The 115,343-nt window shown below is 35.5% G+C and carries 104 protein-coding genes and 1 pseudogene (1 of these 105 running past the window's edge); 7 read left to right on the top strand and 98 right to left on the bottom strand.

Annotated features, from left to right (window positions below):
- From HMPREF3270_RS00870 to HMPREF3270_RS00645, 46 genes are all read right to left on the bottom strand, one after another.
- A protein-coding gene (locus tag HMPREF3270_RS00870; protein WP_070847592.1) for a GntR family transcriptional regulator crosses the window boundary here: on the bottom strand, positions 1-571 show its 5' portion. Its footprint begins 152 nt before the window's first position; the window shows 571 of its 723 coding nt (coding positions 1-571); the start codon lies at positions 569-571; its stop codon lies off the left edge, out of view.
- 2 nt (positions 572-573) lie between these two features.
- On the bottom strand, positions 574-2,946 hold the full coding sequence (locus HMPREF3270_RS00865; protein WP_070867145.1) for an FtsK/SpoIIIE family DNA translocase: 2,373 nt from the start codon (positions 2,944-2,946) through the stop codon (positions 574-576).
- A 232-nt stretch (positions 2,947-3,178) separates the two neighbouring features.
- Entirely contained in the window at positions 3,179-4,852 is a 1,674-nt protein-coding gene (gene rnjB / locus HMPREF3270_RS00860) for a ribonuclease J2 (protein ID WP_002480721.1), read from the bottom strand.
- 189 nt (positions 4,853-5,041) lie between these two features.
- Positions 5,042-7,147, bottom strand: coding sequence for a polyribonucleotide nucleotidyltransferase (gene pnp / locus HMPREF3270_RS00855; RefSeq protein ID WP_002480720.1), 2,106 nt, complete (start codon positions 7,145-7,147; stop codon positions 5,042-5,044).
- 164 nt (positions 7,148-7,311) lie between these two features.
- Positions 7,312-7,581, bottom strand: coding sequence for a 30S ribosomal protein S15 (rpsO, locus tag HMPREF3270_RS00850; protein ID WP_002480719.1), 270 nt, complete (start codon positions 7,579-7,581; stop codon positions 7,312-7,314).
- Positions 7,582-7,705: 124 nt separating this feature from the next.
- Positions 7,706-8,680, bottom strand: coding sequence for a bifunctional riboflavin kinase/FAD synthetase (locus HMPREF3270_RS00845; protein WP_070847598.1), 975 nt, complete (start codon positions 8,678-8,680; stop codon positions 7,706-7,708).
- Positions 8,681-8,694: 14 nt separating this feature from the next.
- Positions 8,695-9,606, bottom strand: coding sequence for a tRNA pseudouridine(55) synthase TruB (gene truB, locus HMPREF3270_RS00840; RefSeq protein WP_070847601.1), 912 nt, complete (start codon positions 9,604-9,606; stop codon positions 8,695-8,697).
- A 121-nt stretch (positions 9,607-9,727) separates the two neighbouring features.
- The gene (locus HMPREF3270_RS00835) at positions 9,728-10,240 is read right to left on the bottom strand and encodes a PepSY domain-containing protein (protein ID WP_241964951.1); all 513 of its coding nucleotides are present in this window, start codon (positions 10,238-10,240) and stop codon (positions 9,728-9,730) included.
- A gap of 34 nt (positions 10,241-10,274) precedes the next feature.
- Positions 10,275-11,651 (bottom strand): sensor histidine kinase, encoded by a 1,377-nt coding sequence (locus tag HMPREF3270_RS00830; protein ID WP_070847604.1) that lies wholly within the window; start codon positions 11,649-11,651, stop codon positions 10,275-10,277.
- Positions 11,652-11,653: 2 nt separating this feature from the next.
- A complete protein-coding gene (locus tag HMPREF3270_RS00825; protein WP_070847607.1) occupies positions 11,654-12,331 on the bottom strand; it encodes a response regulator transcription factor in 678 nt (225 codons plus the stop codon).
- A gap of 13 nt (positions 12,332-12,344) precedes the next feature.
- Complete coding sequence (locus HMPREF3270_RS00820) at positions 12,345-13,718, bottom strand: SLC13 family permease (protein WP_070847610.1); 1,374 nt, start codon at positions 13,716-13,718, stop codon at positions 12,345-12,347.
- A gap of 2 nt (positions 13,719-13,720) precedes the next feature.
- Positions 13,721-14,920 (bottom strand): glycerate kinase family protein, encoded by a 1,200-nt coding sequence (locus HMPREF3270_RS00815; protein ID WP_023015685.1) that lies wholly within the window; start codon positions 14,918-14,920, stop codon positions 13,721-13,723.
- Between the two features lie 132 nt (positions 14,921-15,052).
- Positions 15,053-15,400: a 30S ribosome-binding factor RbfA gene (gene rbfA / locus HMPREF3270_RS00810; protein WP_002480711.1), complete on the bottom strand. Its 348-nt coding sequence runs from the start codon at positions 15,398-15,400 to the stop codon at positions 15,053-15,055.
- 375 nt (positions 15,401-15,775) lie between these two features.
- Positions 15,776-17,062, bottom strand: coding sequence for an MFS transporter (locus HMPREF3270_RS00805; RefSeq protein WP_070847613.1), 1,287 nt, complete (start codon positions 17,060-17,062; stop codon positions 15,776-15,778).
- 29 nt (positions 17,063-17,091) lie between these two features.
- Positions 17,092-17,841, bottom strand: coding sequence for a glycerophosphodiester phosphodiesterase family protein (locus HMPREF3270_RS00800; protein WP_070847616.1), 750 nt, complete (start codon positions 17,839-17,841; stop codon positions 17,092-17,094).
- A gap of 271 nt (positions 17,842-18,112) precedes the next feature.
- The gene (locus tag HMPREF3270_RS00795; RefSeq protein WP_002480708.1) at positions 18,113-18,496 is read right to left on the bottom strand and encodes a VOC family protein; all 384 of its coding nucleotides are present in this window, start codon (positions 18,494-18,496) and stop codon (positions 18,113-18,115) included.
- A gap of 95 nt (positions 18,497-18,591) precedes the next feature.
- On the bottom strand, positions 18,592-20,727 hold the full coding sequence (infB, locus tag HMPREF3270_RS00790; protein ID WP_023015689.1) for a translation initiation factor IF-2: 2,136 nt from the start codon (positions 20,725-20,727) through the stop codon (positions 18,592-18,594).
- A gap of 16 nt (positions 20,728-20,743) precedes the next feature.
- Complete coding sequence (locus HMPREF3270_RS00785; protein WP_070867144.1) at positions 20,744-21,049, bottom strand: YlxQ family RNA-binding protein; 306 nt, start codon at positions 21,047-21,049, stop codon at positions 20,744-20,746.
- Positions 21,046-21,330, bottom strand: coding sequence for an RNase P modulator RnpM (gene rnpM, locus HMPREF3270_RS00780; RefSeq protein WP_057509824.1), 285 nt, complete (start codon positions 21,328-21,330; stop codon positions 21,046-21,048). The genes HMPREF3270_RS00785 and rnpM overlap by 4 nt, the downstream gene beginning before the upstream one ends.
- An 18-nt stretch (positions 21,331-21,348) precedes the next feature.
- A complete protein-coding gene (gene nusA, locus HMPREF3270_RS00775; protein ID WP_070847619.1) occupies positions 21,349-22,602 on the bottom strand; it encodes a transcription termination factor NusA in 1,254 nt (417 codons plus the stop codon).
- 21 nt (positions 22,603-22,623) lie between these two features.
- Positions 22,624-23,091 carry a ribosome maturation factor RimP gene (gene rimP / locus HMPREF3270_RS00770; protein WP_002480703.1) on the bottom strand — a complete coding sequence of 156 codons (468 nt, stop codon included), beginning with the start codon at positions 23,089-23,091 and terminating at the stop codon, positions 22,624-22,626.
- A 137-nt stretch (positions 23,092-23,228) separates the two neighbouring features.
- Positions 23,229-27,536 (bottom strand): PolC-type DNA polymerase III, encoded by a 4,308-nt coding sequence (locus HMPREF3270_RS00765; protein ID WP_141763112.1) that lies wholly within the window; start codon positions 27,534-27,536, stop codon positions 23,229-23,231.
- 264 nt (positions 27,537-27,800) lie between these two features.
- Positions 27,801-29,501, bottom strand: coding sequence for a proline--tRNA ligase (locus HMPREF3270_RS00760; protein WP_002480701.1), 1,701 nt, complete (start codon positions 29,499-29,501; stop codon positions 27,801-27,803).
- A gap of 21 nt (positions 29,502-29,522) precedes the next feature.
- Positions 29,523-30,806: an RIP metalloprotease RseP gene (gene rseP, locus HMPREF3270_RS00755; RefSeq protein WP_070847625.1), complete on the bottom strand. Its 1,284-nt coding sequence runs from the start codon at positions 30,804-30,806 to the stop codon at positions 29,523-29,525.
- A 201-nt stretch (positions 30,807-31,007) separates the two neighbouring features.
- Entirely contained in the window at positions 31,008-31,790 is a 783-nt protein-coding gene (locus tag HMPREF3270_RS00750; protein ID WP_002480699.1) for a phosphatidate cytidylyltransferase, read from the bottom strand.
- Between the two features lie 19 nt (positions 31,791-31,809).
- Entirely contained in the window at positions 31,810-32,577 is a 768-nt protein-coding gene (locus HMPREF3270_RS00745; protein WP_002480698.1) for an isoprenyl transferase, read from the bottom strand.
- 185 nt (positions 32,578-32,762) lie between these two features.
- Entirely contained in the window at positions 32,763-33,317 is a 555-nt protein-coding gene (gene frr / locus HMPREF3270_RS00740) for a ribosome recycling factor (protein WP_023015695.1), read from the bottom strand.
- Positions 33,318-33,343: 26 nt separating this feature from the next.
- Entirely contained in the window at positions 33,344-34,066 is a 723-nt protein-coding gene (gene pyrH / locus HMPREF3270_RS00735) for a UMP kinase (RefSeq protein ID WP_002480696.1), read from the bottom strand.
- A 138-nt stretch (positions 34,067-34,204) separates the two neighbouring features.
- The gene (gene tsf, locus HMPREF3270_RS00730; protein WP_002480695.1) at positions 34,205-35,086 is read right to left on the bottom strand and encodes a translation elongation factor Ts; all 882 of its coding nucleotides are present in this window, start codon (positions 35,084-35,086) and stop codon (positions 34,205-34,207) included.
- Positions 35,087-35,323: 237 nt separating this feature from the next.
- Complete coding sequence (gene rpsB, locus HMPREF3270_RS00725; RefSeq protein ID WP_002480694.1) at positions 35,324-36,106, bottom strand: 30S ribosomal protein S2; 783 nt, start codon at positions 36,104-36,106, stop codon at positions 35,324-35,326.
- Positions 36,107-36,292: 186 nt separating this feature from the next.
- Entirely contained in the window at positions 36,293-37,066 is a 774-nt protein-coding gene (gene codY, locus HMPREF3270_RS00720; protein WP_002480693.1) for a GTP-sensing pleiotropic transcriptional regulator CodY, read from the bottom strand.
- A gap of 33 nt (positions 37,067-37,099) precedes the next feature.
- Positions 37,100-38,506 (bottom strand): ATP-dependent protease ATPase subunit HslU, encoded by a 1,407-nt coding sequence (gene hslU, locus HMPREF3270_RS00715; RefSeq protein WP_002480692.1) that lies wholly within the window; start codon positions 38,504-38,506, stop codon positions 37,100-37,102.
- A 78-nt stretch (positions 38,507-38,584) separates the two neighbouring features.
- Positions 38,585-39,124: an ATP-dependent protease subunit HslV gene (hslV, locus tag HMPREF3270_RS00710; RefSeq protein ID WP_023015696.1), complete on the bottom strand. Its 540-nt coding sequence runs from the start codon at positions 39,122-39,124 to the stop codon at positions 38,585-38,587.
- Between the two features lie 2 nt (positions 39,125-39,126).
- Complete coding sequence (gene xerC / locus HMPREF3270_RS00705) at positions 39,127-40,017, bottom strand: tyrosine recombinase XerC (RefSeq protein ID WP_002480690.1); 891 nt, start codon at positions 40,015-40,017, stop codon at positions 39,127-39,129.
- A gap of 121 nt (positions 40,018-40,138) precedes the next feature.
- Positions 40,139-41,446 carry an FADH(2)-oxidizing methylenetetrahydrofolate--tRNA-(uracil(54)-C(5))-methyltransferase TrmFO gene (gene trmFO, locus HMPREF3270_RS00700; protein WP_070867143.1) on the bottom strand — a complete coding sequence of 436 codons (1,308 nt, stop codon included), beginning with the start codon at positions 41,444-41,446 and terminating at the stop codon, positions 40,139-40,141.
- An 83-nt stretch (positions 41,447-41,529) separates the two neighbouring features.
- Positions 41,530-43,596, bottom strand: coding sequence for a type I DNA topoisomerase (gene topA, locus HMPREF3270_RS00695; protein WP_023015697.1), 2,067 nt, complete (start codon positions 43,594-43,596; stop codon positions 41,530-41,532).
- Positions 43,597-43,738: 142 nt separating this feature from the next.
- Positions 43,739-44,629 carry a DNA-processing protein DprA gene (dprA, locus tag HMPREF3270_RS00690; protein ID WP_070847628.1) on the bottom strand — a complete coding sequence of 297 codons (891 nt, stop codon included), beginning with the start codon at positions 44,627-44,629 and terminating at the stop codon, positions 43,739-43,741.
- 220 nt (positions 44,630-44,849) lie between these two features.
- Positions 44,850-45,764 carry a succinate--CoA ligase subunit alpha gene (gene sucD, locus HMPREF3270_RS00685; RefSeq protein WP_070847631.1) on the bottom strand — a complete coding sequence of 305 codons (915 nt, stop codon included), beginning with the start codon at positions 45,762-45,764 and terminating at the stop codon, positions 44,850-44,852.
- A gap of 20 nt (positions 45,765-45,784) precedes the next feature.
- Positions 45,785-46,951, bottom strand: coding sequence for an ADP-forming succinate--CoA ligase subunit beta (sucC, locus tag HMPREF3270_RS00680; protein WP_002480685.1), 1,167 nt, complete (start codon positions 46,949-46,951; stop codon positions 45,785-45,787).
- 228 nt (positions 46,952-47,179) lie between these two features.
- Positions 47,180-47,950 (bottom strand): ribonuclease HII, encoded by a 771-nt coding sequence (locus HMPREF3270_RS00675; RefSeq protein ID WP_070847634.1) that lies wholly within the window; start codon positions 47,948-47,950, stop codon positions 47,180-47,182.
- A complete protein-coding gene (gene ylqF, locus HMPREF3270_RS00670; RefSeq protein WP_023015701.1) occupies positions 47,950-48,819 on the bottom strand; it encodes a ribosome biogenesis GTPase YlqF in 870 nt (289 codons plus the stop codon). Before ylqF ends, HMPREF3270_RS00675 begins: the two co-directional genes overlap by 1 nt.
- 130 nt (positions 48,820-48,949) lie before the next feature.
- Positions 48,950-49,735 (bottom strand): phosphonoacetaldehyde hydrolase, encoded by a 786-nt coding sequence (phnX, locus tag HMPREF3270_RS00665; RefSeq protein WP_023015705.1) that lies wholly within the window; start codon positions 49,733-49,735, stop codon positions 48,950-48,952.
- Between the two features lies 1 nt (position 49,736).
- Positions 49,737-50,837 (bottom strand): 2-aminoethylphosphonate--pyruvate transaminase, encoded by a 1,101-nt coding sequence (phnW, locus tag HMPREF3270_RS00660; protein WP_070847637.1) that lies wholly within the window; start codon positions 50,835-50,837, stop codon positions 49,737-49,739.
- Between the two features lie 15 nt (positions 50,838-50,852).
- A complete protein-coding gene (locus HMPREF3270_RS00655; RefSeq protein WP_070847639.1) occupies positions 50,853-51,863 on the bottom strand; it encodes an extracellular solute-binding protein in 1,011 nt (336 codons plus the stop codon).
- Positions 51,860-53,338 (bottom strand): ABC transporter permease subunit, encoded by a 1,479-nt coding sequence (locus HMPREF3270_RS00650; RefSeq protein ID WP_256324315.1) that lies wholly within the window; start codon positions 53,336-53,338, stop codon positions 51,860-51,862. The genes HMPREF3270_RS00655 and HMPREF3270_RS00650 overlap by 4 nt, the downstream gene beginning before the upstream one ends.
- Positions 53,339-53,474: 136 nt before the next feature.
- Positions 53,475-54,230 (bottom strand): ABC transporter ATP-binding protein, encoded by a 756-nt coding sequence (locus HMPREF3270_RS00645; RefSeq protein ID WP_070847644.1) that lies wholly within the window; start codon positions 54,228-54,230, stop codon positions 53,475-53,477.
- Positions 54,231-54,396: 166 nt separating this feature from the next.
- Here HMPREF3270_RS00645 and HMPREF3270_RS00640 point away from each other — a divergent pair, with 166 nt between their 5' ends.
- Entirely contained in the window at positions 54,397-55,149 is a 753-nt protein-coding gene (locus tag HMPREF3270_RS00640) for a DeoR/GlpR family DNA-binding transcription regulator (RefSeq protein WP_070847646.1), read from the top strand.
- A 57-nt stretch (positions 55,150-55,206) separates the two neighbouring features.
- Here the strand turns inward: HMPREF3270_RS00640 and HMPREF3270_RS00635 are convergent, their stop codons facing one another.
- Positions 55,207-55,692, bottom strand: a complete 486-nt coding sequence (locus HMPREF3270_RS00635; RefSeq protein ID WP_070867142.1) for a GyrI-like domain-containing protein — start codon at positions 55,690-55,692, stop codon at positions 55,207-55,209.
- A gap of 133 nt (positions 55,693-55,825) precedes the next feature.
- Positions 55,826-56,680, bottom strand: a complete 855-nt coding sequence (locus tag HMPREF3270_RS00630) for an ABC transporter substrate-binding protein (RefSeq protein ID WP_002480680.1) — start codon at positions 56,678-56,680, stop codon at positions 55,826-55,828.
- Positions 56,681-56,918: 238 nt separating this feature from the next.
- Here HMPREF3270_RS00630 and HMPREF3270_RS00625 point away from each other — a divergent pair, with 238 nt between their 5' ends.
- Positions 56,919-59,531, top strand: coding sequence for a YfhO family protein (locus tag HMPREF3270_RS00625; RefSeq protein WP_070847654.1), 2,613 nt, complete (start codon positions 56,919-56,921; stop codon positions 59,529-59,531).
- A gap of 191 nt (positions 59,532-59,722) precedes the next feature.
- Complete coding sequence (locus HMPREF3270_RS00620; protein ID WP_141763111.1) at positions 59,723-61,354, top strand: hypothetical protein; 1,632 nt, start codon at positions 59,723-59,725, stop codon at positions 61,352-61,354.
- A 56-nt stretch (positions 61,355-61,410) separates the two neighbouring features.
- Here the strand turns inward: HMPREF3270_RS00620 and HMPREF3270_RS00615 are convergent, their stop codons facing one another.
- From HMPREF3270_RS00615 to HMPREF3270_RS00520, 20 genes are all read right to left on the bottom strand, one after another.
- The gene (locus tag HMPREF3270_RS00615) at positions 61,411-61,725 is read right to left on the bottom strand and encodes a YxeA family protein (RefSeq protein WP_060803498.1); all 315 of its coding nucleotides are present in this window, start codon (positions 61,723-61,725) and stop codon (positions 61,411-61,413) included.
- Positions 61,726-61,905: 180 nt separating this feature from the next.
- Positions 61,906-62,256 (bottom strand): 50S ribosomal protein L19, encoded by a 351-nt coding sequence (gene rplS / locus HMPREF3270_RS00610; RefSeq protein WP_002480676.1) that lies wholly within the window; start codon positions 62,254-62,256, stop codon positions 61,906-61,908.
- A 105-nt stretch (positions 62,257-62,361) separates the two neighbouring features.
- Complete coding sequence (trmD, locus tag HMPREF3270_RS00605; RefSeq protein WP_070847660.1) at positions 62,362-63,099, bottom strand: tRNA (guanosine(37)-N1)-methyltransferase TrmD; 738 nt, start codon at positions 63,097-63,099, stop codon at positions 62,362-62,364.
- Positions 63,096-63,599, bottom strand: coding sequence for a ribosome maturation factor RimM (rimM, locus tag HMPREF3270_RS00600; RefSeq protein WP_002480674.1), 504 nt, complete (start codon positions 63,597-63,599; stop codon positions 63,096-63,098). Before rimM ends, trmD begins: the two co-directional genes overlap by 4 nt.
- A 112-nt stretch (positions 63,600-63,711) precedes the next feature.
- The gene (gene rpsP / locus HMPREF3270_RS00595; protein ID WP_002480673.1) at positions 63,712-63,990 is read right to left on the bottom strand and encodes a 30S ribosomal protein S16; all 279 of its coding nucleotides are present in this window, start codon (positions 63,988-63,990) and stop codon (positions 63,712-63,714) included.
- Positions 63,991-64,151: 161 nt separating this feature from the next.
- Positions 64,152-65,519 carry a signal recognition particle protein gene (ffh, locus tag HMPREF3270_RS00590; RefSeq protein WP_002480672.1) on the bottom strand — a complete coding sequence of 456 codons (1,368 nt, stop codon included), beginning with the start codon at positions 65,517-65,519 and terminating at the stop codon, positions 64,152-64,154.
- A 13-nt stretch (positions 65,520-65,532) separates the two neighbouring features.
- Positions 65,533-65,865, bottom strand: coding sequence for a putative DNA-binding protein (locus tag HMPREF3270_RS00585; RefSeq protein ID WP_002480671.1), 333 nt, complete (start codon positions 65,863-65,865; stop codon positions 65,533-65,535).
- Positions 65,852-67,087 carry a signal recognition particle-docking protein FtsY gene (gene ftsY / locus HMPREF3270_RS00580; protein WP_002480670.1) on the bottom strand — a complete coding sequence of 412 codons (1,236 nt, stop codon included), beginning with the start codon at positions 67,085-67,087 and terminating at the stop codon, positions 65,852-65,854. Before ftsY ends, HMPREF3270_RS00585 begins: the two co-directional genes overlap by 14 nt.
- Positions 67,084-70,653, bottom strand: a complete 3,570-nt coding sequence (gene smc / locus HMPREF3270_RS00575) for a chromosome segregation protein SMC (RefSeq protein WP_070847663.1) — start codon at positions 70,651-70,653, stop codon at positions 67,084-67,086. The genes ftsY and smc overlap by 4 nt, the downstream gene beginning before the upstream one ends.
- 40 nt (positions 70,654-70,693) lie before the next feature.
- Positions 70,694-71,401 (bottom strand): ribonuclease III, encoded by a 708-nt coding sequence (gene rnc / locus HMPREF3270_RS00570; protein ID WP_371106790.1) that lies wholly within the window; start codon positions 71,399-71,401, stop codon positions 70,694-70,696.
- A 159-nt stretch (positions 71,402-71,560) separates the two neighbouring features.
- A complete protein-coding gene (locus HMPREF3270_RS00565) occupies positions 71,561-71,794 on the bottom strand; it encodes an acyl carrier protein (protein WP_002480667.1) in 234 nt (77 codons plus the stop codon).
- Between the two features lie 124 nt (positions 71,795-71,918).
- Positions 71,919-72,656: a 3-oxoacyl-[acyl-carrier-protein] reductase gene (fabG, locus tag HMPREF3270_RS00560; protein WP_057511044.1), complete on the bottom strand. Its 738-nt coding sequence runs from the start codon at positions 72,654-72,656 to the stop codon at positions 71,919-71,921.
- Entirely contained in the window at positions 72,649-73,575 is a 927-nt protein-coding gene (gene fabD / locus HMPREF3270_RS00555) for an ACP S-malonyltransferase (RefSeq protein WP_002480665.1), read from the bottom strand. Before fabD ends, fabG begins: the two co-directional genes overlap by 8 nt.
- Positions 73,568-74,554 carry a phosphate acyltransferase PlsX gene (gene plsX / locus HMPREF3270_RS00550; RefSeq protein WP_060803494.1) on the bottom strand — a complete coding sequence of 329 codons (987 nt, stop codon included), beginning with the start codon at positions 74,552-74,554 and terminating at the stop codon, positions 73,568-73,570. The genes fabD and plsX overlap by 8 nt, the downstream gene beginning before the upstream one ends.
- Positions 74,555-74,561: 7 nt before the next feature.
- The gene (fapR, locus tag HMPREF3270_RS00545) at positions 74,562-75,119 is read right to left on the bottom strand and encodes a transcription factor FapR (RefSeq protein WP_002480663.1); all 558 of its coding nucleotides are present in this window, start codon (positions 75,117-75,119) and stop codon (positions 74,562-74,564) included.
- Between the two features lie 177 nt (positions 75,120-75,296).
- A complete protein-coding gene (gene recG, locus HMPREF3270_RS00540) occupies positions 75,297-77,351 on the bottom strand; it encodes an ATP-dependent DNA helicase RecG (RefSeq protein ID WP_070847666.1) in 2,055 nt (684 codons plus the stop codon).
- A gap of 1 nt (position 77,352) precedes the next feature.
- A complete protein-coding gene (gene sdaAA / locus HMPREF3270_RS00535) occupies positions 77,353-78,222 on the bottom strand; it encodes an L-serine ammonia-lyase, iron-sulfur-dependent, subunit alpha (protein WP_070847669.1) in 870 nt (289 codons plus the stop codon).
- A gap of 19 nt (positions 78,223-78,241) precedes the next feature.
- Positions 78,242-78,904 carry an L-serine ammonia-lyase, iron-sulfur-dependent subunit beta gene (sdaAB, locus tag HMPREF3270_RS00530; RefSeq protein ID WP_023015722.1) on the bottom strand — a complete coding sequence of 221 codons (663 nt, stop codon included), beginning with the start codon at positions 78,902-78,904 and terminating at the stop codon, positions 78,242-78,244.
- 238 nt (positions 78,905-79,142) lie between these two features.
- A complete protein-coding gene (gene fakA, locus HMPREF3270_RS00525; protein WP_070847672.1) occupies positions 79,143-80,789 on the bottom strand; it encodes a fatty acid kinase catalytic subunit FakA in 1,647 nt (548 codons plus the stop codon).
- A gap of 12 nt (positions 80,790-80,801) precedes the next feature.
- Complete coding sequence (locus HMPREF3270_RS00520) at positions 80,802-81,176, bottom strand: Asp23/Gls24 family envelope stress response protein (RefSeq protein WP_002480658.1); 375 nt, start codon at positions 81,174-81,176, stop codon at positions 80,802-80,804.
- Between the two features lie 347 nt (positions 81,177-81,523).
- Here HMPREF3270_RS00520 and rpmB point away from each other — a divergent pair, with 347 nt between their 5' ends.
- The gene (gene rpmB, locus HMPREF3270_RS00515; protein ID WP_000517908.1) at positions 81,524-81,712 is read left to right on the top strand and encodes a 50S ribosomal protein L28; all 189 of its coding nucleotides are present in this window, start codon (positions 81,524-81,526) and stop codon (positions 81,710-81,712) included.
- A gap of 197 nt (positions 81,713-81,909) precedes the next feature.
- Here the strand turns inward: rpmB and HMPREF3270_RS00510 are convergent, their stop codons facing one another.
- From HMPREF3270_RS00510 to HMPREF3270_RS00470, 9 genes are all read right to left on the bottom strand, one after another.
- A complete protein-coding gene (locus HMPREF3270_RS00510) occupies positions 81,910-82,560 on the bottom strand; it encodes a thiamine diphosphokinase (protein WP_070847676.1) in 651 nt (216 codons plus the stop codon).
- 14 nt (positions 82,561-82,574) lie between these two features.
- On the bottom strand, positions 82,575-83,237 hold the full coding sequence (gene rpe / locus HMPREF3270_RS00505) for a ribulose-phosphate 3-epimerase (protein ID WP_070847678.1): 663 nt from the start codon (positions 83,235-83,237) through the stop codon (positions 82,575-82,577).
- A complete protein-coding gene (rsgA, locus tag HMPREF3270_RS00500) occupies positions 83,237-84,112 on the bottom strand; it encodes a ribosome small subunit-dependent GTPase A (RefSeq protein WP_002480655.1) in 876 nt (291 codons plus the stop codon). The genes rpe and rsgA overlap by 1 nt, the downstream gene beginning before the upstream one ends.
- A gap of 134 nt (positions 84,113-84,246) precedes the next feature.
- Positions 84,247-86,241 carry a Stk1 family PASTA domain-containing Ser/Thr kinase gene (pknB, locus tag HMPREF3270_RS00495; RefSeq protein ID WP_070867147.1) on the bottom strand — a complete coding sequence of 665 codons (1,995 nt, stop codon included), beginning with the start codon at positions 86,239-86,241 and terminating at the stop codon, positions 84,247-84,249.
- Positions 86,241-86,984, bottom strand: a complete 744-nt coding sequence (locus HMPREF3270_RS00490; RefSeq protein ID WP_070847682.1) for a Stp1/IreP family PP2C-type Ser/Thr phosphatase — start codon at positions 86,982-86,984, stop codon at positions 86,241-86,243. Before HMPREF3270_RS00490 ends, pknB begins: the two co-directional genes overlap by 1 nt.
- A 6-nt stretch (positions 86,985-86,990) precedes the next feature.
- Positions 86,991-88,085 (bottom strand): dual-specificity RNA methyltransferase RlmN, encoded by a 1,095-nt coding sequence (gene rlmN / locus HMPREF3270_RS00485; RefSeq protein ID WP_002480652.1) that lies wholly within the window; start codon positions 88,083-88,085, stop codon positions 86,991-86,993.
- Between the two features lie 3 nt (positions 88,086-88,088).
- Entirely contained in the window at positions 88,089-89,393 is a 1,305-nt protein-coding gene (gene rsmB, locus HMPREF3270_RS00480) for a 16S rRNA (cytosine(967)-C(5))-methyltransferase RsmB (RefSeq protein WP_070847685.1), read from the bottom strand.
- On the bottom strand, positions 89,393-90,325 hold the full coding sequence (fmt, locus tag HMPREF3270_RS00475; protein ID WP_057511034.1) for a methionyl-tRNA formyltransferase: 933 nt from the start codon (positions 90,323-90,325) through the stop codon (positions 89,393-89,395). Before fmt ends, rsmB begins: the two co-directional genes overlap by 1 nt.
- A complete protein-coding gene (locus tag HMPREF3270_RS00470) occupies positions 90,318-90,806 on the bottom strand; it encodes a peptide deformylase (RefSeq protein WP_002480649.1) in 489 nt (162 codons plus the stop codon). The genes fmt and HMPREF3270_RS00470 overlap by 8 nt, the downstream gene beginning before the upstream one ends.
- 189 nt (positions 90,807-90,995) lie before the next feature.
- Between HMPREF3270_RS00470 and HMPREF3270_RS00465 the strand changes: the two genes are divergently transcribed.
- Positions 90,996-91,286 carry a hypothetical protein gene (locus HMPREF3270_RS00465; RefSeq protein ID WP_002480648.1) on the top strand — a complete coding sequence of 97 codons (291 nt, stop codon included), beginning with the start codon at positions 90,996-90,998 and terminating at the stop codon, positions 91,284-91,286.
- A gap of 73 nt (positions 91,287-91,359) precedes the next feature.
- On the opposite strand, the gene HMPREF3270_RS00460 is transcribed toward HMPREF3270_RS00465, so the two are convergent.
- The 17 genes from HMPREF3270_RS00460 to coaBC all read right to left on the bottom strand — a co-directional run bounded on the left by HMPREF3270_RS00460 (position 91,360) and on the right by coaBC (position 110,009).
- Complete coding sequence (locus HMPREF3270_RS00460) at positions 91,360-91,917, bottom strand: sugar transferase (RefSeq protein ID WP_057511032.1); 558 nt, start codon at positions 91,915-91,917, stop codon at positions 91,360-91,362.
- A gap of 1 nt (position 91,918) precedes the next feature.
- Positions 91,919-92,806, bottom strand: a complete 888-nt coding sequence (locus HMPREF3270_RS00455) for an NAD-dependent epimerase/dehydratase family protein (protein WP_070847687.1) — start codon at positions 92,804-92,806, stop codon at positions 91,919-91,921.
- A gap of 3 nt (positions 92,807-92,809) precedes the next feature.
- Positions 92,810-93,964, bottom strand: coding sequence for a glycosyltransferase family 4 protein (locus HMPREF3270_RS00450; protein ID WP_070847690.1), 1,155 nt, complete (start codon positions 93,962-93,964; stop codon positions 92,810-92,812).
- Between the two features lie 28 nt (positions 93,965-93,992).
- Positions 93,993-95,267, bottom strand: a complete 1,275-nt coding sequence (locus HMPREF3270_RS00445) for a nucleotide sugar dehydrogenase (protein WP_070847693.1) — start codon at positions 95,265-95,267, stop codon at positions 93,993-93,995.
- Positions 95,268-95,282: 15 nt separating this feature from the next.
- Positions 95,283-96,623: a phenylacetate--CoA ligase family protein gene (locus tag HMPREF3270_RS00440; RefSeq protein ID WP_070847695.1), complete on the bottom strand. Its 1,341-nt coding sequence runs from the start codon at positions 96,621-96,623 to the stop codon at positions 95,283-95,285.
- Between the two features lie 12 nt (positions 96,624-96,635).
- On the bottom strand, positions 96,636-97,643 hold the full coding sequence (locus HMPREF3270_RS00435) for an NAD-dependent epimerase (RefSeq protein WP_057511027.1): 1,008 nt from the start codon (positions 97,641-97,643) through the stop codon (positions 96,636-96,638).
- Positions 97,643-98,809 (bottom strand): glycosyltransferase family 4 protein, encoded by a 1,167-nt coding sequence (locus HMPREF3270_RS00430; RefSeq protein ID WP_057511026.1) that lies wholly within the window; start codon positions 98,807-98,809, stop codon positions 97,643-97,645. Before HMPREF3270_RS00430 ends, HMPREF3270_RS00435 begins: the two co-directional genes overlap by 1 nt.
- 11 nt (positions 98,810-98,820) lie before the next feature.
- Positions 98,821-99,855 (bottom strand): glycosyltransferase, encoded by a 1,035-nt coding sequence (locus HMPREF3270_RS00425; protein ID WP_218117690.1) that lies wholly within the window; start codon positions 99,853-99,855, stop codon positions 98,821-98,823.
- A gap of 61 nt (positions 99,856-99,916) precedes the next feature.
- Positions 99,917-101,137: an oligosaccharide flippase family protein gene (locus HMPREF3270_RS00420; protein WP_070847701.1), complete on the bottom strand. Its 1,221-nt coding sequence runs from the start codon at positions 101,135-101,137 to the stop codon at positions 99,917-99,919.
- Positions 101,127-102,461 (bottom strand): O-antigen polysaccharide polymerase Wzy, encoded by a 1,335-nt coding sequence (gene wzy / locus HMPREF3270_RS00415; protein ID WP_070847704.1) that lies wholly within the window; start codon positions 102,459-102,461, stop codon positions 101,127-101,129. The genes HMPREF3270_RS00420 and wzy overlap by 11 nt, the downstream gene beginning before the upstream one ends.
- A 48-nt stretch (positions 102,462-102,509) precedes the next feature.
- Entirely contained in the window at positions 102,510-103,274 is a 765-nt protein-coding gene (locus tag HMPREF3270_RS00410; RefSeq protein ID WP_070847707.1) for a tyrosine-protein phosphatase, read from the bottom strand.
- The gene (locus tag HMPREF3270_RS00405; RefSeq protein WP_070867141.1) at positions 103,267-103,965 is read right to left on the bottom strand and encodes a polysaccharide biosynthesis tyrosine autokinase; all 699 of its coding nucleotides are present in this window, start codon (positions 103,963-103,965) and stop codon (positions 103,267-103,269) included. Before HMPREF3270_RS00405 ends, HMPREF3270_RS00410 begins: the two co-directional genes overlap by 8 nt.
- Before the next feature lie 12 nt (positions 103,966-103,977).
- Positions 103,978-104,649, bottom strand: a complete 672-nt coding sequence (locus HMPREF3270_RS00400) for a YveK family protein (protein WP_070847713.1) — start codon at positions 104,647-104,649, stop codon at positions 103,978-103,980.
- Positions 104,650-104,948: 299 nt separating this feature from the next.
- Positions 104,949-105,266, bottom strand: a complete 318-nt coding sequence (locus HMPREF3270_RS00395; RefSeq protein ID WP_023015733.1) for a hypothetical protein — start codon at positions 105,264-105,266, stop codon at positions 104,949-104,951.
- Between the two features lie 188 nt (positions 105,267-105,454).
- Complete coding sequence (locus HMPREF3270_RS00390) at positions 105,455-106,087, bottom strand: NAD(P)-dependent oxidoreductase (protein ID WP_070867140.1); 633 nt, start codon at positions 106,085-106,087, stop codon at positions 105,455-105,457.
- A gap of 302 nt (positions 106,088-106,389) precedes the next feature.
- On the bottom strand, positions 106,390-108,798 hold the full coding sequence (gene priA / locus HMPREF3270_RS00385) for a primosomal protein N' (protein WP_060803943.1): 2,409 nt from the start codon (positions 108,796-108,798) through the stop codon (positions 106,390-106,392).
- A complete protein-coding gene (coaBC, locus tag HMPREF3270_RS00380; RefSeq protein WP_070847722.1) occupies positions 108,798-110,009 on the bottom strand; it encodes a bifunctional phosphopantothenoylcysteine decarboxylase/phosphopantothenate--cysteine ligase CoaBC in 1,212 nt (403 codons plus the stop codon). The genes priA and coaBC overlap by 1 nt, the downstream gene beginning before the upstream one ends.
- Positions 110,010-110,225: 216 nt before the next feature.
- Between coaBC and HMPREF3270_RS00375 the strand changes: the two genes are divergently transcribed.
- Positions 110,226-110,543: a thioredoxin family protein gene (locus HMPREF3270_RS00375; RefSeq protein WP_002480631.1), complete on the top strand. Its 318-nt coding sequence runs from the start codon at positions 110,226-110,228 to the stop codon at positions 110,541-110,543.
- Positions 110,544-110,612: 69 nt separating this feature from the next.
- On the opposite strand, the gene rpoZ is transcribed toward HMPREF3270_RS00375, so the two are convergent.
- On the bottom strand, positions 110,613-110,843 hold the full coding sequence (gene rpoZ, locus HMPREF3270_RS00370) for a DNA-directed RNA polymerase subunit omega (protein ID WP_002480630.1): 231 nt from the start codon (positions 110,841-110,843) through the stop codon (positions 110,613-110,615).
- Entirely contained in the window at positions 110,843-111,466 is a 624-nt protein-coding gene (gene gmk / locus HMPREF3270_RS00365; RefSeq protein WP_002480629.1) for a guanylate kinase, read from the bottom strand. The genes rpoZ and gmk overlap by 1 nt, the downstream gene beginning before the upstream one ends.
- 169 nt (positions 111,467-111,635) lie before the next feature.
- On the opposite strand from gmk, the gene HMPREF3270_RS00360 reads away from it, so the two are divergent.
- Positions 111,636-113,354, top strand: coding sequence for an Rqc2 family fibronectin-binding protein (locus HMPREF3270_RS00360; protein WP_070847725.1), 1,719 nt, complete (start codon positions 111,636-111,638; stop codon positions 113,352-113,354).
- 51 nt (positions 113,355-113,405) lie between these two features.
- Here the strand turns inward: HMPREF3270_RS00360 and HMPREF3270_RS00355 are convergent, their stop codons facing one another.
- Positions 113,406-114,170 (bottom strand): tyrosine-protein phosphatase, encoded by a 765-nt coding sequence (locus HMPREF3270_RS00355; RefSeq protein WP_070847728.1) that lies wholly within the window; start codon positions 114,168-114,170, stop codon positions 113,406-113,408.
- 157 nt (positions 114,171-114,327) lie between these two features.
- Positions 114,328-115,001 (bottom strand): annotated as a pseudogene (locus tag HMPREF3270_RS00350) (polysaccharide biosynthesis tyrosine autokinase).
- Positions 115,002-115,343 lie beyond the last annotated feature (342 nt).

Below are 115,343 nucleotides of genomic sequence, written 5' to 3'. Positions count from 1 at the left end.
ATACTTTAGGTTCATAGCTGACCGATTCAATCTCTGTTTCTGAATATGCGATACTGATATCAGCAAAAGCTTTGATTGCAGTTAAAATGGATTCATCATGCGCTTGAAATGCAGCACAAGTTAGGTAACTCGTTGCCACTTTATCTAAACAATAAACAACAGGACTACCATCAGCGGTTCTGATTCTTTCAATCAACGTGACAAATTCGCCTTCTTTTAAATCCAGCGCTTTACGATCATACATTGTTGCTGGTTGTTGATCTAAATTCATAAAGATTGTGCCCGCTTTATAACCTTCATTTTCAATCATTTTGCTGATGCTTAACAACTTATCAAGTGGATAGAAGAAAGGTTGAGAAGTTTTAACACTCGCTGTTGCTTCAAAGTTTTGTGTTAAAACTTGTTCCGTAATAAGTTCATCCACTGCATCATATACATCATCAGTTTTTGCGTTAACTTCTCTTGCGATTGATAAAGTACTTGGAGCCGGATCACCCGGTTGCAAGTTACCTTCTTCAATTTCATTTAATATCCATTCTTTAATTCTGTATATCGAATTCGTATTTGTCATCATTACACCTCACCATTATCTAATTCCACTAATACTTGTCGTGGTTTACTGCCTCGTTGTGGTCCAATCACTTGGTTGATTTCTAAATCATCCATTAAACGTGATGCACGGTTGTAACCGATTCTGAATTGACGTTGTAAAAGGGATGTACTCGCTTTTTGCTGTTCGACAATAAATTGATAAGCTTCATCATATAGCGGATCTTCACTTTTCTTTTCTCCGCCCTCTGGTGTTGTACCAGGTTCCATTTCTTTAACATAATTCGCTTTTTGTTGATCAATTACAAAATTCACTACATTTTGAACTTCTTGATCACTTAAGAATGCACCTTGGATACGCGTTTGAATAGAACCGCCATTACCAAAGTACAACATATCCCCTTTACCTAATAGCTTCTCAGCTCCGCCTCGGTCGATAATCGTACGAGAGTCTGTTTGAGAGCTGACCGCAAAGGCAATACGTGATGGAATATTGTTCTTGATTAATCCCGTAATAACATCCACAGATGGACGTTGTGTCGCAATAATTAAGTGAATGCCTGCAGCACGAGCCATTTGTGTAATACGTTGAATCGCATTCTCAACATCTTTACCTGCAACCATCATCAAGTCAGCTAATTCATCTACAATTACGACAATATAAGGTAATAGAGATTGTTTTTCATCTAATTCCTCATTTTGACGCTTCATATAGTCATTATAGCTTTCAATATTTCTCGTACCCGTATGTTGGAATAAATCATAACGACGTTCCATTTCCGCCACAATTTTCTCTAACGCTTGCGATGCTTTATGAGGATTTGTGACCACTGGAATTAATAAATGCGGAATACCGTTATATACATTCAATTCTACCATTTTTGGGTCAATTAGCATGAGTTTTACTTCATGGGGTTTCGCATTCAGTAAAATACTCGTAATGATACCATTGATACATACAGATTTACCACTTCCGGTAGAACCTGCCACAAGCAAGTGCGGCATTTTATTTAATTCTACGCTGATAGGTTCGCCTGATATATCTCTACCCAAACCTACCTCTAATTTATTCTTAGAAGGGAATTTTTCATCTAAGACTTCTTTTAATGAAACTAATGCGATTTTATCATTCGGTACTTCGATACCTACTGCTGAACGACCAGGAATCGGCGCTTCAATACGCACATCTTTGGCAGCCAAAGCTAACGCAATATCATTATGCAAGTTGACGATTTTGCTGACTTTAACCCCTTGTGCCGGTTGTACTTCATATTGAGTCACTGCTGGACCGATTTTGATTTGGGTTACTTTCGCATTAACATTAAAGTTCTTCAATGTGTTTTCAAGTAAGCGCCCTTTCTTTTGAACTTCAGCACGTGAAGTTGTTTTTTGTTTCACCGGTTCATTCAAAATAGAAAGCGGCGGTAATTGATAGTCTGAATTTTCAACTTCACCCGCTTCAGAAATACTGCCCATATCTTCAGATGATTCTGTTGATTCATTTGTTTGTGTTTGTTCTACCAACTGACGTTTTTCACGTTTTCTTTTAGGTGCAGGTTCTGCTTGAGGTTTAGATTCTGCTGGTTTTGGTGTCTCTTCTTTTTGATCATCACCGAAAATCGGAATCGCAGCTTCTTGCTTCTCTGCTTCTGACATGGGAACTTCTGTAAAGTCGCTGACATCCTTCACTTCTTCTTGTTGTGCACGCTCTGCTGCTTTTTCTTCTTTACGGCGTTGTTTTTCTTCTGCACGCTCAGCTTGACGTGCTTTACGTTCTTTTCTATGTACTGCTGCTTTTTCACTGCCTGATTTTAATTTCTCTAAGAAAATTTTAGCCACATCACGATGACGTTGTTTAGATAATAAAATAAAACTAGAAATAAAAAGTAATATTGTTAAGATGACAACGCCGACAATAGATACAAGCGGTATAGAGAAATGAACTAAATAATAACCAAGCACCCCGCCGCCGAAATTCGGAAAATGAGTTTTATCATATTGACGATACACATAAGAAATAACAGGTTCACGGTCGCCCGCAGCACCTTTCGTAAAGACTAAATACAATTGTGTCGCAAATAACAACGCAACTTGTAACACAATTGAACCTGTTAATCTTCTAGTTTTCGGCAACTTGCCGTTATAAGCTAAAAAGCCTGATGCTAATATAACGAGAATGTAGGTTAAGTATCTACTATAGCCAAACAAGTAATTGAAAAGGGTATCAATTACTCTTCCGATTATTCCTAATTGGAAGGCACCTAGAACAACAAGCACTACCGTAATAATCGCAGCAATATAGCGTAACGGTGCTTCATTTTGTTTTTTCTTTGTGGTTTTTCTTCTTGCTGTCGTTTTACGTTTCGTATTTGTTGTTCTTTTCTTTCTTTGTGCCAAAACATACACCTTCTTTTCCATAAAATATGTCTTAGTGAATATGTATTATGCGTACAGACAAACTAAGGTGCCTATACGCACACATGCTAAACTTACTATCCTTCTATTTTAACATTTAACGTATAGACCACATAGTTACACATGATTAAAATATGAGCTATACGATGAAATGCTATGGTACGCATGTTTGCACACCATAGCATTCTTGTATGTTAATCTTGCATACTTTTAATTAAACTTCAGAAATAATTGGGATAATCATTGGACGGCGTTTTGTGTTTTCAAACAACAACTTGCTGATTTTATCACGCATATTTTGCTTGATTTCAGACCATTCAATACGACGTTCTTGAAGACCTTGTTCCACTATCTCGCGTACTTTTTCTTCCGCTTCTTTCAACAATTCTTCACTTTCTCTGACATACACGAAACCACGTGATTGAATTTCAGGTCCTGCCGCAATTTGTCTGTTTTTCGGATCTAAAGTCACAACCGCAATGAAAATACCATCTTCTGCTAATAAATGGCGGTCACGTAAAACGATATTACCGACGTCACCTACACCGATACCATCAATCAGTACGTTACCTGATTCTACTTTTTCATTTAAAATCATATCTTCGCCATCGAAGTTTAAGACATCGCCTTTTTCAGCTAAGAAAATCTTTTCAGGTGCTACACCTGCTTCAGCCGCTAATTTCGCATGGGCAATCTGCATTTTGAACTCGCCTTGGACAGGGATAAAGTATTCTGGCTTCATGATGTTAATCATCATTTTGAGTTCTTCCATGCAACCATGACTTGATGCGTGGATTTTCTTATTATTTGGGATGATATCTGCTCCGGCACGTGCTAATTCATTTAACGTGTCACCGATAATTACTTCCATGTTAGCTGACGCTGTCATGGCTAAGAAGACTGAATCACCTTTTTCGATATTCATAATTTTATGCTTTTGACGCGCCATTTGGTTCAATGCTTCTACAGGTTCTCCTTGCATACCTGTCGCAATAATTACCACTTCATTTTTCGGATAATTTTTAACTTCATTAATTGGAATTAATAAGTCTTTTGGAATATCAAAGTATCCCATTTTACGTGCAATATTGAATGATGTTTCTAGTGAACGTCCTAAGAATGAGACTTTACGATTCAATTTGCAGGCAATATTTAACACTTGTTGAATTCTGATAAAGTTTGATGCATAGCAAGACACAATCAATCTGCCATTCACTTTTGTAAATGCATCTAACATATGAGATTCAATCACATTTTCAGGTGTGTTGTAACCTGGTTTCTCCGCTTCAGTCGAATCACTGATTAACGCAAAGACACCTTCGTCTCCGATTTCAGTCATTTTCTTAAGATCTGGCGCATAGTTGCCTTGTAAACTTTGGTCAAATTTAAATTCACCAGTATACACAATTGCACCATATGACGTATGAATCGTTACACCTAAACTATCTGGAATACTATGTGATGTATTAAAGAATGAAACATTGACATTTTTAAAGCGCATTACAGATTCATTGTTGACTGTATAATATCTGACTTTCTTATCAATTTTACGTTCTTTCATATATTCTTTAACAAGTGCTAATGTCAATTTAGAACCATATACTGGTGCGTCAACTTTTTCTAAAACATAGCTGACTGCACCAATCGCATGCTCATGTCCATGCGATAAGAATATACCTTTTAATTTATCTTTATTTTCAATGACATATTGAATATCAGGAATTACAATGTCGACACCCAGCATTTCGTCTTCTGGGAACATTAGACCTGCATCCAACATAAACATTTCATCGTCAACTTCAACGATATACATATTCTTCGCAATTTCACCCACGCCGCCAAGCGGGATGATGCGAATATCATTATTCTTTTTCTTTACTAAATTCAATTTTTCTCCTCCTATTTATAATCCCCGACCATATAAGTATTCACTCTATATTATAAGTTAAAATCTTTTTAATGTACACTAATGAATCCATAGGCCAGCACGATGTTAAAACGTACATATGTATAAAAGAATGCTTGTGAAGCAACATCAAGTTGTACAAGCATTCTTCTTATTCAATCTCATATTCTATTAGTTTTCTTTATTTAATAATACACGGTGAGATGCATTCACACGGCCTTTACTGTCAATTTCAGTTACTTTAACTTCAATTGAGTCGCCAAGTTTCAATACATCTTCAACTTTATTGATACGCTCATTCGCAATTTGTGAGATGTGTAATAACGCATCAGTGCCTGGGAATAATTCTACGAACGCACCGTATTTTTCAATACGTTTAACTTTCGCATTATATGTTTGACCCACTTCTGCTTCACGTGTAATTTCTTCAATAATTTCACGCGCACGATTGATCATCGCTTGATCTACTGCACCGATAAAGATAGTACCATCTTGTTCGATATCCAGTTTAACACCTGTTTCATCAATGATTTCATTGATTTTCTTACCGCCAGGTCCAATAACATCTCTGATTTTGTCTGGTTTGATTGTCATTGTTTCAACTTTAGGTGCATACGCACTTAATTCTGGTCTTGGTTGATCGATTGTTTGAAGCATGTGTTCTAGAATTGTTAAACGGCCGACACGTGCTTGTTCTAAAGCTTCTTCAATGATTTCTCTAGTTAAACCATCGATTTTGATATCCATTTGGATTGCTGTGATACCATCTTTAGTACCGGCAACTTTGAAGTCCATGTCGCCTAAAGCATCTTCCATACCTTGAATATCTGTAAGAATTGTATAGTTATCATCGCGTGTTACAAGACCCATCGCAATACCAGCAACTGGTGCTTTGATTGGTACACCTGCATCCATTAAAGCAAGTGTAGAACCGCAAATAGATGCTTGTGATGATGAACCGTTTGATTCAAGCACTTCGCTGACAATACGTACTGTATATGGGAAATCTTGGGTGTCAGGAATGATATATTTCAAAGCACGTTCGCCTAATGCACCGTGTCCGATTTCACGACGACCTGGTGCACGAACTGGACCTGTTTCACCTACTGAGAAGTTCGGGAAGTTATAGTGATGCATAAAGCGTTTTTCAACTTCAGGTCCTAAACCGTCAATTAATTGATATTCGCTTAATGCGCCTAATGTCAATACAGATAACGCTTGTGTTTGACCACGAGTGAATAAACCTGAACCATGCGCACGCGGTAATAGACCTACTTCAGATTCTAATGGTCGAATTTCATCTGGTTTACGTCCATCTGGTCGTACTTTTTCATCCGCGATTTGACGACGGACTTCTTCTTTTACTAAATCATTTAAGATTGCATTTACTTCAGCAAGTAACGCTTCGTTTTCCGGATCTTCTTCATCTTCGAAAATCTCAATAATTTCGTCACGAACTGCGTCGATATTTTCTTCGCGTTCTTTTTTATCGAATGTTTGAATTGCTTCTTTCAAACCTTTTTCTTGTGTTAATGCAGTTACTTTTTCTTCGACTTCTGCATCACGTTCAACTGGAATAAATTCTGATTTCTCAGGTTTAAGGTAATCAATAATTTCCTCTTGGAACGCTACTAAACGCTTGATTTCTTCATGACCGAAGAAAATTGCATCTAACATTTCTTTTTCAGTAATCTCGCTTGCGCCTGCTTCAACCATGTTAACTGCGTCTTTATGGCCTGCAACTTCTAAATCTAAACGAGATTGTTCTTTTTGTTCTACAGTCGGGTTGATCACATATTGACCATCAACATAACCGACATTTACCCCTGCAATCGGACCTTGGAATGGGATGTCTGATACACTTAATGCCATTGATGAACCGATCATTGCTGCCATTTCTGGTGAACAATCCGGATCAGCACTTAACACGATATTCATGATTTGAACATCATGGCGGTAACCTTTAGGGAATAATGGACGGATTGGTCTATCGATTAAACGCGCAGTTAAAGTTGCTTCGTCAGCCGGACGACCTTCACGTTTTTTAAAGCCCCCAGGAATTTTACCTGCTGCATACATTTTTTCTTCATAGTTAACTGTTAATGGGAAGAAATCTCCATCACGCGGTTCTTTTGATGCTGTCGCAGTAGATAATACAACTGTATCCCCATAACGTACGAGTACCGCACCGTTTGCTTGTTTTGCCATCTGCCCAGTTTCAATTGTTAACGGACGGTTTGCCCATTCGGTCTTAAACACTTTCTTGTCTTGAGACATTAGGAATCTCCTTTCTCTTACTACCTCTTTTACATTAATAATTCTATCATATCATTTACATGATTATTTTTATACGCACATTCGTATCTAAGCTATAAAAAAAGGAAAGCAACCAACGATGGTCCTTTCCTCTAACTGGTATCAGCGTTTTACTTAAGAAAAGATTAACGACGGATACCTAATGATTTGATTAATTCACGGTAACGTTGAATATCTTTTTTACGTAAGTAGTTTAATAAATGTCTACGACGACCTACCATTTTTAATAAACCACGACGTGAATGGTGGTCTTTTTTGTGTGTACGTAAGTGTTCGTTTAAAGCATTGATTTCTGCAGTTAATACTGCGATTTGTACTTCTGGTGAACCTGTGTCTGTTTCGTGTACACGGTATTGTTTGATTAATTCGTCTTTACGTTCTTGTGAAATTGCCATTGTCAATTTCCTCCTTTAATAATTTAGTCTCCCCAGTCTGAGTCAGGCGTCGGAGTATCGACCTGCCAAGAGTGAGGACTGTTTTTAATCTTGTTTTGATTACCACATGTGTAATCATTCCGACCTAAATATTATAAGATACTTCATCACCGAAATCAACCGATAATAAATATTTCGCTTGTTCTTTATCTTTATTCATTTGTTCTACAAGCGGATCAATACCATCAAACTTGATTTCCGGTCTTAAATAGTGGTGCCAAAAGACAATCACACGTTCACCATAAATATCTTCTTCAAAATCAAAGATATTCACTTCAATCACGACATGTGATTTCTTAGGATCATGGAATGTCGGTTTCACACCCACATTACATACACCTCTATAAATACGTTGTTCTGTACCGATAGCTAAGCTGACTGCGTACACACCTTTTTTAGGTAATACATAATCGTCGCTCGGTTCAATATTTGCTGTTGGGAACCCGATTGTTCTGCCACGTTTTTCACCTTGGACTACTGTTCCTTTGATGCGGTAACGATAGCCTAGTTCATCATTTGCTTTCTGCAAGTCGCCTTCTTTTAATGCTTTTCTAATTTCAGTTGTTGATATTTTCTCTGAGAACATTTCTTGTTTGCTCACAATCGTTGTATTAAAGTGTGTTTTTAATTCTTGGAGTACAGACATATTGCCTTTACCGTGTTTGCCGAATGTAAAATCAAAGCCTGCAACGACTTCTTTCACATGGTTTGCGATTAAATATTCGTTCACAAACTCATCAATCGAAACATCCGCAAATTTAGATGTGAAATTCACAATAATAACATAATCGATGTTATATGATTCTAAAATTTCGATTTTATCACTTAACGGCGTTAAATAATCCGTTCTTTTTTGTTTAGGATTCAATACAACCGATGGATGGGGATCAAACGTCATAATCGCTTTTTTCAAATTACGTTTTTTCGCAATCTCATTTAAAGTATGAAAGACTTGCGCATGTCCTTTATGCAAGCCATCAAAAAATCCCAATGCCATCGCAACGTCTTCTTGTATATATTGCTTAGGTTGAATTGGATGTGTAACTTCAATTACTTTCATTTTGCGATGCTCCTTTAGTTAAATACCTTTTTAGGTTTGATTTCATTCGGTTTCTCAGCGTGCGGAATATAAAGTGCTAAGGCTTTTTCTGTTTCTTTATCTTCCATCACTGTTACTTCATCAATCGCTTCAGAAAATTCATTTTTATAAAATTTCTGTCCATTTAAAATGCGTTTTTTGATGTTCGGGTCGTCAATTTGAATATGAGGCAACCCTTTCAAACCATATTCTATCGGAAATAGCTTTTCCTGTAATGCTTCTTGCTTATATAATTCATCAATTTGATCCAAAGTTAAACTTTCATCGATAGAAAAGCCGCCGCTTTCTACACGTGTTAATTGAGACATATGTGCCGGAAAACCTAATGTTCTGCCGATATCAGTTGCTAACGTTCTGATATATGTCCCTTTCCCACAACGTATAAATATATCAAATGAACATGTGTCATCTTTATACCGAATCTCAGAATTACGTTCAATTTCATAAATGCGCACTTTTCGTTTAGGGCGTTCAACTGTTTCATTATTACGTGCGTACTCATAAAGCTTACGTCCATTCACTTTAACAGAAGAATACATCGGCGGAATTTGTTCAATTTCACCTACAAATGATAAAATCGCTTCATCAATTTTATCAGCTGTTAAATCTTTACTGACTGCTTTCGTTTCTAGCACCTCTCCAGTTTGGTCTTCAGTAGTTGTACTCACACCGACCGTAACCGTTGCTTGATATGCTTTACCCATTTCCATGATATAGTCACTGACTTTAGTGGCACCACCGACACAAATCGGTAAAACGCCATTTACTTCTGGATCTAATGTGCCTGTATGGCCTACTTTTTTAGTATGTAAAATTTTACGCAATTTAAATACAACATCATGGCTTGTTAAACCACGTTCTTTAAATACAGGTAAAATACCCTCCATTAACTACACCTCTTCTCTCTGTCATACCTCTACTATTTTACAATAAATTCAAAATGAAATATAGGCAAAGAAAATAAGCAGCTGTTGAACGCATATAACACTTCAACAGCTGCTTATATTTTTAATCATCAAAATCATCATCGTCGTCATCATCTTTAATTTCGAACCATGACACAGACAGTACTTTTTTATTAAGGGCATTCACTTTAATTACTGCGCCTTCATCATCGTCTACGATTTGTTGAACCGTATAAAAAGGTGGATTGTGCTCTTTTTCTAAATCAATATAAACAAATTGACCTGGCACTTGATGTTGTGCGACTGCTTTTGCTGTTTCTTCTGAAATATAAGGTGTCTCTTTCTTCTTAGTTGCTTTTTCTTGCTGTGATTTAGACTTAGTCGGTTGTTTGACTTTTACTGTATGGACATTTTTAATTGCGCCGTCTTTTTTATCTACTTCTAAATCATACTTCAACCCTTCATCTAACAATTTTACCTTATAAGTTGTTTTAGCTTTGTTCAAAGAAATAGATTGAATTTTGCCGTCATAACGATCATCTACTAGTTGTTTAACTTCTTGTTGGGTGTAGTCGTGTTGCGTGGACTTGAAATAAATCACTGCACATAATATCACTATCAATATACAAATAATGACTATCAACAGTATTTTAATCATCTTTTTGAGCACCATTTGAAGTCACCTTTTCTATAATCAAAATAAACGTTGTGCCAACATCAAGCACACTTTGTACTTGAATTTCTATGTCATTACGTTTGGCTAATTCAAACGCGATATAGAGTCCTAAACCAGAACCCCCAGATTGTCTCGCTCTTGCTTTGTCCACACGATAAAATTTATTGAAGATTTGTTCTAAATCTTCTGGCGGAATACCAATGCCACGATCTGAAATATTCACGTTTATGTGCGTTGGATGTTCTGTCGCATGTATCATCACATCATCTTGACTGTACTTAATCGCATTATCTAAAAAAATTGTCATCAACTGTTTGAACTGATCTTCATTCACAAATGCACGTGCAGTATTATCACACTGAAATATAATCTCCCTATCATATGCATGTGCGAAACGTGAAGCCTTATGCTCTAATATTTCATTTAAATCAACAGATTGCCGTTCTGCCTGTTGATTACTGCGCTCTACTTTAGCTAAATCCAACATTTGCTCAGTTAAATATTTCAGCCGTTGTGCTTCATCGCTGATCGCATCTATACTTTCATTTAAAATATCTTCTCTAGTTTTTCCAAACCGCTTCAACATCTGACTATAAGAATTAATCACAGTAATCGGTGTTTTCAATTCATGAGAAGCATTGGATATAAATGCTTGCTGCTTTTCATCATGTTCCTTTAAATTTTCCATCATATCATTATATGTCTGAGTTAATGCTTGCAACTCTTTAGTATCCTTTTGATTAATATCCATAATGACATAATGATTCGTTTCAATCGTCTTTTTCATTTTCTCAATCAATTGATTTATCGGTTGTAAAATAATTTGAGTCAGTAATCGATTTAATAAAAAGACAATCAACAAAATAAACAATGTAGAAAGTGTTAATACCACTTTTAAAATATCGTATTTACTATATTTGAAATCGATATTCTCAAAAATTTGTAGATTACTGACTTCTCCATCTTTCCAAACGAGCGGAATACTGACTAAGACAAAATGATGCCCTTTTTTATAAATCGCCTTTTTATATTGTTTATTTTTATACGGTTCACTTAAATCTTTATATTTTGGATTAGATGTGACTTGAAATTTACTATCATCATCTTTACCTACAATCGCAATATAACCATCAGTTAAAATCAAACTTTGCAATACTTTTTCTTTGTCGTTATGATTTTCTTTGGCCTTTCGTAATTCCTCCATCGTACTGATTGCTTTATCTTCTAATTGTGCGGTTTCCGCATTTAACGAAGTGGTACGATAAATAAAATAGATCGTCAAATTAGTAATAATGACAACAATCGCAATCATCAAAGTGATATAAATTTGAAGTTGTGTTCCTAGTTTCATAACTAAGCTCTCATCATATAACCGATACCTCTGACACTTGATATAATTGAAGTATCAGCCGTATCTAATTTCTTTCTTAAGTATCTGACATAAACATCTACAACATTCGTATCACCTACGAAATCATAACTCCAGACATACTCAATGATCTGCGCACGATCTAAAGCAATATTTTGGTTAGTCATAAAGTAGTACAACAAATCGTACTCTTTTTGTGTGAGTTCGACTAGACTGCCATCGACAAAAACTTCTCTAGATTGTGGATTCAATTCGATGTGATCATGTGTTAAAACTTCAACAGCTTCTTTTTGATTTAATTGCTGCTGTTTTAAATGTACACGAATCCGTGCTAATAATTCTTCAATTTCAAATGGCTTAGTCATATAATCATTTGCACCAGAATCTAAACCGCTGACTTTATCCATGACTTCATCACGTGCAGTTAACATAATAATTTTAATATAGTCATCATCATTTCGAATACGTCTGAGCACTTCTAATCCATTTAAATCTGGTATCATCACATCAAGTAAAATCAAATCAATGTGACGTTCTTGATAAAGTTGTAATGCTGCTTTACCAGAATGCGCTATACAGACATCATAGCCTGCATAATCCAATTCTAGTTCAATGACGCGTGCTATTTTCTCGTCATCTTCCACAATTAAGATAGTTTCCACTTTCTATTCACTCCTATTTCAATGCAAGCCCAACATATTGCCAATAAACATAATACATCACAATCATGGTAAGCATATATACTGGCATGATACCTAAACTTAAATACATGAGCTGTTTAATTGTAAATGGTCTTTCTTTATTCTCATAAAACAATAACAAGGCTTTAGAACTGACTGGAAAAGTTAAGCAGTAGTTCGTACCGATCAGCGCAATAAATACAACTGCTGTCAGGTTTAAACCAAACATTTTACCAAAAACAATCAGTAATGGAATAAAGACGACTGCACGTGTTGTATGACTTGTAATATACAAGTGAGAAGTCACAGTCAATACTACAATAATCACTAGCGGCACAAATTCATTTACCAGTTTGACATGATGCATCACTTGATATAATTGATGTTGAATGACATCGAGCACTTTATATTTCACCAATAGATTGCCAAGTGCAGTCGCACCCGCTACAAAGAAAATTAAGCTCCATGACACTCTGTTAAATGCTTCACGCCATCCAATCAAATCAACTTTAGGCATAATCATAATCAAGCTCATTAAAATTGTCACAAAGGCGATATCGAAATCATGCAGTGGTTCAGTTATCCAAAGTATCACTGTCAAACTAATGAGGACTGTTGCTTTTTTCTCTTTTTTAGTCAATGGTTGTTTTTCATATTGTATTATATTTTCTGTTGAAATCTTTTCAACAGGCTTCATATAAAACTTTTTTATCATAAATAAGCTTATTATTGCAATAATTATCCCAAATGGAAAGCCCCATAGTAAGAATTGAAGATAAGAAATAGAACCATCTGTTTGATTTTCAAGCAGTCCAATCCCAATAATATGACTGCCTGCACCGATTAAAGATAAGTTTGTTCCCATCAAAATTAACACTGGCATCAATATGCCTAAATACTGACGATTCGAATTAAAACGATTGCCAAATGCTTGATATACAGGTAGAAGTGCTGCTGCACGACCTGAAGTAGATGGAATAATTAAAGATAAAATTTGTACTAAGATAAAGACAAAGATATTCATACGTTTTCCAGACGTACACTTCGCTTCAATCCAGCGAATCAAACGATCTAATAAACCACTGGTTTCCACTACGCCACCAATAATAAATGCGCCAATCATTAACCAAATCACATGTTCTTCTAATGATTGATACAAAATATCTTGCGGCATACCGAGTAAAATACCTAAACATACAACCAACATTGCAGATAACCCTGCTGGCATTTTACTAAAAATAAATAGCCCTAAAGATAACACAAACAAAGCCACACTCAATTGTCCTAAATAGGACAAATTTGTTTCTAAAAACAGCCATAGCGTGAAAATAAGATAAAGAATGACTGCGATTAATTTAGAATAACTCATCTTTAAAGCACAAAATGTCTTTGTTTAGTTGTGTGTGTTTGTGACTTTGTTTGGTTCATCTTCATACCGATTTGAATTGAGTGATATATATTTCGTGCACATTCCTTTAGCCATTTTGATGCATACTCAATAGAATCATCTAAACTTGAAGGCTGTTTAATAATGCTGTGAAAGGCATTAATACCACTTTGATAATTAAATTCCGCATCTTGACCGATTGTGCCTGCTAATGCAATCACAGGTGTATCATATTGTTGAGCGATTCTCGCTACTTCAGCAGGAATTTTTCCGTTTGGCGTTTGGAAATCTAAACACCCTTCTGCTGTGATGACTAAATCAGCTTGTGCAATAACAGGTTCAATATGCAAGTACTGTTGAATTAATTCAAAACGTGGATGCAATGTAGCGTTCGCAAAAGCGATTAACCCTGCACCTAATCCACCAGATGCGCCAGAACCTTGTTGATAAGCAACTGACTCACCTGTTGAACGTTTTATTAAACGTGCCAAATGATCAAGGTTATCCGATAAATGTTCGACTTCTTTTGGACTTGCACCTTTTTGTGGACCGAATACTTTTGCGACACCTTTTGGTCCACATAAAATATTTGACCAATTCACCGCTACATCTATAGGTGTATTTAATACACGCGGATCAATATGAGATAAATCCATATCATGAATACGGTCAATTTCACCTCCGCCATGGATAAATATTGTTTTACCTTTATAATCTTTGAAACGTGCACCGATTGCTTGTGCCATGCCGACACCGCCATCAGATGTTCCCGAATCACCACAGCCGATTAAGATACGTTCAGCGCCATGATCTAATGCGTGGATAATTGCTTCACCTACACCGTATGTAGAAGTGTGAAGCGGATTTCTCTGGTTGCTAGGTACATGTCTTAGACCCGCTATTGCGGCCATTTCAATTACCGCAACTTTTTGTTTGTTTTCATAAAACATACCATAAAATGTTTTGCGTTTTTGTCCTAATGGATCTTCTGCATTTAAATGATAAAGCTGACCATTTTTAATTTGCGTGATAGTTTGCGCAAATCCTTCGCCTCCATCCACCATGGGAATCACTTGAATATTTAAACTTTCATCTGCTTCATGCAGACCTTTTTGAATTGCTGTACCGACTTCTGCTGAACTCAAGCTTTCTTTAAAGCCTGAGGGTATCACTGCAATTTTCATTGTTATAACCTCCTAGTAAAAATCCTTATCGCCTATGTTAAGGAGGTTAAGTTTGTAAAGAATTAGAGAATTATTAGAATTCAATTAAAAAAGCAGCTATGCACTTGCATAGCTGCCCATAACTTCATTTAATTAGTCATTTTTATGAAGATCTTGAATCATTCTTTCGATTTTATTACCGTACTCGATTGAGTGATCATATTCGAAATATAATTCTGGAATTGTTCTTAGACGAAGTCTTGAACCTAATTCCGCTTTAATAAAGCCTCGCGCTTTTTCTAACGCTTTAAACGTATCGTCTACTTCTTTTTCTTTACCTAATACTGTTAAGTAGACTTTAGCTTGAGATAAATCGTTTGTCACTTGTACGTCAGTGATAGTTAAAAATCCGATTCTCGGGTCTTTAACTTTATTGTTGATAATATCCATCAACTCTTGTTTCAATTGTTCACCAACGCGTTCTGCTCTCATTTTACTCATGTGTGTTTCACCTCTTTATTTCAACAATGAACGATTGAGTTCAATTCAAGATTATAAACTATAATCGTCCCTTTTACAAAACTTTTCCCTTTATATTGAGCAATTAATCAATATGACACGCGCAACATGTTAAGAAACAGTTAAGCATATTAATTTTGCGTAAACGTATAAGATATCATTTCAAAACAATCTTTACATTTCAGAAATGAACACATACTTTTTTAAAAATAATAGTCTCCTTCAAAAATAAAACCAAGCACTTTATAGCTGTATCAAGCGTTTAAAGTACTTGGGTTAAAATTTCTTATTCATACTAAAAATAATTCAATCACTACCATGTTATTTTTAGTCATTTCATTTTTAAATTTCATTTCATTATTGAACTTCTCGTTGTCGTGAACGTTTCATCAAATACGTTAATAGTAATGCTGAAACTGCACCACATAATGCGACCACAATACCAATTTTAAAAATCATTTGGTAGGCAACAGCTTCATGTCCTTTAAATGCATCCAGTAAATTACCATTTAATTGATACACCCAAAAGACTGGCGCATACGCTAAAAACGAACCGACACTCATCGCAGACCCTGAAAAATCTTCAGGTAATTTCAATTCTGAAATTGGCGCAAGCAATACACTTTTTGATAAGAATGTCGTTAATGACAAGATTACTAATAAGACAATACTTAACTGTGTTCCGATTTTAAAGTATACAATAATGATTAAAATAACTGTTGATGCGAGTAATGCTACACCAATCATTTTCGCTGAAGATTTAAAGACAAAGTCCGAAATCATTCCCGCAATAACACCAGCGATAAACCCCATCAATGCTGTATTGATTACACCGAAAAATGCAGTTTGTGCTGTTGTTAAATGATAAACACTTTGTAAGTAAGGTACAGTGTATATCAAAATAATATAGCCCCAATATACTGACATTGCGGTAATCGCGGCTAACCACACTTTTGGTTGTGTTAACACATACAATAACCCTTTTAAAGCTTTCGCAGATTTATAACCTGTTTCTTGATTATGCGATTCATCAGCCGCAATCCCATTTTTCGGTACAAATTTCCATATTAAAATAATCATCGGGATTAATAATAAGTTATAGGCTAACATACCGCCTTTTAATACGACGACGCCACTCACCGCAGCCATAATGGCTACAAGTAATAAGTTCATCAACATTTCTTGTGCACGGCGAATGGATTCTAATAATCCAAAACCTAAACCTCTATGTTCACGATCAGTGAAGAAAACTACCCCATTCAATACTGCAGGCCAGAAGAACGCTTCAACTAACCCCCAAATGACTGCGATCACTTTTAATATCGTAAAGCTTGGATTCAAGAAAATCACGATACACATCGTAATAAAACGAATTGACATCCCCGTGATGAGTAAAGAACGAATCGAGAATCTATTATTGATCCATCCACCTGGAATATAGAAGAACATTGATAACCCGATTAAACTAAAAATCACACCAAGTTCCGCATTATTAACATGCAGTACCTGCAAGAGTTGGTGATAAAACGTACCTTTAAAAGCTTCGAATCCTGAATAAATAATTTGTCCTGCAGTGACAACAGAAAGGTATCCTGCCAGTTGTCTCGCATTTTTCAATCCTAGTTTATGCATCAGCCAATTCATGTTGTTTTTCCTCCTAGTTGCGGCCTATGTCAAAGTGATTCTTGCAAATGTACTAAATTTTGCGGATAGTCTGTAAACACACCATCCACACCAAAGTTAAAGAGTTGGTTCACTCTATCTACATCATTCACGGTATATACATTTAAAATATAACCATCATCTTTGATACGTCTGACTAACGCTTCAGTCAAATCAATATCTTCCAAATGCAAAATATGTGTATCACAAAAATCTAAAACTGTACGCCAATCTTCATAAAATGCACACATTTCATAGAGTACCGCTCTTGGATATTGAGGAAGCGCTTCTTGAACTGCTTTAAGCAATGGAATATTAAAGCTTGAAAATAATATTTCTACTTCAGGACTAAATTTCGGCATAGCTTCAACTAACTGTTTAATTAATGATTTAGCTAATTTTGGTCCATGATTACCTGTAATACCTTTTAGTTCAATATTGACATTTAGTTGAGAGGCATTCACAAAATCAATAAATTCATCGAAAGTTATAACTTTTTCTTCTTTGAATTTTGGATGGAACCAATAACCTGCACTCGCTTGTTGGATATCTTTAAATAAAGTTTCACTGATTTCTCCTGTCATTGAAGTTGTACGATCTAAATAATCATCATGAATCATTATTAATTGTTCATCTGCAGTAATTCCGACATCGACTTCAATCCATTGCAGTTCAGGAATTTCTGCTGCGGCATGATAAGATGCTAACGTGTTCTCTGGTGCGACACTTGGTACACCCCTGTGTCCAAAGATTGTTTTCATAGCTGTTCACCTTCTAGATTATAAAATAGATTGCTGTAGTGATATTAAATTCAACTTCTCACAACTTGTTAAAAGTTATGTATAATTTCAATTTAATCATATGCCTATGCAAAGCCTATTTCAATAAGTTTTATGGTTTTTATTGAAACTTTACAATACATTTACAAACCTAGTTCTTATAGAGGTCAATCTGTTTTAAAATAAAAAAATCCAATCTGAATACAGTGCTGAGACTATCATCAGATTGGATATTTAATATGTTTTATGATTTTTATTCATCAAAAACTAGAATGTTGAAGAAATGTCCATCAATATCTTCAAATGTGAAGCCATAAAAACCATCACGTTCTTTAGGTTGATCGATAATTTTACCTCCGAAACTCTGTACATCTTCTTTAAGTTGATGTGCTTCTTCTTTTGTATCAACCGAAAGTGAAATCAACGCATCATTACCATAAGGTACGCGATGAATATATGATTCAAAGTATTTCATGGCTACAATCATTATCGGAGAGCCTTTTTTTGCTTTGATACCGAACATCTTACCCTCTTGTTCCGGACGTTCCATAATCTCAAAGCCGATATTTTGATAAAACTTCTTGCTTTTGTCTAAGTCCTGACTCGCAAGATTAAACCAAATATTGTTAACCATCATACATACACCTCCCAATTATATTTATGATAGTAATCCCTTAATCATACGAAAAAGCACTCCCGTTTAAGGAAGTGCTTTTATCTAAATTATCAAGTTTAACGTTGGATTTCAACCATTTCATATGCTTCGATAATATCGTCAACTTTTAAGTCGTTATATTTTTCAATTGTGATACCGCACTCGTAACCTTTTGCCACTTCTTTCGCATCGTCTTTGAAACGTTTTAACGTATCAAGTTTACCTTCGAAGATGACAATACCGTCACGGATGACGCGTACTCCTGCGTTACGTGTGATTTTACCTTCAGTTACATAACAACCTGCGATTGTACCGACTTTAGAAACTTTGAATGTTTGACGAACTTCAGCTTGTCCGATGACTTTTTCTTCGTATTCAGGGTCAAGCATACCTTTCATCGCTGATTCAATTTCTTCGATTACGTCGTAGATAACACGGTGTAAACGTAAGTCTACATTTTCTTGTTCAGCTGCACGTTTCGCACCAGAGTCAGGACGTACGTTGAAGCCGATGATGATACCGTTTGAAGCATTCGCAAGTGTAACGTCAGATTCGTTGATTGCACCCACTGCTGTATGGATGATACGAACGTTAACACCTTCAACATCAATTTTCATTAGTGAAGCTGCTAATGCTTCTACTGAACCTTGTACGTCACCTTTGATGATTACGTTAAGGTCTTTCATTTCACCTTGTTTCATTTGTTCGAACAAGTTGTCTAATGAAACGTTTTTGCTTTCTTGACGTTGTTGTAAGATGCTTTCTTCATGACGTGCTTCACCGATTCTACGTGCTTGTTTTTCGTCAGAGAAGACAACGAAGCGGTCACCGGCTTGTGGTACATCATTAATACCAGTAATTTCAACCGGTGTTGATGGACCAGCTGATTTGATACGTTGACCTAAATCATTCACCATTGCACGGATACGACCGAACGTATTACCTACTACAATAGCATCTCCCACATGCAACGTACCATTTTGAACTAATAATGATGCCGCAGGACCACGTGATTTGTCTAATTCAGCTTCAATAACTGTACCGACAGCACGTTTGTCTGGGTTCGCTTTTAACTCTTGTACTTCTGATACTAGGACGATCATTTCTAATAGGTCTTCAATACCGTCACCGCTTAATGCTGAAAGTGGTACGAAGATTGTGTCGCCGCCCCAGTCTTCAGGGAATAAACCATGTTCAGTTAATTCCTGCATAACACGATCAGGGTTTGCTGTTGGTTTATCAATTTTGTTTACCGCTACGATAATCGGCACATCTGCTTCTTTTGCATGGTTAATCGCTTCAATTGTTTGAGGCATAACACCGTCGTCTGCTGCAACCACTAAGATTGTGATATCAGTGACTTGCGCACCACGTGCACGCATAGTAGTGAAGGCTGCGTGTCCAGGTGTATCTAAGAAAGTGATTTTTTTGCCGTCATTTGTGATTTGGTAAGCACCGATATGTTGTGTGATACCGCCCGCTTCACCCTGTGTCACATGTGTATTTCTGATTGAGTCAAGTAGCGTTGTTTTACCATGGTCAACGTGTCCCATAATCGTTACAACTGCTGGACGCTCAATTGCATCCGGATCTTCTTCTTCATCATCGAAGTAGATATCTAAGTCTTCTTCGTCAATGACTACTTCTTTTTCTACTTCTACACCATAATCATCAGCGATTAACTCAATTGTTTCATCGTCTAATGATTGGTTAATGTTTGCCATAATACCAAGTAAGAATAATTTCTTAACAATACTTGATGACTCAATATTCATTTTGTCAGCTAATTCGCCAACCGTAATACCTTCTAAATAAGTAATTTTTTCTGGCATTTCTTTTTTCGGTTGTTCTGGTGCTGGTTTTTGATTATTGTTTTTCTTATGTTTGTTGTTGTTTTTATTATTATTTTTGTTGTGGTTCTTGTTGCCTTTTTTATTATTCTTTTTAGCATTACCGCTATTATTGTTGTTATTATTATTTTTATCTTTATTATTGTTTTGATGTTTTTTGTGATTATTTTGAGCAGCTTTATCGTTTTGCTTATCTTTAGATGAATTTGGTTTGAATTTTTTATCCAACTCTTTGATTTCATTCGGTTCTAACGCTTGCATGTGGTTAGACACCTCAACATTCATCTTCTTCAATTCATCAATAACATCTTTACTTTTTAATTTTAAATCTTTTGCATACTCGTAAATTCTCTTTTTACTCATATAATCACTCCTTACGTTATTCATCTATCATTGATAATAGCTTTTTGGCAAAATCGTTATCCATTATAGCTATATTCACGCGAGAAGATTTGCCAAGTGCTTGGCCTAACTCTTCTCTTGTACCGAATATACGCAACGGAACGTGATAACTCTCACATTTTTGACTGATTTCTTTGGTTGTCCTCGATGACGCATCCTCAGACAGAATCACTAACGATGTTTTTCGCTTTTTGATTTCTGTCAGAATAACCGACTCACCACTTTTAACCTTGCCAGCCCGCATTGCCAATCCTAAAAAATTCAAGATGTTGCTCTTATTCATTTTGGAATCTCTTCTCTGTAAATGAGACGTATGATTTCTTTATAGACAGGCTCTAAAGTTTCAGCATCAGCATTAAAGAACTTCTCCAAAATGCCTTTTTGCTGTGCTTTTTCTACAAGTGCTACATCTTTAGAAACGTACGCACCACGTCCAGGTTTCTTACCTGTCGCATCTGCAGAAATTTCGCCTTCTTTGTTTATAACCACACGAATCATATCGTTTTTGGGACGCATTTCATTTGAAAGTATACACTTTCTCATTGGAATCTTCTTTTTCTTCATAAAGGCATTCACTCCAAATTATTCTTCTACGTCTTTTTTAGCTTCTGTTTCTTCTGAAGCTTCATCTTCTTCTGACTCAGCTGCTTCAATGTCTTCCGCTTCTTCTGCTTCAACATCTTCAACTTCCTCAACTTCAGGTACTTCTTCTACTTGTGCCACTACCACATCTTCAGAAAGATCTTCTTCGATTGGTGTTTCTTCAACTTCGTCTTGTTCTGGCACTGGGTAGATACCTGCTTCACGTGCATCTGTTTCAGATTTAATATCGATTTTCCAACCTGTCAATTTCGCTGCTAAACGTGCGTTTTGACCACGTTTACCGATAGCTAGTGATAATTGATAATCAGGAACAACTACTGTTGTAGATTGATTGTCTTCGTCTACAATTACTTCTAAAACTTGTGAAGGGCTTAATGCGTTTTTCACAAAGACTTTAGGGTTTTCATTCCATTGTACGATATCAATTTTTTCTCCGCCAAGCTCTTCAACAATCGCTTCAACACGGACACCTTTTGCACCTACACATGCGCCGACAGCATCAATATCATCATTTTCAGAGTAGACGCTGATTTTTGAACGATCGCCCGCTTCACGTGCAACTGATTTAATCACAACAGTACCATCATAAATTTCAGGTACTTCTTCTTCAAACAAACGTTTCAATAAGCCAGGATGACTACGTGATACATAGATTTGAGGACCTTTTGTCGTTTGTTCTACTTTATTAACGTATACTTTGATACGTTCATTTGGAATGTAACTTTCATTTGGACTTCTTTCAGCTTCAGATAATACCGCTTCAGTGCGTCCTAAGTTAACATACACATATCTGTGATCGACTCTGTCGATGATACCAGTCATGATATCTTCTTCTTTATCGATAAATTCATCATAAAGAATTTCTCTTTCAGCATCGCGTAAACGTTGCATCACAGCTTGTTTTGCTGCTTGTGCACCCACACGGCCGAAGTCTTTCGGTGTAACATCTTCTTCGTAGATATCACCGATTTCATATGCTGGGTTTTTCACCAACGCTGTACTGATGTCCACTTCATCGCGGTCATCAAATACTTCTTCTACGACTTCTTTACGTGCGATAACTTTGAACGTACCTTCGTCCATATTCAATTCCACACGTGCATTACGTGAAGATTCATAGTTCTTTTTATAAGCAGTAATCAATGCTGCTTCAATCGCATCGATTAGTACTTCTCTAGGAATTTTCTTTTCTTTTTCCAAATATTCTACTGCTAATATTAATTCATTTGACACGGTTAAATCCTCCTACTCACGTTAAATCAAAACTGCATGACGTGCTTTAGCAATTTTATTTCTTGGGATTTCAACTTGCTTTTTCTTTGATTTGACTTGCACTTCGATCACAACTGACTCGTCATCTACTGACTGCAAGACACCTAACCATTCTTTAGCACCTTCAACCGGCGCATAAAGAGTGACAAATACAGGTTGATTGACTGCATTACGAAACGCCTTATCGTCTTTGATAGGACGCTCAGCACCTGGTGACGCAACGTCTAGGTAATACATTTGTTCAATCGGATCTGCTTCATCCATTGCTGCGCTGATTTTTTCTGATGCTAATGTGCAATCATTTAAATCAACGCCGCCCTCTTTATCAATAGAGATTCTAAGATAGCGGTCTCTACCTTCTTTTGTGAATTCAATATCCACGAGTTCAAAATTCAGTTCATCTAAAACCGGTTGAATAATTGTTTCGATTTGTTCAGTAATTTTACTCATGCTGACCTCCTTTATACAAATAGAAAAGAGCGGGTAAACCCCACTCTTCGTGACTAAAGTTCATTTTTTACGCACTATGATTATAACACAGTACATCTTTAAATGCCAATTGTAGCACAGTTGACACTTTTTAAGCATTACATATCAAAAATTGATAATTGTGCTTTGTCAGGTAAACCAGGTAATGAACCTAAATCATCTAAATACTCAATGACTTTTTGAGAAAGACCCGCTTTCTTATTCAAGTCTTCTTTAGATAAGAACGGTCCTTCATTACGCGCTTCAACAATACGTTTCGCTACGTTTTCACCTAGACCTGGCACCGCAATAAACGGTGGAATCAATGTATCGCCTTCAATAATAAATTCAAATGCCTGACTCTTTTCTAAACTGATCGGCTGCATACGGAAACCGCGATGCGCCATTTCGTTCATGATTTCAAGCACAGTTAAAACGTCTTTTTCTTTCTTGCCAAGTTCCATGTATTTAGAATACATATCTTTCACTGCCGCTTTAATACCTTCTTTATCTTTGATCATGGTTAATAAGTCAAAGTCTGATGCACGAACAGTAAAGTAAGACGCATAATAATATAACGGATAATGCACTTTGAAGTAAGCGATACGTACCGCCATTAATACGTAAGCTGCCGCATGGGCTTTCGGGAACATGTACTTGATTTTCTTACATGAGTCTAAATACCAATCCGGTACATTATTCTCTTTCATAATTTCTTCCCATTCTTCTTGCAGGCCTTTACCTTTACGTACTGCCTCCATAATTTTGAAGGCTAATGATGGTTCTAATCCGGCATACATTAAATACACCATGATATCGTCACGACAACCGATAACTCCAGATAGATCACATGTACCTGAACGTACTAATTCTTGGGCATTGCCTAACCATACGTCTGTACCATGGGATAATCCAGAGATCTGAACGAGTTCAGAGAATGTTGTCGGTTTCGTATCTTCTAACATTTGACGAACGAACGCTGTACCGAATTCTGGTACACCGAACGTCCCTGTCTTACATAAAATATCTTCTTCTGTAACACCTAAAGATTCTGGTGTACTGAAAATACGCATTGTTTCTTTGTCATCGACCGGCACTGTTTTCGGATCAATACCTGATAAATCTTGAAGCATACGAATCATCGTCGGATCATCGTGTCCAAGAATATCTAGTTTCAAGACGTTATCATGAATGGAGTGGAAGTCGAAGTGCGTTGTCATCCAAGCTGATGATTGGTCATCCGCTGGATATTGAATCGGCGTAAAGTCATAAATATCCATATCATCAGGTACTACAATGATGCCGCCAGGGTGTTGGCCTGTTGTACGTTTAACACCAGTACAACCTTTAACTAAACGGTCAATTTCAGCACCACGTTTATGAATACCTTGGTCATTTAAATAACCTTTGACATAACCGAATGCAGTTTTCTCTGCGACTGTACCGATAGTTCCGGCACGGAATACTTTATCTTCACCGAATAAGACTTTCGTGTAGTTATGTGCTTCAGGTTGATATTCACCACTGAAGTTCAAGTCAATATCTGGTACTTTGTCACCTTTGAAGCCTAAGAATGTTTCGAAAGGAATATCTTGGCCTTCTTTAATCATTTCAGCACCGCATTCACATGTCTTATCTGGCAAGTCGAAACCAGAGCCGACGGAACCGTCATTAAAGAACTCGCTCTTCTTACATTTTGGACAAATGTAGTGCGGCGGCAATGGATTCACTTCGGTAATTTCAGTCATTGTCGCAACGAAGCTTGAGCCGACAGAACCACGTGAACCTACTAAGTAACCATCGTTGAGTGATTTCTTAACCAAACGTTGTGAAATCAAGTAGATAACAGCGAATCCGTTACCAATAATACTTTCTAATTCTTTTTCAAGACGATCAATAACAATTTGTGGTAAATCATCACCATATAATTTACGCGCATTCGCATAACTCATTTCACGAATTTCTTCATTCGCACCATCCATATTAGGTGTATACAATTTATCTTTAATCGGTACAACACGTTCAATACGATCAGCTAGTGCTTGTGTATTATCCACGACAATTTCTTTCGCTTTCTCTTCACCTAAGAAATGGAATGCATCTAACATTTCATCTGTCGTTCTGAAATGTGCTTCTGGTAACGTAGAACGATTTAATGGGTTACCTGGTTGAGACGCGATTAAGATTTTACGTGCAATTGCATCATGTTCATTTAAGTAATGCACATTACCTGTCGCAACCACTGGCACATTGACTGCTTTACCCGCTTCAAGCAAACGCTGATAAATCTCAATCATAGTTTCATTATCACGAATCAATTCACGATCGATTAAATCTTGGTATAACGCAGGCGGTTGTATTTCAATATAGTCATAATATTTCGCAATATGTTCAACTTGAGATTGGTCTTTCTGCATTACCGCAGTGAAGACCTCACCTTCATCACATGCTGAACCGATTAATAAACCTTCACGGTACTCATCTAATAATGAACGTGGAATTCTCGGTGTACGATAGTAATACGTCACTAAGGATTCACTGACAATCTTGAATAAGTTTTTTAAACCTGTTTGGTTTTGAACTAAAATCGTCACATGACTTGGACGTGCACGTTTATAAGCATCTTCGTTTGATAGTGATTGGTTGATATCTTGATGATTTTTAACACCGAGTTCATCCACTTGTTTCAACATTTTAATAAAGATATAAGCCGTAGCTTCTGTATCATAGATGGCACGGTGATGTTGTGTCAGTTCAACACCATATTTTTTGGCTAAGAAGTTCAAACCATGTTTACCAAATTCTGTATTTATCGTACGTGATAATTCTAAAGTATCGATAACACCATTTGTATAATGGCCTAAACCTGCACGTTCATAGCCAGTATCAATGAAGCCCATATCGAAGGATGCGTTATGGGCTACGAATATCGCATCTCCGACCCATTCTTTGAATTCTGTTAATACATCATCAATTTCAGGAGCATCAACTAACATTTCATCTGAGATGTGCGTCAAATTCTTGATAGTTTCAGATAAACGCTCATGCGGATTACTGAAACGTTCGAACTTATCAATGATTTCGCCATCATGGACTTTTACAGCGGCTAACTCGATAATTTTGTCGTATTGGTTTGATAAACCAGTCGTCTCAACGTCAAATACCACATAAGTCGCGTCTTTAAGATTACGGTCAGTCGGATTGTAAGCAATCGGTACACCATCATCGACCAGCATACCTTCCATACCGTAAATCATTTTAATGCCATGCTTTTCAGCAGCACTGAACGCATCTGGATAAGCTTGAACGACATTATGGTCCGTTACTGCGATGGCAGGATGTCCCCATTTCGCAGCTTGTGCCACATAATCACCGATTTGATTAATACCGTCCATTTGACTCATCGCTGTATGCAGATGTAATTCCACACGCTTATCTTCTGCTTTATCTAGTTTTGGTGTTTTCTTAATTTCTTCAATATCAGACATCATCATGACTAAATCACGTACGAAAGTATCTTCTTCAATACGGCCTTGCGCACGTACCCATTTACCGACACTTAGCGCTTTGAAATGTTCTAAATCGTCTTTGTTTTTACGTGTAAACATTTTTAGTACGAGTGAGTCTGTGTAATCTGTTACTTTTAATTCTACGATGTGACGACCACTTTTTAGTTCTTTGATATTCATATCAAAGATAACGCCTTCAATCGCCACTTTGAATTCTTCTTCAATAATAGATTCAATCGGTCTGACGTTATCCACTTGGATTGGTTTACCGATTTGACATTTATCAACAGCACTTTCGTTATTATCTTGTTGCTTAGCTTTTTCAGCTTTCATACGTTCTAATTTTTCAGTTGCTTCTCTTGCGCTTTGTTGATCCTCTTCTTGAATATGTGCTTCTAATGAAGCTAAATCATTATCATGTTCAGACGTATCTGTTTCAAAGACAATCTTATTCACGTCAAAGCCGCATTGTTGGTATGCTTTGACTAAGCTTCCGTTACACGCTTTATGGAAATAATCACGTTCAATATCATTTGAAACCATCACTTTTAAGACATTACCTGAAGTAATCAGACGTTTTTGTCTTAATTGTCCTTTTACTTTGGGTGACAATCTCGTCTGTTCTATACAATGGTTGAAGTATTTCATCGCAAACTCATCTTGGTTTCTTGTATCTTGAACAACAAAATGCCAATCTACAGTCGCAATCTCTTTAAATTCTTCAATCAAAGCGTGGGTAAATAACATGTAGTCTTCATAAGTTAAAAAGCGAGGCAGTGTAATTTGAAATAACCATGTCCGCTCTTTTTGAGAGACATCAATGCGGTTTAATTCACTGTTTTCTATAATATCTGGTTCGAGCTGATTCGCAATTTTAATCTGATCAGCTAACACTTTAAATTTTTCTTGATTTGTCATTGCCAAGACCATTACCACCTTAGTCATTAATTACATCGTTCATACGGTTAGGGAGAATTTTAATTTATTTAAAAAGGTGCATGCCCTTTTGAGTATAGAAAAAATGGAACCACGTTTGACAACGCGGTTGATTTTCATCTCTGTTCTGAAGTTCTAAAATATTATACCAAATTTCCAGTAATACTTAAAATGAGCAAACTGAATTTTTCGCTATGTAAAAAGCCGAAGTGCAGTCAGAGCACTTCGGCTTGTTGATTTATAAAATTAAATTTGTTCGTATAAATCTTTCACGTAATTCACTAAATCTGCTGCCGCAACTTCTTCGCTTTCTCCGTTGTCACGACGTTTCACTTCAACAATACCTTCTGCCGCACGTTTACCAACTACAACACGTACTGGTAAACCGATTAAGTCAGCATCGTTGAATTTAACACCTGCACGTTCTTTACGATCATCGTATAAGACTTCAAATGATGCTTGAAGTGCTTGGTATAACTCATCACCAAGTTCTCTTTGGTCATCTTTCTTAGGATTAATCGTAATTAAGTGTACTTCAAATGGTGTCACTGATTTAGGCCAGATAATACCATTGTCATCATTGTTTTGTTCTACAATCGCACTTAATGTTCTTGAAACCCCGATACCATAGCATCCCATGATTAATGGTTGTGCTTTACCTTGGTTATCTAAGAATGTCGCATTCATAGATTCAGAGTATTTTGTGCCGAGTTTGAAGACTTGTCCAACTTCGATACCTTCTGCGAATTTAGCTTCGCCTGAACCATCGCTCAGCGGTTCACCTTCTAGGATGAAGCGGAAGTCGCCGAACGCTTCTACGTTAAAGTCGCGTTCTGGATTCGCATTCACATAATGGTAACCGTCTTCATTTGCACCAACGACAATATTAGGGATTTCTTGTACGAAATTATCCGCATATACTTTGATGCCTTTTTCTTGAATAGGTCCGATTGAACCTGGGTTTGCACCCACTAAGTTGATAATTTCATCTTGGCTCGCAAGTTCAATATTGTCTGTACCGAAGTAAGCTTTTAATTTTACGTCATTCACTTCATGATGGCCACGCACTAAGACAATCACAAATTCGCCATCCACTTTGAATACCATTGATTTCGTAATTTGATCTAGTGGTCGATTTAAGAAATCTGCCACTTCTTGTGCTGTATGCGCATTTGGTGTTTCAACCTTTTCTAATTCCAGTAAAGCTTCATCGTGTGCTTTTGGCTCATACACAACTTCTGCTTTTTCAATATTAGCAGCGTAGTCGCTGTTTTCACTGTAAACAATTGTATCTTCACCGATTTCACTTAACGCCATAAATTCATGAGTATGGCTGCCGCCGATTGCGCCTGAATCTGCGACAACTGGACGTGCGTTAATACCCGCACGCTTAAAGATACGGCCATATGCATCATACATATCATTGTATGTCTCATCTAATGACGCTTCATCCGCATGGAATGAATACGCATCTTTCATAATGAATTCACGACCGCGTAATAAACCGAAACGTGGACGCTTTTCATCTCTGAATTTAGATTGAATTTGGAATAGTGTTAAAGGTAATTGCTTATAAGATTTCAATTCATCACGTACTAAAGATGTGACGACTTCTTCATGTGTTGGTCCTAACGCGAATTGACGACCATTACGATCAGTCAGACGCATCAATTCACTGCCATAAGCTTCCCAACGTCCTGATTCTTCCCATAATTCTGAAGGTTGTAATGCCGGCATTAAGATTTCTACCGCATCAATTTTCTCCATTTCTTCTCTGATAATTGATGTAATATTATTTAATACACGTGTCGCAAGCGGTAAATAACTATAAATTCCACTTGTACTTTGTTTAATCAATCCTGCTTTTAACAGTAATCGATGACTTAAGGCTTCAGCTTCCGCTGGCACCTCTCTTAACGTTGGTATAAATACTTTTGACTGTCTCATAAAACTGAGCTCCTCCATTTCCTATAAGAAATAACGTTGTATGTCATTCCATGTCACTAATATCATAATAATTACTACAAATATAGCACCTGCACCAATAATGTAGGCTTCCGCTTTTTTGTTGACGGGCTTTCTGAAAATCGCTTCATAAATAACGAACAGAATTCTTCCGCCGTCTAATGCTGGAATTGGTAATAGGTTCATTAAACCTAAGTTCACACTTAACATAGCTGTCCATGCTATCAAGTTAATGATACCAGTTTTCACCACAGTATCAACATTATGGTAAATACCGACAGGTCCATTCAACATGTCGAATGAAAATCCACCTGTAAAGATGCTCGCTATCATAGACACAATTGCTGTGAAAATAATCGTTCCTGCTTTGAAGAATTGCTCTACACCTGTTGTAAGCGGCGCAATCAGAGAGCTATGGTCTTTATCAGGTTGGAAACCTAAGATATAGCGTGTTTGAGATGTCAGTTTGGTTAACTTCTCAACGACTTTTTTAGGTTTGAATTCAGCTGATTTTTGGTGACCGTCACGCTCATATTGAATTGAAACTTTTTGACCTTTATTATCTTCTAAAGCTTTTGTGATATCTTTAAAGTTCTCAATTTTTTTATCACCGATTTGTTCAATTTTATCACCAGGCTTCAAACCGATTTCTTGTGCTGGTGTATTATCCGCGACTTGTTTCACCACATTATTCGGTGTGCCTTGGTAATACGCTAATCCGATAAAAATCACAATCGCAAGCAAGAAGTTGAATAATGGTCCTGCAAACAATGTTAAGAATTTTTGCCATGGTGTTTTGTGTACCAATTGACGATTACGCGGTGCAATTTGGATTAACGAACCATTTTCTACAAAATATGCTTCTTTCGCAATATAAAAACGATGGCGTTCGTCATCATAAGAGGTAATACCTTCTAAATACATTTCATCTTTGAAGTCAATTTTCTTCACTTCAATGACTTCTGCTTGTTGGAATTTATGTTGATCATCTAACAAGATATGCGTAATTTCATCTTGATCATTTAATTTAATCTTAACTGACATACCTGGTTCTACAGGCGGCTCTTCTAAACCGTCCCCTGCCATACGGACATAACCGCCGACGGGTAATAAACGGATAGTATATAACGTTTCATTCTTTCTGAAACTGAATATTTTCGGTCCCATGCCTATCGCAAATTCAGGACACATAATCCCTGCACGCTTCGCGAAGAACATGTGACCGAACTCATGCACGAAGACTAATACGCCGAATACGATAATAAAAGATAGTATAGTTATTAGCAAAATTGGGCCACTCCTATTTAATTAATTGGTCCATCAAATATGTAAAACTTGCTTAAACAAGATACATGTGACGGTAACATTTTATAAAATCATTTTAATGAAAATCATGCGAACATACAACAAATATACGATGTTACAAAAATGAGGCATGCCTTAAGCAAACGCTGTTTCTTTGTTTGCATAACCGCATGCCTCACATTTTTAGTTTTGTAAAAGTAAAATATTTAATAGCGGTAATACGAACATAAAGCTGTCGAAGCGATCGAGAATACCACCATGTCCTGGTAATATTTTACCTGAGTCTTTCACACCAAAGTGACGTTTGAATCCTGATTCAACTAAGTCGCCAAGTTGTCCGAACATACTTAATACAACCGTTACAACCATCATAACGAAAATGTTGACTGGGAATTCAATAAACATCTGCATAATAATCGGTACCAACAAGCTGCATAGCACGCCGCCGATAAAACCTTCAATCGTTTTATTCGGACTGATAACCGGCCACAATTTATGTTTACCGATACTGCGTCCAAATAAGTAAGCGCCTGTATCTGTTGTCCATACGACTAAGAAAGCATATAAAATGAAGGCAAGTCCTGCTTCACGTGTTTCATATAAGTACATGAAGCCGATGCCGACATATGCAACAGACATTAAGCAGAAGGCTGCGTCGATGAAGCTGAAACGGTTTTTAGACATAACCGTATAACTTAGTACCACGAAACTCATGATTACAAGTCCCTTCAACTGTATAGCAGGGACTAATGAACCTAAATCTTGCGGCAACATAATAATGACGAGCCCAAGTGCACTGATAATCCCTGGTATAGAAATAAAACGGATTTTATTCATATTTAGTAATTCTTTTAAAGCGATAAACGCTAGTAAAAATGAAAAGTACATCAGTACTTGACCACCGATAATTAATATCGGTAAAAAGATGATTAAGGCAATAATAGCCGTGACCGTTCTTACTCTCATATTAAATTCCTACCTTAAATTATAATAGCCCGCCGAAGCGACGTTGTCTTTTTTGATATATCTTAATACAATCATACAATTCTTGTTCATCAAAATCAGGCCACAATTTCTGGTCAAATATAAATTCACTATATGAAATCTGCCATATTAAGAAATTGCTGATACGTTGTTCCCCAGATGTGCGAATCAATAATTCAGGATCAGGATACTGACTTGTCATTAAATACTGATTCATCATACTTTCAGTGATATCCTCGCTATTATATCCTTGTTTCTGCATATCATCAAACATTCGACGAACACTGTCTACGATTTCTGCTCTTCCACCGTAATTAATCGCAAAAATCAATTTAAGTCCTTGATTATGTGCTGTCTTTTCTTTCGCGTGATTAATTGCTTTTAACGTTGATGCCGGCAGATCATCTGTAAATCCGATAGTTTCAACTTTGACATCTTTTTCAATTAATTCAGGTAAAAAAGTCTTAAGGAAATTCACTGGTAAATTCATAATATAATTTACCTCTTGTTCAGGACGGGACCAATTTTCAGTTGAAAAGGCGTAGAGCGTTAAATACTTTACACCAATATCATTTGCTGCTCTTGTGATTTTCTTAATGGTTTGCATTCCCTCATAATGCCCTTTGATTCTTGGCATTTTACGTTTCTTCGCCCAACGGCCATTACCATCCATGATAATCGCTATATGTTCGGGTATGTTATGTAAATCTAATTCTGAATGGTTCGTTTCAGTTTCAGAACGATTCTTATTTCTTAGCTTTTTAAACATGGTCTATCCTCCGAGCTCAATCTATCTCTGTTACATTATAATAGATTATTCATGCAATTATCTATCATTTTATCACACTCGTTAAACGCAATGAATAGAACAATTAAAAAACTGTACCAAAGTCTGAGTTGGTACAGTTTTAATAAGTGATTTAAACACTGTCTTGCTTAAATCTGTTTAGATGATTAGACAGCCATAATGTCTTTTTCTTTTTCATCTAATACTTTTTCAATTTCTTTAATAGAATCATCAGTGATTTTTTGAACTTGTTCTGTTGCTGAACGTAATTCATCTTCTGAGATATCCCCATTTTTTTCGTCTTTTTTCAATTCATCATTGCTGTCACGACGAATGTTACGAACAGATACTTTCGCATTTTCAGCCATTTTCTTAACGTCTTTTACTAATTCTTTACGACGTTCTTCAGTTAAAGCAGGTACTGTAATACGAATCACTTCACCATCACTTGTAGGGTTAACACCTAAGTTTGCTGCGTTGATTGCACGCTCAATTTCAGAGATTGATGATTTGTCGTAAGGTGATACTACTAATAAACGTGGTTCAGGTACGTTGATGCTTGCTAATTGTTGTACAGGTGTTGGTGCACCATAGTAATCAACATTTACACTAGCTAATAAGTTAGAGTTTGCACGACCTGCGTTAACTGTCGCAAATTCACGTGATAAACTCTCGATAGATTTTTTCATTCTTGATTTCGTTTCGCTTAAAATGTCACTCATCTTTCTTACACCTCAAATTTATAAAATTATTTAGTTATAGTTGTTCCGATTTCTTCGCCTAATACCGCACGCTTAATATTACCCTCTTCTGAAATAGAGAACACATTCAACGGAATGTTGTTGTCCATACAGAATGAAGCGGCAGTTGAGTCCATGACTTGAAGACCCTCTTGTAACATTTGAATGTATGTCAAATGCTCATATTTAACTGCGTCTTTATCAACTTTTGGATCAGCTGAGTAAACACCGTCAACATTATTTTTACCCATTAAAATTACATCAGCTTCTACTTCAGCTGCGCGTAATGCAGCTGTTGTATCTGTTGAGAAGTAAGGGTTGCCAATACCCGCAGCAAAAATTACAACACGTTTTTTCTCTAGGTGTCTGATTGCACGGCGTCTAATATAAGGTTCAGCGACCTGTTTCATTTCGATTGATGTTAAAACACGTGTATCACAGTCAAGTTGTTCTAAACTGTCTTGGAGTGCTAATGCATTCATAACTGTTGCTAACATACCCATATAGTCAGCTGTCCCGCGATCCATACCTAAATCACTGCCAGTTTTACCTCTCCAGATGTTGCCGCCTCCAACGATAACTGCGATTTCACAGTCCAATTCTACGACTTCTGCAATTTGTTTTGCAACACTTTTAATGATGATTGGATTAATTCCGAATCCTTTTTCTCCTGCTAGTGCTTCTCCGCTCAATTTCAAGACAACGCGATTGTATTTAGAAGTTTCAGCCATTTTCTTATCCTCTCTATAGTAAAAATATGTATGTGATACAAGTAAAGAAGACACATTGAGGTACGTCCGATACAAATGTGTGCATTTATATAGATATACAAGGGTGTCTTCTTTCTTGTTCAACATTTTAATAGATTATTATTTCATTTGTCCTTTAACTTCGTCAGCAAAGTTTTCGTCACGTTTTTCTAATCCTTCGCCTACTTCATAGCGTACAAAGTCAGTTAATTTACCGCCTTTTGATTTAAGGAATTCTTCAACAGTAACATCAGGGTTTTTAACGAAGTCTTGGTCAACTGCGCAAATTTCTTGTAAATATTTGCGTAAACGGCCTTCAACCATTTTTTCAACGATTTTTTCTGGTTTACCTTCATTTAATGCTTGTTGTTTTAATACTTCTTTTTCGTGTGCAAGTTCTTCTTGGCTTACTTGGTCAGAAGAAACATATTTAGGATTGATAGCAGCAATATGCATTGCAACATCTTTAGCAGCTTCTTCGTCAGTTGTACCTTCAACTACTGTTAATACACTGATACGGCCACCCATATGTTCGTATGCACCGAATGCATCGTTGTCGCCTTTAGTTCTAACTGCGAAACGACGTAAGCTTAATTTTTCACCGATTGTTGAGATTGCTTTGTTGATACGTTCGCTAACAGTGTCACCTGTTGATAATTTAGTTTCTAACAATGCGTCAACTGATTCTGGTTTAGTTTCAAGAATTTGGTTAGCGATTTCTTTAACTAGCTCTTGGAAGCCTTCGTTACGTGCTACGAAGTCAGTTTCAGAGTTGATTTCAACGATTACAGCATCGTTACCGTTAACTCCAACATAAGTCATACCTTCAGCAGCAATACGATCTGCTTTTTTAGCAGCTTTCGCAATACCTTTTTCACGTAGGTAGTCGATTGCTTTTTCGATATCGCCATCAGTTTCTACTAATGCTTTTTTACAATCCATCATACCTGCGCCAGTTCTTTCGCGCAATTCTTTAACTAATTTAGCTGTAATTTGTGCCATTCAATTTTCCTCCATTTATATAACATAATATAATCAGTCAAATATAGTATATCAGTTCTCTCTCTAATTATAACTCTATTTGTCTCGCGTTAAACGCGTAAACTCTGATTATTCTTTATTTTTTATACGCTTATCAAGTATGCATCACATACTCAATATAAGCTTTACTTTTTATTCATATTATTTTTAAAAAAAGGTGATAAGCCTCAATATCTTATCACCCATTTTGAATTATTCTTAGTTTGATTCAACAGAAGTTTCTTCAGTTTCTTTTGCTTCGCCTTTATCTTCTTCTTTTAAGTCGATGTTTTGCTCAGCAGCTACTTCTTCATTAGAAACACCTTGTTGTCCTTCTAAGATCGCATCAGCCATTTTGCCTGTTAATAATTTAACAGCACGGATAGCATCATCGTTTGCTGGAATTACGTAATCAATTTCATCTGGATCGCAGTTAGTATCAACGATACCTACGATTGGGATGTGTAATTTACGTGCTTCAGCAATCGCGTTGCGCTCTTTACGAGGGTCAACTACGAATAATGCTTGAGGCATTGATTTCATATCACGAATACCACCTAAGAATTTGATTAAACGGTCGTATTCTTTTTTGATTTCAACTACTTCTTTTTTAGGTAATACTTCGAATAAGCCGTCTTCTTCCATTTTTTCAATTTCAGAAATACGTTTTACTCGTTTAGAGATTGTTTTGTAGTTAGTCAAGATTCCGCCTAACCATCTTTGGTTAACGTAGAATTGACCAGCGCGCTCAGCTTCATTTTTGATTGATTCTTGAGCTTGTTTTTTAGTACCTACGAATAAGACTTTACCGCCATCTTCTGATACTTGTTTAAGGAAGTTGTAAGCTTCGTCAACTTTTTTCACTGTTTTTTGTAAGTCGATGATATAGATACCATTTCTTTCAGTGAAAATGTATTTTTTCATTTTTGGGTTCCAACGGCGTGTTTGGTGACCGAAGTGAACACCTGCTTCTAGCAATTGTTTCATTGAAATTACTGCCATGATTAAAATCCTCCAATTTGGTTATTTTCCTCCATAAATAGCTCATGTAATAACGACGCAATAACATCGCACCAATTACATTTCAGCTCTTTATGTGTGTTATCGGCTTTATAGCCGTCATTAAATATAACATACTGCCGTCAATAAAGCAATATTTAAAATTTAAGTTGTCAGCGTTCTATCGTCTTATTTTGTTTTTTCTAATTCGTCTAAGAATTGTTCTTTTTTAACTTTGATGAAAGTACCTTTCATACCAAGTGAACGTGACTCGATAACACCAGCACTTTCAAGTTTACGTAATGCATTTACGATAACTGAACGCGTGATGCCGACACGGTCAGCAACTTTAGATGCAATTAATAATCCTTCTTTACCGCCTAACTCTTCAAAGATATGCTCGATTGCTTCTCTTTCTGAGTATGATAAAGAATTAATCGCCATGTTGATTGCTGCTTTATCACGTGCTTCTTGTTCTACTTCACTGTGTTTTTCACGTAAGATTTCCATACCTAATACTGTTGCTGCATATTCACCTAGTACTAAGTCGTTTTCATTAAACTCATCAGATACACGGCCAAGTACTAAAGTACCTAAACGTTCTCCGCCACCTAATACTGGGAAGATTGTTGTTTTACTATCAATGAACGCATCTCTGTTTTCTGGAGGGAATACAGATAAATCATCATCGATATCAATGTTTGATTCTGTTTGTTTAACGTCCATTAATTTTTCAGTATATTCACTTGGAATATGGCGGTCTTCCAACATTTGATTGATTCGACTGTTTTTCAACAATTCATTTAAGCTTGCTCCTAGGATTTTACCTCTGCGTGAAACGATAAATACATTAGTTACAGTTACCTCACTAATTTTACGCGCTACGTCTTTAAAATCTACAGCAATTCCTTTATGTTTTTGCAACAGTGTATTCAATTCTCTTGTTTTTGAAAGTAAACTCATTTTTCTTCTCCTTTTGTATTTATAATTATAAGTTTATAAGATAAATGCACTTAAATCTTTGTTTGTAGAAATAGATTTCAATTTATCATCAACATATTGTGCTGTTATCTCTACCACCGCATTCGGCATTCCAGGTGCTTCGTATGAAAGATCCTCCAGCATTTTTTCTAAAATCGTATGAAGTCGACGTGCACCGATATTATCAGTGTCTTGGTTAACTTGGAAAGCAATTTCAGCTAAGCGCGTAATCGCTTCGTCTGTGAAGTTAACCGTTACTTCTTCTGTTTGTAATAATGCTTCGTATTGTTTAATCAGTGAAAGTTTTGGTTCTTTAAGAATATTCACGAAATCTTCAACTGATAAACTTTCAAGTTCAACACGAATTGGGAAACGTCCTTGTAATTCAGGAATCAAATCACTTGGTTTTGACACATGGAAAGCACCTGCTCCGATAAAGAGCATGTGTTCAGTGTTGACACTACCATATTTCGTTTGAACGACACTGCCTTCGACAATCGGTAAGATGTCACGTTGTACACCTTGTCTTGATACGTCTTGGCCGCCTGCATGATTATTGCTGGCTACTTTATCAATTTCATCGATAAAGATAATGCCCATTTGTTCTGCTAATTCTAGCGCTTCTTGGTTTGCTGTTTCATGATCGATTAATTCATCTGCATAATCATCAGCTAGAATTTTACGTGCAGTTTTCACTGGAACTTCACGCTCCACTTTTTTCTTAGGCATCAATTGATTCATCATGTCTTGAACTTGTTGGTTTTGGTTTGTACCTAACATTCCCATTGCACCTGGGTCTTGTTCAACTTTGATACGAACTTTTTCTTCTTCTAATTCACCATTTAATAATTGACGGCGAATTTCAGAACGTTTTGTTTTAACGTCTTCTGTTGGCGGTTCTTCATCTTCATCATCTTGGTTGCCAAAGTTCGGCATCATTCCGCCGAATAATGATTCAAAAGGATTACCTGCATTTTGGTTCGCTTTTTTCTTCATACTCGGTACGAGCAATTTAACCAATTTTTCATTCGCTTTTTTAATCGCTTCGTCTTTAACTTGTTCTTTTCTAGCTTCTTTAACAAGTCTGACAGCAACATCAACCAAGTCACGTACCATGCTTTCAACATCACGTCCAACATAGCCTACCTCTGTGAACTTAGTTGCTTCAACTTTAATAAATGGTGCGCCGACGATTTTGGCCATTCTTCTTGCGATTTCAGTTTTACCCACACCAGTTGGACCAATCATCAAAATGTTTTTCGGAACGATTTCTTGTTTTAATTCTTCGTCCAACTGACTTCGGCGATATCTGTTTCTCAAAGCAATGGCTACTTTCTTCTTAGCGTCATCTTGACCGACAATGTATTCATTCAAACGAGATACAATGTCTCTTGGGGTAAGTTTGATTGCGCTAGCATCCATTCGTTGATCAACCTCCAATATATAATTTACCTCTTCCAATGTTTTGGAAAAATAATGTTGTCTTAATTTTCGTTGTACTTATAATTCTTCGACAATAATGTTGTCATTTGTGAAAACACAAATTTCTGAAGCGACTTTCAAACTTGCATAAGCCATGTCTTTTGCTGACATGTCTGTATGACGTTTTAAAGCACGTCCAGCACTTAAAGCATAATTGCCGCCTGAACCAATCGCAATTAAATCATCATCAGGTGCGATTACTTCACCTGTACCGCTGACGACTAATATTGCGTTTTTGTCCATTACAATCAGCATTGCTTCAAGTTGTCTCAGCTGTTTATCGCCTCTCCACTCTTGTGCAAGTTCAACTGCAGCACGTTCTAAATTACCACTGAATTCTTGTAACTTAGTTTCGAATTTTTCGAAAAGTGTAAAGGCATCTGCCACACTACCAGCGAAGCCAGCTAAGACTTTGCCATCATACAGTCTACGAACTTTTCTTGCTGTTTGTTTCATGATGACTTGTTGTCCTAATGTCACTTGACCGTCGCCTGCCATTGCAGCATGACCATTTTGTCTGACCGCAAAGATTGTTGTCGCATGAATTGAATTATTCATTCCTATTTCTCCTTTTTAGCTCGAGGATGTGCATTTAAATAGACTTTGCGCAATTGTTGGTTGGAAACATGCGTATATCGCCCTGTCGTTGAAAGATTGACATGACCAAGCAAAGATTGCACTGTTCTTAAATCCGCACCTTCATTCAACATATGTGTCGCAAAAGTATGTCTCAATTTATGCGGGTGAATATCCGTCACGCCCGATGTGCGTTTCACAATATCATTCAACACATAACGAACGCCCCGTTCAGTAATCGGTCGCCCATTCATATTTACAAGCAAATAATCATGAGACGCTTTTTTGAGCGGAGGAAATTCTGAAAGATAACGTTCAATACTCTCTCTGCACATATTTCCAAAAGGAATAAAGCGTTCTTTATTACCTTTCCCAAGCACTTTCACACCTGGTGAATTTAAATCTAAATCCTCTAACTTAATGTTCACTAATTCTGAAACACGAATGCCCGTACCATATAATAATTCTAAAATGACACGATCACGCATGCCTTTATGTTCATCTTCTTCAACTGTTTCAAATAACGCACTCATTTCTTCTTCATAGAAAAAATGAGGCAAATATTGCTCTTTCTTTGGATGCACAAGTTGAACAAAAGGATTTACTACTGTGTCATCTTGCGTCATCCAGTATTCATAAAAAGACCGTAACGTTGAAATTTTACGAGAAACTGTTGTTCTTTTCAAGCCTTTTGAATATAAATAAGATAAATAATTTCTTGCATCCTTATATTCAAAAGATTTTAATTGTAAATGCTCCTGTTCTAAAAAAGAATTAAACTGCATCAAATCGTCGTGATATGATTTCAAAGTATGTTTAGAAAAAAAGCGTTCTACCTTTAACATGTATAAAAAAGAATCTTGGATTTTATTCAATAAAAACCCCTCCATCATTTGCATTGTAGCATATAGACAGAGGGAGCTGCAGTGATTTAAGTCTCGAAACCGCAAACGTTTTCTAAACACAAATCTATTTTATCAAAATATTCATAATTTATCACAATGTTTGCTTAAAGTTTTCTAAGTACGTTAAAGCACGATTCGCTTGTTGCTCATAACGTTCTTTTTTATCTTTAATTCTTTTCTCAAGTGACGGCACTAAACCGAAGTTTGCATTCATCGGTTGGAAGTTCTTATTATTCTTCGCATGTGAAATATAATATGCCATACTGCCGATCATTGTTTCACGCGGGAAAATCACTTCTGCTTTGCCTTGTAGTTTATGCGCCGCATTGATACCAGCCACTAAACCGCTGGCAGCACTTTCCACATAACCTTCTACACCAGTCATTTGACCTGCAAAGTAAACTTGATCATGTCCTTTAAGTTGATATGTTTCACTTAAGACATCAGGTGAGTTGATAAATGTATTACGGTGCATAACGCCATAACGTACAATATCAACATTTTCCAAACCAGGGATTAAACGGATAACTTCTTTTTGTGCACCCCATTTTAAATGTGTCTGGAATCCGACAATATTATAAAGTGTACCTGCTGCGTCATCTTGACGTAATTGAACCACCGCAAATGGACGCTTACCTGTTTTAGGGTCTTCTAATCCTACAGGTTTCATTGGCCCAAATAGTAATGTTTTACGTCCGCGCTCAGCCATTACTTCAAATGGCATACAGCCTTCGAAATATTTTTCTTTTTCAAATTCATTTACCGGCGCAACTTCCGCTTCCAACACCGCATCATAAAAACGGTCGAACTCTTCTTCTGTCATCGGACAGTTTAAGTAAGCCGCTTCACCTTTATCATAACGTGACTTCAAGTAGACTTTATCCATATCAATCGTATCTTTTTCGATAATCGGTGCTGCCGCATCATAGAAGTAAAGTTGATCTTCACCTGTAATATCCACAATTTCTTTCGCAAGCCCTTCTGTCGTTAATGGACCTGTCGCAATAATTGTATAACCTTCAGGGATTTTCTCAATTTCTTCATTGATAACTGTAATATTCGGATGTGATTTCAAAGTATCAGTAATATAACCTGCAAAGTCATGTCTATCTACTGCTAACGCACCGCCAGCTGGCACACGTGCATTATCAGCCGCTCTAATAATCAATGAATCTAAGCGACGCATTTCTTCTTTTAACACACCTACCGCATTTGTCAGTGAGTTGCCGCGTAATGAGTTCGAACAAACTAATTCCGCGAATTTATCTGTATGGTGGGCTGGTGTTTGTTTTACTGGACGCATTTCAATCAAATTAACTTTGATACCTCGTTGCGCAAGCTGGTATGCAGCTTCTGAACCAGCTAAACCTGCACCGACCACGTTAACTGTCTCTGTCATAAATAAATCCTCCTCATTCAGATGAAAAGAGGCGAGACGCAAGCAGCGTTGTGCTTTTTGTGTCCAACCTCTCAGCTCTTACTTTACTTTTGTACTTCTTCTTTATAATCACAGTTCGAACATACGACTTGACTAGAACGTCCTTTTTTACGAACAACTAAATGATGATCACATTTCGGACAATCTCTGCCGACTGGCTTATCCCATGAGATAAAGTCACATTCTGGATAGTTTGAACAGCCGTAGAAGATTCTGCCTTTCTTCGATTTACGTTCTACCACTTCGCCATCCTTACATTTCGGACATTTCACGCCGATTTCTTTAACGATGGCTTTCGTGTTTCTGCAATCTGGGAAGTTTGAACAAGCCATAAACTTGCCGTAACGTCCCATTTTAATCACCATTGGCGAACCGCATTTTTCACAATCTTCACCAGCAGGCTCATCTTTGATTTCAATTTTTTCCATTTCTTTTTCAGCACGTTCTACATCGTCTTTGAAGCCATTGTAGAAGTTGCCGACAACATTACGCCAGTTTTCATCGCCTTCAGCGATTTTATCCAGCAATGTTTCCATGTTTACTGTAAATTCAACATCGATGATTTCCGGGAAGTATTCTTTGACTTGCTCATAAACAATTTCACCTAATTCAGTAGGTACGAAACGTTTACTTTCTAACTTCACATAATTACGTTTTTGAATCGTATCAATTGTCGGCGCATACGTAGATGGTCTACCGATTTTCAATTCTTCTAACGTTTTAACTAAACGCGCCTCTGTATATCTTGGAGGTGGTTGTGTGAAGTGTTGAGAAGGTTCGATATCTGTTGCGATTACAGTTTCACCTTCATCAATAATCGGCAAGCGTTTGTTTTGTTCTTCTTCTTCATCTTTAGATTCAACGTATAATGTCATGAATCCTTTGAATTTGATAGCTTGACCATTCGCACGGAACTTAATATCACCTTGTTCAACATCCATCGCAACTGTGTCAATTACAGCAGGTGCCATTTGACTTGCGACAAAACGTTCCCAAATCAATTTATATAAACGGTGTTGGTCTTTTGTTAAGAATGATTTCATTTCGTCAGGTGTACGCAGTGTCTTTGTAGGACGAATAGCTTCGTGTGCATCTTGGTCCCCTTGCTTACCTGTTTGTTTACGATGAGATACATATTCTTTACCGTACTTTTCAGTGATAAAATCTTTTGTTTCTGCTTTCGCATCTGCAGAGATACGTGTAGAGTCAGTACGCATATACGTAATCAAACCAACTGTACCTTGACGTTTAAGGTCAATACCTTCATAAAGTTGTTGTGCAACCATCATAGTCTTTCTTGTTTTGAAGCCCAATTTTCTTGAAGCTTCTTGTTGTAAAGTAGACGTTGTAAATGGATTTGCTGGATTACGTTTCTTCTCTTTACGTGTGACTTTAGTCACTTCAAACTCATTACCATTTAATTGGTCTGTAATGAATTTAACGTCTTCATTTTTTTGTAGTTTATACGGTTTGTTTTTATAATGAAGGAATTTCGCTGTAAACGTAGATTTTTTATAACGGAATTTCCCTTCTATTTTCCAGTATTCTTCTGGTTTGAAGTTACGGATTTCATTTTCACGATCAATGACTAAACGTAATGCGACAGATTGAACACGTCCTGCTGAAAGTCCTTTTTTAACTTTTTTCCATAATACCGGAGAAATGTTATAGCCCACTAATCTGTCTACAATACGACGTGCTTGTTGTGCATCCACTAAATTAATTTCAATACTTCTCGGCGTTTTAAAACTTTCTTTAACTGCATCTTTTGTAATTTCGTTAAATACTACTCGGTTTTTCGCATGTTCATCTAATTTCAAAATGTTTGCTAAGTGCCATGCAATTGCTTCACCTTCACGGTCCGGGTCACTTGCTAGGAAGATTTTCTTTGCTTTTTTAGCATGTCTCTTCAACTCTTGAACGACTGGTCCCTTACCACGAATCGTAATATATTTGGGTTCAAAATCATCTTCAACATCAACGCCCATTTGGCTTCTTGGCAAATCTCTGACATGCCCCATTGAAGCGATAACTTTATATCGTTTCCCTAAATATTTTTCAATTGTTTTAGCTTTTGCAGGCGACTCAACTATGACTAAATTATCTGCCAAAGTAGATCCCCCTCTGCTTCAATAAAATGTTCCTTGTTACAAAGATAAATGATAAACGGTTTATTTTACATTTGTCAATATTTTAATTCACCTGAAAATGAACAGACATCATTTCATTTAAGTCTTTATTTCATTTTTTCAATCAATTTAATGTTTCATAATCTTCCATAATATCTTGCGCACTCAAAACGATTTTCGCGCCTTCTTGTGCGCGTTTTAAATTTCCAATGGTCAATTTTTGAAATAAGCTGCCTGGCAACACATAAACATTTCTGTCTTGTTCTAAAGCTAAATCTACTGTGATTTGTGCGCCGCTTCTTTCTCTAGACTCAGTAATCAGTACGCCTTGCGATAAACCGCTAATGATACGATTACGTTCCGGAAATTTATATCTGGCAGGTCTATCTGTGGGGATATATTCTGAGAGGGTTAAACCTGTTTGTTCTATTCGTTTTCGTAATGCACGCGTTTCTTTAGGATAATGATGATAATGACCAAATGCTAAAACGCCAATCGTTGCCATATTATAGTGTAAAGCCGCTTCATGTGCAAATGCATCTCCACCTTTAGCTAAACCTGAAACGATAACGAGATCATGTAATGCTTCATTCGTAAAGAGGTATTCTAATGCATTTTGTGTATACTTTGTCGCTTCTCTAGAACCGACGACACTTAAATAGTGAGGTGCTTTTAAGCAAGTTCTATTGCCTTTACAAAATAATAATAATGGAGGTGCATAAATGTGTTTAAGTAAGTGAGGATAATCAGGATGAAAAATGGAAATTAAGTAGATGTTTCGAGAGACCAACGATTGATAAATATCATTAGGCTCTATCTGACAATATGTTTGATAATGCAGAAGCATAGTTTTAGAGGCAGTATTTTGTGAAAATTGTCGAAGTTTTGTCATTCTTTCTGGTAAATTTAGTTCAAAATAGTCTGGATACCTGAATAAAAGTGCGTATATTTGCTTTGTGGAGTAACCTGCGTAGCGTAATTTGAGGAGTTCTAAATCTAATTCTTTGAGGTTCAATCGTTTACCTGCTTTCTTGTGGTTTTTTCGTTATTATACGACCTTTTATATAATGGAAACAATACTTTTCTATAAAAAAGCTTATTCAGAGTTTCTACTATTATATATGAAAAATCAAGTTATGTTTCAATGACTATGTGAATACTCAACTTTAACATGAAAAAAGGCACAGACTTGTATCTAAGTACAAATCCATGCCTGGTTTATAAAACGCAGTGAATTACGCGTCTTTTTTAACTGTTAATAACTCTTCATAGATACCTGCTTCTTTAGCTGCTTCAATTAATGTTGAACCAATTTCAGAAGGTGTATCTGCAGTTTTAACACCATTGTCATTCAATGTTTTGATTTTTTCTTTAGCAGTACCTTTACCGCCAGAAATAATCGCACCAGCGTGACCCATACGTTTTCCTGGAGGTGCTGTTTGACCACCAATGAATCCTACAACTGGTTTTGTCATATTTTTACTAATCCATTCAGCCGCTTCTTCCTCAGCAGTACCGCCGATTTCACCGATCATTACGACAGCTTTAGTGTCTTCGTCTTTATTGAATGCATCTAATACATCGATAAAGTTTGTACCGTTGACTGGGTCGCCACCGATACCTACCGCTGTAGTTTGACCAATGCCTTCTTCAGTTAATTGATGCACTGCTTCGTAAGTTAATGTACCTGAACGAGATACAACACCTACGTGGCCTTTTTTGTGGATGTAGCCAGGCATAATACCGATTTTACAATCATCTGGTGAAATAACACCTGGGCAGTTTGGTCCGATTAAACGAGTGTGTTTATCTTCTAAGTAACGTTTAACTTTAACCATGTCTAATACAGGAATGTGTTCTGTAATACAGATTGCTAAATCTAATTCAGCATCAGCACATTCTAAAATTGCGTCAGCTGCGAATGGTGCTGGTACGTAAATAACTGATACGTTTGCACCTGTTTCTTTTTTCGCTTCTTCTACAGTGTTGAATACTGGTACACCTTCAACAACTTGACCACCTTTACCAGGAGTTACCCCAACAACGATTTGAGTACCATATTCAAGCATTTGTTTCGTATGGAAAAGGGCTGTAGACCCAGTGATACCTTGTACAATTACTTTTGTGTTCTTATCTACATATACGCTCATCTTAGTGTCTCATCCTTTCCTTAGACTTCTTTGACAAGTTTGACAATTTTTTGAGCGCCTTCAGCCATAGTTGCTGCTGGCTCAATTGCTAAACCTGAATCTTTTAAGATTTGTTTACCGATTTCAACATTTGTACCTTCAAGACGAACTACTAAAGGTAATGTTAAGTCGACTTCTTTAACTGCTGCTACGATACCTTCTGCGATAACATCACAACGCATGATTCCGCCGAAGATATTAACAAAGATACCTTTAACATGATCATCACCTAAGATGATTTTGAATGCTTCAGTAACTTTTTCTTTCGTAGCGCCGCCGCCTACGTCTAAGAAGTTAGCCGGATTTCCGCCAAAATGATTGATTGTATCCATTGTAGCCATCGCTAAACCTGCACCGTTAACCATGCAGCCGATGTCGCCATCTAAAGCGATGTATGATAAATCATATTTAGAAGCTTCGATTTCTTTTGGATCTTCTTCTTCTAAATCACGTAATTCTAAAATGTCTTTGTGTCTGAATAATGCGTTATCGTCAAAGTTGATTTTCGCATCTAATGCTAAAACATCACCGTCACCAGTTGTAACTAATGGGTTGATTTCAACGATTGATGCATCTTTTTCGATAAATACATTGTATAAAGCGATTAAGAATTTAGCCGCTTTGTTGATTGATTCTTTTGGAATATTAATGTTGAATGCAATACGACGTGCTTGGTATGGTGCTAAACCAACAACAGGATCGATTGTTTCTTTGAAGATTTTTTCTGGCGTTTTAGCCGCTACTTCTTCAATTTCAGTACCGCCTTCTTCAGATGCCATTAACGTTACACGATCTGTTGCACGGTCGATAACGAATCCGACATAATATTCTTTTTGAATATCGCAGCCCTCTTCAATGTATAAACGTTTAACTTCTTTACCTTGTGGACCTGTTTGGTGAGTTACAAGTGTTTTACCTAATAATTCATTAGCGTAAGCTTCCACTTCAGATAATGACTTAGCGATTTTAACACCGCCAGCTTTACCTCTACCCCCAGCGTGGATTTGTGCTTTTACAACATAAACATCAGTGTCTAATTCTTTAGCTTTGTCTACTGCTTCTTCAGCAGTGAATGCTACACGTCCTTCTGGAACTGGAACGCCCATTGAACGAAAGATTTGTTTTCCTTGATACTCGTGGATATTCATTCTCCATCCTCCTGTTTCTTAGGTTAAGTACACTGTTAATTATAGAAAATGTAAGCGCTATTGTAAACTGAAAGCGGCTATTTTTGTCAATTTTGTTAACTTTTAGACTTTATCTCGAATCCTCGTGAAGTGTGATATTGCAACTATTCTAGCTTTTTCCAAATTAATCTGAATATTACACAAGGTTGGAAACAAATATTACAATTTGCACCAACCTTATTTTTAAAACTATTTTGTTGTAAGAGATTTAATTGGTTCAAATGATTTACGATGTTCTGGAATCACACCTAATTTATCAATTCCTGCTAAATGTGCTTTTGTGCCATAACCAACATTATGTTCAAAATCATATCCCGGATGCTGTTTTGCGAGTTCACGCATATAAGCATCACGGTATTCTTTTGCCATGATACTGGCTGCTGCTATGGACACACTTTTTGCGTCACCTTTAATGATAGAAGTTTGTTCAATATCTAACGGTAATTCCATCGCATCAATCAATAAATGCGTCGGTTTGATAGATAAAGCTTCAATCGCACGTATCATCGCCACTTGCGTTGCTTGATAAATATTTAAATCATCGATTTCTTCTGGAGTCGCAATTCCGTAAGCATATGTCGCTTCTGCTTCTAGCGCAGATTTCAGCTGTGCACGTTTAGCAGCTGAAACTTTCTTTGAATCATTTAAGCCATAATATGCATGCCCTTCATTTAATACCACAGCACATGCGACTACTGGCCCAGCTAAAGGTCCTCTGCCGACTTCATCTATACCGCAAATAATCGCCTTATTGTCATGCGCTAAAATATCATTTTCATATAACGACATCTCTTGGTATTGTTCAACAAGTGCCGCTTCCTTTTCTAATTGTCTTTTACGACTTAATAAAGCTTGTTGTACACCTTTTCTTTCATCTTGATGCCATTCAAGTGTTTCCAGTTCAGCTAAAGTTTTTACATCTTTTAACGCTTCTTTAATTGCTTTGATTGACTGTCCCATTATTTAATTTCATCTGCCATCTCTTTATAAATATCAAAACTTTGTGTACCAAGTTTCGCATTTCTAATATCATTAATAATTAATTCAATGACTGATTCATAATCCACTTCATTGCCGCGTTGTAATAGACCACGTCGACGTCCAATCGCATCAAACCATTCAATATTTTCAGCTTCTGCATCTAAATCAACATTATAATGTTTTTGTAATGCTTCAAGCGCGTGTGCTTTATAGAACTCTAAACCAAAAATGGCTACGTCATCTAAGTGTACGATACTATCTTTAATCGCACCTGTTAAACTTAATTTCTTACCAACTATTTGATCTTCGAACTTCGGCCATAAAATCCCTGGTGTATCTAATAATTGCAGTGATTTACCTACTTTAATCCATTGTTGTTGTTTCGTTACACCTGGTGTATTACCTGTTTTCGCAATAGCTTTATTCGCAAGTTTATTAATTAACGTAGATTTACCTACATTTGGAATACCTACAATCATGGCACGAATTGCACGTGGTTTTAAGCCTTTCGCTTTATCACGTTCGAATTTTTCTTTTGTCGCTTGTACAGCCGCTTGTTCTACTGATTTCAAGCCTTTACCATGCTTCGCATCTACTGATACTGGGAAATAACCTTTACTTCTGAAATAGTCTTCCCATTTGGCTGTTTCATTTAAATTCGCCATATCTTTTTTATTTAAAATAACCACGCGTGGTTTATTTTGAATCACTTCATCAATCATCGGGTTTCTTGAACTGTAAGGAATACGTGCGTCTACTAATTCAAAGACCACATCCACTTTCTTTAACTGTTCGGACACTTCACGTTTAGCTTTCGCCATATGCCCTGGATACCATTGAATAACCATGTTTCATCACCTTTCATTCATCGCTTTACTCTATTTTACATTCTCTCTATTATACTATATTTTAGAAGTCTTGAAAAAATGAAAAAAGAAACCCAAACAACTGATTAAGTGCTTGAGTTTCTGTTTCATCTTATACATTTATTTCTTCGATTAATCCTGGTAATTCTTCAATACTGTATATTACATGATCTGCACCATTTGCTTCGAATTTTTCTTTTACTTTTTTACCAATTTCTGTGCGTTCATCAATCGATAAATGGCGCCAATCTTCTTCATTATAACCTGCAAGAGAACTGCCTTTAATCACACCAACAGTAATCACTCCTGCATTGACACCTTCTTGAATATCAGAAACTGTATCTCCTACTTTTAATACATGTTTCACATTCTGTAGTACAAGTTGTTCCATGTTTTTGAAAATCATATAAGGATATGGGCGACCATAACCTCCAACTAAATCAGCTGTCGCAATAAAATCAGGTTCATACCCTTGAAGAGCTGCGTGTTTCTTAACGACTTCCATCATTTCTGATGTGTAACCTGTGGTTGACCCCACTTTAATACCTTTTGCTTTTAACCAATTCGCTGTGTCTACTGCACCTTGAATAGGCGTAGTAAAGTTTTCGAGCGTCTCCATTAATTGCGTTTCAAATTTAGCGTATAAATTGTCAATATCTTCCTCTGTTGCTTTTCGTTGATATGTTTCTTCCCATAGCTTTTGTATTCTCGGCATTTCTAACATCGCTTGAATATGATCGCGTTTTAACATGCCCATTGGTTCTCTAGCTTCTTCAATTGTAACTTCAATACCTGCATCTTTAAAAATATCTACAAAAACATGTACCGGTGCAAAACACCCAAAATCTACCATTGTGCCTGCCCAGTCAAAAATAACACCTTCTATTTTGTTTATCATGTTATTCAGCCTCCTCTAAAAGATACTTGCGGATATTTCCGATTAAATTGTATAAATCTTCTATTTCTAAATCACCAATGTTCCCAATTCTGAAAGACGGTGTATCCATCAACTTCCCTGGATAGAGTATAAATCCAACCTCTTTCATCTTTTGATAAAAATCATTAAAGTCAAACGTTTCATACGGGTATAAAAATGTTGTGATGATAGGTGATTGATTTGCATCCTCGATATAAGGTTCGAATCCAATTTCAGATAAATGCTTTCTTAGATATTCATTTAGTTCACGATATCTATTATATCTTGCCTCGACCCCACCTTCTTTATCAAGTTCTATTAATGCCTGATGAAATGCTGCGACAACGTGTGTAGGTGAGGTATAGCGCCATTTTCCTTTATCTTGTTCCATTGTCTGCCATTGATCATATAAGTCTAAGGCTAAACTCTGTGCATTCCCTTTTGTATTATTAAGTGTAGCCTGTTTTGCAATGACAAAACCAAACCCAGGCACACCTTGAATACACTTATTCGCACTGCTGATTAAATAATCTATATTTAATTCTTCTACATGTATCGGTATGCCACCAAAACTACTCATCGCATCTACAATCGTAATCAAATTATATTTCTCCGCAATTTCTGTAAAAGGTAAGAGTGGATTCAATATCCCTGTTGTCGTTTCACAATGGACCATTGCAATATGTGTGATTGATGGATTGTCCTGCACCACCGCTTCGACTTGTTGAAAATCTGGTATGTTTTCAAAATCTACTTTTACAGCTGTAACACGTTTATTGATACGTTGCGCCATTTCAATCATACGATTACCGTAAGCCCCATTACTAATAATTAGCACATGATCTTTCTCACTTAATGCTGTTTGTAGGACACTTTCAACAACAAAACTACCACTGCCTTGTTGTAGCACTGTCGTATAGGTTTCAGGATTTGCTTCTGCAATCTCCAATAAGTTTTGACGTATAGTTTGTGTTAAATTTTTATATGCATCGTCCCAAGTACATCGATCTTCCAGCATCTGTTCTTTTACCGTTTGTGTTGTAGTCAATGGACCAGGCGTTAATAATTTATATTGCTTTGTCACCCTTACCCACTCCTTTTATTTATTTTTTTCAATATCTGCTTCTTTTTTCGCTTCTTTAAAAATAGTTTGATGTTTATCTAATAAATCTACAGTTAGTGATTTTGGCCACGATTCAGGTCTACTTGGTTTCATTTCAGAATCAACAGACTCCCCTTTATATAACGGGACTGGATATTCTTTCAATAAATCTTGTCGGCCATATTTTTGAATGACTTCAACCATTTTTTCTGCTTTTTGCTGACGTTTACCACCTTTTTTAACTACTGCAGCTGCTTCTGTTAATGCAAAATTACCCTCTGTCGGGTCTATATGTTTAATGGGCTGTCCTTCTTGTTCAGCATCAATGGCTTGGTTTCTTAAACCAGCACCTATTGAGGCTTCTCCTGATTGTACTTTTTTCAAAGGTCCCGAACCTGAACTTTCAAGATGTGGGCCTGCATTAATAATCAGTTGTTTCAATATTTTTTGTCCTTCTTGTTCACCATATTCATTTAAGACACCTTGTATGAGCAACCATCCTGTTGAGGAGTCCATGATATTAGGAAATGATATTTCATTTTTATATTGGGGTTTTGTCAGATCTTTAATTGAATGAGGTACAGGCAAATTTTTCTCTTTAAATGCTTCTGTATTCACAAATAGCGATCCCATATTTCCGAGTATAGGTGCCATATAATTAGGATATGGCTTAATCTCATTCTTCGACATACGATTTGATAAAGGTACAAACATATCATGTTCTTGTTGTGCACTTTCTAAGTAATAGCTTGCTAGAGTTACAATATCTGCATCAAGATGCTTCCCTTCAGCCATGATTTTCCCGCCCAATTCAGAAGTGGATTGTGGTTGAATCAAATACTCTCCGCGATATCCGTGAGTATCAAGTGCTTTTTTCATTGCGGCGATGGCTTCTTCATCTGCATTCGTTTGAATTATAATTTTGTTTGAACTTGCGCCAAATCCAACATAAGAAAAATAAAGCAATACAGCACAAAATATGGCAGTCATGATTATCTTAAATTTCATCGCAAGTTCCTCCTTTGATCAAATTGCAGCCAAAAATGACTGAAAATACGTACCACCACATTTGTTAATAAAATCAATATCGACAAAATGAAGATATCTGTAAATCTGTTGAAATGCTGAAGTTGATTAATTTGTGTAGATACAATTTGTGTTGAAGTTGAAACTAAGAAAATAACACCGCTGATCGTCACCATTGCATTAATAAAGTAATAATTCAGCATCTCTATAATGGTTGATTTCATATTAGGTAAAATGATTTTGAATATCGTGTCAAACCAACTATCTCTTAATAATGAACTAGTAACATCCCAAGATTTATCCAGTTTGTCCATTGCACCTTTTGCCATCAAATATGGCGTGGTGAAATAATGAACAACAATACTGATGATTACAATCAAGAACGTATTTTTGATAGTAGTCCCTTGAAAGAACAATAAATATGCAAGACCTAAAATCATGCCCGGCACTGTATTCGTCAACATTGCAATGACATTAATCATACGTCGTCCTTTTAACTTAGTACGAACACTAATCATGGCGCTGAAGAATGCAATAATTGTTCCAAAAACCGCAGTAGTTACAGCTACAAATATAGATTGTAGATAAACACGCACTAAAATTTCATCATTCAATAAATTTAGGATATGCTTTAATGTGAACTTGTTATTGTACGGATAATTCTCAGTGAACGGCACAATAAACATGACTAAAAAAATTAAGAGAATCATACTACTAATCACAAAGACAAGCACACCAATAGAAATGTCACGAAGCGGTTTTTTATTTAATTCAAATTGTTGTGCAGATCGATGTTCTACATTCCATCTTTCTAGTACTGATAAAAATACAAAACCTAAGATAGCTGGTATTAACATTAAGAATGCAAGTACTGCACCTTGTGCAAACTTCGGTATAGAACCTAATATGGTTTGATACAGTAAAATTGAGATAACTGTATCATCTGCACCGATGGAAGCGGGAATACCGAAATCAGTAAAGCTTAAAATAAAGGACAGTATAAACGCATTACCTATCGGAATCATTAAAGGTCTGAAAGTTGTATGGTAGAAAGCTCGTGGTCCTTTATCATGTAATAATTCCGACACATAGAAGAAGCGGTGATCTACATAATTAAACGCATTATTAATAATGATAAATGCCGCTGGCAACGTATAAATCACGTAACCAATTAACATGCCCTTCTCGCCATAAACCGTAAACAAAGGTTGTCCAACTAATCTCGCAATCAATCCTTCATTACCAAACAAATACATTAATAAGAAACCATAAGTAATTGTAGGTACCAACATAGGTAAGATGACCATACTGTGCGTGTAGCGTTTTATCCATTTAGCTATAGCTGTTAATTGAAGTGCATACGCTATTAAAAACGCTAAGATTGCTGTCGTGAAAGCTGAAATCAAAGATAATTTCAAACTTCGCATTAATGCTGTTGTAACTTCAGGATTTGACAATACCTCTTTAAAATAAATGCTGCTGAGTTGACCCTCAGCAATAATTGAACGACCCAGTAAAAATAGGATTGGAATAATCAAAAAGATTACAAAAAAAGCAAATAATAGAATTTGAATGATACGTTGACTCCATAACTTATGCACCATGTTGCTCACCAAACAATTGATAAATATGTTGACGTTTAATTTCTAATTGATTTAAGATAAACTGTTTAACAAAAGTTGATTTCGGTTGATGAATAATTTCTTCAGGTGTTCCAAACTGGGCAATGCTGCCATTTTGAATCACTACGATTTTATCTGCCATTGTTAATGCTTCTTCTGGGTCATGTGTCACCATAATAGTTGTAAGTGACATTGATTTAGCGACTCTTACAATCATATTCTTGATTCTTTCTTTAATCATTCCATCTAAAGCACTCAGCGGTTCATCCATTAATAAAACTTTAGGTTGCATCACTATGGTACGTGCTATTGAAACACGTTGCTTTTGACCGCCAGACAACTCATGAACTTTCTTATCAAGATGTGGTCTAAGTTCTAATAATTCAATTAGATCTGTGATTTCTTTGGTGTTAGGATCTTTTTTTATATTTTTAAGACCATAAAAAACATTGTCTCGCGCATTCAAGTGGGGAAATAGACAATAATCTTGAAACACAATATTGAAACCTCTTTTTTTCATTGGCAAATGATGAATTGGCGACTCATTATAATGAATTGAACCTTTTGTTACTTCTGTTAAACCTAAAATCATGTTTAATAGCGTTGTTTTTCCACAACCACTTGGTCCAAGTAAAGCTACAATCTCACCGTCTTCTATATCTAAATTAATATCTTTTAAAACTTCATCTTTTCCGTATGTTTTTGATACGTTTTTTAAACTAAGCATTTTTGCACCTCCGCTTTAATCTACTCAAAGTATAAGAGATGCATATTAAGTCAGTGTTAAAAATGTGTAAGTATTGATTAACTTATGACTAATTCTTTACTAACTCTGTTTACTCCTATTGAATTTAAGGTATGATAAAACTAACAATTTTCAAGGAGTGAGCCTAATGTTGCCAACTGAGAGAAGAAGTAAAATCATTGAAAAACTAGAAGAACAAGAGTTTTTAGAACTAAAAACATTACATAAGGAACTCAATATTTCTATGGAAACTTTGCGAAGAGATATTCAACAATTGGTCAAACTAGAATTAGTACAGAAAGAATACGGAGGCATCAGACTTAATAAAGAATCGAATGGAGAGTCTGCGATTGAGCGTCGTTTAGATCGTAATTTAACTAAGAAAAAGTTAATCGCTGAAAAAGCTTTAAAGTTGATTGATGACGGGGATTGTATCTATTTAGATAGTGGTTCGACTACTCTACAAATCGCAAAAGGCTTAGAAACTAAACGCCATTTAACAATTGTTACTAACTCGATTCCAGTTTTAATCCAATGTATGCAGTATAATCACACATTGATTTCAATAGGTGGGAAAGTTAGAAGTTCAGAACAATCATTGACTCAGTTTGATTTTCTTTTCAATTTTGAACATCTAAATATTAATAAAGGATTCTTTTGTTGTAGTGGATTATCTGTACCCTATGGTGTGACAGATTATAGTATCGAGGAAGTTGAGACTAGAAGACGCTTAATGAATATTTCACAACAAAAATACTTAACCGCAGACAGCAGTAAAATTAACCGTGTAGTTACTGCTAAAATTGGGGAGTTAGAGGACTTTAACCAATTAATTACAGATGATGAGATTACCAATGAACAACAAGAAGAGTTTGAACAATCCGGAATCCAAGTGATATAAATACAAAAACACAGACATGTATAGATGATTAACGTGTCTGTGTTTTTGTATATTTTATTATTTATTTTCTTCTTTCTTTACCACCGGCACATACACTTGTGCTTCATAATCTGATGAAGTCACATCTCCATGTGGATAGAATTCAAAAGCTGGTCCTTCAGCCATGTGATAACCTTCGCTTGCTAAGAACTCAGGGTTAAACACTTTTTGACATACTTGCTGGATTGATTCTGGTACAGGTCCTTTAGCATTTACAACCAGATAATCGCCTTGAGGTAGAGCATAAGGATGCAAGCCTGATCCAAATTGATTATCAGAAGTTACCGCAATTAAGTAATTCATCCCTGCTTCTGTAGGTATAATCACTCCTAAGTATCCTTCTAATTGGTGGTTGCTTAATTCAGATAAAGTTTGTTCTTCACCTGATTCATGAAATTTTTGCCATGCTTTCGGTAAATTTTGTTGCGCGTCTTGCATCGTCGCATATTTACTCAAATAACCAATAACCTTTAATTCATTTAAATGCTTTACTTCGTATTCCATATACGCCACTCCCGTCATTTCAATTAAACTTGATTAGTGTTTAATACCCTATATTCTCTATAATATGGCATAAAAAAATACAAGCACCGAAAAAGGTAGATGTTTTCGGTACTTGTATTAATCTCACTTAGACTTATTCTTCGAATTTCGCTAAGTCTTCTGCAATGTGTTCAGACGCTACTAAACCACGTGATTTTGCCCATAATTCACGGTTTACGAAATGAATACGTCCGTTTTTCTTCGCATTGATTGAATTATAAACTTCTGATTGACGTAATTCTTCTAATGCATCTGCATTTTCATCATCAACCATTAAAATTAAACGTTCTGGATTTAATGTTTTTAATTGTTCATCCGTTAATTTTAGATATGGCCCATCTTTATATTCTGGATACGTTTTTGAGTCCGCTTGAGTGATTGCCATTTTGAAGCCAAGACGTTTTAAGAATTGACCAACATAACTGTTCGCATCATGTCCTACAATATGATTATCTGTCACTACTGCAGCCAATGTGCCTAAACTTTTATCTAAAGTAATACCCTCTTCGATTTGTTTGATCTTTTGTTCATGCACAGCGACACGTGTTTTCGCTTTTTGTTCTTTTGATACAGCTTTACCGATTAACTCGAATGACTCTAAGTTTTGTTTATAATCGCCATCAAAGCTTTCAAGTAAAATTGTCGGTGCAATTTTTTCTAAATCTCTATAGATTTTGTGATGACGTTCACCGTCAGCAATAATTAATTGTGGTTCCGCTTCTCTTAAAGCATCTAAATCAGGATTGTTTCTATCTCCTAAAGAAACATATTCACCAATCTGTGTTCTGACTGCTTCAAATAAATTCTCTTTATTCCCATCATCAGCAATCGCAGCTGGTTTAATATCTAAAGCTAATAAATCATCTACGAATGAAAATTCTAATGCGGCAACTCTGTCCACATTCTCCGCAACTTGAGTGATGCCTGATTCATTTCTTACTTCAACCATATGATTAAGACCTCCAAATTGATTTGTTATTGATAGTACTCCCATATAATTGTTACCGGTAGTTATATTCCCTATATGTTAGACATTATTCATATTAAGTTAATATGATACTTTACAAAATTTTAATATTAGTTGATTTATTTCCCTTTATAATCGCGTTACTGCTAAAATTAAAAAGGGTATATGTAGTATATTACCTAATTCTACATATGCATTTTAATTTCAGGAGAGACAAAAAATGAAATTCACCCTAAAACATAACCTAGTGCGTTTTTTAAAAATTGCTGGTATCGGCACATTAATAATGCTGATTATTTTCTATCCTGCAATCCGCGCTTATACGAAACATCAAATTGTATTCAGTGGTGCAGGCGATGGTTTCAGACAAATGATGCCATTTCAAAAATACTTATATGAACACGTCACACACTTTTCAAGTTTCTACGATATTTCTTTCGGTTTAGGCGGAGATTATATCGCAGATTTAGCTTATTATTATTCAACCTCTCCACTTACCTACTTAAACTTTTTATTTGTGTGGTTAGGCGAACATCTCTTACATATGAATCCAAGCAGTATTGAATTTTGGCCAGGAAACCAATTATTCTTTGCGATTGTCAAAGCTATTTTGACATTTATTGCTGCTTACTATATGATGCGCTATTTTAAATTAAAACGTTATACCGCACTGATCGCTACAATTTTATACACCGCTTCTAATGTCATGATGTATTTCAACTTCACTTGGTCATTTTATGGTGATGTATTGATTTACTTACCGTTGACAATATTAGGTGTAGAAAAGTTATTTAGAGAACGTAAAGCCGCTTTATTGATTATCGGTTTAGGCTTAACACTGATGTCGAACTTTTATTTCAGTTACTATGAAGCTATTATTATCGGTGCTTATTTAATTTATAGAACTGTCGCAGTTTATAAAGAGGATATCTTAAACCGCATACAGAAGATTTATATTACAGTGGTAACTATACTATTAAGTTTAATGGTCGCTAGTTTTGGATTTTACACAGGTGTCAGCTCATTCTTGCATAATGATCGTAAACAAAATCCATTATTAGAGTATCCATTCTTTGTAGATTTATTGAACACAGATAAACAAACATTTATATCAGGTTTTCATATTTTATTGTCGATTTTAGTTTTGATTGCCCTACTGCAATTTAAACTATACAAACATTATTTCTATCGTTTATTTGCGATTATGACATGGATTTTCTTATTAGGTTCATTTACCAACCCATTTGATAGTTTCTTTAACGGCTTTTCTATTCCACAACGCAGATGGGTCTATATGCTGGCAATGAGTGCCGCAATATTGGTTGCTTTGATGATTCAATATTTAGCGGAAATGTCTATCATTTCTTTAATTGCCGCAACAATTCCAGCCGTTTTAGTCTTAATCATTTCATCACGTTATGCTGAAGGCGAATGGCATTGGTGGATCAGCACAGCTCTCATCATTGCAGTATTGGCATTGATATTAATTATCTATAATGGTCAGATGAAGCATTGGATGAAGCTTATGTTAGTCGCATTAATTTTAGTCCAACAATTCTGGCAGTTAAAAGAATATAAAGAAAATATCTTGTCTGAGTATGAAGCAGAAGTAAAACAAGTCACAAATTATGATTACTTCAGTCACCCGCTAAATAAAAAAATCAAAGCCATTCAAAAAGAAAATCAAGATGATTTAATGCGTATTGATTATATGAGTGTTTATGGTTTAAACTCACCATTCATTTACAACTACAACGGCATCTCGCTTTATTCAAGCATCTTTGATGGTGAAATTCTTAATTATTATGATAATGTGATGCAGATTAATATGCCGATTGATAAAAACAGTACCTATCGTTTATTTAATAACCGAGCTAACTTAATGGCTTTATGGGATGTCACAGACCGCTTCAAAATGGAATCAGATAAAAACATACCATACGGTTTCGAACTAAAAGATAAAATCAAACATGATGATAGAATCTTTGTTCATTCAAAAAATCAAATTGATTATCCAAGTGCACATATTACCAACAAAACATTTAATATGGACCAATTAAAATCACCGTTAGATCGTGAACAAGCCATGTTAGAAGGCGTTGTTTGGGATGATAAAAAAGGTAATTCAACATTTAAAACGAACCCTAACTTACTACAAAAAGCAAAGACAACATTACGCGATGCAAAACAAATAGATCAAAAACATATTCAAGTTCAAAAAAACAATGGTGGTTTAACCATGCAGCTGCCTGAATCCGTTGCGAATAAGTATCAAGATATGTATGTAGAAATGGATGTTGAACGTATCGCACCAGCTTCAGAACACTACGTAAAAATCAATGAATATAAACAAAAACGTAATCGCTTAGACTACAAATACCGACGATTCGTCAGCCCTGTGACTATGCGTATTAAAGCTTCACCAGAACTGAAGTTACAACTACCAAAAGGTAAATACCGTCTACAGCTTAAAGGTATTTATGGTGAAGATTACAGTACTTTAAATCGTACTAAAGATACTTTAACGCCTGTCAAAGTTACTAAGAATAACCGTAACTTACACATTCAAAAACCAAAATCAGCACATGGTTATATTGTCTTACCTACTGCCTATAGAAATGGAATGTATGCGTTAATCGATGGTAAGAAGCATGAAGTTAAACAAGGTAATGGCATTATGACAGTAATTCCAACTAAGAAAGGTCAAACAGATATTTATTTAAAATATGAACCACCATTATTAAAACCATTAATCATCATTACAGGAATCGGTTTAGTGTTGAGCGTGGTCTGGTGCCGTTATTTACTCAGACGAAACAAAACGAAACAATAAAACAAACAGTGTGTATCCTTCTATATTTTGGATACGCACTGTTTTTTTAATCCTCAACACTATTTTTACCAATGACTTACGCTTTTTTTACTGTCTGTGATTATGCATATACAGCCTATTATCTTCTTACTTATACTATTTTTATATCTCTACTCCATTAACATTCGCCTAGAAAGGTTTGATAACACAACATGAAAGAGCGTAACTACCAAAGCACCAATCACAAATATCTGAGTCACATACTTCCAAAATTTAACACTTCACTTTCTACTAAAGCACTTCAAAGCAACTCTATTTCCTATCAGACATTAATGAATCATTTTGATCACCTTCTAAATGCTTCTGAAAAAGCATTACTTGAGTCTGTTTTAAATTCCACACTTACGATAATCACACTTTCTAGAACAGACTATTATCAACTCACTCATTTGAAAGCGACACACTATATCATCGCTATTGCTAAAGACCGCTACTACCTCTCACCTGAATTTTTAAATGATTATAACCACTGTTGTTTAAATGAAAAATATTCCTCCTTACCGTTGCTTGAAGATTGGGTTCATACAAAAATCGAAACTTTAGCTTTAATAGAAGAAAAGCGCAGATTATATGAAACCATGGACTTTGAAACATGTTTAGCTGATCGTTATAGCACAAAAAATTTAGACTTTATATGTGTGATGGCTAATATTAAAAATTATGATCAACTGACTGATTCTGAAAAGTGTACCTTAATCACCAAAAAAGTGATGAGAGATTATGGCCTATTTGAAAAATTAATTCAAATCGTGCCACCTTTACGTATACTTTTTGCGTATATGGTTTATGAGGATAGAAACAGTTTTGTAGGTGCAGAACTCCCTGGTGAAAATATTGCTGTCTTTATTTTGTTTAGCGACATTGAACTCAGTATGATTTATTTACCTTGTGACTTATTTGAACATTTAAAATGTTATTTTAGTTTACGTGGTCTGCAGCCTGAAGAAATACTTAAACAGTCGATTGAAGATTTTACAGATCAAGCCTTAGATGAAGACCTTCAACAAGCGTTATTAAAAGATTTGTGCCATAATCGATTATCAGTCGGGGAAGCCAAAAAGGTTCTACCAGCTTTGATGTATAATAAAATCCAGGCAAATATTCTTACTGATTTGAACACTGAAACTAAAATCAAATTCTTTGAAGCACTTGTAAACTTATACGGTTTTATCCCTATTAAAATAGTGGTCAAACTTTATAATTCATACTTTGAAGCACATGAAACCAGCGCATCTATAAAAGATAAGATAAGCACAGATTATAAAAGTCACATGGTTGCTATCAGCGATAATTATCTTACACATACGACGTTAAAAGAAGCTTACCAAACCCTAAATGCATTATATGAAACTGTCCCTTACTATTTACCTTCAACACTTATGGCATTGTTTAAAGCTGCTACTTCAGAGGACTGGATAGAAAATAAGAAATTCGAAGACAGTCTGCTATTTCTAAGAAGTAGTATCAACCTTCAAGGAGAATCCTTTGATATTCCTATATATATGGTTGAAATCGCTATTTTCGAAGATGTCATTCTTCCTAATATCAAAATGGTGCCAAAAGAAGATGACTTGAAGGATGCTGTACAAATGTGGAAAGCACAAGGATTGTATAACAATGTAAAAACGAAACATGTTTTAAAACATGTCAAAATTGTTTATTCTAAAGTGAGACTATGGGCATACAGAGGACATAACCAACGAGAATACAATGAAATCATTCATCAATATCACACACATCAAAAGCCAAGTGCAGATGATTGGAATAGTGACAAATCTATCTAAACTATATAAATAAAAGAATCGCCTTCTCTATTAAAATGGCGATTCTTTTATCGTTCTTATTCTTTTACATCTTTAGGCAATGTATCTAGATAATGGATTTCTTTCACATACTTGCCTTTATGGATAATCACAACATTCTCTTTTTGAGGATCAAAACCATTGAATGTCAGCTTATAAGGCACACGTTCTCCATCTTTTGAGTAAGCTTGAACATTTTCATAGTATTGTGTTCCTTTTTCAACCTTCGCATATGATTTTTCTGTAGTTAGAAACGGATTAACACGATCTGTGTATTCATTCCTGACAATACTGAATGCGACAACCGCAAAGAATAACAATATCGCAATCGTTACTAAAACCTTCTTTTTCATTTACTTCTACTCCTTCTATGATGATTTTCTTGTTGTACTTGTAAAAATAATGATTTTCGTTTTATAGAATGCTTTCATTATACCTAATTTTTCAGAATTTTCATACGACAATTTACATAAAAAAAGACTGTTCCATGATTAGGAACAGCCTTGTCTACTCGTATGTCTATCTGTCTAAAATTAGCGAATTTCTTTAATTCTAGCAGCTTTACCACGTAAGTTACGTAAGTAGTAAAGTTTAGCACGTCTAACTTTACCGCGACGAGTTACTTCGATTTTTTCAATTTTTGGTGTGTGTAATGGGAATGTACGTTCCACACCTACACCAGATGAAATTTTACGAACTGTGAAAGTTTCTGAAACTCCGCCACCGCGACGTTTGATTACGACACCTTCGAAGACTTGGATACGTTCACGAGTACCTTCGACGATACGTACGTGTACACGTACAGTGTCACCGGCACGGAAGTTTGGTAAGTCTGTGCGTAATTGTGATTTAGTAACTGCTTCGATTAATTTGTGATTACTCATTTTATTATTCTCTCCTTCAAACTATGTTCTTGCCTCGACAACAAAATAGCAGCGGATCATAGTGATTTTTCGTGCTTAGCACACTTAAATAATATTAGCACACTGCTATTTGGTTTTCAATTGGTTTTTGTAGTTTTCAAGTATTTTTTCATCTTCTGATGTTAATGGATACTTTGTTAGTAAATCGGGTCTTTTGACTAATGTTCTAATTAATTTTTGTTCATGTCGCCATGCATCAATGTTTGCGTGATTACCTGATAATAAGACGTCTGGTACTTTCATACCTTCAAATTCTCTTGGACGTGTGTATTGCGGAAACTCTAATAAACCATCAGAGAATGAGTCATCTTGATGTGACTGTTGATTGCCGAGTACACCTGGAATCAAGCGTACAATCGCATCTGTCATGCTCATCGCAGGCAATTCTCCACCTGTTAATACATAATCTCCAATTGAGATTTCATCAGTCACTAAATGTTCTCTGATACGTTCATCATAGCCTTCATAATGACCACAAATAAACACTAAGTGTTCTGCTTGGCTCAATTCTTCTGCCACTGCTTGTGAGAAGGGTTTGCCTTGTGGGCACATTAATATCACACGTGTATTTTCTGTCGTCTCAAGGTCTTTCATCGCATTAAAGACAGGTTCTGGTTTCAATACCATACCTTGACCGCCGCCGAATGGATAATCATCAACTTGATTATGTTTATTAACCGCATAATCTCTGAAATTGACGGTGTTCACTGTTAGAATCTCTTTCTCTTGTGCACGCTTTAAAATAGAATGATTTAATACGCCATCAAACATTTCTGGAAACAGCGTTAAATAATCAATTTTCACTCGTCGAACATTCCTTCCAATGGCGTAATTTGAATACGGCGCCCAGAGACATCTACTTCTTGGACAACATCTGCGATATAGGGAATCAAGTACTCTTTATCACCTTGAACGACCCATACATCATTGGCACCTGTTTCAAAAATTTCTTTCACACGACCAATCGGTGTTTCACCATCAAAAACTGTGCAGCCGATAATGTCGGAATAGTAAAACTCATGTTCATCAAGTTCAATTGCTTCATGATCACGCTCTTGTGTCAGAATATCACCTTTAAAGTGTTCCACATCATTAATGTTGTTGATACCTTCAAATGTCAACATATGGAACCCTTTGTGCATACGATAAGAAGCAACTGTTAACGCAATTTCTTCGCCTTTGTGATTCAATGTCAAAACTTCACCAGGTTGAAAGCGTGTGTCTGTAAAATCTGAGTTAGATTTCACACGTACCTCACCTTTTATCCCATGTGTATTTACAATTTTACCGACTTCTACTTTCATGCACATTGCCTCCAATATTTGGTCTCGTGAAAAAAGCTCCAATACTTAACAATAACCCTAAGACAAGTGTATTGTCTCAGGGTTATGAGATTAAAGCAACTTATAGCTTAAATTACTTAGATTGACGTTGGTCGTCGAATTTTTTCAAAATACCTTCTTTAGATAAGATATTGTGAACTGTATCAGTTGGTTTCGCACCGTTAGCTAACCACTTAAGTGCTAACTCTTCGTCGATTTTAACTGTTTGTGACGCATCTTTAGTAACCGGATCATAAGTTCCGATTTGTTCGATGATACGACCATCACGTGGCGCACGAGCATCTGCTGCTACGATACGGTAGAATGGATTTCTTTTTGAGCCTAAACGTGTTAAACGAATTTTAACTGCCATGTATAATTCTCTCCTTTGAGTCTTTGTTTTCTTTTCTACAAGAAATAATAATAACAGGTATCAGAAAGTTTGTAAAGAGGTTTCTCTTTACCAATTTTATTTTTTATCTCTAATACACAGTAAAAGGTGTTGTAAGTCGCTGCTCACAACACCTTTTTCGATTAGAACGGCAAGTTCATGCCTTTCATCATATTTTCAATTTGACTGCGTTTGCCTTTTTTACCTTTGCCTCCGCCAGTAAATTGTTTCATCATTTTCTTCATGTCATTGAATTGTTTCATCAAACGGTTAACTTCTTGAAGTGAACGACCTGATCCTTTTGCGATACGTTTCTTACGAGATACGTTTAAGATTTCTGGTCTTTCACGTTCAGCTAAAGTCATAGATTGGATAATTGCTTTGATATGATCGATTTGTTTATCGCTCATATTTAACTTATCCATACCTTTCATTTTGCCCATACCTGGAATCATTTTCATGATTTCATCTAATGGTCCAAGATTTTTAACTTGGTCTAATTGTTCTAAGAAATCATCTAATGTAAATGAAGCAGTACGCATTTTCTTCTCTAAATCTTTTGCTTTAGATTCATCTACATCTTGTTGAGCTTTCTCGATTAAACTTAACACATCACCCATACCTAAGATACGTGACGCCATACGTTCTGGGTGGAACAATTCTAAACCGTCAAGTTTCTCACTGACACCAATAAATTTAATCGGTTTTTGCGTAACAGAACGGATAGATAAAGCTGCACCGCCTCGAGTGTCACCATCAAGTTTTGTTAAAGTAACACCTGTTACACCTAATTGATCATCAAATGATTGCGCAACGTTGACTGCATCTTGACCAGTCATCGCGTCTACAACCAACATAATTTCATTTGGTTTAGACAATTCTTTAACTTCAGCTAATTCGTTCATCAGTTTTTCATCAATATGCAGACGACCTGCTGTATCGATAATCACAAAGTCTAAATGTTCTTCTTTAGCATGTTTTAATGCATTGTCAACGATTTGTTGCGGTTGGACTTGGTCGCCTTCACTATAGACTGGAATGTCTAATTGTTTACCGACTGTTTGAAGTTGGTCAATCGCTGCTGGACGATAGATATCGGCTGCAACCAACAATGGTTTCTTATTGTATTTTTTACGCATTAATAATGCTAATTTACCTGCAGTTGTCGTTTTACCTGCACCTTGCAGACCAACCATCATCACAACTGTCGGCGGTTTATTTGCCATATTAACCGTCGCATTTTCGCCGCCCATTAATTGTGTTAATTCATCTTTAACGATTTTGATAACCTGTTGGCCAGGTGTTAAAGATTGCATGACATCTGAACCTAAAGCACGTTCAGAGACAGTTTTGATAAATGATTTTACCACTTTGAAGTTAACATCGGCTTCAAGCAATGCAAGACGCACTTCACGCATCATTGCTTTAATATCCGCTTCAGTCACTTTCCCTTTTCCTCGGATCTTCTGCATGGTCGCTTGTAAACGATCGGATAATCCTTCAAATGCCATCCAAGTGACCTCCTTATTCTAATTCTTCTAGTTTCTCAATATATTGTTTCAAGGCATCCGGATCTTCAATAGATGCTTTCATTTGAGTATAAATTTCACGACGTTGTTCAAATTTTGAATAAAGCGCTAATTTCGCTTCATAATCTTCTACTAAATCACCAGTTCTTCTTATGTTATCATATACTGCTTGGCGACTCACATCAAAAGTATCTGCGATTTCGCTCAAAGAGTAATCTTCAAGATAAAATAATTCCAAATAATTACGTTGTTTTTTCGTCAATAAAGATTGATAAAAATCAAACAAGTAATTCATACGCAATGTTTTAACTAAATCATTTTTGCTCATCAGGTGTGTCACCGTCGTTTTCTGTTGTTTCTGCTGCTTCTTCTTGATGTTCTTCAACTGTTTGTTCAATCATGTCCGCAAATAAGCCGTAAACGTAACTTTCAGGATCGAATGGTTGTAAGTCATCTAATTGCTCACCTAAACCAACATATTTAACTGGAATATGCAGTTCATTACGGATGGCTAATACAATACCACCTTTAGCAGTACCGTCAAGTTTTGTTAATACAATACCTGTGACATTCGTTACATCTTTGAAGTTACGTGCTTGTGATAACGCGTTTTGTCCAGTTGTCGCATCAAGGCAAAGCAATACTTCATGTGGCGCATCTGGAACCGCACGTCCGATGACACGTTTCATTTTTTCTAACTCATTCATCAAGTTCGCTTTGTTTTGTAAACGTCCTGCAGTATCACAGATTAAAATATCGACACCTTGGTGTTTAGCCGCATTAATCGCATCATACATCACAGCTGCTGGGTCTGAACCTTCGCTTTGGCTGATAACATCTACTCCGACACGTTCGCCCCATACTTTTAATTGGTTGATTGCACCGGCTCTGAATGTATCACCTGCTGCAAGCATGACTTTCTTGCCTTCTGCTTTATAACGGTGTGCCAATTTACCGATAGTAGTCGTTTTACCTACACCATTGACACCGACCATTAAGATGACATTCAAACGGCCATCTTCTAAGTTCATCACTTCAGAATTATCGTCTTCTTGTTGATAAATTTCTACAATTTTTTCAACAATAACTTCTTTTAAGTCTTCTGTTTCTTTAATGTTACGTCGTTGTGCTTCTGTACGTAGTTCATCAACTAATTCCATCACTGTGTTGAAACCTACGTCAGCAGTAATCAACATTTCTTCTAAGGCTTCGAAGAAATCTTCATCCACAGTGCGATAACGTGCAATCAAGTTATTTAATTGCTCTTGGAAGTTTTCACGTGATTTCTCTAAACCTTGTCTGAATTTCGCACCTAATTTTTGTGATTCAATTTCTTCAAATTCTTCAATAGAAATTAAACCGTCATCAAAATCGAAATCATCTTTCGGTTCTTCTTTAGGTTTTGCTTCAGGTAACGTTGATTTTTCTTCTTTTTCAGCTGGTTTCTTGTCTTCTTCTGACGATTCCGTCTGGTCTAAGTCTTGAAGCTCTTTTTCTTCTTCCGTTGGTTTGCCCGCAAACTTATCTTTTAGTCGTTTAAAAAAGCTCATTTTTCTTCCTCCTTCAACACTTCATCTATCGTATTTAAATTCACACTTACCAGTTTAGATACACCAGATTCTTGCATCGTAATACCATATAGTCTATCAGCCGCTTCCATTGTTCCTTTACGGTGTGTAATCACAATAAACTGTGTCTTCTCAGATAATTGTCTTAAGTAATTCGCATAACGAATTACATTCGCCTCATCTAAAGCTGCTTCTACTTCATCTAGTATAACAAATGGTGCTGAGCGTACTTTCAATAACGCAAATAATAAAGCAATTGCACTTAATGCACGCTCTCCGCCACTAAGTAATGACAAATGCTGCAGCTTCTTACCTGGTGGTTGTACGATAATTTCAACACCTGCAGTTAAATAGTCATCATCTGTTAATTTCAGTTCAGCTTGGCCGCCGCCGAATAACGATTTAAACACTTCTGAGAAATGTCCTTGAACCGCATGGAATGTTGTTTTGAATCGATCCATTACCGCTTGGTCCATTTCACGAATGATTTGTTCTAATGTCGCTTTCGCTTCTCTTAAATCAGTACGTTGTTCATCTAAGAAAGTAAAGCGTTCATACACTTCTTCAAACTGTTCAATCGCATTGAGATTAACTGGACCTAATTCTTCAATCGACATTTTAGTCAATTTCACTTTCTGTCTTAAAGCGTCAATCGGTTCATCTTGTTCATAGAGGTCTTTTGCCGCTTCAAACGTTAAATGATAATCATCATTTAAGTGATCCATACTATGTGAAATCAACACATCTAATTTGGATTGCTCTGCTTTGATATCTTGATAGCTGTTTTCAATTGATAGGATATCGCGATGTGTTTCTTGAAGTTTGTCATCAAATTCTTCTATTGAAGCGTTCGTTTCTTGACGTTTACCTTTTAATACGTCTAAGCGTTCATTTAAATCTGCTTTTTCTTGTTGTTTGATTTCAATATCTTTTTGAATCGTTTCAAAAGCTTTTTGTCCTGTCACTTCATCAGAATTAAACAGCTCAATATCTTCTGCTAATTTTTCTTGTTGAAGTTGATTTTGTTTGATTTGATTATCAATACGTTCAAGTTGTTGACGTTGTGTTTTACTACGTTCTTTCAACACAGCTAAATCTGATTGCTTTTGATGCAATTGTTGCTGTAATTGTGCAGTACTTTCTTTACCTTCTTTAGATAATTGCGTCAAACTTTCGATTTGTTGTTCTAAATCAGCTAACTTTTTCGCAAGTTGTTCTTTTTGTTGTTGTTTCGCTTCTAAAGTTTCGCGGCTCTTTTCACTTTGATAGCCATCATTTTTCTCAAATTCAAACTCTTCATGTTCACTCTTAATATGTGCTTCACTTTTCTTCAAACGGTCTAATTCTAGTTCGATATTATGTACCGCTTGTTTAGCTTCGTTATATTGCTGACTGATTTTTAAATATGTTTCACTCAATTGATTCGCTTCATCTTTGACTGCTTGAACTTCTTTTTCAAATTGAGTTGTCTGCTGTTCAAATTGTTTCAACTGTTCAAGCAACTGCGTCAATTCATCACGTTGTGCTAAAATGCTTTTCGTCTGACGTTGACCGCCACCAGTCATAGAACCGCCTGGATTCACGATATCGCCTTCTAATGTCACAATACGTGTACGATAACGAATCGCTTGTGCTAATTCATTTGCGTGTTTTAAATCATCAACAATAATGGTATTGCCGATCAAATTATAAATAATCGCACTATAGGTGTTATCTACACCGATTAAATCCGCAGCCACCCCGACAAAACCTGTTGCTTGTTGGGCAGTGTTCATAATATCGGCTTGTAAACGTCTTGGTTGAATGACATTTAACGGTAGGAATGTTGCTCTGCCTAAACGGTTTTGTTTTAAATAAGCAATCGCTTGGCGTCCATCTTTTTCAGTATCCACAATAATATGCTGCATAGAAGCACCTAATGCTGTTTCAATAGCTGTAGTTAATTCTGAGGGTACATCAATCACTTCTGCTACTGCGCCATGGATACCGTTCAATGGATTGTTTTTCGCTTTCAAGACATGTTTTACACCATTGAAGAAATACGTATAGTCTTCTTCACGACTGGTTAAACTTTCTATTTTAGCTTTCAATTTATCTGTATAACGATACGCTTGGTATAACTTTTCTTCGTATTCGTTTTGTTTATTTTTCGTTTCAGTCAGTTGTGCTTCATTGTCTTTTTGTTGTTGCTCTAAGGAAGCTAATTGTTGTTGTTTTTCTTTTTGTTGGGCTGTGATTTGATTAATTTCAGACTGAATTGATTTTAATTGGTTGAACGCATCTAATAAACGACTATCTAAACGATTTTGTTTGGCTTCGTTTTCTTCGATAGTGCGTTGGAGGAAGCGGATATCGTTATTAACCTCTGATTGTTCAGACATTAAATCATAATAACTATTTTTAATCTCTTCAAGTTGCTCTTCATGATCTGCATCTGATACATATAATTGGTCTTCAAGCTTTTTCACTTCTGCAGCTAAACTTTGTTGTTTTTCAGTCAGTGTTTGTTTATCTGCTTTAGCTTGTTGTTGATCTTCAATCAGTTGCGCATGCTGTGCTTTCAATGCTTCTTGTTCTTCTTCATAACGTGCATTCGTTTGTGATTGGTTACGCTTACGTTCTTCTAATACATTCAGCTGACCTGATAATTTTTCTGCTGCTTCTGTTGCTTGGACTAACTGATAATTCAAGCGTTCAATTTCATCGTTTTGTTGATTTAATTCCGCTTTATAATTCGCTAGTGTGCGAGAATAGCGATTTTGGTCTGCTTCTTTTTGCGCTTGTTGGCTCTTTAAGATATTTAAGCGTTCATCTGCTTTACTGATAGCTTCGTTATACTCATTAATATCATGAACCGTCACCAATACATCGCTTTTCTTCATTTCTTTAGATAAATGTTGATACTCTTTCGCAATCGCTGCTTCTTCTCTTAAAGGTTCTACACGACCTTCTAAATCATACAAAATATCTTCAACACGATTTAAGTTTTCTTCTGTTTGATCTAACTTTTGAACAGATGCTGCTTTACGTTTTTTATACTTTAATACACCTGCAGATTCTTCAATAATTTGACGTCTGTCAGCAGGTTTCGCATTCAAGATTTCATCTACACGGCCCTGTGAGATAATACTGAATGCTTCTTTACCTAGTCCTGAATCTAAAAAGAGATCTGTGATATCTCTTAAACGGGCACGTTCGTTATTTAAATAATACGCACTCTCGCCGCTGCGGTACAGCCTGCGTGTAACGATGATTTCGTCTTCTTCAACGTTTAATTGATGTGCATGATTATCTAATTTTAATCGAACTTCCGCATAGTTTTGTGCTTTGCGATGTTCTGCGCCGGAAAAGATAATATCTTCCATTTTCGAACCGCGTAAAGATTTCGCAGATTGTTCACCTAAGACCCATTTGATGGCATCTGTTACGTTACTTTTACCGCTGCCGTTCGGACCTACAATTGCGGTCACACCTTGGTCAAAGTGGACTTCAGTTTGCTGCGCAAACGATTTGAATCCGACTGCATTGATTGATTTTAAATAAACCATACTTCACTCGATCTCCCTATCACTGTTATACACAGCTTGTTCATTGTTTCTGATTCATCACTTTATAAGCCTTCTCTGCGGCTTTTTGTTCTGATTCTTTCTTCGTTCTGCCTTGGCCTTCTGCCACCGCTTCACCTTCTAATAACACTTCTGAGGTAAAGAGACGGTGATGTGCTGGACCTTCTTCATGAATTAAACGATATGTGACACTTCCTTTATTCAAGCGATGAATATATTCTTGGAATTGTGTTTTAAAGTCAATGACACCCATTAGCGCATCATCTTCAACGTATGGGAAGATAACTTCTTGCGCAAATTGCCATACCACATCTAATCCTTGGTCTAAGTATAAAGCGCCTACAAAAGCTTCAAAGGCATCTGATACGAGCGACGGACGTGTGCGTCCACCAGTTTTTTCTTCGCCTTTGCCAAGTAGGATTAATTCATTTAATTTGATTTTATTCGCAAATATTACAAGTGAGGGTTCACAAACGATGGTCGCGCGCATTTTTGTCAGATTCCCTTCAGGCAATCCTGGATATTTGTCATATAAATACCGTGAAACCGTCAATTCTAATACCGCATCTCCTAAGAACTCTAAGCGCTCATTATGCGCAAGTCGGTCCATATTAAAATCGTTGATAAAACTAGAGTGTGAAAATGCTTGTTGATATAGAGGTAAATGGTCATACGTGAGATGTAACATCTCCATTTTTTGTGCAAACTTTTGATTAAAAGCCTGCAGCATAGCGTCTTTCTTATGCTTGGTCAAAAGATGACCTCCTTTTAATTTTACAGAATACAACATCACGCTGTATGCGCTTATGTGTCTCATTTTACGTGAATTTAATGCAAAACAAAAGAAAAATCTGAGTCGCTGATTAAGACGACTCAGATAATATTGTTATTATTTTTCAAGGTTGTTGATGAAGTTTACTGCGTCACCAACTGTATTGATTTTTTCAGCTTCTTCATCTGGAATTTCAGTACCGAACTCGTCTTCTAATTCCATAACTAATTCTGCGATATCAAGTGAGTCAGCGCCTAAATCATCTTTGAAAGATGCATCTTCAGTTACTTTGTCAGCATCTACACCTAAACGGTCAACGATGATATCTTTAACTTTATCGAAGTTTTCCACGTCGATTCACCTCCTTTAAAAAGCCTATACGACTCTATTATTTTCCCATTTTATCATCAAGAATACAAGTAGGATTACCCCACAAAATAGTGTAATCCCACTACTTCTCGTGAATTAATGGTTATTATTCCATAAACATACCGCCATTAACATGGATAGTTTGGCCAGTAATGTATTTTGCTTTGTCAGAAGCTAAGAAAGCTACTGTGTTCGCAATGTCTGTATCTTCGCCAAAACGGCCTAATGGAATTTGTGATTTCATTTGATCTTTAAGGTCGTCATTCAACGCATCTGTCATATCAGAAACGATAAAGCCTGGTGCTACTGCGTTAACTGTAATGTTACGTGACGCAAGTTCACGTGCTGCAGTTTTTGTTAAACCGATAACCCCTGCTTTAGTCGCAACGTAGTTTGCTTGACCAGGGTTGCCGACTGCGCCCACCACACTAGATAAGTTGATGATTGCACCGCTTCTTTGTTTCATCATTTGACGTGTTGCTTTTTGAATACAGTTGAACACACCTTTTAAGTTTGTGTTGATCACGTCATCCCATTCTTGTTCTTTCATACGCATTAATAAGTTATCACGTGTAATACCTGCGTTGTTGACTAATACGTCTAAAGAACCGAATTGTTTTACGACTTCTTGAATCATGTCTTTAACTTCATCAGGATTTGCGACATCTGCTTGAATCGCAAAGGCTTCAACACCTTTATCCTTGATTTCTGCGACAACTGCTTCTGCTTTGTCTTTATTGCCTGCATAGTTGACTGCGACATTATAACCTTCTTCAGCTAACTGTAACGCAATACTGCGCCCAATACCTCTTGAAGCTCCTGTTACTAATGCACTTTTACTCATGTTCATTCCATCCTTTAACATCTTCGAGTGTTTGAATCGAAGTTAATTTAACGTCTCTGTTGATTTTCTTGATTAAGCCCGATAAAACTTTGCCTGGTCCGATTTCAATAAAGTGGTCGACACCTTGTTCAATTAAATACTCAGTTGATTGAATGAATTGAACTGGTGAATACAATTGTTTGACCATGTTTTGTTTAATCACTTCTGCGTCAGTTTCAGCTTGCGCATGGTAGTTTTGAACAACCGGAATTTCAGCATCGTGCCATTCGAATTGATTGATGTAATCTTCGAAGTCTTTTTCAATGACTTGCATCATAGATGAGTGGAAAGGTCCTGACACTTTTAATGGTAAGACACGTTTCGCACCTAAGCTTTTGCCTTCTTTCACAATACGATCAATCGCTGTTTTATGGCCTGAAACTACAACTTGACCTGGTGAGTTGATGTTCGCCGGTTCAATAATAGAACCTTCTTCTGATAAATCTTCACAGATTTTTGCGACATCATCATAATCTAAACCAAGTACCGCTGCCATGCTGCCGACACCGCTTGGGAAAGCTTGTGCCATCAATTCGCCTCTTTTACGGACGATTTTAACCGCATCTTCGAATGCTAAGACTTTTGCTGCGACTAAACTTGAATACTCACCCAAGCTGTGCCCCATTGTATAGTCCGCATCAACATCACCTAATGCGTTTAATAACGCAATACTATGTGTTAACAATGCCGGTTGAGTGTTTTCAGTTTCGCCTAGTTTACCTTCTTCATCTGTAAACATAGTTTCTAATAAATCAAAGCCTGCCGCATCTTGTGCAGCATCTAAAATTTCAGTAGCTTTTGTATCTTGTTGATACAAATCTTGCGCCATACCTACTTTTTGTGCACCTTGTCCTGGAAAAATAATTGCTGTTTTACCCATTTTGTTCACCTACCGTCTCTTTCATTACTTCAACAATATGTTGTTCTCCTGCAATTTTCGCTTGGCGAATCGCAGAATAAAAAGCTCTCGCATTAGAACTGCCATGTGCTTTAACCACAATACCATCTAAGCCAAGTAGTACAGAACCGCCATATTCAGCGTAATCCATTTTTTTACTCATGTTGCTTAAGTCTTTCTTCAAGACTAAGGCAGCTAATTTATTTTTAAAGCTTGCCATTAATGTAGACTTTAACATTTTACCGATTGATTTCGCAGTGCCTTCTAAATTCTTTAAGACCATATTGCCTGTAAAGCCATCAGTGACCACGACATCAGCCGCATCTTCCATTAAAGTTTTCGCTTCAACATTTCCTGAGAAATAGAATGATGGATCAGCTTTCATTAAATCATACGTCGCTTTCGTTAAACTGTTACCTTTTTTCGCTTCAGTTCCGATGTTTAATAATGCGACTTTCGGTGCACCGATACCACGGATTTTCTCAGCGTAAATATTGCCGAGTTGCGCATATTGTAATAAATGTTCCGGTTTCGCATCCGCATTCGCACCGACATCTAAGAACACAAAGCCTTTACCTGAAACTGTCGGTAAAGTTACAACTAATGCTGGACGTGCGACACCTTTAATACGGCCGACAATAAATAAACCTGCTGACATCAAAGCACCGGTATTACCAGCTGAGACACAACCAGAAGCTTCACCGTCTTTAACTGCTTGTGCAGCTCTGACCATTGAACTGTCTTTCTTACGTTTTATGGCACGAACCGGCTCATCTTCCATTTCGATTTCTTCAGTCGTATGACGGAAATCCAAACGGTCATGTTTCAGTGTGCACTGTGCTTCATCTCCGAATAAAATTATATGTAAATCTGGGAAGTCATTCAACGCTTGCTCTACCGCTTCTAACACGATACCCGGTGCGTCATCTCCGCCCATCATATCAATGGCTAATGTCACCATTTCGTGATCACTCCTCGTTATAATAATACATTTTAAATGTACCTTTAAAAACACATTTATCTTTCACATAAGACGAAACCGCAACAGTAATATATTTCGAACCGAAATCAACCACTTGCGCAAAGGCATGGACTGTATCATGCAGTTTCACTTGTTTTAAAAACGTCACTTGGCTTTCTCTCGTCAGCACCATACTCTTTTGGATTAAAGCAACACATAATGAATTCGCTTGCGCAAAAAGAATATGTCCACGTGCAATGTCATTACGTGTAAAGACTGAATCTTCCGTAATATAAATCAAAGATTCTGCAGTCACATCTGGTTCTACCCGGATTAAATCTCCGATAATCTCATTTCCTTCTATTGCACGAATATGCTTATAGTTATGCTCAGCAACGGTTTTAATACGTTTACGTAATTCTGGGATCTTCAAAAACGTTCTATCTAATCTGATGGTTTGGATACTGACAGAAAATAAATCACTGAGTTCATTATCAGTCATAAAGGGGTTTTCCTGCAGTCGTTGTTTGATAGCTTCACGTCGTTCTTGTTTCTTCAACTTCATCGCTTTACCCCCTAATTAGTACCAAGTCTTAAGACTACCTACATATCATATCATTTTCTCTTAAATTTGCTCAACAAAAAACACAACAGCCTAATTAAGTATAGTGTATCGAAATTAGTCTGTTGTGTCATGTATTGTTAAATCAAAAGGATTTGTCTTTATTTAAAGCGTTCATTTTTAATCAAAACTTGTATGCAAGAGATTTTGTTCTACAAAGTTGCGCAAAATCGCATATTGGTCTGTAAAGAAGACACCTGATTGAATAAGTTCTGCCGCTTCATCTCTTGCGACTTCTAACATACGATAATCTTCGACTATGTTTGCGACTAAGAAATCAGGCAGACCACTTTGTTTTACACCGAAGAAATCACCAGGTCCACGCATTTCTAAATCACGCTCACTCAGTTCAAATCCATCTGTCGTTTGCGTCATGATGGTCATACGCTCAATTCCTGTTTCTGTTTTAGGAGAGGCAATCAGCACACAATAACTTTGATGGTCACTACGACCGACACGACCTCTTAACTGATGGAGTGTAGATAAACCGAAACGATCAGCATCATAAATAATCATAAATGTCGCATTCGGTACGTTTACACCCACTTCAACCACTGTAGTTGAAACTAAAATATCAATGTCATGTTGGTTAAAGCGCTGCATTACGTCATCTTTTTCATCTGCAGGCATTTTACCATGGAGTAAGCCGACGCGACCGACACCATAATGTTGTTCGAGTGATTCATATAACTCTACGACGTTTTGTACATCTTCTAAGTGTTCCGAACTCTCAATGAGCGGACTGATCACATAAGCTTGTCTGCCTTTATTTAATTCTGCTGTCATTTGGTTTAGTACCGATTCATAGGCTTCATGTTTTGCCCACATCGTTTTAATTGGTTTACGCCCTTTAGGCAATTGTTTAATCGATGACACATCCATTTCACCGAAAACAGAAATGGCTAACGTTCTTGGAATCGGTGTCGCAGTCATAAAGAGCACATTCGTCATTGCTCCCTTTTCACGTAATGCTTGACGTTGGTTAACACCAAAGCGATGTTGTTCATCGGTAATCACTAGTCCTACATTTTGGAAAGAGACATCATCTTGAATCAAAGCATGTGTACCGATTAAACAATCAATTGTGCCGTTTTCAAGTTGCTCTAGTAAGAGTTTTCGCTTCTTACCTTTAACTGAACCTGTCAGTAACGCAACATTCATGCGGTCGCCAAATAGCTCCGTTAAACTTTCCGCATGTTGTTCCGCTAAGATTTCAGTCGGTACCATTAAGGCAGATTGATAACCTGCTGTCTTTAAGGCATACATACATAAAGCGGCTACGACTGTTTTACCAGAACCTACGTCACCTTGAAGGAGGCGGTGCATGCGAAGCGGTGCTTTCAAGTCTCTAAAAATTTCATTCACTGCAGTTTTTTGCGCATCCGTTAATTCAAACGGTAAACTGTCAATAAAATCTTTGACTTGTGCTAAATCATAATCAATTTCAATCGCTTCATCACTCGATTTTTCTAAACGATTCAACCACTGCATCCGCAATTCAAATAAGAACAACTCAGTAAAAGCGTATGTTCTACGCGCTTTTAATAACGCTGTTTTATTATCTGCGTAATGCAACGTTCTAATCGTTGACGCTAGCGATTCTAGTTTATATTTTTGACGTAAATCTTCAGATAGCCATTCGTTGATCTCAATATCATCTAATACTTTACGAATGATATCTCTAAGCGTCTTTTGTTTAATGCCTTCTTTAATACGATAGACGGGTTCTAATTGTTCGCCGTCTTGTGCTTGTTCTGGCTGATTCGTCGTAAAGAGACGCATGCCATTGATTTCTTGTTTCGCACGATTCCATTTACCTTTAATTGTCACATGGTCATGCAGGTTGATTTTCTTTTTTAAATACGGTTGGTTAAAAAACACAGCTTTAACCGCTATATTGTTGACCATTAAATGGACAGTAACTTTAGAACGGTTTCTGCCAAAAAAAGCGACAGTGGGCGTTGTGTAAACTTCGCCGGCCACTGTCACAGTTGATTGATCTTCTGCTTCGTTTAAATCTACCACACTATTATCTTCATAGCGTACAGGTAAATAAAGCACTAAATCTTCTACGTTATAAATATTTAATTCATTTAACACCGCTATACGTTTTGGACCTAAACCTTTGATTTGGTCTAACGTATACGGCTGATCAATGAGGTTTACTTTAGACATGTTAATCACCAAATATTTGTTGTTTTAAGCGTTGGCCGGTTGGTGTTCCAGCGAGGCCGCCACGTCCTGTTTCACGCAGTGCAGAAGGCATCGTCTGCCCGATACGATACATTGCTTCTATCACTTCATCTGTCGGAATACGCGACGTCACGCCCGCAAGTGCCATATCCGCTGACACAAGCGCATTCGAAGCACCTGCCGCATTTCTCTTTACGCAAGGCACCTCAACTAATCCCGCTACCGGGTCACATACTAAACCTAGCATATTCTTCATACAAATTGCAAAAGCTTCAGCTGATTGCTGCGGCGTACCACCAGCCATTTCAACCGTTGCGGCTGCAGCCATCGCAGCGGCAGAACCGACTTCTGCCTGACAGCCGCCTGATGCACCAGAAATGGATGCGTTATTCGCAACCACAAAGCCGAATGCACCTGCTGTCAACAAGAAGTTCAACATATCACGTTGCGTAGGATTAAAACGATGCTTAATCGCAAATAATACACCCGGCACAACCCCTGCAGAACCCGCAGTCGGTGTCGCACAAATTTTCCCCATTGCCGCGTTCACTTCATTAGTCGCCACTGCTTTACTCACCGCATCTAATAAAATCGGACCTGATAAAGCTTGTCCGCTTTCTAAATATCTTTTAATCAGTACTGCATCGCCACCCGTTAAACCCGTTGTAGAAGTCACCCCGTTTAAGCCTTCTTCTAAAGCATTTTCCATCGTTTTAAAATGATGCGACATCCCCGCATATACTTCCTCAGCTGTCGCACCCGTCACGTACATTTCTTGTTCTAACATAATTTCATGAATCGCTTTGTCTTCAGTTTCACATCTCTTTACTAATTCTTCTACTGTTTGAAACATCTTATATCCCCCTCTCTTTCTAATCTTCCATTAAGGATACCGCTGTAACATCATTAACCATTCTAATTTGATCTAAGATAGCTTCATCCGGTCTTTCATCTAATTCACAAGTCATCAATGCAGAATCTCCTTTTTCTTTACGCGCAACTTGCATAGAACCGACATTAATACTGGCTTCGCCTAAAATATTCGTGACTCGTCCGATAGTTCCGAAGGTATCTCGATGAAAGACTAATAATGTTGGATAGTTACCTGAGATACTGATTGGGAAACCATTAATAGCGACAATTTCAATTTTGCCTCCACCAATAGAAACACCTTCTACAGATAATGTTTGATCACCTTTCGTCATACTTAATACCGTCGTATTCGGATGCGGTTTATCTTCGTGCATTGAAATAAAGTTAACCGTCATTCCTAATTCTTCTGCCGTCTGTAAACTGGTCTTGATACGGTCATCGTCTGTATCATAACCAAGCAAGCCTCCAACTAATGCAACATCTGTCCCATGACCTTGATAGGTTTCCATAAATGAACCATATAAATAAATATCGACACGGTCTGGCAAATCCCCGAATAATTCACGTGCAACCATTCCGATTCTGACTGCCCCTGCAGTATGAGACGATGAAGGTCCGACCATCGTCGGTCCGATAATTTCAAAGACGCTTTTAAATTTCATGTTAATTCCCCCTCACATTGATTTTTGATTATTGCAACTATTTTAAATATTATAACAATTATTCTCGTAAATAAGCACTTATTTTTACACTAATCTTACAAAACTTTTGTATTTCATCGTTTTTGTCATGTACAAACTATAAGTTTTCTATATTTATGCTTACACACAGAAAAATCCACTTAGACCGCTTTAGTCTAAGTGAATTTTTTATATACATTACTTTATATGATTTTCAACGTTATTCTACAGAGAATAAATATGGATAAATCGGTTGATCGCCGACTTGTTCATCGACTTCTGCATCAGGATAAGTTTCTTCTAACCATTCTGTTAATGCTTCAGTTGTTTCTGCATCAGCATCTTCACCTGTAATTACTGTAACAATTTCAGTTTCATCATCCATCATATCAGCTAACAATGCTTTCGCTGCTTCTAATTGTGTTTTCTGACTTGAAACAATTTTACCTTCTTTAAGGCCCATAAATTCGCCTTCTTTGATTTCTACACCATCAATTGTAGTATTACGTACAGCGTTCGTAATAGAACCAGAAGTCACATCTTCTAATGCTTGTGTCATATTTGATTGATTATCTTCTAATGACGCATCTGGTAGATATTGGAACATTGCCGCAATCCCTTGTGGAATAGATTTCGTCGGAATAACTACTGTTTCAGCTTCAACAATTTCAGCTGCTTGATCACTCGCCATTTGAATATTTTTGTTATTCGGCAAGATAATAGCTTTTTTCGCGCCAGATTGTTCAATCACTTTAACGATGTCTTCTGTTGATGGGTTCATTGTTTGACCGCCATTAATAATAGACGTTGCACCCATTGATTTAAAGATATCTGAAATACCATTACCCATAGAAATCGCAATAATCGCAGTTTCTACTTGTGGTGTTTCATCGTTAGATTTTTGTTTTTCTTTATTGACCACATTGCGGTGTTGTTCACGCATATTTTCAGCTTTGACTTTAATCAATTCACCATACTCTTGGCCATAGTTGAAGACTTCACCTGGATGTTCAGAGTGCACATGCACTTTCACAATTTCATCATCATTGATGACAAGTAAAGAATCTCCGAATTTAGACATGTCTTCGCGGAATTGCTGCTCATTGAATGGACGTTTATGTTTATCAAAACGTACCATCATTTCCGTACAGTAACCATAGACGATATCTTCTGTATTAATGACACCATGGAAATCATGTTCGTCATTCACAAATGTTTCAGTATCTAATTTTGGTTTTGTCGTTTCGACTTTTTCACCTTTCATCGCAATTAAGAAACCTTCATAAACACACATTAAACCTTTACCGCCACTGTCGACTACGCCGACTTCTTTAAGTACTGGTAGTTGGTTCGGTGTGTTTTCTAAAGCAACTTGACCATATGCGATAATCGCTTCTAAGACTTCTACACAGTCTTCAGTCGATTGTGCTTTCTCAACACCTGCTTTAGCCGCTTCTTTCGCAACCGTTAAAATTGTCCCTTCTACCGGTTTCATCACTGCTTTATAAGCTGTTTCAATACCCGCTTCAAAGCTTTCTGCGAAGGCTTTCGCATCTAGTGTTTCTAAGTCTTCCATATTCTGACAGAAGCCTCTGAAAATTTGTGATAGAATCACGCCTGAGTTCCCGCGGGCACCCATTAATAAACCTTTAGAAAATGTCTTTCCTAAGGCTCCGATGTGATGTGAAGCATTTTGTTCGACTTCTTCTCTCCCAGAAGTCATCGTAAGATTCATGTTCGTCCCTGTGTCGCCATCTGGCACTGGATAAACATTTAATGCATTGACTAGCTCTGCATTATTTGATAAATTTTGTGCCCCTTGGATCACCATGTCGGCAAATAATTTACCATCTATTTTGCTGATCATCATGTCTTCCTCCTAATGTTTCTTGCCATAATTATTCATACGTACACCCTGTACATAAATGTTGATTGAATTGACTTTCAAATTTAAAGTTTTTTCCAAAGTATATTTAACAGTAGATTGTACATTATTCGCTACTTCAGAAATCTTAATGCCATAACTTACTATAATATACATATCAACGTCAATTGCTTTGTCATTTGAACGCACCACAATTCCGCGTGCATAATTTTCATGACCTAAAATTTCCGCAATGCCGTCTCTGACTTGTTGTTTGGATGCCATTCCGACAATACCATAACATTCTACGGCTTTACCACCTACTACTGAAGCGATCACGTCGTTGGAAACGTCAATATTGCCGTATTCATTGGTAATTTCTAATGTCATTATGAGTTCCTCCTTAAATATAGGTCTAATCAGTTATGATTTATGTTTTAGATTCATTACATACTATTATATAATGAATAACACAATTTTGCCTTTTAAATGCCGGATTTTACTCTTGGCTCATCCTTATAAAATCATTGCGTGGTTATAAGTCCACGTCGCCGCTTTTTAATAAAAACGCATACATAGACATTTACAAATTATAACACAATTTTGTTCCTTGTTTAGAATAACTTAAAATATTCTTGAAAGCTATAATTTTTGGTTGCCAATCTGAAAAATATATGCTAAATTAGGAAAGTATATCATAAGTCAGTGTGTTTATATTTATTAAAGGAGGTACTTTCATGGGTAAACAATGTTTCGTAACAGGTCGTAAAGCTTCGACTGGTAATCGTCGTTCACACGCTTTAAACTCTACTAAACGTAGATGGAATGCTAACCTTCAAAAAGTTAGAATCCTAGTAGACGGAAAACCTAAAAAAGTTTGGGTTTCTGCACGTGCTTTAAAATCTGGTAAAGTAACTAGAGTTTAATAAATATTAAGCACATGACAAAAACGACTCGTATGTGGCGGGTCGTTTTTTTCTTGTCTTAAAACAGCGATTTAGTCTTTTTAATGATATATTGTACGAAAAACAGCGGATGATGGTTTGCTTATGCATCATCCGCTGTTTTTTTATTGATGTGTTGTCATAAAGAAGGTTGTGTGTTTATTTGTATTCAACTCATTTTATAATGAATGTTGTGCATCCCTGCTTCTGATAGCTAGGATACCGCCAGATTCTACCTCGATTGTGCCTCGGTAAGCTGCAATTTCGTTTGAAATGGTTAAGGTTGAGCCTTGGTGGAGTGTTTGGTTTTGAAGCGGATATTTAAAGCCTGTCAGTGAAATTACTGTATTAGGTCTTTGCGGCACAAACGATACATAAGGCATATGCTTATCATACGTCATATGATATTCGCCTTTTTCTAAATATGAAATTTCATTATTCGTATCAATAATGCGAATCACAATACCGGCTTCTACATATTCAGGCACTTGCAGCAGTTGTACGGCACCTAAGAAATGATCCAGTCTGCCGCCTGTCGCACCATAAATATCAATTTCGTCAAAACCGCATTCCACTGCTTCTTTGACACCTAACCCTAAATCAGTATCCGCTTTTTCTGCTTTAACTGGGTTAATATCTAGCTTCATTTTTAATTCAGAACGTTCCTCGTCCGTCACTGAATCAAAATCTCCCAATGAAAAGATCGGTTCAATTTCATGTTCTATTAAAATTAAAGCGCCGCGATCAATACCGCCCCACTCTTCTTCAGATTTATCTTCTAATAAATGTTTCGGCAAATGACGATCGCCGCATAATAGATTAATTTTCATAGCGTCACCCTGCCTTATTCTAATGGTTGTGCTGTTGATTTCAATGCTTCTACAACAGATTGATAACTCGCTTGTTTAAAGAAATAAGAACCTGTCACAAGCATTGTCGCACCTGCTTCTACACATTTCTTACCAGTAATCGCGTTAATACCGCCATCCACTTCAATATCGAAGTCTAAATTAAATTTCTCTTTAAATGCTTGTAGCGCAGCCACTTTCTCTACACTGTTTGAGATAAACGCTTGGCCGCCAAAGCCTGGATTCACTGTCATAATCAATACATAGTCGACATCATGCAAAATCGGTTCAATGGCGGCAACAGAAGTACCTGGATTAATCACGACACCTGCTTTAGCACCATGTGTATGAATCAGTTGAATGGCACGATGAATGTGCGGTGTTGCTTCGAAATGAACTGAAATCATATCTGCACCTTTAGAAGCGAATTCTGCGATATATGCTTCTGGGTTTTCAATCATCAAATGCACATCAATCGGTAAATCAGTACCCGCATTTACTGCTTCTAAAATAGGAAGACCAATTGAAATATTCGGCACAAATTGACCATCCATCACATCAAAATGTACACCGTCTACACCTGCTGCTTCTAGGTCTTTCAATTCCTGTTGTAAGTTTAAAAAGTCCGCTGATAAAAGGGATGGAAATACTTTAACCATTAATATCTTTCCTTTCGTGCTGCAATCTCTTCAAATAATTGTACATAATGCGCATAACGGAATTCCGCAATATTGCCAGCTTCTACTTGCGCTTTCACATTACATTTCGGTTCTTTCATATGATTACAATTTCTGAACTTGCAGTCTTGTCCGTATTCTTGAATCTCTAAAAAATAATCTTTTACTTCATCTTTTTGAATATGATCAAAATCAAGTGCACTAAATCCAGGTGTATCTGCCACAAAGCCACGCTTACGTTCAAATAACTCTACATGACGTGTTGTATGCTTACCTCGATTTAATGATTTTGAGATTTGATTCGTTTCTAATTGTAAATCAGGACGATAGGCATTTAATAAAGTCGATTTACCTACACCAGATTGACCGCTCAATACTGCTAAACCATCGCCCCACGCATCGAAAATCGCTTCGACATCATCATCTTTTCCGACAAATTGCGTTTGATAGCCGATTGCTTGATATACAGCTAAATCTTTCTCTATCTGTGCGATTTGAGTCTCTGATGCCATATCTTTTTTCGTTACCACAATACGTGGTCTCAATTCATAGGAATGCGCAATGACTAAAAAGCGATCGACTAATTGTGTTGAAAAATTAGGTTCGACTGCACTCATCACAATAATTAAATGGTCAATATTACTGACAGGCGGTCTTTTCAATTCATTTTGACGTTCATGTACATGATGAATATAGCCTTCTGTCACATTTTCAATTTCAAAATCTACAATATCTCCGACAATCGGAGAAAATTTCTTCTTTCGGAATAGGCCGCGCGGTTTTGTATCAAAAAGCTCACCATCTGAGTCCACACGATACACACCGCTGATCGACTTGATTATACGTCCTGTTCTCACCGAGACACCTCTCTTATTTCGTTCATTTTCTCTAATACATTATACCAAACGTTCCCTTAATAAACGAACGGATTGAAACAAAGAAAATCCCATCTCAATTCAACTGAATGAATGAGATAGGATTTTGAAATGTTTTAGTCATATGCGACGTTTTTATCTGCGACTATTTTATCATCTACACGTACGGTATAACCAGCAGTTTTGCCTTTTTCAATTTTTAATGGAATTGAAATAGAACGGTTGCTGTTGATATGAAACGTTTGAACTGCTGAAGAACCGTCATGGTCTTTATCTCTGACAAAAACTTCTACTTTCTGACGTTCTTTATCTTCACCAGAATATGGCACTTGAACCGTTTGTGTCACATCTTTGACTGATGGATTGTCGTCAGCTTTATCTTCATCTTTACCATCATCTTTTCCTAATGATACGACAAACGTTACTGTAGAATCCTCATCAATAGATTTACTCTTAGGTGATTGCGAAATAATCTTGCCTTTTTCGACTTTATCACTGTGTACTTCTTTTTCTTTTACTGGTTTCAAGCCTTTATCTTGCAGTTCTTTTTCTGCTTTGTCATAGCTTTCACCTGTATAATCTTTGACATACACTTGTTTCACACCTAAAGATTCAGTCAGTACGATATGTGTATCATTAATCGGCACTTCGGTATCAGCCGCTATATTTTGATTTTCAATCAAACCACGTTCTAATTTAGTCTTAGAGTATGCTTGTTCTACTGAGATATGTTTGAAACCAAGTTCATCTAATAGCTTCAATGCTTCCGTTTTACTTGTACCGTATAAGTTAGGCATTTGTGCTTTTTGCGGACCTTTAGACAACACGATATTTACAGTGCCATGTTCTTCTACACGCTCACCTGGTGCTGGATCTGTTGTGATAATTTGATTTTCTTGATACTTATCACTATAAGCCCGTTTTGTTTTGCCTACTTTAATGTGATGTTCTTTTAAAATCTGTTCAGCTTGTGCTTCTGTTTTACCGCGCAAGTCTGGTGTTTCGATATATTTATTTCCTAATAAGCCGTACGCAATGAAACTGATAAGACTGATTAACAATAACGCGAAAATTAACGCAAAGAAGAACTTTTTCTTTTTAGACCGACGTTTTTTAGGTACTTCGTAAACAGGTCCTTCTGTACTTTGGAAACGTTGTTGATTCACAATTGGAATTTCCATTGTTTGATGAATCGGTTCATTATCTTTAGTTTCTTTTGCGATTGCTGCTTTATCAATCGCGATGGTTTTAGTATCTGCTTCATCTGAAACATAAGGTGTTTCATCTTCACGACATTTTTCTAACGCACTGCTTAAATCACGTTGCATACTTTCAATATCTTGATAGCGTTTGTCTCTATCTTTTTCAGTCGCTTTTAAAATCACGTTGCTGAGCGCTTGCGGGATATTTGGACGGATATCTGTCGGGTTCGGCATTTGGTCTTGAATATGTTTGATGGCGATACTGACAGCTGTTTCTCCAGTGAATGGCGGTTCACCGACTAACATTTCATATAAGACAATCCCGATTGAATAAATATCCGTACGTTTGTCTGTTGCTTCACCTTTCGCTTGTTCAGGTGAAAGATATTGCACAGTACCGAGCACATGGCTGGTTTGGGTCATGGCTGTTTCACTTAACGCTTTAGCAATACCGAAGTCTAAGATTTTTAATGTCTTATGTCGGTCTACTAAAATATTTTGAGGTTTAATGTCTCTATGTACGATACCCATTTCATGTGCATGTTGAATGCCTTCAAGTATTTGTTGTGCGAAGTTAACCGCGGTTTCAATACTTAAAGGACCATGTGTTTTTATATATTCGGAGAGTGTCGGACCTTCGATATATTCCATAACTAAGTAGAAATATTCGTGGTCTTCTCCGACATCTTTGACACTGACAACATTATCATGAGAGAGACGAGATGTATTATGCACTTCACGTTCAAATCGTCTCACCATGTCTTCTTTTTCATGTGGCGCAATATGAATCATTTTGACCGCAACTTTAGTTTCTAAGATCAAATCTTCAGCGAGGTAGACATTACTCATGCCGCCTCCGCCTAAGAATTCTATAATTTTATAACGTTCGCTGATAGTTGAACCAATCATCATACGCGGTCACCTTCTATTTCTGCCAATACGAAGCTGACGTTATCGGTTGAATCATAGGCTTGTGCTAAATCTAATAAGGCTTGACCTTGTGTTTCTAGCGGTAAATCTTGATTCAATTGTTCTTGAATTAAATGAGGACGGACAAAGTCTGTTAAGCCGTCTGAATTTAATAATAAGTAATCATTGAAGTTCAAACGTTTCACATAGATATCTGCGACTACGAATTTATCTGTACCCATCACTTTGGTAATGATATTACGTTGTGGATGCGTAAAGGCTTCTTCTTCGGTAATTTGTCCTGTCATCACGAGATGATTTACAAAGGAATGGTCGCTTGTGATTTGTTCGATTTCACGGCTGTTGATGAGATAGGCACGGGAATCGCCGATGTTGGCGTTGATGACGCGCTTATCGTAAATCAGGGCGACAACTGCAGTGGTGCCCATGCCTCTGAAATCTTCGTTAGCTGCGGCGTAGTTATAGAGCTCTCGGTTGATGAGCTGCAGGGTGCTGCGCAGCCATTCTTCCGCTTGAGATTCTTCGACAAGGTTTTCTTGTTCGAAGAGTTCTTGGAAGCGGTTGACTACGAATTGACTCGCAACTTCGCCTGCTTTATGTCCGCCCATACCATCGCATAAAACCAACAGCTGTTGATCAGTCATGTTGTAGAAGATGCCGCCAGCATCTTCGTTCTTTTCCCTATGGTGTCCTGTGTCTGTAAAAAATTGTGCATTTAACATAGGTTCCTACCTCGTTTCTACTTGACGTTCCTTCGCTCTTAATTGTCCGCATGCGGCATCGATATCTGAGCCTTGGTTACGTCTGATTGTCGCATTAATACCTAAACGTTTGAGTTCTTTTTCAAACTTAAAGATATCTTCTTTAGATGTCTTCACGTAATTTCTTTCAGGCACATGGTTCACTGGAATCAAGTTGACATGACAGTTCAAACCTTGAATTAAATGTGCCAGTTCTCTCGCATGTGTAAGCTGATCGTTTACACCACCGAATAAACCATACTCAAACGTAATACGACGATTCGTTTTTTCTTGATAGTACTGAATAGCTTCCATTAATTTATCAATTGAATATGCACGGTTGATCGGCATTAATTTAGAACGGATTTCATCGTTTGCCGCATGTAAGCTGACCGCAAAATTGATTTGGATTTCTTCATCTGCGAAATCATAAATTTTAGGGATAATGCCTGATGTTGAAACCGTGATATGACGCGCTCCAATATTTAAACCATTGTCGTGGTTTACAATTTTTAAGAAGTCCATCATTTCATCATAGTTCTCAAATGGTTCACCAATACCCATAATTACGATTGAAGAGACACGCTCATCTGTCGCATCTAAGGCTTTTTGAACAGTAAGCACTTGGGCTACGATTTCTCCTGCTTCTAGGTTACGTTTCAAACCGCCGAGTGTAGACGCACAGAATGTACATCCGATACGGCACCCTACTTGTGTTGTTACACAGACAGAATTACCATATTCATGGCGCATCAACACAGTTTCAATTGTATAACCGTCTTGTAATTCAAATAAGAACTTGATTGTCCCATCACGACTTTCTTGTTTAACGGCAGTTTCTAAAGTTGTGATTGTAAAGTTGTCTTTTAATAATGCGCGCAAGTCTTTAGATAAGTTTGTCATTTCGTCGATTGTATCGACACGTTTCTCATAGAGCCATTCAAAGATTTGTTTTGCTCTGAATTTCTGTTGGCCATGTTCGACTAACCACGCTTGCATCTCTTCATAGCGTAGTGAATAAATTGATTGCTTTTCAAAATCAGGAAGAAAACGATTCTTTTTCTTCTTTTGAGGTGTAATCATGAATTAACTTTCCTTTCTTCTAATCTTTGTAATAAAGAAACCATCTGAGTCAAAGTCTTGCGGTAAGATTTGTAAGGTCTTTACTTCCTCTCCTGTTCTAGGATGTGGGAATGGTTCAAATTCAAAGTCTTTGTTTTGTTTTAAAAATGTATAAATCACATTTTCATTTTCCATCTGTTCTATTGTACATGTTGAATAGACAATCACGCCACCCGGTTTTACAGAATCTTTAATATTATTCATAATTTCTAACTGTAAGTCGACTAATCCATCGACCGTTTCCGGATTTTGTGTATATTTAATTTCTGGTTTATGGCGTAACACACCTAAACCGCTACATGGAGCATCCACTAAAATTTTATCATACTTTGCGTCATATGGCTTTGTCGCATCGTGTTGAAACGCTGTGACATTCTTTAAACGCAACTTACGAATGTTATGCTCAATTAAATCAATTTTATGCTCATGGATATCCGTCGCATCGACATGACCGCTGCCTTTTAATAATTCAGCAGTCTGACACGCTTTACCACCTGGAGCACTACAAGCATCTAAAATATTTTCACCTTCAACAGGTGCTAAGATTTCAGCTACAAACATAGAACTTTTATCTTGGATAGAAACATAACCATCTTTAAATGCACGGCTTTCTACTACTGGACGTCCTGACACATGTAAACAATAGTGAATATCTTTATCTTGTGATACTTCATAATCTTCTTTTTCTAAGCGTGCTATCGCATCTTCAATGGTTGTTCTATGTGTATTGACACGTACTGTTTGACCTGGTCGTTCAAGCAACGACTGAGCAATTACTTCGGTTGTTTCTAAACCAAAGTGTGTCACCCAATGTTTAACAATCCACTTAGGCAAGCTGTACATAATCGCAATACGTTGTTGGTCATTTTCAATATCTGCAGGGTTTGGTAAATCACTGCGCATCATATTACGTAAAATACCATTCACAACTTTACTGTTATGCAGCCCACCACGTTGTTTAGTGATTTCAACTGCTTCATTGATAATTGCGTGATCTGGGATTTTATCTAAATATTGATATTGGTAGATACTCATCCATAGTAAACGGCGCATCCACCCTTTAATCTTCGTTTTTACGAAAGGCTTCAAATAATAATCAAGTGTATATTGATGTTTCAACGTACCATAGACTAATTCTGTTAATAGCCCTTTATCCGCACGACTCAATTCATTTTCTTTTAAAACTTCATTAATCTTTAAGTTACTGTACGCTTTGTCTTGGATAATTGCTTGTAATGTGTCAAATGCGAGTGTTCTCACTGTCTGCATTAATTTAATTCCTTCCCAACTAAGTCATCTTGGTAGCCGCTCAAGAAGTTCGCAGTCGGCATACGTTTTTTACCTGATAATTGAATATCTGTTAACGCAATCGCATCAGATGAACCTGTTCCGACAATGATTGCTTTCTTTGTCGTTTCAATAATTTCACCTGGTTTGCCTTCTTTTCCTTCTACTATATGTGCTTGATATAACTTCATATTTTTATCATCTAATTTTGTATATGCCACTGGCCATGGTGATAAACCACGGATATGGTTGTAAATATCTTGTGCAGATTTTGACCAATCGATACGTTCATCTTCACGACTGATATTTGAAGCGAATGTTGCCTCTTCCTCATTTTGTTCAATACGTTCATTTGTGCCATTAATAATATCTGGTAAAGTTTTCGCAAGTAAATCTGCACCTAAGAAGCTTAATTTATCGTGCATAGAACCTACATCATCATTCGCTTCGATGTCAATGGCTTGTTGTGAAATGATGTCGCCTGCATCTAGTTTTGGTGCCATATACATAATCGTAACGCCTGTTTCTTTTTCGCCATCGATAATCGCTTGATGAATCGGGGCACCGCCACGGTATTTTGGTAATAATGAAGCGTGTACATTAATTGCGCCTAAACGTGGCGCATCTAATAATGCTTTCGGTAAAATTTGACCGAATGCTGCTGTCACGATTAAGTCTGGTTTTAAATCAATTAATGTTTGTAAATCTTCTGATTGTGAAATCTTTTCAGGTTGATAGACTTCAATCCCATTTTGTAATGCCACTTCTTTTACTGGTGGCGGTGTCATAACACGCTTACGCCCTACTGGACGATCTGGTTGTGTTACAACCGCAATCACATCTTCTTTCGCGATTAACATTTCTAATACTTTTGTGGAGAAATCTGGTGTTCCCATAAATATAATTCTACTCATCTTCTAAATACGCCTCCAATTCTTCTTCAGTCAATTGTTTTTCCATCTTATCTGTAAAAGGCACGCCATTTAATTGATCTATAATATGAAGAATCATGCGTGCAATATCATCATATGCGGTTAATTCTACTGTATTGCCTTCAACATCATTACTTTGAACGACAATCATTTGACTGCGTGTAACTGTCCCAAAGATATCTGGAAACGATACATCGCCTTCTAGTTCAGTCACTTTCGTTTCTGATTCACTGACAATACGTGGATTGATTAATTGAAGTAATCCGTCCGCTTCCATATCGATAATCGCTGCTTGTTGTGAAACCCCAATTTGTGGTGCACACAAAGCAGATGCTTCTGTTTCATATAAAGTATCCTCTATATCTAATAATAACTGTTTCAACTGACTATCAAACGTTTTAACATCCTCTGCTTGTTGACGCAATATTGCGCTTGATGCAGACACTAAAGGTTTCACTGCCACATTCATCGACTCCTTAAAAAATTCATCTAATCATTATATCGTAAAACACTCAGAAAAGCGATACATCCACAAAAACAAACAACAAATTCCTAATAAAATTAAGATTTAAAACAAAATAAAATGGGTAAAGTATTAATATTGTATAAATTTAGGGTTTATACGCGTATTGATTAAAGGTGGTGAATATTCTTGGATGATATCACACGTGATCAGGCATTCATCGTTGCGGTGTTGTATAAATATTATACAGAAAAACGTAACGCTGATATGACACCTGAACAAGCGAATGATTTCAAGGATTCTTATTCATTACAAGAAAACTATTTCTGTGATAAGGATCGAGACCCATTCTTAGACGATTTGAAAGTCTTATTTGATAAAGGATATGTAGACGGTAAATGGGACGGCACTAAAATTAATGATGTTCGCTTATCAGACAAAGGCTTTGATGAAGTGAACACGAACTTATTAAGTAAATAGAACAAACAGTAAAGCACATCTCAAGCGAGTGAGATGTGCTTTGTTTGTGTTATATATAATTATACTTCATTATTTAATGACTGACATTATCAGAAGTTATAACGCCTTTCACTGTTTTGTATAAGATATACATATCTAATACAAATGATTGGTTTTCAACATAAAATTTATCATACTGAACTTTTTGATCATCTGTAATATTATCTCTTCCCATTACTTGTGCTAAACCTGTAATACCTGGTTTTACTGTATGAACATTCGCATTAGTTCGCTTTTCTATCAATTCATATTGATTATATAAAGCAGGTCTAGGTCCTACTACTGACATGTCGCCCTTAAGTATATTGAAAAGTTGTGGCAACTCATCTATTGAAGTTCTTCTAATAAATCTACCAGTTTTTGTGATAAAAACAGTAGCTTCAATTTTATCAGTTGCTAAATCTGGAGTATCAATCCTCATTGAACGGAATTTATAAATATTGAAAATTTTATTATTAATTCCCGGACGTTTTTGTTTAAATATGACAGGCCCTTTAGACTCTGCTTTGATTAAGATAGAAGTAATGATAAGAACAGGAGATAAAATAATGATGCCCATAAAAGAACTAACATAATCGAACAACTTTTTCACTTTACTTTTCTCCTCTGTATTCTTTAATTTCAATTTCAATTCCCTCATCAAAACTTTCAGGATTATATCTAAAATCTTTTTCTGCTGCTAGATGAGTGAAATCTTTATCTTCCTTCATTCTTAAGATTTGTTCCTCATTCAAAGGAAATTTAGGAATTAACTTCTGAGCTAATAAAACACTGTAATAAGAAATGAAAATCGGTATTTTTATTAGTGTAACTTTTTTATTCAATTTTTCTGCAATTGTTTTAACCAAGGTTTTATACTTGATTGGATATTTCCCTGATAAGTTATAATTTCTATTCACAGTCGTATTTTTGTTATCAATTACACTCATATATGCTTTAGCTAAATCTCGACCTGTTACAGGTTGCATTAAATTATTACCATTCCCAAAGATTGGAAAGACAGGATATTTATCAATAAATTTAACAAGTCGATACATATTTCTATCTTTTGCTGAACCAAAGATCATCGTAGGTCTTAAAATAGTCATTTTGATTTTATCACGCATAGTCAGTAGTTCATCTTCAATTTCGATATATTCAGCAGAAGCGGATTTAAATTTAGAGTATCGACCTGTTGTGTGAACAGCAATAACCCAGTCTACCTTATTTTTAACTGCAGCATTAAAAATATTTCTACTCATTTGAATACCAGCTATGTGTAATATAGTATCAATATTTCTTGTGATTTTTTCAGCAAATTCTTCACTTTTCAAATCTCCAACATGTTCAATAATATTCAAATTTTTTAAGTGATCAAATTCATTTTGAGATTCATTTCTTGTTACAACATGAACTTCGTTATATTTTTCAGGTTTATTATTTAAGTCTTCCAAAAACAGCATCCCAGAATGACCTGTTGCACCTGTTACCAATAGATTCATAATTTACACCTCCTGAGTTATAATACTTTTCTTAAATATTTCAAGTTGCTTTTCTACAACTTTATTTTCATCATAAAGTGCTCTAGCCCTTGCTAAGCCTGCATTTTTCATTTGATTTAACTTATGTGTGTTGTTTGCTAATTCTGTAATGTATTTAGCAATATCTTCACTTGAATTAACTGGGAAAAGAAAACCAGTTTCTTCGTGAATAACTTCTTCTCTGGAACCACGAATATTAGTCGCTAAAACTGCATTTTTCATTGCCATAGCCTCAATAATAGAACGCGGCATCCCTTCACGATATGATGGTAAACAGAAAATGTCACTTATAAATAAATGTTCATTTACATTTTTAATTTGACCAGTAAAAATAATGTTTTCATTGCTTTCATACTTCTTAATTAACTCATAGGTCTCAATATCTCTTTCACCTTGTGGCAAACTTCCTATTATTACAAACTTAACATTTTTTAAATCTAATTTATCATATGCTTCTAATAAATCGATTATTCCTTTTTCTTTAACAAGTCGACCAATAAACGAAACGACTAAATCATCCTTTTTAATACCATATTGTTCTCTTAATTTAATGTTTTGGTCATCATTAAAATTATCAATATTAAATTTCTCATCAAGATCGATACCATTACTAATATGTACATAGTTCGACTCATTTTTTAGGAATTTATTATTTTTTGCAACCTCGTAATCCTCTAAGCTCTGGGTAAAAATATAATCAGTAAAGTATCTGCCAATATATTTTTCAATATTAAAGAACAACTTATATTTATTTTTAGACATTCCCTCATGGAAATAAAATCCATGAGCTGAGTAAATAATAGTCGGAACTTTAGCTATTTTAGCCGCTATTCTTCCTAAAACTGCAGCAACAGGTGTATGAACATGAACGATGTCAGGTTTAATAATTTTAAACGCCTTAACCATCATCATAATTGATTTTAAATTACTAATCGGATCAATTTTTCTATCTATTTTTATATCATGAAAATAGAAACCATTTTTCTTAATTTCTTCTTCATATGGGCCTTTAGAGCAAATACAATGAACTTCATAGCCAGCATTTTTAGAAGCAACATTCAAAGGTGTCAAAAAGTTATTCATTGTCATATCGATTGCTGTTACTTGTGCTATTTTCAAACCTCTATTTCCTCCTTGTAAACTAACCTTACAATCTCCAAATACTTTGATTATTAGTTAAATCTTCTGTTTGAATAGAGCCCTTAATATCAAAAACAATTCCATTATCTGAAAGTAAATCGAGATATTCAGATTTATTTACGAGATAATCTCTATGAGGTACCGCAAAAATTAACGCATCAGTTTCAGGTAGATTTTCTTTAGAAACTAGATTAATATCATATAAAGCTTTTGCAGTTTCATTATCCGCTTCAACATCATTCACATTAATTTTCAATCCATAATCCTCTAATTCTCTTACAATATCAATGACTTTCGTATTTCTTAAATCAGGACAATTTTCTTTAAATGTAAGACCTAATAAATTAATAGATGCATTTTGAACATTGATGCCTTTTTTCAATAATTCTTTGATGATGTTAGAAGCAACATGTTTTGACATATTGTCATTAATTCTTCTACCAGCAAGAATAATTTCAGGATGATGACCTAATTCTTGCGCTTTATGAGTTAAGTAGTAAGGATCTACACCAATACAGTGTCCGCCTACTAAGCCTGGTTTGAAGTTTAAGAAATTCCATTTAGTACCTGAAGCAGCAAGTACAGCGTTTGTATCAATACCTACTTTGTCGAAGATAACCGCAAATTCATTCATTAAAGCGATATTAACGTCACGTTGTGTGTTTTCAATAACTTTCGCTGCTTCTGCAACCTTGATAGATGGTGCTTTATGAACACCAGCTTTAACAACTGATCCATAAACATCAGCAACAATATCTAATACCTCAGGTGTTTGTCCAGAAACAACTTTAGTGATTGTTTCAAATGTATGTTCTTTATCTCCTGGATTAATACGTTCTGGTGAATAACCCACAAAGAAGTCTTCTCCAGCTTTTAAACCTGAATTCTCTTCAAGAACTGGTACACATTCTTCTTCAGTTGCGCCAGGATATACTGTAGATTCAAATACAACAATCGTGCCTTTTTTCAATGCTTTACCTACAGTTTTACTTGCGCTGATTAATGGTGTTAAATCAGGTTGATTATGTTTATTGATTGGGGTTGGTACCGCTACAATAATAAAATCAGCTTGACTTAAAGTATCAATACTATCTGTAAATTCAACATCTGATACTTTTAAATCTTCAGTTGTTACTTCGTTTGTTCTATCGTGATTTTCTTTTAACTCTTTAATTCTTGTCGGATTAATATCAAATCCTATTACTGAATTCTTTTTTCCAAATGCTACCGCTACCGGTAAGCCTACATATCCTAATCCAACAACTGCTATATTTCTTTCCAAAACAATTCCCCTTTTCTATTTCTCTAAGTTATTGATGGTGAATCTAGTTTTTCCACCTGATGTTTTTGGTATTTCACTGAAGTAATTAAATTTAAATTGAGTAGTATCTCCAAATCTCGTACTGAGTTTTTCAGTTAAGATTTTTTCTAATGCATTTTTATTAGTATCTTTCTCTACAACCAAATTCACTATAATTTCATCCAATTGATTTTGTACAAATTGTGATTGAACGATGTCTTTTCCTGCTTCTCTAACTACAGTTGATAAATTCACATTAGTAACAATACCGCGTTCATTAGACATTAAAAAGTCATTGTTTCTGCCAATAATTCTTTTTATTTTAATATCACTTTGCTTGTAATTTGCATCTAACGGTTCAAACAATTCAACTGAATCACCGATTTTATATCTAATCAATGGTGTAGTCGTAGTATAAAAACCAGTGACTACTAATTCATAAATATTTCCCTCTAAATGCTCTAATTCAAACACGCCTGTTGCAGGATTAATTTCAAGTTCACCTTTTGTATTTTCTGTAATAAAAGGTGCACCTTCAGAAGATGCATATTGGTTTCTAACTGGACAATTAAAAGCTTTTTCAATATCCATTTTCATTTCATCTGTTAACGCTTCTGCTGTCGGGAATATTGCGATTGGTTTGAATTTCAATCGAATATCATGTTTGTTGATATATTGTGCAATTCTATGCAATACAGTGGTGTATCCATCTAGAGTTTGTGGTTTAAACTTATTTAACTTTTTGATGTAATACTTTAAGTTTTCTCCATCTGCATGATACGCAGAAATCATTAGTTGGTTTAAGGGTTTATTATAACGCCAGAATACTTTTTTCTTTTGACTGTTTGGCACTAAAATTCTGCCACCTACACTGACTCGTCTCATACCCTTGAATACACCATGTTGTTCTTTAAAATAATCAAGAAATGCTATTTTACGAGACATATCGATTGGGTGTGTATAATAAATTAAACTTTTTCCTGTTGAACCTCCGGTTTTCATAGGAATTAACTTTTCTTTACGTGTAACCATTTCATCAATATGATTCCTAATTGTTTCTTTATCCATAGTTGATAAAGTTTTTAAATCCTCTAGAGTTATATCTCTACCTAAGTCAGGAAATATATGCTTAAAATATTTACTGTTTACTCTTACGTATTTGTAAAATTCATTTAGTCGTTCTTGCTGTAATGCAAATTTATCTTCTGTATTACGAAGTTTTTCTAATTCATTATAATATTCCTCTGTATATCTTTGTTTAATGAATTGTTTACCTTTTACAGACACCATTATGTTTTGAAACCAAATTGGTGAATGATTATATATGAATTCTAACATTACAATCTTCCCTTACTTAATAGAATAATAATCTAAATACCAATCAATAAATTTATTTACGCCATCTTGGATTGTTGTTTCTGGTTTGAAATCAATATCACGGAATAAATCATCAACATTTGCATACGTTTCTGGAACATCGCCTGGTTGTAAATCCATATAATTTTTCTTAGCTGTTTTATTCAATTTATTTTCAATTGCTTCCACAAATTCCATTAATCTTACTGGGCTATTATTGCCGATATTATAAATTTTGTACGGAGCATATGAAGAACTTGGATCTGGATTAGCTCCACTCCACTCTGGATTTGGTTTAGCCGGGCGTTTAACCAATCGACTAATTGATTCTACAATATCGTCTACGTAAGTAAAGTCTCTCATCATATTACCGTGATTATATACATCAATAGTTTCATCATTAACGATTGCTTTTGTAAATTTGAAAAGTGCCATATCAGGTCTGCCCCAAGGGCCATACACTGTGAAGAATCTTAATCCTGTTGTAGGTAAGTTATATAAGTGGCTATATGTGTGAGCCATAAGTTCATTGGATTTCTTAGTTGCGGCATATAAACTTAGAGGATGATCTATGTTGTCTGAAGTTGAGAATGGCTTAGATGTGTTTGCGCCATATACAGAACTAGATGAAGCATAAATTAAATGTTTAACATCGTAGTGTCTGCAACATTCAAGAATGTTAACAAATCCTACAATATTCGAATCAATGTAAGCTCTTGGGTTTTCCAAGCTATATCTTACACCTGCTTGTGCAGCTAAGTTAACAACAACATCAGGGTGTTGTTCTTTAAATATTTCTTCTAACTTATCTGCATCTTCCAAAGTTACTTTGTAAAATGTGAAATTATTATGGCCGATTGACTTCAATCTGTCTTCTTTTAACTTTGGATCATAGTAATCATTGATATTATCAACTCCAATAATTTCATGGCCTTGTGAAATTAACTTCTTAGCTAAGTGTGAGCCTATAAAGCCAGCTGCACCTGTAATTAAAACTTTCATTATTTATCCTCCAATTTCAGTTTAAAGTCTTTTAAAGCTTCTTCTCTCATAACTTGTACTTTATTTTTGTCATAACGTAAAATGTTAGTAGTATTTTGTTTTATATTCTTTTCTTTTTCGCGTTTATCATTCAATAACATGTCTATTAAACTTGCAAGTTCTCGTGAATTTTCTGCTTTAAACAAATATTTTCTACTAACGCTATCTTCATTACCACCAACACTCGAAGCTAATGTTGGTACACCCTTACTAATTGCTTCGACGATTGATCTGCAATGGCCTTCTGTTAAACTAGGTTGTATATATAGTGTTAAGCTCTTATACCAATCATCTAACAACTCTCTATCATAAATAACACCTCTATAAAGAACATTATCTTTAAGGTTATGTTTTTCAATAAATTGTGAGATGCGTTTGGATAAGCCTTGACCTACAAATTCCATTTGCAAACTTTCTCCATACTTTTTTTTCAATATCTCAAGTGCTTTTAAAGCGGTTATATGTCCTTTATATTTTGTATAAGTAGAACCTACTAAGCCAATTTTAACTTTATCTTCACTATCGGGATTATTTATTTTTCCATCGATATCATTTTCAAAAATTTCGACATTCGAAATACCATTAAAGGCTTTCCCATCAGTTTTATACTTGCTTTGTAAATAATTACTTGTCACATATATTGCTACTGAAGCATGACGAACTGTTTTTTGCTGTAATTTTTCAATAATAGGTGCAAGCATTTTTCCTTTCATATTGCCGTAGTACCAATAAGCATCAAATGCGGCACCAACCACTTCTACCATATATGGTTTTCTTAATTTTCGACACACATCAGCCGCGATAAATCCTAGGACTGATGGAACTCTAATTAAAATAGCTTCAGATTCCTTAATAACTTCTTCTATTTGACTACGAATTTCTTTTGAGTGTAATAATAAAGAAGGGATTGACTTATATTTTTCAATTGGTTTGAAACGAACACGTTCACCTGATGATATATTCTTATTTTGGGTTGATACATTTTGAACAACCCTTGAAACAATTATCATGCTATCAAACACAGATAAATATCTTTGCCAAATTTTATAGTTAAAACCAGCTGAATAATATTCACGATTTATTTGACTATATTGTGCGGGGAAATCGTGTATAAAAGTGAGTTTCATTTTTTCACCACCTATTTATATTTATTATATATTGAACTAATATTTTCGATTAATTTTTCCATACTGAATGGATTTCCACCTGAAAATCTTGTTAGTTTTTCGTTATTGTTATCAATAAGTTGATTTATAGTATAAGCCCATTTGTTTGCATCAATTTCCAAATTAAATGACGACTCTTCAAAATACGAATTCACTTCTTTATTCTCAGGAATATTAGATGTCAAAACAATACATTTATTAAGATGTGCTTCTATAAGTGCTCCCGGCAAACCTTCTAATAACGACGGAAAGACAAAGTATTCAGATGAACTTAAATATTCATTTGGATTCCCAACTTCACCTTTGATAACCACATTTTCTTGTAACTGATAGTTTTGAACAACTTCACAAAACCTTTGTCCGTATTCTGTTTTATTATTTCCTAAAAATGTTATAACTATATTTTTGTTATAACTATGTTTCAGCACATCTATTACATGCAACAAGAAAATTTGATTTTTACTTTCCATGAATCTTCCTACATTAACAAAAGTCTCAGATACTTTTATATCTGAATGTTGTAAACTATCAAAACCGTTATATACCACTTTGTGTTTTCTAGGAAACAATTTCAATTTAAATAAGTTATCTTTCGCGACTTTACTCACATATAATAAATCAGTACTACTAACTTCTAACAGACATTTTAAAAACTTATTTCTTATTTTTCTTAGCCTACTATTTTCTTCTTTACGATCTTTTGATGTTCTAAAGTGGCTTATTCTTCCTTTTACATTCGCCGCAACTGCAATAATTTGCAAATAGCCACTCATAAATAAGATATGACTATGCAATACATCAATGTTTTCTTTTTTTAATAATTTAAAAAAAGAAAATGGAAACAATGGTGTGTTCATTTTAAGGTAATGTAATTTGACACCTATTTCTTCAAATGCATTATCCAAACTACCTTTTTTACCAGAAATTATACATATATGGAATTTGTATTTTCCTTGCAATTTTTCCATCATTTCTAATGTTCTTAATTCAGCCCCACCTCTATTCAATCTATGAAATATGTGTATAACTTGCATTTTATCACCCTGTTCTTTTTTAAATTATAACAATTTACATCTTTGTATTGTGATTCCATTTTTTCATTTCCTTGTTATAAAAGTACAAATAACTTAAAAACGCAACAAGTTGTGAGCATGTGATAGTATAAGCTGTCCCTATCAATCCCCATACCGGAATAAAAGACACGCTGAATATTATAATACTCAATAATGTAATCACAGATATTTTATAATTAACTTTATAATTTCCGGTTGCAACTATTGAAGTGCCTAAAAAGACTCCGCTCAAAATAAACAACAATCCAAATGAAAGTATTATCAACACTTCATTTTGATTAGCATACTCGGCACCAAAAAATATCTTTAAAACAAATCTACCTAAAAATGTGCTAGCTATAACTGAAAATATACCTACCGCTGTTCCTATTAACACCATTTTTTTTGTAAGATTTACAAAATCGGTTATTTTATTATTTTTAAATAATTTCCGAAGTCTTGGTAAGAATACTTGACTTAATGAATTGGCCAATAATGTACCTACTACTAATAAATACGCAATTGCTGAAAAAATACCAAGTGCATATTCATTAAAAAATTCTTTCAAAAATACTCTCGGCAAACCAGTATTTAATGAGCCTATTGCAGATGAAATTGAAAGTGGCAAAGCAAGAAACATAATTTTTTTAGATACTGACATGCTTAATGTTAATTTTAGAAATACTTTAAATTTTTTCTTCATAACAGGTATGTCAAATATAAAAAAGGTTAGCAATCCACTTAATAACGATAAGGTTAATGAAATCAAAAGATCTGAAGTGATATAGAAAGATAAATAAAATGATACTAAACTTAAAGTGAAGTACATAATCATAGAAACGCTTTGAATTTTTAACTGTTCATCTTTTTGATATACTCCGTATGATACTTCTTTAATATTATCTAAAAATTTTATTAGTGATACTACTAAAATAATAATCGTTTCGTTTGCGTTCGATAATAGTGATACTATACATATAAATACAGTAAAAAAGAATGTGTTAATTAATATAATAGCGTTAAAAAAATGGTTGACTTTGTATTCGTCATTAGTGACTATAATTGATCTGATTTTCAGTGATGCTAAAAGAAATACAGGAGCTGATAACACTAAGGCATAATTATAGCGTCCAACTTCAATTGGAGTTCCGAGTCTTATAATAGTAAGTAAAATTAAAAACTTGCATAATGCTGAATATACATTTGCAACTAAAGAATATACAAAATTAATTTTCATCGTATCTATCCTTGCTAGTATTATTGAAGTACTCATTTATAAAAATAAGCACTATTGAAATAATTAAGGTCAAAATAATATAACCTGGCACAAAAGAAAATGCGTTTCTAATATTATTTATAAATATAGAAACAATACCAGTTACAATTGATAGCTTGATATAACTGTTTGACCTACTGAAAATCCAACATATAAATACAATAATACTAACTACTAAAATTAGTGCTACCCAAGCGCCATTATAAAATGCTTCTCCTAATACATTCATTCCCATACCTGGCATTCTGTATCTAAAACCATATCCTGCTATCTCATAATTAATAGGTTCAATAGAAGGAATAAATCTTGAGAAAAATCTTTGGATTGGAGCAAAATAACTTTCTCCATATGCTAACTTCTCCCCACTATCAATCCACAATGCTATAAACCCTAATGGACGCAAAGTATAACCAATTTCTACAATTGAACTAAACCAATTAATATTCAAGTCTGAAAATGAGAAGTTTTGTAAATTTCTAGATATTTTAATTAATGGTATTAAAATAAATAATATCAGAAGAATCATTAAATTTAACCACCATTTAACTTTGAAACCACGTACAATTAAAACACCTAGTGCTGATAAGAGTGGGAAGAAGACTTCTCCTCGATTACCAGTTATAAAAAATAGAAACACTTGTGGTAACAAGATTAATGAAACTTTCACCAAATTTTTCTTTTGCACATTAGCATAAATAAAAGAAACTCCTAGAGAAAATATGAAAACGCCATAAGCATAAAATGGCAACTCTTGTATACTACTCACAAAATCTCCATATGTTGTTATCGATAATTTACCGGATGCTATGTAAAACAAAAACAAAAGGGTAAAAGCTACCACAAAAAATATGCCCGCATAAAAAAATGTTGGATTTCCTTTATTTTCGATATTTAACTTATTATTATTTAGATTTTTAGGTACTGTGCTTAGAATAGTACAAAGTATTGTAAATAAAAGCACTCCTGACATAGCAATAACAAATACTAATTTAAAATCAGAATAATACCAAGATAAATCTCCGTGATATTCAGTAAAAGGATTATCAACAAAAACATCCGTAAAGTAAATTCCTATATTAGTTAAAAATAAATATAATAGATAAACTAACAAGAAACCGTCTTGCTTTTTATATAGTGTATAAATAGTAATTAATACACATATAGCAAGCATAATCACAGAATATTGATAACCCACTGAATCATATGCGAATCCTATTAGAAAAAGTGTTGTTAATCCTAATAATACTATATTAAAACCATTAATAAATTTTATCTTAAAATCCATATATTTTGACCTCTTTTATTACTATTGTTTTTCTAAGCATAATTTTTATTAAAATATGCTTAGAAATTTCTTCTTTTTGAACTCAATCGGTCTTTTTGCTTTAATCAGATGATCCTTTATCATCAACTCACTGTTTTGAAACAGTTTATCTAGAGTTTTAGAATGTTTTTTTAATTTTTTATTTGTAATTATCTCTTTCAGATCAAAAGGTCTATTCTGAGAATTATGTGCATCAGATGCTATGAAATGTACTAAATTGTTTTCAATCATTTGAAAAGATAATTTTTGTATGTTTTTGCCAAATTTACCTGTCAGTGAAGATGCTGTTACTTGACTTAATGCACCAATACTAACTAACCCATACAAAATGTTGATATTCTGAGATATTTCTTTGTTTCTTTCTGGATGAGCGATTATAGGTATATACCCTCTTGTTTGAATCTCATAAATAATACTTTGAGTAAATGCTGGAACTCTATTTGAAGGCAATTCAATTAATAAATACTTTGTATTATTAATTCCTTTTATTTTGCCATTATCTAAATGATTCAGTATTTCATCTGTAATCCTCACTTCTTGCCCAGGATAAATAGTTACACCTAAACTCTTGATTTCCTCGCTATTATTTATCTCGTCAACCAGTTTCTGAATAGTATCAAAATCATTGTTATATTTATAATGCAAATGATGTGGAGTAGCAACAACTCCTTTTATATTCTGATCTGCTGCTTGTTTTAATAAGGCAATCATTTCTTGTTTGTCTTGAGGTCCATCATCTACATTTGGAATTATATGGTTGTGCATATCAATCATTTTTTTCTTCTCCATAGTACGCATAATAACTTGAAGATTTATCCGGCGTGGTTTTATTTAATATTACTCCTAAAACTTTTGCACCAGCTTTTTCAATTAATTCTTTTGCTTTTTTGACAGCATTTCTATCATTTTTCTTAACATCTACAACCATTGCAACATATCCACTGATTTCAGCAAAAAGTTGAGCGTCTGTTACTGTATTAACAGGTGGTGTATCGATAATAATAATGTCATATATTTCGTATAATTCTTCCAAAACACTTTGACATTGAGAAGATCCAATTAACTCCGATGGATTTGGCGGTATTGGTCCAGAAGTTAATAAGTCCAAACCTTCAACTTCAGTATTTTCAATAGCTTTACCCAAATAAGATTGATTAATAATTAAATTTGAAAATCCGTCAACATTTGAAGTATTAAAAATATAATGCTGTGTTGGTTTTCTCATATCACCATCAATTATTAATGTTTTATAGCCAGCTTGTGCATATGTAACTGCAACATTTGCAGAAACCAGTGATTTACCTGCTGAAGGTTTTTCTGACGTAAATACAATAGATTTAATGTCATTATCAGCAGTCGAAAACATAATATTTGTTCTTATTCCTCTAAATTTTTCACTAGTTACAGATCTTGGATTATCAAATGTTATCAATGGATTTTCTGTAATTTCTTTATTTTTAGCCATATATATTCCTCCCTATTTTTTCTTGCTAAAGTCTGAGATAGAACCTAGAACTGGTAACCCTAATATTTCTTCAACTTCTTTTTCAGTTTTAATTCTTCTGTCAAATAATTCCTTAATCATAATTACAACTAAAGCAATTACTAAACCTAAAATTAATCCAATAATTCCATTAGCAACAGGTTTAGGTGACACTTTCTTTGCTGTTTCTGCTTTCGATAGAGTAGATACATTATCGATATTCATAATTTTGCTTGCATCTTTACTAAATACTTTTGTAATAGTGTTAGCTACTTTTGCTGCGTCTTTTTTATTCTTACTCTCAATATTAATATTCATGATTTGTGATTCAGCTTGGTTATTTACAGTGAGCATGTTTGAGAGCTCTTTTTCAGAATATTTACCATTCAATTCTTTTGAAACCTTGTCTAAAATTCTTGGACTTTTAATAATTTCTGAGTATGTTTTAACAAGTTGAATATTGGATTGAACTTGTTGAGCCATCATTTCATTATTTGGTTCTTTTTGATTCACCAAAACTTGTGATGTTGCTGCATATTTAGGCTGCATAAATAAGATACTCACTAAAATTCCTATAACTAGAAAACTAAAAGGAATTATTAGTAGTATCTTCAAGTTTTTCTTTAGTGCGGTTAAAAAACTACTTAAATCAATTTTCTTTTCCATAGTAACCTCCAAGTATGTATATTACATATTACTTAACGTATATTTTACATTATATAGGATAACATGACGGTTTTGAAACAAATTTTAAATATTTTTACAATCAAAATCAGATTGTAATAATTTTTAATATAACCTACAAAATTATAACAATTGATGAGAAGGCCAAAAGTTGATTTTTATAGGACATAGTTCCTAAAAAAAGCACCTACCAAGATTTCCAGCGCGTGTCGGTCATGTCGGTTTATAGACATAGTTCCTAAAAAAAGCACCTACCAAGATTTCTTAGTAGATGCTTTAAACTATTGTAAAATAATAAAGAAAACAATAACAAATATGCTTACAATGAACCTTACACTTTGTGCTAAAAAGATGATTTTCCCAAAAGTTCTCTTTTGATAGATACCTATGCCTACTTGGATCATCGCAAACCCAATGATTAAAAGAATTAGAGCTGGTATGAAATTAGCAATTAAAGCTCCAATATCTAACAATAAGCTTCCTACTATTAAGAGGATCATTGTAATTTTAGGTGTTTTCGGATTACGTGCTAACATTAATATCGCAGATAAAAATGTGAAAACTGAAAATGCTATGATAAACGTTTTGAGCAGAATCATAAAATCACTCCTTGATTCCTTATTATACATGAAAATAATCATTACAATATCAAAAAAGGGATATTAACTTATAGTTACCTATATAAAATATATACACCTGTACAAGTTAGTGCATTCTTAATAATAAATCCTCATTAAAAGCAATAGAAAGTTAAATTGCTTTTAATGAGGTTACTTTTTATTATCAGTTAATCAGAAACTACTGTGATACCTTGGTTTGGATATTGATCATTTTCAGCTTCATCTATAAATACGTTACTGAAATCACTGTACGATACATAAGATTTATTTCTTGAGTTATAAATAATTGTATCAGTACCCAATTTATAATCGTTGGTTTCTGGACCATTAAAATCAAACATGCTTGCAGGACTTACAAACGTCCAGTCTTTTAGTTTGTCTTGCGCTGATAGAATATCATAAGCTTCAGCCATTTTTATAGCTGATTCTTTTACAGCCTCTGGGATATTTGGATTATCCGCCACTCTTGTTGTTTTACTGTCATCTATATACAATCTACCTGTTCCACCAACAAACATCAGTTTTACATCTATACCGTCTAAAATATTAATAAGATGATTAGTCATTTGAATATATAACTCTTCTTTTCCTCTTGGTGCGCCAAATGCGACGAATACTGCATCAAAACCTTCTAAATCTTCACGAGTAATATCTAATATATCTTTTTCTACATATGGAACATCAAATTGTAATTTATTATGATTTCTGACAAACGCAGTAACTTCATGGTTTCTCTCTAATGCTTTTTCAGTTAAGATTGTTCCTTGTTTACCCGTTGCGCTAATGATTGCTATTTTCATCGTTTCATCATCCCCTTTTGAAAATTAATTATAGCTTTGATAAACTGCTTACTTTTAAAAGTATGGTGTCTCATAAAGAATCCTTAATCGTATATCTATATGAAGTTCGTAAGCAGATAAGCATTTATAATTTGATTTATTTTACCCCACTTTTTGTATAGCACGCAATAATAAAGAACTTTCAAAAAGTGTTACACTTATACATTGATGTTGGCTGAAAATAAAAAGATAAGTGACAATCTAAAAAGCATCTAATACTTCCTAAATCATCACTTATCCTTGATTTTATGCTATTTTATTCTCTACATCATGACATAAGGGTTTATGTCTATCTTTAATGAAAGCTTATCTTTTTGATAGCGTTCATGATAGTAATCATCTAAATATTGAAGTGCTTTGTGTAATTCGGGTTCACTTTTGTATTTGACTAGAACTTGGAAACGAAATTCTCTATTAATTCTAGCGATAGCTGCTGGTGATGGTCCTAAAATCAAAGCTCGATCCGTGAGGTGTTGTAATAATATTTTATGAACATGTGCCGCTGCTTGCATAACTTCTTTCATATTTTGGTGAGAAATCGTAAAGTTAATCAAGAAATAATATGGTGGATACTTACCAATTTGTCTGTATTTCATTTCTTTATGATAGAACGATAAATAATCATTAAGCTGGACATCTTGTATCGCATAATGATCAGGGTTATAGGTTTGAATAATAACCTTCCCTTCTTTTTCATGACGTCCTGCACGCCCTGCTACTTGAGTCAATAATTGGAAAGTTCTTTCACTGGAACGAAAATCTGGTAAGTTCAACATAGTATCAGCGTTTAACACACCGACAAGTGTAATATTTGGGAAATCCAACCCTTTCGCAATCATTTGAGTACCGAGCAGAATATCCCCTTTACCTTCTCCGAAATCATTCAATAGCTTCTCATGTGCGCCTTTTCGTGATGTTGTATCTGCATCCATACGAATAATCTTCGCATTTTCAAATTCACGATTTAACAGTTCTTCCACACGTTGTGTACCAGTTCCCATTTGACGAATGTGTTCACTTTCGCAGTTTGGACATTTATTAGGCGGTGTTTCTTCATAACCACAATAGTGACATTTCAATTTGTCGCTAGATTTATGGTAGGTCAATGAAATATCGCAGTTTGGACATTGCGGTACATGACCACAGTCTCGACATAATATAAATGAAGAATAACCACGTTGATTTAGGAACAGTACAATTTGTTCATTGCGAGATAAACGGTCTTGAATTGCTTCTCGTAATTCTGTCGAAAACATTGACCGGTTACCATTCGCTAATTCTTCACGCATATCTACAATATCAATTTCAGGTAATGGTTGATTATTCACACGATCAGGTAAGCTTAATAAGTGATAAACACCCTTTTCAGCACGTGCATATGATTCAAGACTTGGTGTCGCACTACCTAAAATTAATGGACATTGATGATATTTTGCGCGCCATAACGCAATCTCTTTCGCATGATAACGCGGATAATCTTCTTGTTTGTATGTTGCCTCATGTTCTTCATCAATAATAATCATACCTAGATTTTTAAATGGTGCAAAAACACTAGAACGCGCGCCTACACTTACGCGTGCGCGTCCGTCACGTATTTTTTGCCACTCATCATAACGTTCGCCTTTTGAAAGACCAGAATGCAATACTGCAACTTCATCACCAAATCTACGTTTAAAACGTAAAACCATTTGTGGTGTTAAAGCAATTTCTGGAACTAACATCATAGCCTGTTGATTTTTTTCTAGAACAGCTTCTATCGTTTGAAGATAAACTTCAGTTTTACCAGAACCTGTTACACCATGTAGTAAGAATGTTTCTTGTTTTTCTTCATCAATAACCTTTTTAATCTCATCGTAAGCGATTTGTTGGCTTGGAGTGAGTTGTCGTTTTTCTTCTTGTTCAAATACTCTTGATGCATATGGGTCACGTTCTACTATAGCATCATACTTCTCTACAAAACCATTACGTTCCAATGTTTTAGCACTTGAAGCTGATAACCCTACTTCTTCAAGTTCTTTTAAAGGAACATCTCTATTTTGTGCATCTAGCAAGTATGCATAAACATCATATTGTTTAGGGTGTCGTTCTAACATTGCTAAAACTTCATCTGGTTGATGATCATCTCTTATTCGTATTGCACGTTGTGTTTTTTTCTTTGTATTTTGAGACAGTAACGTTTCTTCTCTAACGATACCTTCTTCTAATAAAGGAACTAAATGTTTTAAATCACCATTTTGTTGAGCAGCTTTATAAGCATAATGTCCTTCTTTATTAAAGCGTTTTAAAATGTCATCTGGTATTGATTCATCTTCTACAATTTCAAATACTTTGGTATATCTTGCTTTAATAGCACTTGGTAACATGGCTTCTAAAATAGAAATACGTTTCGTGACATGATATTTACCATACCAAGCGCTTAAATCAACTAATTCAGGTGTCAGTTCTGGTTTGATATCTTGAATTTCTTGGATTTCTTTTAGTTTAGATAAATCTAGTTCTGGATCTGGTTCCTCAGCTATTTCCATAACATACCCTTGAATGGTTCTGTACCCAAAGGGTACAACGACTCGTACACCAACTTGAATAATGGGTACGAGTCGCTCTGGTATTTTATAGTCAAAGGTAAAGTCTACGTTTTTAGCTGGGACATCTACAATTACCTTTGCATACATTATTTCCACCTACGTTCTAATTCTTCTAAGATTCTTCCAGCAAGCTGCTGTTTCTTACCTTTCTCTATATTAACTGCTTCGTCATTTTTGAAGTATAATGTGACTTCATTATCATCAGAACTGAAACCGATAGATGTGTCTCCTACGTTATTCGCAATAATCACATCTGCATTCTTTTTCTCTAATTTAGCTTTTGCATATTTTTCAATATCTTGTGTTTCAGCTGCAAAGCCAATTAATTTTTGATGCGATTTATGCTCACCTAAATATTTCAATATATCTTTAGTTCGTGTAAATGAAATGGTTAAATCTCCATCTTGTTTTTTCATTTTATGTTCCAGTTTTTCTGATGGTTTGTAATCTGAAACTGCAGCCGTTTTAAAGACAAAGTCCTGAGCATCAAAACGTTCAACTACTGCGTTAAACATATCTTCCGCACTAGTTACAGGTACAAAGTCCACATTTTCTGGTGGCGTTAAGCTTGTTGGACCACTCACTAAAGTTACTTTAGCGCCTCTCTTTTGTAATGCATCAGCAAGTGCATATCCCATTTTTCCTGATGCTCTATTAGACACAAAACGTACAGGATCAATAACTTCGACCGTCGGTCCTGCTGTAACTAAGGCATGTTTACCATTGAACCAATCACTCTCATTGATGACTGATTGATTATTATTTTGTTCCATCGTTTGGCGCATGAATGCCATGATATCCAATGGTTCCATCATACGGCCCTTCGCTACATAGCCGCAGGCTAAAAAGCCTTCACCAGGTTCGGCGAAATGATATCCATCTTCAGTCAATACTTGCATGTTTGCTTGTACTCTTGGATTTTCATACATATGCACATTCATAGCAGGAGCAACAAATTTAGGAACAGTCGTCGCTAATAAAGTTGAAGTAATCATATCGTCAGCAATACCGTTTGCTAATTTACCGATAATATTGGCAGTTGCTGGCGCAATAATCACTGCGTCTGCCCAATCACCTAACGCTATATGTTGAATTTCAGCTGGATTTTCTTCTTTAAATGTACTCGTGTATACAGGATTACGACTGATTGCTTGGAAAGCAAGCGGTGTCACAAACTCTTGTGCATGTTCAGTCAGCATTACACGTACGTCATACCCTGCTTGTGTTAATTTACTTGTTAAATCAATCGCTTTATAAGCTGCAATACCACCCGATACTGCTAATAAAATATTCTTCATCGCAATCTTTGCCTCCAAGTTTATTCTCTCTTTATGTATACGGCTTAATATTAAAAAATGAGTCCAAATGAAATGGTCTCATAATTCATCAATCATTTTATATTTTAACACTCTAGGTCAAAAAAGTCCTTTGCTTTGCAAAGCAATAAAGTTGATTCTCTACCTCTATCCGCGTATGATAGCTTTCGATACAGACAATAGAAAGAAGGTTTGAAGATGGAGACTTTAAAGCAATATGATGATATTACACAACGCATTGAATCAGAAAATAAATTCTTATTATATGTCATGGCGAATGGTTGCTCAGTCTGCCATGCAGACCAACCTAGAGTAGAAAAATTAGTAAATCAGTTAGAAATACCTGCAGCACAAATTATTGTAAATGATATTCCTGAAGCTGCTGGTCAACTCTCACTCTTTACTGCGCCTGTCGTCATTCTTTTTAATAATGGAAGAGAATTTCATAGACAAGCACGTATTATAGATTTTGATCAGTTAGAACGTTCTATGGAGCAATTGAAGATGTCTTATTAAATGAAAAACAACCTTTAAAGCAGTTTTTTGCCTTAAAGGTTGTTTTCAATTTATATAATCACTTTAAACTCAGTCTTTTGTTTCGAATTCACTTTCGTTTAATTCTGGTTCGATTGGAGTGATTTTGCCATCGGCAATCTCTTCTAGAGCTTCTCCAACTGTTTTAACTGAGTGATATTTTTCTAATAACGCAGTGTCTTTTTTGTCATATAATTCACGTGCGCGTTTGGCTGCCACTGTTGCGATTAAATATTTTGATTTTACTTTTGAAGTTAATTGATTAAGCGGTGGGTATAACATTATTTTTTGGCCTCCAATATCATTTTTCTATACTTTGCTTCTATACGTTCGCGTTTTAGATGTTCGGCTGCAACGATTGCTTGAATACGTTCTTTAGCAAGTTCTACTTCATCGTTTACCACAACGTAGTCATAAAGATTCATCATTTCCACTTCTTTACGTGCTTCTTTCACACGACTTTGAATCTTTTCGTCTGATTCTGTACCGCGGCCGACTAAACGCTCTCTTAAGTGGTCTAAACTTGGCGGTGCTAGGAAGATAAATAATGCATCAGGGAATTTCTTGCGTACTTGTTTCGCACCTTCAACTTCGATTTCTAAGAAGACATCATAGCCTTCATCCATAGTGTCTTTCACATACTGTACAGGTGTACCGTAGTAGTTACCTACATATTCTGCATACTCAATAAATTGATCTTGTGCGATAAGTTGCTCAAACTCTCGTTTTGTCTTGAAAAAATAATCAACACCATCTTGTTCACCTTCACGCATTTCACGTGTCGTCATTGAAATTGAATATTTGTATGATGTTTTCGGATCATCAAATATTTCTTTGCGGACCGTACCTTTTCCGACTCCAGATGGACCTGATAAGACAATTAGTAAACCTTTTTCATTATCCATGCCTTACGACCTCTCTAAGCTATTGTTGTATTATATAATGATACCATATTCTAAATAAAATTGTATAGATGCCAATAGATAAAATCTTAATTTGGAAGTTTACCATATTCACATGGTACAATAATAAGAACGTAGTACAAGAACGAAAATAAAAAGGTAGCTGATAATTATGGCATTTGATGGCCTATTCACAAAGAAAATGGTAGAAGAATTGTCCTTTCTTGAAGGTGGACGTATTCATAAAATTAACCAACCTGATAACGATACAATTATAATGGTCATTCGTCAGAATCGTAAAAATCATTCATTACTGTTATCTATCCATTCTAATTTCTCTCGCATGCATATTACGAAAAAGAAATATGATAACCCATTTGAACCGCCAATGTTTAACCGTGTCTTTCGTAAACACTTAGACGGCGGAATTATACAAGCAATTCGTCAAATTGATAATGACCGTCGTATCGAAATCGATGTTCAAAGCACAGATGAACTCGGTGATAAAATATATCGTACCGTTATCTTAGAAATTATGGGTAAACACAGTAACTTAATACTTGTGGATGATAATCGCAAGATTATCGAAGGTTTCAAACATTTAACACCAAACACAAACCAATATCGTACCGTTATGCCAGGATTCCAATATGAAGCACCACCTACACAAAATAAAATCAATCCGTATGAAGTTTCAGGTCAAGACGTATTAAAATATATAGATTTCAATCAAGGTAATATTGCGAGACAACTCTTACAAACTTTCGAAGGTTTCAGTCCACTCATTACAAAAGAAATTACAGAACGTCGTCAATTTATGACTACTGAAACATTACCTGCAGCATTCGATGAAGTTATGGAAGAAACTAAACTTAAGCCTGTTCCGATCTTCCATAAAAACCATGAAACAGGTAAAGAAGATTATTACTTCATGCGTTTAAAACAGTTTGATGATGACAGTGTGACTTATGAATCACTTGATGAGTTATTAGACCGTTTCTATGATGCGCGTGGCGAACGTGAACGTGTTAAACAACGTGCGAATGATTTAGTTCGTTTTGTCCAACAACAACTTCAAAAGAATCGAAACAAACTCGTTAAATTAAACGCTGAGTATGAAGGTACGCAATCAAAAGAAGATATGCAGTTATATGGTGAGCTCATCACCGCAAACATTTATCGCATTAAACAAGGCGATGAAACATTAACGACAGAAAATTACTATACAGATGAAGAAGTGACGATTAAATTAGATCCGACTAAATCACCTTCACTGAATGCGCAATATTACTATAAGCAATATAACCGTTTAAAAACACGTGAACATGAACTTGAACATCAAATACAACTCACAGAAGAAAACATCACATACTTTGAATCCATTGAGCAACAGTTGGCTCATATCACTGTAGAAGATATTGACGAAATCCGTGAAGAACTTGCAGAACAAGGCTTTATGAAACAACGTCAAAATCGTAAGAAAAAGAAACAACCGCAAATGCAGTTGCAAACTTACCTTTCTACAGATGGCGCAACTATTTATGTAGGTAAAAACAACAAACAAAACGATTATCTAACAAATAAAAAAGCACGTAAGCACCATTTATGGTTCCATACAAAAGATATTCCTGGTTCTCACGTAGTCATTTTTGAAGATGAACCAAGCGATAAAACAATAGAAGAAGCTGCAATGTTAGCAGCCTACTTCTCTAAAGCAGGAAACTCTGGTCAAATTCCAGTAGATTACACGGATATCAAAAACGTACACAAACCATCAGGTGCAAAACCAGGCTTTGTAACGTACGATAATCAAAAAACATTATATGCAACACCAGATTATGATCACATCCAATCGATGAAAAGCGATTCAGAAAAAGTGAAATTAAAATAATCAATTTACTTTAAAAGCACTCGAAGACAAAATGTTTTCGAGTGCTTTATTTTAAAATATCCTATCTTTAATTTTTTGACTATCAGGAACAAGCGGTTCACGCTTATCAATTTCTTCATTTTTAATAATTGCTTCTGCATTCTTGATTAACTTCATCATAGATTCACGAAAATCCAATAACACTTCTTCTTTAAATAAAGACTTCATCATAAAAGGTCTAGCTTCAAAGTCATGCGCATCAGATGCGATAAAATGAGCAAGATTGCATTTCATTAGTTCAATCGATACATCTTGAATTCCTTTACCAAAATGCCCTATTAAAGACGTTGAAGTAATTTGACTTAATGATCCTTGCTGAACCAAGTGATATAAAACACTCATATCTTTCAACAAAGCGATATTACGTTCAGGATGTGCAATGATGGGAATATAACCTAATTCCTGTATATTTTGAAACATTTGATACGTATAATCAGGAATGTCGTTAGGAGGAAACTCAATGAGTAAGTATCTGGACTTGTTTAAACCACTTACCTTTCCGGATTTAATATCTTCAATTAAATTCTGATGAATTCTTACCTCTTGTCCTGGATAAATTTGAATTCCTAAATCTTTAACCTCTTTTAATTTACATAATCTTTTTATTTTTAACTTTACTTTATCAAAAGAATTATCGTATTTATTAGTATAATGAGGTGTTGCAATAATTTTTGTTACATTTTCTTTTTTAGCTTGTCTTAATAATTGAATAGCCGCTTCTTCATCTCTTGGTCCATCATCTGAATTAATTAATATATGATTATGCATATCTATCATGGGTATCACTCCAAAACCTTTACCGAAAACTCTGATTACTTAGTAAGATAGTTATATTATAAGTATTAATTTTAGTGCTCGCTACTAAATTCAATCTCTTTATATCTTAAATAAAAAGACCAGCGATTATACACTGATCTTTTGTAATACATCTTATTTAGTACTCATAATATTTATTATCTTCATATCCAACTTTATTTAAAATTACTCCTAATATTTTAGAGCCTGAATTCTCAATGAGCATTTTAGCTTTTTTTACATCCTTTTTTTATTATCTTCTACATCCACTACCATAACAGCATAACCTGCGTGTTCTGCAAATATTTGTGCATCAGTGACGCTGTTCACTGGTGGTGTATCGATAATAATATAATCATACCATTTACATAATGATGTAAATATATTGGTAAATCGTTCTGAAACAATTAATTCAGACGGATTAGGTGGCACAGGGCCTGCTGTCATTAAATCTAATCCTTTTTCTTCAGTTTGTTTAATTGCTTCATTGATTGTGCAGTTATGTGTGAGTAAAGATGAAAGACCATTTTGATTGTCTACTTTGAAATGAAAATGTTGGGTAGGCTTTCTCATGTCTCCATCAATGAGTAACGTTTGATAACCTGCTTGAGCATATACAACTGCAAGATTAGCTGCAATTGTACTTTTTCCAGCTTCCGGTTTTTCTGATGCTACTACTATAGCTTTAATTTCATTATCAATACTTGAAAAAAGTAGGTTAGAGCGAATAGTTTTAAACTGCTCACTAATATAGTTTTTGTTGTTGTTTTGTGTAACCAATGGTTGAATTTCTTTTTTCTTTTTCCTAAACATAATGGGCTCCTTTATAACCTTCAATAAACAAAATCACTATTACTTTCACTTACTAAATTTTATAACTTCAAGTTGACTAGTATATTTGCAAGCATCCACTGACTGCACTCAATGATACATCAGAAATATCCGACCCATCCTTCAAGTTAACCACTATTGATTATAGCACCATTGAATTGTATTACATAGATTTTTCTAATTATTTTTGTAATAACTAATATTCTTTATGAGTAAAATTTCAAGTTTTCAATTCTTTGTTTCAAATCAAATTATGTAATACATCATTGTTTTTTCAGTTTAAATTTGACATAAAAAAAGGGGCTGGGACATAAATACAGTCCA

Origin of the sequence: Staphylococcus sp. HMSC65H10 (assembly GCF_001839185.1) — a bacterium.
GTDB lineage: Bacteria > Bacillota > Bacilli > Staphylococcales > Staphylococcaceae > Staphylococcus > Staphylococcus simulans.
This window is presented reverse-complemented; position numbering and strand designations above follow the sequence as displayed.

Bases quoted from the DNA above. Each gene is read 5' to 3' on its own strand.
- recG (WP_070847666.1), bottom strand. From the start codon at position 77,351: ATGTCTAAAGTAAACCTCATTGATCAGCCGTATACGTTAGACCAAATC.
- HMPREF3270_RS00830 (WP_070847604.1), bottom strand. From the start codon at position 11,651: ATGAAACTAGGAACACAACTTCAAATTTATATCACTTTGATGATTGCG.
- HMPREF3270_RS00635 (WP_070867142.1), bottom strand. From the start codon at position 55,692: ATGGAATACGAAGTAAAGCATTTAAATGAATTAAAGGTTATTGGTTAT.
- frr (WP_023015695.1), bottom strand. From the start codon at position 33,317: ATGAGTGACATTTTAAGCGAAACGAAATCAAGAATGAAAAAATCTATC.
- sdaAA (WP_070847669.1), bottom strand. From the start codon at position 78,222: ATGTTTCAAACAGTAGAAGAATTAGTAAAGAGATGTGAAACTGAAGAC.
- rbfA (WP_002480711.1), bottom strand. From the start codon at position 15,400: ATGAGTAAAATGAGAGCAGAACGCGTTGGTGAACAATTGAAACAAGAG.
- HMPREF3270_RS00390 (WP_070867140.1), bottom strand. From the start codon at position 106,087: ATGAAAATAGCAATCATTAGCGCAACGGGTAAACAAGGAACAATCTTA.
- sucD (WP_070847631.1), bottom strand. From the start codon at position 45,764: ATGAGCGTATATGTAGATAAGAACACAAAAGTAATTGTACAAGGTATC.
- HMPREF3270_RS00655 (WP_070847639.1), bottom strand. From the start codon at position 51,863: ATGAAATTTAAGATAATCATGACTGCCATATTTTGTGCTGTATTGCTT.
- HMPREF3270_RS00765 (WP_141763112.1), bottom strand. From the start codon at position 27,536: ATGACAAATCAAGAAAAATTTAAAGTGTTAGCTGATCAGATTAAAATT.
- fabD (WP_002480665.1), bottom strand. From the start codon at position 73,575: ATGGGTAAAACAGCAATTATTTTTCCAGGACAAGGTGCACAAAAAGTA.
- plsX (WP_060803494.1), bottom strand. From the start codon at position 74,554: ATGGTGACATTAGCCATTGATATGATGGGCGGAGATGACGCACCGGGT.
- rsmB (WP_070847685.1), bottom strand. From the start codon at position 89,393: ATGCAGACAGTGAGAACACTCGCATTTGACACATTACAAGCAATTATC.
- HMPREF3270_RS00760 (WP_002480701.1), bottom strand. From the start codon at position 29,501: ATGAGACAGTCAAAAGTATTTATACCAACGTTAAGAGAGGTGCCAGCG.
- HMPREF3270_RS00490 (WP_070847682.1), bottom strand. From the start codon at position 86,984: ATGTTAAATGCACAATTTTTTACAGACACAGGACACCATAGGGAAAAG.
- HMPREF3270_RS00675 (WP_070847634.1), bottom strand. From the start codon at position 47,950: ATGGGACAGTCAATCAAAGCAATTAAAGAAGCGTTAAAAGATGTAAAA.
- ylqF (WP_023015701.1), bottom strand. From the start codon at position 48,819: ATGGTTATTCAATGGTATCCAGGGCATATGGCGAAAGCTAAACGTGAA.
- HMPREF3270_RS00405 (WP_070867141.1), bottom strand. From the start codon at position 103,965: ATGGCTAAAAATAAAGAAATTACAGAAAATCCATTGATAACATTTGAT.
- rpsO (WP_002480719.1), bottom strand. From the start codon at position 7,581: ATGGCAATTTCACAAGAACGTAAAGACGAATTAATCAAACAATACCGT.
- ftsY (WP_002480670.1), bottom strand. From the start codon at position 67,087: ATGAGCTTTTTTAAACGACTAAAAGATAAGTTTGCGGGCAAACCAACG.
- rpoZ (WP_002480630.1), bottom strand. From the start codon at position 110,843: ATGTTATACCCACCGCTTAATCAATTAACTTCAAAAGTAAAATCAAAA.
- codY (WP_002480693.1), bottom strand. From the start codon at position 37,066: ATGAGTTTACTTTCAAAAACAAGAGAATTGAATACACTGTTGCAAAAA.
- sdaAB (WP_023015722.1), bottom strand. From the start codon at position 78,904: ATGAAATTTAAAAGCGTCTTTGAAATTATCGGACCGACGATGGTCGGA.
- pnp (WP_002480720.1), bottom strand. From the start codon at position 7,147: ATGTCTCAAGACAAGAAAGTGTTTAAGACCGAATGGGCAAACCGTCCG.
- HMPREF3270_RS00630 (WP_002480680.1), bottom strand. From the start codon at position 56,680: ATGGTTGAAGTAAGAAATGAATCAGGCATCACTCAAGTTGCGGAGAAT.
- phnX (WP_023015705.1), bottom strand. From the start codon at position 49,735: ATGATAAACAAAATAGAAGGTGTTATTTTTGACTGGGCAGGCACAATG.
- HMPREF3270_RS00785 (WP_070867144.1), bottom strand. From the start codon at position 21,049: ATGAATAAGAGCAACATCTTGAATTTTTTAGGATTGGCAATGCGGGCT.
- rpe (WP_070847678.1), bottom strand. From the start codon at position 83,237: ATGGTTAAAGTATTTCCATCCCTTTTATCAGCGGACTTTTTAAACTTA.
- smc (WP_070847663.1), bottom strand. From the start codon at position 70,653: ATGGTTTATTTAAAATCAATCAATGCAGTCGGATTCAAATCGTTTGCG.
- HMPREF3270_RS00435 (WP_057511027.1), bottom strand. From the start codon at position 97,643: ATGAAAGTTTTAATTACAGGTGCAGCTGGCTTTATAGGCTCACACTTA.
- HMPREF3270_RS00805 (WP_070847613.1), bottom strand. From the start codon at position 17,062: ATGAATTGGCTGATGCATAAACTAGGATTGAAAAATGCGAGACAACTG.
- fmt (WP_057511034.1), bottom strand. From the start codon at position 90,325: ATGAGTAGAATTATATTTATGGGAACACCAGATTTCTCCACAAAAGTA.
- rpsB (WP_002480694.1), bottom strand. From the start codon at position 36,106: ATGGCAGTAATTTCAATGAAACAATTGCTAGAAGCAGGTGTTCACTTC.
- HMPREF3270_RS00410 (WP_070847707.1), bottom strand. From the start codon at position 103,274: ATGATTGATATGCACAACCATATAATTCCAAATGTAGATGATGGACCT.
- fapR (WP_002480663.1), bottom strand. From the start codon at position 75,119: ATGAAGTTGAAGAAACAAGAACGACGTGAAGCTATCAAACAACGACTG.
- HMPREF3270_RS00395 (WP_023015733.1), bottom strand. From the start codon at position 105,266: ATGATTCTGCTCAAAACGTTTATCATAGCATTTTCAGTTTTCACATTT.
- HMPREF3270_RS00845 (WP_070847598.1), bottom strand. From the start codon at position 8,680: ATGAAAGTAATTGAAGTTACACATCCAATTCAACCTAAGCAATATATA.
- priA (WP_060803943.1), bottom strand. From the start codon at position 108,798: ATGTATGCAAAGGTAATTGTAGATGTCCCAGCTAAAAACGTAGACTTT.
- tsf (WP_002480695.1), bottom strand. From the start codon at position 35,086: ATGGCACAAATTACAGCTAAATTAGTTAAAGAATTGCGCGAAAGAACT.
- rimP (WP_002480703.1), bottom strand. From the start codon at position 23,091: ATGAGTAAAATTACTGAACAAATCGAAACAATTATTCAACCGGTTTTA.
- hslU (WP_002480692.1), bottom strand. From the start codon at position 38,506: ATGGATGCTAGCGCAATCAAACTTACCCCAAGAGACATTGTATCTCGT.
- coaBC (WP_070847722.1), bottom strand. From the start codon at position 110,009: ATGAAGAATATTTTATTAGCAGTATCGGGTGGTATTGCAGCTTATAAA.
- HMPREF3270_RS00795 (WP_002480708.1), bottom strand. From the start codon at position 18,496: ATGATGGTTAACAATATTTGGTTTAATCTTGCGAGTCAGGACTTAGAC.
- fakA (WP_070847672.1), bottom strand. From the start codon at position 80,789: ATGATCAGCAAAATAGATGGTAAATTATTTGCCGACATGGTGATCCAA.
- HMPREF3270_RS00585 (WP_002480671.1), bottom strand. From the start codon at position 65,865: ATGAGCAAAAATGATTTAGTTAAAACATTGCGTATGAATTACTTGTTT.
- HMPREF3270_RS00510 (WP_070847676.1), bottom strand. From the start codon at position 82,560: ATGAAAATTAATCTATTATGCGGCGATCGTCATTTGCCGAAACATTTA.
- HMPREF3270_RS00455 (WP_070847687.1), bottom strand. From the start codon at position 92,806: ATGAATCTATTGGTAACAGGTGCAACAGGTCATTCTGGGATGCTGTTT.
- ffh (WP_002480672.1), bottom strand. From the start codon at position 65,519: ATGGCATTTGAAGGATTATCCGATCGTTTACAAGCGACCATGCAGAAG.
- rnc (WP_371106790.1), bottom strand. From the start codon at position 71,401: ATGCTGCAGGCTTTTAATCAAAAGTTTGCACAAAAAATGGAGATGTTA.
- fabG (WP_057511044.1), bottom strand. From the start codon at position 72,656: ATGAGTAAAAGTGCATTAGTAACAGGAGCTTCAAGAGGTATTGGGCGC.
- sucC (WP_002480685.1), bottom strand. From the start codon at position 46,951: ATGAATATCCACGAGTATCAAGGAAAACAAATCTTTCGTTCAATGGGC.
- HMPREF3270_RS00800 (WP_070847616.1), bottom strand. From the start codon at position 17,841: ATGAAAACAATCTTTGGACACAGGGGTGTACCAAGTGTCGCACCAGAG.
- HMPREF3270_RS00820 (WP_070847610.1), bottom strand. From the start codon at position 13,718: ATGAGTTATTCTAAATTAATCGCAGTCATTCTTTATCTTATTTTCACG.
- infB (WP_023015689.1), bottom strand. From the start codon at position 20,727: ATGAGTAAAAAGAGAATTTACGAGTATGCAAAAGATTTAAAATTAAAA.
- HMPREF3270_RS00360 (WP_070847725.1), top strand. From the start codon at position 111,636: ATGGCATTTGATGGCCTATTCACAAAGAAAATGGTAGAAGAATTGTCC.
- HMPREF3270_RS00750 (WP_002480699.1), bottom strand. From the start codon at position 31,790: ATGAGAGTAAGAACGGTCACGGCTATTATTGCCTTAATCATCTTTTTA.
- HMPREF3270_RS00640 (WP_070847646.1), top strand. From the start codon at position 54,397: ATGTTGCCAACTGAGAGAAGAAGTAAAATCATTGAAAAACTAGAAGAA.
- gmk (WP_002480629.1), bottom strand. From the start codon at position 111,466: ATGGATAATGAAAAAGGTTTACTAATTGTCTTATCAGGTCCATCTGGA.
- wzy (WP_070847704.1), bottom strand. From the start codon at position 102,461: ATGGATTTTAAGATAAAATTTATTAATGGTTTTAATATAGTATTATTA.
- HMPREF3270_RS00400 (WP_070847713.1), bottom strand. From the start codon at position 104,649: ATGGAAAAGAAAATTGATTTAAGTAGTTTTTTAACCGCACTAAAGAAA.
- HMPREF3270_RS00430 (WP_057511026.1), bottom strand. From the start codon at position 98,809: ATGAAACTCACTTTTATACACGATTTCCCCGCACAATATAGTCAAATA.
- HMPREF3270_RS00375 (WP_002480631.1), top strand. From the start codon at position 110,226: ATGGAGACTTTAAAGCAATATGATGATATTACACAACGCATTGAATCA.
- rimM (WP_002480674.1), bottom strand. From the start codon at position 63,599: ATGAAAGTAGAAGTCGGTAAAATTGTAAATACACATGGGATAAAAGGT.
- HMPREF3270_RS00520 (WP_002480658.1), bottom strand. From the start codon at position 81,176: ATGACATTAGAAATTACCAATGAATACGGCAATATTGACGTTTCCAAC.
- truB (WP_070847601.1), bottom strand. From the start codon at position 9,606: ATGGAGGGTATTTTACCTGTATTTAAAGAACGTGGTTTAACAAGCCAT.
- rpsP (WP_002480673.1), bottom strand. From the start codon at position 63,990: ATGGCAGTTAAAATTCGTTTAACACGTTTAGGCTCAAAAAGAAATCCA.
- HMPREF3270_RS00620 (WP_141763111.1), top strand. From the start codon at position 59,723: ATGAAAGAGCGTAACTACCAAAGCACCAATCACAAATATCTGAGTCAC.
- HMPREF3270_RS00625 (WP_070847654.1), top strand. From the start codon at position 56,919: ATGAAATTCACCCTAAAACATAACCTAGTGCGTTTTTTAAAAATTGCT.
- pknB (WP_070867147.1), bottom strand. From the start codon at position 86,241: ATGATTGGTTCAACTATCAGCGAACGTTATAAAATTATAGAATTCTTA.
- rnpM (WP_057509824.1), bottom strand. From the start codon at position 21,330: ATGAAGAAAAAGAAGATTCCAATGAGAAAGTGTATACTTTCAAATGAA.
- rplS (WP_002480676.1), bottom strand. From the start codon at position 62,256: ATGAGTAATCACAAATTAATCGAAGCAGTTACTAAATCACAATTACGC.
- rpmB (WP_000517908.1), top strand. From the start codon at position 81,524: ATGGGTAAACAATGTTTCGTAACAGGTCGTAAAGCTTCGACTGGTAAT.
- HMPREF3270_RS00745 (WP_002480698.1), bottom strand. From the start codon at position 32,577: ATGTTTAAAAAGCTAAGAAATAAGAATCGTTCTGAAACTGAAACGAAC.
- hslV (WP_023015696.1), bottom strand. From the start codon at position 39,124: ATGAATAATTCAATTCATGCGACAACAATCTTTGCGGTCAGACAAAAT.
- trmFO (WP_070867143.1), bottom strand. From the start codon at position 41,446: ATGACAGAGACAGTTAACGTGGTCGGTGCAGGTTTAGCTGGTTCAGAA.
- HMPREF3270_RS00420 (WP_070847701.1), bottom strand. From the start codon at position 101,137: ATGAAAATTAATTTTGTATATTCTTTAGTTGCAAATGTATATTCAGCA.
- HMPREF3270_RS00815 (WP_023015685.1), bottom strand. From the start codon at position 14,920: ATGAAAATTGCAGTGATACCCTCAGGCTTTAAAGAAAGCTTGAGTTCA.
- pyrH (WP_002480696.1), bottom strand. From the start codon at position 34,066: ATGGCTGAAACTTCTAAATACAATCGCGTTGTCTTGAAATTGAGCGGA.
- HMPREF3270_RS00645 (WP_070847644.1), bottom strand. From the start codon at position 54,230: ATGCTTAGTTTAAAAAACGTATCAAAAACATACGGAAAAGATGAAGTT.
- rlmN (WP_002480652.1), bottom strand. From the start codon at position 88,085: ATGATTACACCTCAAAAGAAGAAAAAGAATCGTTTTCTTCCTGATTTT.
- HMPREF3270_RS00355 (WP_070847728.1), bottom strand. From the start codon at position 114,170: ATGATAGATATGCATAATCATATATTAATTAATTCAGATGATGGACCA.
- HMPREF3270_RS00440 (WP_070847695.1), bottom strand. From the start codon at position 96,623: ATGTTAGAATTCATATATAATCATTCACCAATTTGGTTTCAAAACATA.
- HMPREF3270_RS00615 (WP_060803498.1), bottom strand. From the start codon at position 61,725: ATGAAAAAGAAGGTTTTAGTAACGATTGCGATATTGTTATTCTTTGCG.